Origin of the sequence: Novosphingobium sp. (assembly GCF_027531025.1) — a bacterium.
In the GTDB taxonomy this organism is placed as follows: Bacteria; Pseudomonadota; Alphaproteobacteria; order Sphingomonadales; family Sphingomonadaceae; genus Novosphingobium.
Genome location: NZ_JAPZQX010000006.1, coordinates 57,265 through 168,295, shown reverse-complemented (window position 1 = coordinate 168,295; position 111,031 = coordinate 57,265). Strand labels below are relative to the sequence as shown.

At 66.9% G+C, this 111,031-nt stretch carries 105 protein-coding genes, 2 tRNA genes and 1 other RNA gene (2 of these 108 running past the window's edge); 62 read left to right on the top strand and 46 right to left on the bottom strand.

Features of this window, described 5'->3' with window-relative positions:
- The 4 genes in view from flgK to O9281_RS10500 are tightly spaced (at most 28 nt apart) and all read left to right on the top strand, a layout consistent with a single transcriptional unit that may run on beyond the window.
- Positions 1–730: the 3' portion of a flagellar hook-associated protein FlgK gene (gene flgK, locus O9281_RS10515; protein ID WP_298185402.1), read on the top strand. The gene continues 608 nt to the left of window position 1, outside the view; only the last 730 of its 1,338 coding nucleotides appear in the window; the start codon falls outside the window, past its left edge; the stop codon is at positions 728–730.
- Positions 731–750: 20 nt separating this feature from the next.
- A complete protein-coding gene (locus O9281_RS10510; protein ID WP_298185399.1) occupies positions 751–1,665 on the top strand; it encodes a flagellar biosynthesis protein FlgL in 915 nt (304 codons plus the stop codon).
- Positions 1,666–1,693: 28 nt separating this feature from the next.
- Entirely contained in the window at positions 1,694–2,557 is an 864-nt protein-coding gene (gene motA, locus O9281_RS10505; protein WP_298185397.1) for a flagellar motor stator protein MotA, read from the top strand.
- Positions 2,558–2,560: 3 nt separating this feature from the next.
- Positions 2,561–3,415 carry a flagellar motor protein MotB gene (locus tag O9281_RS10500; RefSeq protein WP_298185394.1) on the top strand — a complete coding sequence of 285 codons (855 nt, stop codon included), beginning with the start codon at positions 2,561–2,563 and terminating at the stop codon, positions 3,413–3,415.
- On the opposite strand, the gene O9281_RS10495 is transcribed toward O9281_RS10500, so the two are convergent.
- Positions 3,412–3,921, bottom strand: coding sequence for a hypothetical protein (locus O9281_RS10495; protein ID WP_298185392.1), 510 nt, complete (start codon positions 3,919–3,921; stop codon positions 3,412–3,414). The genes O9281_RS10500 and O9281_RS10495 overlap by 4 nt on opposite strands.
- Positions 3,922–4,038: 117 nt before the next feature.
- Between O9281_RS10495 and O9281_RS10490 the strand changes: the two genes are divergently transcribed.
- Together O9281_RS10490 and O9281_RS10485 are read left to right on the top strand one after the other, a co-directional pair.
- The gene (locus tag O9281_RS10490) at positions 4,039–4,737 is read left to right on the top strand and encodes a DJ-1/PfpI family protein (RefSeq protein ID WP_298185389.1); all 699 of its coding nucleotides are present in this window, start codon (positions 4,039–4,041) and stop codon (positions 4,735–4,737) included.
- Between the two features lie 25 nt (positions 4,738–4,762).
- Positions 4,763–5,437 carry a nitroreductase gene (locus O9281_RS10485; RefSeq protein ID WP_298185386.1) on the top strand — a complete coding sequence of 225 codons (675 nt, stop codon included), beginning with the start codon at positions 4,763–4,765 and terminating at the stop codon, positions 5,435–5,437.
- A 93-nt stretch (positions 5,438–5,530) separates the two neighbouring features.
- Here the strand turns inward: O9281_RS10485 and O9281_RS10480 are convergent, their stop codons facing one another.
- The gene (locus O9281_RS10480; RefSeq protein WP_298185383.1) at positions 5,531–6,358 is read right to left on the bottom strand and encodes a flagellin; all 828 of its coding nucleotides are present in this window, start codon (positions 6,356–6,358) and stop codon (positions 5,531–5,533) included.
- A 229-nt stretch (positions 6,359–6,587) separates the two neighbouring features.
- On the opposite strand from O9281_RS10480, the gene O9281_RS10475 reads away from it, so the two are divergent.
- The 19 genes from O9281_RS10475 (at position 6,588) to O9281_RS10385 (ending at position 21,933) form a co-directional block, all read left to right on the top strand.
- Positions 6,588–7,850 carry a sigma 54-interacting transcriptional regulator gene (locus O9281_RS10475; RefSeq protein WP_298185381.1) on the top strand — a complete coding sequence of 421 codons (1,263 nt, stop codon included), beginning with the start codon at positions 6,588–6,590 and terminating at the stop codon, positions 7,848–7,850.
- The gene (gene fliE, locus O9281_RS10470; protein WP_298185379.1) at positions 7,847–8,206 is read left to right on the top strand and encodes a flagellar hook-basal body complex protein FliE; all 360 of its coding nucleotides are present in this window, start codon (positions 7,847–7,849) and stop codon (positions 8,204–8,206) included. The genes O9281_RS10475 and fliE overlap by 4 nt, the downstream gene beginning before the upstream one ends.
- Before the next feature lie 3 nt (positions 8,207–8,209).
- Positions 8,210–9,811, top strand: a complete 1,602-nt coding sequence (gene fliF / locus O9281_RS10465) for a flagellar basal-body MS-ring/collar protein FliF (protein WP_298185377.1) — start codon at positions 8,210–8,212, stop codon at positions 9,809–9,811.
- On the top strand, positions 9,808–10,833 hold the full coding sequence (locus O9281_RS10460) for a FliG C-terminal domain-containing protein (RefSeq protein ID WP_298185375.1): 1,026 nt from the start codon (positions 9,808–9,810) through the stop codon (positions 10,831–10,833). Before fliF ends, O9281_RS10460 begins: the two co-directional genes overlap by 4 nt.
- Positions 10,826–11,395, top strand: coding sequence for a FliH/SctL family protein (locus O9281_RS10455; protein WP_298185371.1), 570 nt, complete (start codon positions 10,826–10,828; stop codon positions 11,393–11,395). The genes O9281_RS10460 and O9281_RS10455 overlap by 8 nt, the downstream gene beginning before the upstream one ends.
- On the top strand, positions 11,389–12,717 hold the full coding sequence (locus O9281_RS10450) for a FliI/YscN family ATPase (RefSeq protein WP_298185368.1): 1,329 nt from the start codon (positions 11,389–11,391) through the stop codon (positions 12,715–12,717). The genes O9281_RS10455 and O9281_RS10450 overlap by 7 nt, the downstream gene beginning before the upstream one ends.
- Positions 12,707–13,135: a hypothetical protein gene (locus O9281_RS10445; protein ID WP_298185366.1), complete on the top strand. Its 429-nt coding sequence runs from the start codon at positions 12,707–12,709 to the stop codon at positions 13,133–13,135. Before O9281_RS10450 ends, O9281_RS10445 begins: the two co-directional genes overlap by 11 nt.
- 31 nt (positions 13,136–13,166) lie before the next feature.
- On the top strand, positions 13,167–14,360 hold the full coding sequence (locus tag O9281_RS10440; protein ID WP_298185363.1) for a hypothetical protein: 1,194 nt from the start codon (positions 13,167–13,169) through the stop codon (positions 14,358–14,360).
- A 23-nt stretch (positions 14,361–14,383) separates the two neighbouring features.
- Complete coding sequence (locus tag O9281_RS10435) at positions 14,384–14,971, top strand: flagellar basal body-associated FliL family protein (protein WP_298185361.1); 588 nt, start codon at positions 14,384–14,386, stop codon at positions 14,969–14,971.
- A gap of 7 nt (positions 14,972–14,978) precedes the next feature.
- Complete coding sequence (locus O9281_RS10430) at positions 14,979–15,818, top strand: FliM/FliN family flagellar motor C-terminal domain-containing protein (protein ID WP_298185359.1); 840 nt, start codon at positions 14,979–14,981, stop codon at positions 15,816–15,818.
- Between the two features lie 19 nt (positions 15,819–15,837).
- Entirely contained in the window at positions 15,838–16,110 is a 273-nt protein-coding gene (gene fliN, locus O9281_RS10425; protein ID WP_298185357.1) for a flagellar motor switch protein FliN, read from the top strand.
- Positions 16,110–16,379: a flagellar biosynthetic protein FliO gene (locus O9281_RS10420; RefSeq protein ID WP_298185355.1), complete on the top strand. Its 270-nt coding sequence runs from the start codon at positions 16,110–16,112 to the stop codon at positions 16,377–16,379. The genes fliN and O9281_RS10420 overlap by 1 nt, the downstream gene beginning before the upstream one ends.
- A 23-nt stretch (positions 16,380–16,402) precedes the next feature.
- A complete protein-coding gene (gene fliP, locus O9281_RS10415; RefSeq protein WP_298185583.1) occupies positions 16,403–17,143 on the top strand; it encodes a flagellar type III secretion system pore protein FliP in 741 nt (246 codons plus the stop codon).
- Between the two features lie 4 nt (positions 17,144–17,147).
- A complete protein-coding gene (locus tag O9281_RS10410) occupies positions 17,148–17,420 on the top strand; it encodes a flagellar biosynthetic protein FliQ (RefSeq protein WP_298185352.1) in 273 nt (90 codons plus the stop codon).
- On the top strand, positions 17,417–18,199 hold the full coding sequence (gene fliR / locus O9281_RS10405) for a flagellar biosynthetic protein FliR (protein WP_298185349.1): 783 nt from the start codon (positions 17,417–17,419) through the stop codon (positions 18,197–18,199). Before O9281_RS10410 ends, fliR begins: the two co-directional genes overlap by 4 nt.
- Complete coding sequence (locus O9281_RS10400; protein WP_298185347.1) at positions 18,196–19,341, top strand: flagellar biosynthesis protein FlhB; 1,146 nt, start codon at positions 18,196–18,198, stop codon at positions 19,339–19,341. Before fliR ends, O9281_RS10400 begins: the two co-directional genes overlap by 4 nt.
- 30 nt (positions 19,342–19,371) lie before the next feature.
- Positions 19,372–20,787 carry a flagellar filament capping protein FliD gene (fliD, locus tag O9281_RS10395; RefSeq protein WP_298185344.1) on the top strand — a complete coding sequence of 472 codons (1,416 nt, stop codon included), beginning with the start codon at positions 19,372–19,374 and terminating at the stop codon, positions 20,785–20,787.
- On the top strand, positions 20,766–21,164 hold the full coding sequence (locus O9281_RS10390; RefSeq protein ID WP_298185341.1) for a flagellar protein FliS: 399 nt from the start codon (positions 20,766–20,768) through the stop codon (positions 21,162–21,164). Before fliD ends, O9281_RS10390 begins: the two co-directional genes overlap by 22 nt.
- Positions 21,165–21,330: 166 nt before the next feature.
- The gene (locus O9281_RS10385) at positions 21,331–21,933 is read left to right on the top strand and encodes a LuxR C-terminal-related transcriptional regulator (protein WP_298185339.1); all 603 of its coding nucleotides are present in this window, start codon (positions 21,331–21,333) and stop codon (positions 21,931–21,933) included.
- Positions 21,934–22,117: 184 nt separating this feature from the next.
- Here the strand turns inward: O9281_RS10385 and O9281_RS10380 are convergent, their stop codons facing one another.
- The gene (locus O9281_RS10380) at positions 22,118–25,174 is read right to left on the bottom strand and encodes a TonB-dependent receptor (protein WP_298185335.1); all 3,057 of its coding nucleotides are present in this window, start codon (positions 25,172–25,174) and stop codon (positions 22,118–22,120) included.
- A gap of 578 nt (positions 25,175–25,752) precedes the next feature.
- On the opposite strand from O9281_RS10380, the gene O9281_RS10375 reads away from it, so the two are divergent.
- Positions 25,753–26,718, top strand: coding sequence for an SDR family NAD(P)-dependent oxidoreductase (locus tag O9281_RS10375; RefSeq protein WP_298185332.1), 966 nt, complete (start codon positions 25,753–25,755; stop codon positions 26,716–26,718).
- Between the two features lie 41 nt (positions 26,719–26,759).
- On the opposite strand, the gene O9281_RS10370 is transcribed toward O9281_RS10375, so the two are convergent.
- From O9281_RS10370 to O9281_RS10355, 4 genes are all read right to left on the bottom strand, one after another.
- Positions 26,760–27,431 (bottom strand): glutathione S-transferase family protein, encoded by a 672-nt coding sequence (locus O9281_RS10370; RefSeq protein ID WP_298185328.1) that lies wholly within the window; start codon positions 27,429–27,431, stop codon positions 26,760–26,762.
- A 105-nt stretch (positions 27,432–27,536) separates the two neighbouring features.
- Positions 27,537–28,325: a ParA family protein gene (locus O9281_RS10365; RefSeq protein WP_298185326.1), complete on the bottom strand. Its 789-nt coding sequence runs from the start codon at positions 28,323–28,325 to the stop codon at positions 27,537–27,539.
- Positions 28,326–28,471: 146 nt separating this feature from the next.
- On the bottom strand, positions 28,472–28,894 hold the full coding sequence (locus O9281_RS10360) for a hypothetical protein (RefSeq protein WP_298185323.1): 423 nt from the start codon (positions 28,892–28,894) through the stop codon (positions 28,472–28,474).
- A gap of 79 nt (positions 28,895–28,973) precedes the next feature.
- Positions 28,974–30,500: a serine hydrolase gene (locus tag O9281_RS10355; protein WP_298185320.1), complete on the bottom strand. Its 1,527-nt coding sequence runs from the start codon at positions 30,498–30,500 to the stop codon at positions 28,974–28,976.
- Between the two features lie 113 nt (positions 30,501–30,613).
- On the opposite strand from O9281_RS10355, the gene O9281_RS10350 reads away from it, so the two are divergent.
- Positions 30,614–31,087 carry a MarR family transcriptional regulator gene (locus O9281_RS10350; protein ID WP_298185318.1) on the top strand — a complete coding sequence of 158 codons (474 nt, stop codon included), beginning with the start codon at positions 30,614–30,616 and terminating at the stop codon, positions 31,085–31,087.
- Here O9281_RS10350 and O9281_RS10345 read toward each other — a convergent pair whose 3' ends face one another.
- The 4 genes from O9281_RS10345 to O9281_RS10330 are packed head-to-tail and all read right to left on the bottom strand — an operon-like array spanning position 31,088 to position 34,622.
- Positions 31,088–31,684 (bottom strand): ABC-type transport auxiliary lipoprotein family protein, encoded by a 597-nt coding sequence (locus O9281_RS10345; RefSeq protein WP_298185313.1) that lies wholly within the window; start codon positions 31,682–31,684, stop codon positions 31,088–31,090.
- Positions 31,681–32,619 (bottom strand): MlaD family protein, encoded by a 939-nt coding sequence (locus tag O9281_RS10340; RefSeq protein WP_298185310.1) that lies wholly within the window; start codon positions 32,617–32,619, stop codon positions 31,681–31,683. The genes O9281_RS10345 and O9281_RS10340 overlap by 4 nt, the downstream gene beginning before the upstream one ends.
- Before the next feature lie 9 nt (positions 32,620–32,628).
- Positions 32,629–33,453, bottom strand: a complete 825-nt coding sequence (locus O9281_RS10335; RefSeq protein ID WP_298185581.1) for an ABC transporter ATP-binding protein — start codon at positions 33,451–33,453, stop codon at positions 32,629–32,631.
- 56 nt (positions 33,454–33,509) lie between these two features.
- Positions 33,510–34,622, bottom strand: a complete 1,113-nt coding sequence (locus O9281_RS10330) for an ABC transporter permease (protein WP_298185308.1) — start codon at positions 34,620–34,622, stop codon at positions 33,510–33,512.
- 121 nt (positions 34,623–34,743) lie between these two features.
- On the opposite strand from O9281_RS10330, the gene O9281_RS10325 reads away from it, so the two are divergent.
- The 3 genes from O9281_RS10325 (at position 34,744) to O9281_RS10315 (ending at position 40,094) form a co-directional block, all read left to right on the top strand.
- Positions 34,744–37,584 carry a valine--tRNA ligase gene (locus tag O9281_RS10325; protein WP_298185306.1) on the top strand — a complete coding sequence of 947 codons (2,841 nt, stop codon included), beginning with the start codon at positions 34,744–34,746 and terminating at the stop codon, positions 37,582–37,584.
- Positions 37,585–37,890: 306 nt separating this feature from the next.
- Complete coding sequence (locus O9281_RS10320) at positions 37,891–38,664, top strand: 7-carboxy-7-deazaguanine synthase QueE (RefSeq protein WP_298185579.1); 774 nt, start codon at positions 37,891–37,893, stop codon at positions 38,662–38,664.
- On the top strand, positions 38,661–40,094 hold the full coding sequence (locus tag O9281_RS10315; protein ID WP_298185304.1) for an MATE family efflux transporter: 1,434 nt from the start codon (positions 38,661–38,663) through the stop codon (positions 40,092–40,094). Before O9281_RS10320 ends, O9281_RS10315 begins: the two co-directional genes overlap by 4 nt.
- Here the strand turns inward: O9281_RS10315 and O9281_RS10310 are convergent.
- The 5 genes from O9281_RS10310 to O9281_RS10290 all read right to left on the bottom strand — a co-directional run bounded on the left by O9281_RS10310 (position 40,091) and on the right by O9281_RS10290 (position 46,120).
- A complete protein-coding gene (locus tag O9281_RS10310; RefSeq protein ID WP_298185301.1) occupies positions 40,091–41,779 on the bottom strand; it encodes a DUF87 domain-containing protein in 1,689 nt (562 codons plus the stop codon). The two genes, O9281_RS10315 and O9281_RS10310, sit on opposite strands and share 4 nt — an antisense overlap.
- Positions 41,780–41,841: 62 nt before the next feature.
- Entirely contained in the window at positions 41,842–42,594 is a 753-nt protein-coding gene (locus O9281_RS10305; protein WP_298185298.1) for a TIGR02186 family protein, read from the bottom strand.
- Positions 42,591–43,505, bottom strand: coding sequence for a sulfite exporter TauE/SafE family protein (locus O9281_RS10300; protein ID WP_298185296.1), 915 nt, complete (start codon positions 43,503–43,505; stop codon positions 42,591–42,593). The genes O9281_RS10305 and O9281_RS10300 overlap by 4 nt, the downstream gene beginning before the upstream one ends.
- 60 nt (positions 43,506–43,565) lie before the next feature.
- Positions 43,566–44,705 carry a hypothetical protein gene (locus O9281_RS10295; protein WP_298185293.1) on the bottom strand — a complete coding sequence of 380 codons (1,140 nt, stop codon included), beginning with the start codon at positions 44,703–44,705 and terminating at the stop codon, positions 43,566–43,568.
- The gene (locus tag O9281_RS10290; protein ID WP_298185291.1) at positions 44,702–46,120 is read right to left on the bottom strand and encodes a glycosyl transferase family protein; all 1,419 of its coding nucleotides are present in this window, start codon (positions 46,118–46,120) and stop codon (positions 44,702–44,704) included. The genes O9281_RS10295 and O9281_RS10290 overlap by 4 nt, the downstream gene beginning before the upstream one ends.
- A gap of 113 nt (positions 46,121–46,233) precedes the next feature.
- On the opposite strand from O9281_RS10290, the gene nhaA reads away from it, so the two are divergent.
- Positions 46,234–47,412 carry a Na+/H+ antiporter NhaA gene (gene nhaA, locus O9281_RS10285; RefSeq protein WP_298185290.1) on the top strand — a complete coding sequence of 393 codons (1,179 nt, stop codon included), beginning with the start codon at positions 46,234–46,236 and terminating at the stop codon, positions 47,410–47,412.
- A gap of 3 nt (positions 47,413–47,415) precedes the next feature.
- Here nhaA and O9281_RS10280 read toward each other — a convergent pair whose 3' ends face one another.
- On the bottom strand, positions 47,416–47,850 hold the full coding sequence (locus tag O9281_RS10280; protein ID WP_298185289.1) for a VOC family protein: 435 nt from the start codon (positions 47,848–47,850) through the stop codon (positions 47,416–47,418).
- Between the two features lie 97 nt (positions 47,851–47,947).
- Between O9281_RS10280 and O9281_RS10275 the strand changes: the two genes are divergently transcribed.
- Positions 47,948–48,703, top strand: a complete 756-nt coding sequence (locus tag O9281_RS10275; protein WP_298185287.1) for an SIMPL domain-containing protein — start codon at positions 47,948–47,950, stop codon at positions 48,701–48,703.
- Between the two features lie 80 nt (positions 48,704–48,783).
- Here O9281_RS10275 and O9281_RS10270 read toward each other — a convergent pair whose 3' ends face one another.
- Positions 48,784–49,539 carry a TorF family putative porin gene (locus O9281_RS10270; protein ID WP_298185285.1) on the bottom strand — a complete coding sequence of 252 codons (756 nt, stop codon included), beginning with the start codon at positions 49,537–49,539 and terminating at the stop codon, positions 48,784–48,786.
- Between the two features lie 229 nt (positions 49,540–49,768).
- Between O9281_RS10270 and O9281_RS10265 the strand changes: the two genes are divergently transcribed.
- Positions 49,769–50,563, top strand: a complete 795-nt coding sequence (locus O9281_RS10265) for a metallophosphoesterase (protein ID WP_298185282.1) — start codon at positions 49,769–49,771, stop codon at positions 50,561–50,563.
- Positions 50,564–50,567: 4 nt separating this feature from the next.
- Positions 50,568–51,878, top strand: coding sequence for a UDP-glucose/GDP-mannose dehydrogenase family protein (locus O9281_RS10260; protein WP_298185280.1), 1,311 nt, complete (start codon positions 50,568–50,570; stop codon positions 51,876–51,878).
- Here O9281_RS10260 and rnpB read toward each other — a convergent pair.
- The 3 genes from rnpB to O9281_RS10245 form a co-directional block, all read right to left on the bottom strand.
- Positions 51,879–52,293, bottom strand: an RNA gene (rnpB, locus tag O9281_RS10255) — RNase P RNA component class A. It lies immediately after the preceding gene.
- Between the two features lie 8 nt (positions 52,294–52,301).
- Positions 52,302–53,003, bottom strand: coding sequence for an N-acetylmuramoyl-L-alanine amidase (locus tag O9281_RS10250; RefSeq protein ID WP_298185277.1), 702 nt, complete (start codon positions 53,001–53,003; stop codon positions 52,302–52,304).
- Between the two features lie 27 nt (positions 53,004–53,030).
- Positions 53,031–53,672 carry a histidine phosphotransferase family protein gene (locus tag O9281_RS10245; RefSeq protein WP_298185275.1) on the bottom strand — a complete coding sequence of 214 codons (642 nt, stop codon included), beginning with the start codon at positions 53,670–53,672 and terminating at the stop codon, positions 53,031–53,033.
- 168 nt (positions 53,673–53,840) lie between these two features.
- On the opposite strand from O9281_RS10245, the gene O9281_RS10240 reads away from it, so the two are divergent.
- On the top strand, positions 53,841–54,182 hold the full coding sequence (locus O9281_RS10240) for a PilZ domain-containing protein (protein WP_298185273.1): 342 nt from the start codon (positions 53,841–53,843) through the stop codon (positions 54,180–54,182).
- On the opposite strand, the gene O9281_RS10235 is transcribed toward O9281_RS10240, so the two are convergent.
- Positions 54,172–54,585, bottom strand: a complete 414-nt coding sequence (locus O9281_RS10235) for a M67 family metallopeptidase (RefSeq protein ID WP_298185577.1) — start codon at positions 54,583–54,585, stop codon at positions 54,172–54,174. The two genes, O9281_RS10240 and O9281_RS10235, sit on opposite strands and share 11 nt — an antisense overlap.
- Positions 54,586–54,601: 16 nt before the next feature.
- On the opposite strand from O9281_RS10235, the gene O9281_RS10230 reads away from it, so the two are divergent.
- Complete coding sequence (locus O9281_RS10230; protein WP_298185270.1) at positions 54,602–55,549, top strand: RluA family pseudouridine synthase; 948 nt, start codon at positions 54,602–54,604, stop codon at positions 55,547–55,549.
- Positions 55,550–55,648: 99 nt separating this feature from the next.
- The gene (gene rpoH, locus O9281_RS10225; protein WP_298185267.1) at positions 55,649–56,569 is read left to right on the top strand and encodes an RNA polymerase sigma factor RpoH; all 921 of its coding nucleotides are present in this window, start codon (positions 55,649–55,651) and stop codon (positions 56,567–56,569) included.
- Here rpoH and O9281_RS10220 read toward each other — a convergent pair.
- Positions 56,566–57,621 (bottom strand): AraC family transcriptional regulator, encoded by a 1,056-nt coding sequence (locus O9281_RS10220; protein WP_298185265.1) that lies wholly within the window; start codon positions 57,619–57,621, stop codon positions 56,566–56,568. The genes rpoH and O9281_RS10220 overlap by 4 nt on opposite strands.
- Before the next feature lie 154 nt (positions 57,622–57,775).
- Between O9281_RS10220 and O9281_RS10215 the strand changes: the two genes are divergently transcribed.
- Complete coding sequence (locus tag O9281_RS10215; protein WP_298185262.1) at positions 57,776–58,531, top strand: DUF2306 domain-containing protein; 756 nt, start codon at positions 57,776–57,778, stop codon at positions 58,529–58,531.
- A gap of 35 nt (positions 58,532–58,566) precedes the next feature.
- Here O9281_RS10215 and O9281_RS10210 read toward each other — a convergent pair whose 3' ends face one another.
- Positions 58,567–60,075, bottom strand: coding sequence for a carotenoid oxygenase family protein (locus O9281_RS10210; protein WP_298185260.1), 1,509 nt, complete (start codon positions 60,073–60,075; stop codon positions 58,567–58,569).
- The gene (locus tag O9281_RS10205; protein WP_298185258.1) at positions 60,072–60,527 is read right to left on the bottom strand and encodes a DUF2141 domain-containing protein; all 456 of its coding nucleotides are present in this window, start codon (positions 60,525–60,527) and stop codon (positions 60,072–60,074) included. Before O9281_RS10205 ends, O9281_RS10210 begins: the two co-directional genes overlap by 4 nt.
- Before the next feature lie 172 nt (positions 60,528–60,699).
- On the opposite strand from O9281_RS10205, the gene O9281_RS10200 reads away from it, so the two are divergent.
- Both O9281_RS10200 and mtgA read left to right on the top strand, forming a co-directional pair.
- Positions 60,700–61,470: a LytTR family DNA-binding domain-containing protein gene (locus tag O9281_RS10200; RefSeq protein WP_298185255.1), complete on the top strand. Its 771-nt coding sequence runs from the start codon at positions 60,700–60,702 to the stop codon at positions 61,468–61,470.
- Positions 61,471–61,525: 55 nt separating this feature from the next.
- A complete protein-coding gene (mtgA, locus tag O9281_RS10195) occupies positions 61,526–62,251 on the top strand; it encodes a monofunctional biosynthetic peptidoglycan transglycosylase (protein ID WP_298185253.1) in 726 nt (241 codons plus the stop codon).
- A gap of 16 nt (positions 62,252–62,267) precedes the next feature.
- Here mtgA and asnB read toward each other — a convergent pair whose 3' ends face one another.
- Both asnB and O9281_RS10185 read right to left on the bottom strand, forming a co-directional pair.
- Positions 62,268–64,235 carry an asparagine synthase (glutamine-hydrolyzing) gene (asnB, locus tag O9281_RS10190; RefSeq protein ID WP_298185251.1) on the bottom strand — a complete coding sequence of 656 codons (1,968 nt, stop codon included), beginning with the start codon at positions 64,233–64,235 and terminating at the stop codon, positions 62,268–62,270.
- A gap of 251 nt (positions 64,236–64,486) precedes the next feature.
- A complete protein-coding gene (locus O9281_RS10185; RefSeq protein WP_298185249.1) occupies positions 64,487–67,162 on the bottom strand; it encodes a TonB-dependent receptor in 2,676 nt (891 codons plus the stop codon).
- A 331-nt stretch (positions 67,163–67,493) separates the two neighbouring features.
- On the opposite strand from O9281_RS10185, the gene O9281_RS10180 reads away from it, so the two are divergent.
- Both O9281_RS10180 and O9281_RS10175 read left to right on the top strand, forming a co-directional pair.
- The gene (locus O9281_RS10180) at positions 67,494–68,474 is read left to right on the top strand and encodes a cation diffusion facilitator family transporter (protein WP_298185246.1); all 981 of its coding nucleotides are present in this window, start codon (positions 67,494–67,496) and stop codon (positions 68,472–68,474) included.
- A gap of 16 nt (positions 68,475–68,490) precedes the next feature.
- Complete coding sequence (locus O9281_RS10175) at positions 68,491–68,982, top strand: nuclear transport factor 2 family protein (RefSeq protein WP_298185243.1); 492 nt, start codon at positions 68,491–68,493, stop codon at positions 68,980–68,982.
- 39 nt (positions 68,983–69,021) lie between these two features.
- Here O9281_RS10175 and clpX read toward each other — a convergent pair whose 3' ends face one another.
- On the bottom strand, positions 69,022–70,278 hold the full coding sequence (gene clpX / locus O9281_RS10170; protein WP_298185241.1) for an ATP-dependent Clp protease ATP-binding subunit ClpX: 1,257 nt from the start codon (positions 70,276–70,278) through the stop codon (positions 69,022–69,024).
- 137 nt (positions 70,279–70,415) lie between these two features.
- Positions 70,416–71,102 (bottom strand): ATP-dependent Clp endopeptidase proteolytic subunit ClpP, encoded by a 687-nt coding sequence (gene clpP, locus O9281_RS10165; protein ID WP_298185238.1) that lies wholly within the window; start codon positions 71,100–71,102, stop codon positions 70,416–70,418.
- A 126-nt stretch (positions 71,103–71,228) separates the two neighbouring features.
- Here clpP and O9281_RS10160 point away from each other — a divergent pair, with 126 nt between their 5' ends.
- On the top strand, positions 71,229–72,731 hold the full coding sequence (locus O9281_RS10160) for an amidase (RefSeq protein ID WP_298185235.1): 1,503 nt from the start codon (positions 71,229–71,231) through the stop codon (positions 72,729–72,731).
- A gap of 72 nt (positions 72,732–72,803) precedes the next feature.
- Positions 72,804–73,391, top strand: coding sequence for a TetR/AcrR family transcriptional regulator (locus O9281_RS10155; protein ID WP_298185232.1), 588 nt, complete (start codon positions 72,804–72,806; stop codon positions 73,389–73,391).
- 71 nt (positions 73,392–73,462) lie between these two features.
- Here O9281_RS10155 and tig read toward each other — a convergent pair whose 3' ends face one another.
- The 3 genes from tig to sppA form a co-directional block, all read right to left on the bottom strand.
- The gene (tig, locus tag O9281_RS10150; protein WP_298185230.1) at positions 73,463–74,989 is read right to left on the bottom strand and encodes a trigger factor; all 1,527 of its coding nucleotides are present in this window, start codon (positions 74,987–74,989) and stop codon (positions 73,463–73,465) included.
- Positions 74,990–75,058: 69 nt separating this feature from the next.
- A tRNA-Leu gene (locus tag O9281_RS10145) sits at positions 75,059–75,143 on the bottom strand.
- A gap of 77 nt (positions 75,144–75,220) precedes the next feature.
- Positions 75,221–77,119 (bottom strand): signal peptide peptidase SppA, encoded by a 1,899-nt coding sequence (gene sppA, locus O9281_RS10140; protein WP_298185227.1) that lies wholly within the window; start codon positions 77,117–77,119, stop codon positions 75,221–75,223.
- Between the two features lie 139 nt (positions 77,120–77,258).
- Between sppA and O9281_RS10135 the strand changes: the two genes are divergently transcribed.
- Together O9281_RS10135 and O9281_RS10130 are read left to right on the top strand one after the other, a co-directional pair.
- Positions 77,259–78,251, top strand: a complete 993-nt coding sequence (locus O9281_RS10135; protein ID WP_298185225.1) for an aspartate carbamoyltransferase catalytic subunit — start codon at positions 77,259–77,261, stop codon at positions 78,249–78,251.
- On the top strand, positions 78,248–79,480 hold the full coding sequence (locus O9281_RS10130) for a dihydroorotase family protein (RefSeq protein WP_298185223.1): 1,233 nt from the start codon (positions 78,248–78,250) through the stop codon (positions 79,478–79,480). The genes O9281_RS10135 and O9281_RS10130 overlap by 4 nt, the downstream gene beginning before the upstream one ends.
- 64 nt (positions 79,481–79,544) lie before the next feature.
- Here the strand turns inward: O9281_RS10130 and O9281_RS10125 are convergent, their stop codons facing one another.
- The 3 genes from O9281_RS10125 to O9281_RS10115 are packed head-to-tail and all read right to left on the bottom strand — an operon-like array spanning position 79,545 to position 82,405.
- A complete protein-coding gene (locus tag O9281_RS10125) occupies positions 79,545–81,008 on the bottom strand; it encodes a tetratricopeptide repeat protein (RefSeq protein ID WP_298185221.1) in 1,464 nt (487 codons plus the stop codon).
- 18 nt (positions 81,009–81,026) lie between these two features.
- Positions 81,027–81,665 (bottom strand): hypothetical protein, encoded by a 639-nt coding sequence (locus tag O9281_RS10120; protein ID WP_298185219.1) that lies wholly within the window; start codon positions 81,663–81,665, stop codon positions 81,027–81,029.
- Between the two features lie 20 nt (positions 81,666–81,685).
- The gene (locus tag O9281_RS10115) at positions 81,686–82,405 is read right to left on the bottom strand and encodes a ParA family protein (protein WP_298185217.1); all 720 of its coding nucleotides are present in this window, start codon (positions 82,403–82,405) and stop codon (positions 81,686–81,688) included.
- A gap of 246 nt (positions 82,406–82,651) precedes the next feature.
- Between O9281_RS10115 and O9281_RS10110 the strand changes: the two genes are divergently transcribed.
- The 4 genes from O9281_RS10110 to bfr all read left to right on the top strand — a co-directional run bounded on the left by O9281_RS10110 (position 82,652) and on the right by bfr (position 85,896).
- Positions 82,652–83,773, top strand: coding sequence for an SPOR domain-containing protein (locus O9281_RS10110; RefSeq protein WP_298185215.1), 1,122 nt, complete (start codon positions 82,652–82,654; stop codon positions 83,771–83,773).
- A gap of 1 nt (position 83,774) precedes the next feature.
- Positions 83,775–85,007: a DUF418 domain-containing protein gene (locus tag O9281_RS10105; protein ID WP_298185213.1), complete on the top strand. Its 1,233-nt coding sequence runs from the start codon at positions 83,775–83,777 to the stop codon at positions 85,005–85,007.
- A gap of 55 nt (positions 85,008–85,062) precedes the next feature.
- Positions 85,063–85,257: a (2Fe-2S)-binding protein gene (locus O9281_RS10100; RefSeq protein ID WP_298185211.1), complete on the top strand. Its 195-nt coding sequence runs from the start codon at positions 85,063–85,065 to the stop codon at positions 85,255–85,257.
- Positions 85,258–85,416: 159 nt separating this feature from the next.
- Positions 85,417–85,896: a bacterioferritin gene (gene bfr, locus O9281_RS10095; RefSeq protein WP_298185208.1), complete on the top strand. Its 480-nt coding sequence runs from the start codon at positions 85,417–85,419 to the stop codon at positions 85,894–85,896.
- A 21-nt stretch (positions 85,897–85,917) separates the two neighbouring features.
- Here bfr and der read toward each other — a convergent pair whose 3' ends face one another.
- Positions 85,918–87,315 (bottom strand): ribosome biogenesis GTPase Der, encoded by a 1,398-nt coding sequence (gene der, locus O9281_RS10090; protein ID WP_298185205.1) that lies wholly within the window; start codon positions 87,313–87,315, stop codon positions 85,918–85,920.
- A 160-nt stretch (positions 87,316–87,475) separates the two neighbouring features.
- On the opposite strand from der, the gene O9281_RS10085 reads away from it, so the two are divergent.
- On the top strand, positions 87,476–88,105 hold the full coding sequence (locus O9281_RS10085) for a CHAP domain-containing protein (protein ID WP_298185202.1): 630 nt from the start codon (positions 87,476–87,478) through the stop codon (positions 88,103–88,105).
- Here the strand turns inward: O9281_RS10085 and O9281_RS10080 are convergent.
- Positions 88,102–88,389 carry a DUF3297 family protein gene (locus O9281_RS10080; RefSeq protein ID WP_298185200.1) on the bottom strand — a complete coding sequence of 96 codons (288 nt, stop codon included), beginning with the start codon at positions 88,387–88,389 and terminating at the stop codon, positions 88,102–88,104. The genes O9281_RS10085 and O9281_RS10080 overlap by 4 nt on opposite strands.
- Before the next feature lie 77 nt (positions 88,390–88,466).
- Between O9281_RS10080 and O9281_RS10075 the strand changes: the two genes are divergently transcribed.
- From O9281_RS10075 to cueR, 6 genes are all read left to right on the top strand, one after another.
- Positions 88,467–88,541: transfer RNA gene (locus O9281_RS10075), tRNA-Val, on the top strand.
- Between the two features lie 50 nt (positions 88,542–88,591).
- On the top strand, positions 88,592–89,872 hold the full coding sequence (serS, locus tag O9281_RS10070) for a serine--tRNA ligase (protein WP_298185198.1): 1,281 nt from the start codon (positions 88,592–88,594) through the stop codon (positions 89,870–89,872).
- Positions 89,872–90,633, top strand: coding sequence for a 5'/3'-nucleotidase SurE (gene surE, locus O9281_RS10065; RefSeq protein WP_298185195.1), 762 nt, complete (start codon positions 89,872–89,874; stop codon positions 90,631–90,633). Before serS ends, surE begins: the two co-directional genes overlap by 1 nt.
- Positions 90,633–91,529: a M23 family metallopeptidase gene (locus O9281_RS10060; RefSeq protein WP_298185191.1), complete on the top strand. Its 897-nt coding sequence runs from the start codon at positions 90,633–90,635 to the stop codon at positions 91,527–91,529. Before surE ends, O9281_RS10060 begins: the two co-directional genes overlap by 1 nt.
- 83 nt (positions 91,530–91,612) lie before the next feature.
- Entirely contained in the window at positions 91,613–93,937 is a 2,325-nt protein-coding gene (locus O9281_RS10055; protein ID WP_298185189.1) for a heavy metal translocating P-type ATPase, read from the top strand.
- The gene (cueR, locus tag O9281_RS10050; RefSeq protein ID WP_298185187.1) at positions 93,934–94,320 is read left to right on the top strand and encodes a Cu(I)-responsive transcriptional regulator; all 387 of its coding nucleotides are present in this window, start codon (positions 93,934–93,936) and stop codon (positions 94,318–94,320) included. Before O9281_RS10055 ends, cueR begins: the two co-directional genes overlap by 4 nt.
- Here the strand turns inward: cueR and O9281_RS10045 are convergent.
- From O9281_RS10045 to O9281_RS10030, 4 genes are all read right to left on the bottom strand, one after another.
- Entirely contained in the window at positions 94,317–95,693 is a 1,377-nt protein-coding gene (locus tag O9281_RS10045; RefSeq protein ID WP_298185185.1) for a cytochrome P450, read from the bottom strand. The two genes, cueR and O9281_RS10045, sit on opposite strands and share 4 nt — an antisense overlap.
- A 63-nt stretch (positions 95,694–95,756) precedes the next feature.
- Positions 95,757–96,782: a ferrochelatase gene (gene hemH / locus O9281_RS10040; protein WP_298185183.1), complete on the bottom strand. Its 1,026-nt coding sequence runs from the start codon at positions 96,780–96,782 to the stop codon at positions 95,757–95,759.
- Between the two features lie 5 nt (positions 96,783–96,787).
- Positions 96,788–99,049 (bottom strand): molybdopterin cofactor-binding domain-containing protein, encoded by a 2,262-nt coding sequence (locus tag O9281_RS10035; RefSeq protein ID WP_298185180.1) that lies wholly within the window; start codon positions 99,047–99,049, stop codon positions 96,788–96,790.
- Positions 99,049–99,813 carry an Mrp/NBP35 family ATP-binding protein gene (locus tag O9281_RS10030; protein WP_298185575.1) on the bottom strand — a complete coding sequence of 255 codons (765 nt, stop codon included), beginning with the start codon at positions 99,811–99,813 and terminating at the stop codon, positions 99,049–99,051. Before O9281_RS10030 ends, O9281_RS10035 begins: the two co-directional genes overlap by 1 nt.
- A 291-nt stretch (positions 99,814–100,104) precedes the next feature.
- Between O9281_RS10030 and hflK the strand changes: the two genes are divergently transcribed.
- The 3 genes from hflK to O9281_RS10015 all read left to right on the top strand — a co-directional run bounded on the left by hflK (position 100,105) and on the right by O9281_RS10015 (position 103,772).
- Positions 100,105–101,304, top strand: coding sequence for a protease modulator HflK (gene hflK / locus O9281_RS10025; protein ID WP_298185177.1), 1,200 nt, complete (start codon positions 100,105–100,107; stop codon positions 101,302–101,304).
- A complete protein-coding gene (hflC, locus tag O9281_RS10020) occupies positions 101,304–102,152 on the top strand; it encodes a protease modulator HflC (RefSeq protein ID WP_298185175.1) in 849 nt (282 codons plus the stop codon). The genes hflK and hflC overlap by 1 nt, the downstream gene beginning before the upstream one ends.
- Before the next feature lie 102 nt (positions 102,153–102,254).
- Positions 102,255–103,772 (top strand): Do family serine endopeptidase, encoded by a 1,518-nt coding sequence (locus O9281_RS10015; RefSeq protein WP_298185173.1) that lies wholly within the window; start codon positions 102,255–102,257, stop codon positions 103,770–103,772.
- 87 nt (positions 103,773–103,859) lie between these two features.
- Here the strand turns inward: O9281_RS10015 and O9281_RS10010 are convergent, their stop codons facing one another.
- From O9281_RS10010 to O9281_RS09995, 4 genes are all read right to left on the bottom strand, one after another.
- A complete protein-coding gene (locus O9281_RS10010; RefSeq protein ID WP_298185170.1) occupies positions 103,860–105,905 on the bottom strand; it encodes a transglycosylase domain-containing protein in 2,046 nt (681 codons plus the stop codon).
- A 105-nt stretch (positions 105,906–106,010) separates the two neighbouring features.
- Positions 106,011–106,412 carry a peptide-methionine (R)-S-oxide reductase MsrB gene (gene msrB / locus O9281_RS10005; RefSeq protein ID WP_298185168.1) on the bottom strand — a complete coding sequence of 134 codons (402 nt, stop codon included), beginning with the start codon at positions 106,410–106,412 and terminating at the stop codon, positions 106,011–106,013.
- A 31-nt stretch (positions 106,413–106,443) separates the two neighbouring features.
- Positions 106,444–106,890: an NfeD family protein gene (locus tag O9281_RS10000; protein ID WP_298185165.1), complete on the bottom strand. Its 447-nt coding sequence runs from the start codon at positions 106,888–106,890 to the stop codon at positions 106,444–106,446.
- A 4-nt stretch (positions 106,891–106,894) separates the two neighbouring features.
- Entirely contained in the window at positions 106,895–107,809 is a 915-nt protein-coding gene (locus O9281_RS09995) for an SPFH domain-containing protein (RefSeq protein WP_298185162.1), read from the bottom strand.
- Between the two features lie 132 nt (positions 107,810–107,941).
- Here O9281_RS09995 and O9281_RS09990 point away from each other — a divergent pair, with 132 nt between their 5' ends.
- Complete coding sequence (locus O9281_RS09990; RefSeq protein WP_298185160.1) at positions 107,942–108,409, top strand: hypothetical protein; 468 nt, start codon at positions 107,942–107,944, stop codon at positions 108,407–108,409.
- A gap of 25 nt (positions 108,410–108,434) precedes the next feature.
- Here O9281_RS09990 and O9281_RS09985 read toward each other — a convergent pair whose 3' ends face one another.
- The gene (locus tag O9281_RS09985; protein WP_298185158.1) at positions 108,435–109,310 is read right to left on the bottom strand and encodes a dienelactone hydrolase family protein; all 876 of its coding nucleotides are present in this window, start codon (positions 109,308–109,310) and stop codon (positions 108,435–108,437) included.
- Positions 109,311–109,459: 149 nt separating this feature from the next.
- On the opposite strand from O9281_RS09985, the gene O9281_RS09980 reads away from it, so the two are divergent.
- A protein-coding gene (locus tag O9281_RS09980; RefSeq protein ID WP_298185156.1) for a PQQ-dependent dehydrogenase, methanol/ethanol family crosses the window boundary here: on the top strand, positions 109,460–111,031 show its 5' portion. It continues 528 nt past the right edge of the window; only the first 1,572 of its 2,100 coding nucleotides appear in the window; it begins with the start codon at positions 109,460–109,462; its stop codon lies beyond the right edge, outside the window.

Genomic DNA, 111,031 nt, shown 5'->3' with positions numbered 1-111,031 from the left:
CCTCTTGCTGGGCCGGATCGCCGGGCAGGCGGGGATCGCCACCACGATCAACCCCGACCAGACCGTCACCGTGCGGCTGGGCGGCAGCGCCGGGCCGCTGCTGGTGAGCGGGGTGACCGCCGCGCCGCTGGCCATGGCGACCGCCGCAGACGGAACCATTTCCTTTACCCTGGCGGGCAGCGTCGTGCCGATCGGTGCGGGCGCGCTGGCGGGCCAGGCCCAGGCGCTGGAAGCCGCGCGCGACCGGCTGGCCGGACTGAACGGGATCGCCGCCGCGCTGGCCAGCAGTGCCAATGCGGCGCAGGCTGGCGGGGTCGCGCTGAACGGCACGGTCGGCCAGCCGCTGTTCGCCGGGAGCGATGCAGCCACCCTTGCTGTCTCACTGGCCAGCGGTGCGGGCCTTGCCACCGCGCCCGCCGGAGCCGGGGTGGGCAGCCGCGACCCGGCCAACCTTGCCGCCTTGCGCCAGGCGCTGACCGGCGCGGACATTTCGGGGCAGATCGACGGGCTGATGTTCACCGCAGCCGGGGCCGTTTCCGGCCGGCGCGTCACCGCCGAGGCGCTTGAGGCGATCGCTTCGGGCGCGCGGATCGCGCTCGACCAGCAATCGGGCGTGAGCCTCGATGACGAAGCCGCCAACCTCGTCCGGTACCAGCAGGCCTTCCAGGCCAGCGGCCGGGTGATCCAGGTCGCCAGCGACCTGTTCGACACCCTGCTGGCGATCCGCTGAGCGCGAAAGGAGCACGCCCCATGACCAGTGTCAGCACCGCCGCCTTCTTTGAACGCTCGATGCGCTCGATGGCGGAGCTGCGCGCCCGCGCCGAGTCGCTGCAAGGCGCCATCGGCAGCGGCCAGCGGCTGGCGCGCGGGTCGGACGATCCGGTGGCCGCCGCCCAGCTGCGTGGCCTCGCCCGGGCCGAGCGCTTTTCGGGCGCCGATGCCGATGCGGCGGCGCGCGGCCAGGCCGACCTTGCCCTGACGGACAGCGCGCTCGGTGATTTCGCTGCCTATGTGACGCGGGTCAAGGAACTGGCGATCCAGGCCGCCAATGCCACGCTCACCCCGGCCCAGCGCGCCGGGATCGGGGTGGAGATCGCCCAGGTCCAGGGCGAGCTGCTGCGCCTTGCCAACAGCCGCGACAGCGCCGGCCACGCCCTGTTCGGGGGCGAGACTGCCGGACCAGCCTATGTCCTCGACGCCAGCGGCAGGCCCAGCTATGCCGGCACCGCCAGCGCGGGCGAGCTGCCGCTGGGCGATGGGCAAAGCGTCACGCGCGGTCTGACCGGCCCGGAATTCCTGCACTTCACCGGTCCCGCCGGGCCGACCGACCTGTTCACGCTGGTGCGCGACCTGGGCGCGGCGTTGCAGGGCGGCTCGCCCGATCCGGCGGGGGCGGCGCGCGATGCGCTGGGGCTGCTCGATCAGGGGCTGGAAGCCATCACCACCGCGCAGACCGTCGTCGGCAGCCGGATGAACTGGATCGAGCTGGTCTCCGAACGCCGCACCCAGCGCGGCGAGCAGCGCGAGGACCAGCAGAGCGCGATCGGCGGGGCAGACCCGGCCGAGATGCTGAGCGCGCTGAAGCAGACCATGGCCGTGCTCGAAGCCAGCCAGGCCAGCTTCGTGCGCCTTTCGGGCCTCAGCCTGTTTGCCATGCTGCGCTGATCCGCGCGCAGCAAAGGGAGTTTGATTCATGTACGCCGTCGTTGGCTTCGTCATCCTGATTGTCATGGTCTTCGGCGGCTTCGCGCTGACCGGCGGCGCGCTTGGCCCGGTGATGGCGGCCATGCCCCATGAAATGCTGATCATCGGCGGGGCCGCGGTCGGCGCGCTGGTAACCGGCAATTCGCTGCATGGGCTGAAGGCCATCGGCGGCGGGTTCAAGCTGGTGTTCAAGGGGCCAAGCCACACCCGCCAGGACCATATCGACGCGATCGTGCTGACCACGCGGCTGATGAAGCTGCTGCGCGCCGAAGGCCCGGTGGCGCTGGAAGCCCATGTTACCGATCCGGCCAATTCGGCGATCTTTGCTGAATACCCCCGGCTGCTGGCCAACCAGCCGCTGGTCGCGCTGATCTGCGACACGCTGACCCTGATCGTGGTCTCGTCCGGCACGCTGGAAGTGCGCGCGGTGGAGGACGTGATCGACAATGCCCTGAAGACCCACTTCCACGAGGCCCACGAGCCGCAGCACGCGCTCCAGACCCTGGCCGATGCCCTGCCCGCGCTGGGGATCGTTGCCGCCGTGCTGGGGGTGGTCAAGACCATGGGCTCGATCGACCAGCCCCCGGCCGTGCTCGGTGCGATGATCGGCTCGGCGCTGGTCGGCACCTTCCTGGGCGTGCTGCTGGCCTATGGCATGGTCGGGCCGATGGCCGGGCGGCTCAAGCAGGTGCTGGAAGCCGACGAGCAGATCTTCCACGCGGTCAAGCAGGTGATCATCGCCAGCTTGCACGGCTGGCCGCAGCCGCTGGTGGTGGAAAGCGCGCGCTCGGGCCTGGGCCAGGAGGTGCGCCCCGGACTGTCCGAGCTGCTCGACGCCCTCAGGGGCCGCTGAACCATGCCTTCGCCGCGCAAGGGCAAGGGCGACGCGCCCACCCCGATCATCGTCAAGAAGGTCACCGTGGTTGCCGCCGGGCACCACGGCGGGGCGTGGAAAGTGGCCTATGCCGATTTCGTCACGGCGATGATGGCCTTCTTCCTGCTGCTGTGGCTGCTGGGTGCAACCAACGAGAGCCAGCGCAAGGGCCTGGCTGACTACTTCACCCCCACCCTGGTCAAGCTGAAGCAGGAAAGCGCCGGATCGAACGGGATGCTGGGCGGATCCTCGATTGTCGATGCCGACAGTTACCCCAACCGGGCCGGACAGACCGGAACCAAGGGCATCACCATCCCGCGCGACGCGACCGGCGGCCCCAGGGAGGGGAGCGAACGGATCAAGCGGCTGCAGCAGCTGCAGCAACGCCTGGCCGGCAAGCTGGCCGAGGGCAAGGTGGCCCAGCGCATTGCCCGGCAGGTGCGGATGGTCGACACGACCGAGGGGATCCGGATCGACCTCGTCGACGATGCCGATTTTGCCATGTTCCAGCTGGGCACCACGGTGCTAACCAGCGATGCCGCGCAATTGCTGAAGGCGATCGGCGGCGTGATCGCACCGGAACCGGGCGCGGTTTCGATCCGCGGCCATACCGATGCCCTGCCCTGGCGCGGCGGTCAGGGCGGATCGCGGATCGGTGCGAACAACTGGGCACTGTCCGCCGGCCGGGCCGAGGCGACCCGCCAGGCCCTGCTCCGCCAGGGGATCGGCGAAGCGCGGTTCCGCAAGATCGAGGGCGTGGCCGACCGCGAGCCGCTGGTCCGCGAAAAGCCCGAGGACCCGCGCAACCGCCGGATCTCGATCCTGCTGATGCGTTAGCCAAGGCTCTCCAGATCGCGGGCCAGCCACGACTTGCGCAGGCCCTTGCCCGCTAGCAGCCGCCGGAAATCCTCGCGATTGTCGAAGTGCTGCAACTGGCGGTGGTAATAGTTGACGTATTCCAGCACGGCCAGCACCGCGCAGCCGGTCGCGGCATAGCGATCGGCCATGCCCACGGCCCAGCCCGGCACCAGCCAGCCAGCGAGCGCAGTGACGCAGCCCGCCAGGGTCAGCGCCAGCGCGGGCCCCCGCCAGGCCGCGATCCGGCGCAGCAGGGCGGGAAAGCCAGCCCCCTGCCCGCGCAATTGCCGCACCTTGCCCCGCCAGTAGAGCGCGCCGATCACCAGCAACAGCATGGTGGCCGCCATGGGCGCCAGCGTGATCCAGCCGAGCCGGGCCTGGCTGACCGCCACCACGAACAGTGGCATGATCAGCACGTTGGCCGCTTCCATCTTCCAATAGGGATCGAGCCGTTTGAGCAGGTCGGCGCGGGTCTTGCTGGCCATATCACCCTCATTTTTCAACGGAACGTACCATGGTTGCCCAGCCGCACAATGCCGCCCTTCGGACCGGTGGCGCAAGGCGGTTGCTGGACAGGCCGGACCATGCCAAGGATCGCCGCGATGCATATCGCCTTCCTGCTGTTTCCGAACGTCACCCAGCTTGACCTGACCGGCCCCGCGCAGTTCCTTTCGCGCCTGCCGGATGCAAAGGTCGACCTGGTGTGGGACAATCGCGATCCGGTGCCGACCGATGCCGGGTTCTCGATCCTGCCCACCGCTACCTTTGCCGATGTCCCGCGCGCCGATATCCTGTGCGTGCCGGGTGGGATCGAGGTAGCCAAGGTGATCGACCATGCCCCGGCGCTCGACTGGGTGCGGCAGGTGGGCGCCGAGGCGCAATGGGTGACCAGCGTCTGCACCGGCGCGCTGATCCTGGGCGCGGCGGGCCTGCTGCAGGGTTACAAGGCAACCACCCACTGGGCCTGGCACGACCTGCTGGAACTGTTCGGGGCCGAGCCGGTCCACGCCCGCCACGTGATCGATCGCAACCGCGCCACCGGCGGCGGGGTGACGGCGGGAATCGACTTTGCCCTGGCGCTGATGGCCGAGATCGCGGGCGAGGATCATGCCCGCGCAGTCCAGCTGGCGCTGGAATACGATCCAGCCCCGCCGTTCGACACCGGAGCGCCGGACAAGGCCGGAGCAGCGCTGGTCGCCACCTATCTGACGCGGGCCAACCGGCTGGCGCCAGGCCGCCGGGCCGAATTGATCGCCGCGGCCGAACGACTGGGTTTCAACGTGCCGCCCGGCATGGAATGACAACGGAAAAAAACGGGGAGAATGCATGGAATTCGATGACGTCATCATGGGCCGCCGCTCGATCCGGGGCTATCTGCAACGGCCGGTGCCCAAGGAGCTGATCGCGCAAGTGCTCCGGCTGGCCATGCGTGCGCCCAGCTCGATGAATACCCAGCCGTGGAACTTTCACGTGATCACCGGCGAGCCGCTTGACCGGATCCGCGCAGGGAACACCGAACGCAACCTGGCCGGGGTGCCGCACAGCCGCGAATTCCGCACCGGCCACCCCTTCGAAGGGGTCCACCGCGAACGCCAGATCGGGGTCGCCAAGCAATTGTTCGCCGCGCAAGGGATCGCCCGCGATGACAAGGATGCCCGGCTCGACTGGGTGCTGCGCGGGTTCCGCCAGTTCGATGCGCCGGTCTGCGTGATCATCACCTATGACAAGGAACTGGCCGACAGCGACGATACGCCCTTCGATTGCGGGGCGGTGACGACCGCGCTGGTCAATGCCGCCTGGTCGCGGGGCCTGGGCTGCGTGATCAACAGCCAGGGCATCATGCAGAGCCCGGTGGTGCGCGAACACGCCGGGATCCCGGATGATCAGGTGATCATGAAGGCCGTGGCCCTGGGCTGGCCGGATGACAGCTTCCCGGCCAATGCCGTGGTGTCCGAGCGCAAGAGCGTGGAGGAAGCGACCCGCTGGGTCGGCTTCGACTGACCGGCTCCGCGATCGACCAGCACAGAAAAAGGCCCGGCGGTTCGGGGGGAACCGCCGGGCCGCGCCTGGAAGGTCAGGCGATTTTTCCCTGGCTTAGCGCAGCAGCGACAGGACGTTCTGCTGGCTCTGGTTGGCCTGGGCGATCATCGCGGTCGAAGCCTGCGAGAGGATCTGGGCCTTGGCCATCGCGGTCGTTTCAGCCGAATAGTCGGCGTCTTCGATCCGGCTGCGGGCATCGGACAGGTTGGTGGCGTTGCTGGTCAGGTTGTTGACCACCGATTCAAGGCGGTTCTGGGCAGCACCCAGGGTGGAACGGGCCGAGTTGATATCGTCCAGTTCGCCGTCGATGGTGGTCAGCAGACCATTGGCGGCCGATGCTGTCGACACGTCGTACGAACCTGCCCCACCGCCGCTGGCGGCCAAGCCGGACAGGTCAGCCATGGTCAGGTCAACCGTATCGGCGGCGCTCGCACCGGTCTGGATCGTGACGGAGGCAACGCTGCCGTCGAACAGCTTCACGCCGTTGAATTCCGAATTGGTGATGACCTGGTCGATCTGCGCAGTCAGTTCGTCCACTTCGGTCTGCATATAGGCGCGGTCGGTAGCATCATCGTAGGTGCCCGAAGCCGACTGGACAGCCAGTTCGCGCACGCGCTGCAGCATGTTGGTCACTTCGCTCAGCGCGCCTTCGGCGGTCTGGGCCAGGGCGATACCGTCGTTCGAATTGCGGATCGCCTGGTTCATGCCGCGCACCTGGGCGGTCATGCTGGTGGCGATGGCGAGGCCCGCAGCGTCGTCCTTGGCGCTGTTGATACGCTTGCCGCTCGACAGGCGCTCCATCGCGGTGCCGAGCATCTTGTTCGCGGCGTTCGAGGCGTTGGCGGCCTTCAGCGCGCTGATGTTGGTATTGATAACGGCCATTGTGGCTACTCCCGTGATCGTCTCGACGTGATCGTCTCGATAAGCCAGCCACAAACGGACCATCCGACGCGGCTGCCAGGCCCTAGAGCGGCAAGCGACAGAAAAGTTTAAGGGCACCCGCCCCGCAATTTGCCACTTAGGGGTTTTTAGCTAACCATCCGTTTCCCCATTCTTTGCCGGGATCAGTGCATATCCCCTGTGAAGGATATCGATACGGGGGTTAACAGGCGTGACGGCAGCAAACATCAGCGATGCCACCTGGCGGCAGCACAGCGTGCTGGCCGAACGGGTCGCTTCCGTCCTGGGTCTGGCCGGACCCGACTTTGGCAGGCTGCGGACACAGCATGATCCCGTGCCGAGCGGCCCGGCACCCTGCCTGACGCTGGAGCGCGCCGCGCGCCCCGGCCTGCGCCGCGAGGATGGCCGCGCCCGTTACCACCTGACCTATCGCGATCCCTCTGGCGAGGCGGCCCTTGCCGCCGCGCTGGCGGCCATGACCCAGCCGTCACACCCGATCGCGGTCGATCCCGAAAGCCTTTCTGTGCTGGCCCTGGCCGAGAGGCTGGCGGCCAGCGACATCCCCGTGCTGATCGCGGGGCCGACCGGCACCGGCAAGGAAGTGCTCAGCCGCTTCATCCACGATCGCAGCCCGCGCCGTGCCGGCCCCTTCGTGGCGGTGAACTGCGCGGCCATGCCCGAAACCATGCTCGAAGCCATGCTGTTCGGCCACCAGAAGGGTGCCTTCACCGGGGCGACCCAGGCCAGCGAAGGCTTCTTCCGCGCCGCCGATGGCGGCACCCTGCTGCTCGACGAGATCGCCGAGATGCCGCTGGCGCTCCAGGCCAAGCTGCTGCGCGCGCTGCAGGAAGGCGAAGTCGTGCCGATCGGCGCGACCCGCCCGGTCAAGGTCGATGTGCGGATCATTGCCGCCGCCAACCGCGACCTGCCGAGCGAAGTTGCCGCCGGCCGGTTCCGCGAAGACCTGTTCTACCGCCTCAATGTTTTCCCGCTCACGCTGCGTCCGCTGCGCGAGCGCGGGGATGACGTGGCCCCGCTGGCCTTTGCCATGCTGCTGCGCCACGCCCCGGCTCACCGCGCGCTGCCCTGGCTGAGCGAGGCGGCGCTGGCCAAGCTGAAACTGCACACCTGGCCCGGCAACGTGCGCGAACTGGAAAACGTGATCCGCCGCGCGCTGTTGCTGGCTGACGGCGCCGAGGAAATCGGCGCGGCGCAGATCCTGTTCGATCAGCCCGCCCGGCTGGCCTCCGCCCCGGCCCGGCCCCAGTTCGAACCGCGCAGCCTGGCCGAACCGCGCCGCCTGGCCGATGCGGTTCAGCGCAGCGAGGCCGAAGCGATCCTCGAAGTGCTCGATGCCGTCGGCGGCAACCGGATCGCCGCCGCGCGCGAGCTTGGCATTTCCGAACGGACCCTGCGCTATCGCCTCGCCGCCTTCCGTGAGGCCGGCCTCGCCATCGCCGGAGCCGGCCGATGAGTGTCGGCGGGATCGGCAATGCCGGCAGCGTCCAGCAGATCCTGGCGCTGCGCCAGCAGATCGTCGACCGGTCGCAGCTGCTCCAGCAATTGCAGCAGCCGGCCAGCGCCGAAACCCAAGCGCCGGTTGGTGCTGCAGGCGGCTTTGGTGCCGCGCTGCAAGGCGCGCTCGAGCAGGTCAACCAGGTCCAGGCGCGTTCCTCGGCCCTGACCGAAGCTTATGAAAAGGGTGAGGTCACCGACATCGCCAAGGTGATGCTTGCCCGCCAGGAAGCCGGGATCGCCTTCGAGGCGACGCTGCAGGTCCGCAATCGCCTGCTCTCGGCTTACCAGGACATCATGCGGATGGGGGTCTGATAGATGGCTGAACTGGTTCCCGCGCCGATGTCGCCGACCGCGACCGCGCCCAACGATCCGCTGCAGCGCCTGCGTGGCTTCGCCGCCCAGCCGGCCGTACGCCGCGCCGCGCCCTGGCTCGCCGGGGTCGGGGCCCTGGGCCTCGCCGCGCTGGCCTGGGCCGTGATCGCCACCCCGCCCCAGCGCCAGCTGTTCGCCGAACTGGCCGATGCCGAGCGGGCCGGCGTGGTGACCGCGCTGGACGGAGCCGGGATCGCCTATACCATCGACAATGCCACCGGCGCACTGAGCGTGGCCGAGGACGAGCTCTATCGCGCCCGCATGGTCGTGGCCGCCGATGGCGCGCTGGCCACGCCCGATGCCAGCGCCAGCCTCGACAGCCTGCCGCTGGGGGCCAGCCGCACGCTGGAAGGCGCGCGCCTGCGCGAAGCCCGCGAGCGTGAACTGGAATTGACGATCCGCGAGATCCAGGGCGTCGAAGGCGTCCGGGTCCATCTCGCCGAAGCCAACCGCAGCGCCTTCGTGCGCGAGGACTCGCCGCCCAGCGCCTCGGTCATGCTGCGCATGGCGCGCGGGCGGACCCTAGGCGAGGGACAGGTAGCGGCGATCGTCAACCTGGTGGCCGCCTCGGTACCGGGCATGTCGCCCGATGCCGTGCGGGTGGTCGACCAGGGTGGTCGCCTGCTCTCGGATCGCACCAGCGGCAAGGACAACGACCGGATCGAACTGCAGACCCGACTGGAAACCAAGCTGCGCGGCCAGCTCGACCAACTGCTCACCCCGATCCTCGGCGAGGGCCAGTTCAGCAGCGAGATCCAGGTCGAGCTCGACATGGACCAGGTCACCTCGGCCCGTGAAAGCTATGAAAAGGACGGCGCGCTGCGCACCGAAAGCCAGGCCCAGTCGCAAGGCGCGGCTGCCGGGCTGGTTGGCGGAGTCCCGGGCGCGCTGGCCAATACGCCGCCGCCGGCTACCACCCTGCAACCCGGCGCGCCGCAGCCCACCGTCCCTCCGGCCGGCGCTGCGCCGCTGGCTACCGGCGAATCGAGCGCGACCCGGACTTATGAACTGGGCCGCGAAGTGGCGGTCAGCAATGCCGCGCCGGGCAAGGTCAAGCGGCTGTCGGTCGCCGTGGCGATCAGCGCCGAGGCGATGAAGAAACAGGGCCGCCCGGCCGATCTCGAAGCGCTCAAGGCGCTGGTCAGTGCCGCTGTGGGGGCCGATGCCCAGCGCGGCGACCAGGTCGCAGTACTGGCCCGTCCCTTCGAACCCGTAGCCGAAACCGGCACACCCTTCTACGAGGCAGCCTGGTTCAGCCTCGTCCTGCGCAGCCTGGTTGGCCTGCTGGCCGTGGCCCTGGTCCTGCTGCTGGTCGGGCGACCCTTGCTGAAGATGCTCAAGCGCTATGCCGATGGCAGCGGTGCCGGCGCGGCAGACAGACTTGCCCTGCCCGGACCAGCCGCAGGCCGGTCCACCGGATCCGATGATCCGGCGCAGCTCGGCAAGCAGGTGGAACTCGCCAAGCGACTGGTCGAGGAAAAGCCCGAAGACGCCCTGGTCGCGCTGCGCCGGATGCTGAAGCCGGCCCCGGACAGCAAATCATGATGGCGGCCATCCACCAGACCGCGCTGAGCGACGCCGAACGGGCTGCCGTGATGGTGATGCTGCTCGACGAAGGGCTTGCGGCCAGCCTGCTGGCCCGGCTCGAACCCGACGAGCTGGCCGTGCTGGGCGACAAGATGTGCGCACTGGGCGAGATCGGGCCCGACCTGATCCGTCAGTCGATTGCGGGCTTTGTCGACCATGCCGATCGCTCCGGGATCGGGGCGGAAGGGCGGCCGACGCGGGTTCGCAATCTCATGACCGAGGCGCTTGGCCCGCTGAAGGCCGACAACCTGATGGATCGAATCCTGCCGCAGGGCGAAACCCAGCGCGGCTCGATCGAACTGGCCCGCTGGCTCAATGCCCCGGCGCTGATCGAACTGGTCGAAGGCGAACATCCCCAGGCGATCGCTCTGCTGCTGCTGCAACTTCAGACCGAAGTGGCGGCCGAAGTGCTGCGCGCCCTGCCCTCGGCGCTCCAGCCGCAGGTGATGCACCGGATCGCCACGATGGGACCGGTTTCGGGCGAGGCGCTGGCCATGCTCGACCGGCTGCTGAACGAGCGGATCGCGGCCCTGCATGGCCCGGCCATGTTGCAACTGGGCGGCGCGCGCGAGGCGGCCGAGATCATCAACAATGCCGGCAAGGCGGTCGAGAAGCGCGTCATGCCGGAACTCACCCGGATGGACCGGACCCTGGCCCGCGCGATCGAGAACGAGATGTTCAAGTTCGAGCACCTCTTCGCGCTCAGCCCGCTGGAAATGGGCGCTCTGCTGCGCGAAGTGGAAAGCGAAGTCCTGATCGATGCGCTGAAGGGCATTGGCGAGGAGCAGCGCGACGTGTTCTTCCAGGCCATGTCGAGCCGCGCGGCCGAAGGCGTGAAGGACGAGATCGCCGCGCGCGGCCGCCTGAAGCTGGCCGAGGTGCAGGAAGCCCAGAAGGTGATCGTGAACACCGCGAAGCGACTGGCCAACGAAGGGATCATCGCCTTCGGTTCGGGCAGCGCGGACGGCGAATATGTCTAGTCTGCCGCTGGCAGTCCTTGGCGGGGCGGGCGGCTTTGCCAGTGATCCGCGCTTTTCGGGTCAAGCCATGGTGCCGCCTGCCCCGCCGCCCGAAGATCGCGTGGCCCTGGCCTGGGCCGATGGCCACGCCGCCGGCTATGCCGAAGCCCTGGCGGAAGCAGCCCTGCGCCGCGAGGCCGATGACCTGGCACGCGCCCGGATCGAACTGGCCCTGGCGCGGCTCGACGCCGAACAGGGTGAAGTCCTGCGGCAGCGGCTGGTCGAAACCGTGACCGCGCTGTGCGAGACCGCTCTGGCCCCGCTGGCAATGGATCCTGACGCCCTGGTCCAGCGCGCCACGCGCGCCACCGCCATGCTGGCCCGGGCCGACGATGCCGCCGTGCTGCGGCTTCACCCCGATGACCTGGCCCTGATCGTGGCCCGCTTGCCCGCGGGCCTGCCGGTGGAACCCGATCCGGCGCTGGAACGGGGTGCCTTGCGGCTGGAAGGCAGCGCAGGCGGGGTCGAGGATGGCCCGGCGCAATGGCGGCGGGCCCTGGCCGAAGCGCTCGGCCCGTGCTGAATCGCTGCCTGCCGCTGCTGGACGAACTGGGCGAGGCGCAATTGCGGCTCGATCCGGTGCGCTATGGGCTGGTCAGCGCCTGCGATGGCGGCCTGCTGGAGGTCAGCGGCCTCAACGCGCCGATTGGCGCGCTGTGCGACGTGGCCCATGGGGCCGCGCCGCTGACCGCCGAAGTGATCGGCTTCCGCAATGGCCGCTCGCTGTTGATGCTGCTGGGCGATACGGTGATGCTGCGTCCGGGTTCACGGGTGCGCACCCGCGGGCAGCCCGGCATGGTTCCCGTGGGTGAGGCCTATCTGGGCCGCGCCGTCGATGGCGCGGGCGTGCCGATCGATGGCGGTCCGCCGCTCCATGCCCGCGCACTGTGGCCCGCCGGCGGTAAACGCGCCGGGGCGCTCGATCGCAGCCCGGTGCGCAGCCCCTTCGACACCGGTGTGCGTGCGCTTAATGCTCTCACCACTTTCGGGATCGGCCAGCGGATCGGGATCATGGCCGGATCAGGGGTCGGCAAGTCGGTCCTGCTCGACATGATCGCCACCGGAGCCGAGGCCGAGATCGTGATCGTCGGCCTGATCGGCGAACGTGCGCGCGAGGTTTCCGACTTCGTCGAACGTCACATGCACGGCGCCAAGCGCGAGCGCACGGCGGTGATTGCCGTTCCGGCCGACCATGCCCCCAACCTGCGGCTGCGCGGGGCGATGCTGGCGACGAGCCTCGCCGAACATTTCCGCGCCCAGGGCCGTCAGGTCCTGCTGATCATGGACAGCCTGACCCGCGTGGCCCACGCGGGCCGCGAGATCGCCCTGCTGCTGGGTGAACCCGGCGCGGCGCGCGGCTATCCCCCTTCGGCGCTGGCAACGATCACCAAGCTGGTCGAGCGGGCGGGCAATTCGGCCGCTTCGGGCGGTTCGATCACCGGGCTTTACACCGTGCTGGCCGATGGCGATGCACAGGACGATCCGGTGGTCGATACCGCCCGCGCAATCCTCGATGGCCATGTCGTGCTGAGCCGCGACCTGGCCCAGCGCGGGCAGTATCCGGCAATCGACGTCGCCGCCTCGCTCAGCCGGGTGATGGCCGATATTGCCGGGCCCGATCACCTGGCCCTGGCTCGGCGGTTCCGCGCACTAGTCGCCGCTTACGAAGCCAACCGCGACCTGGTGCTGATGGGGGCCTATCGCCCCGGCGCCGATCCGCAGCTTGACCGGGCGATCGCCCTCCACGACCGGCTGACCGAGTTCCTGTGCCAGCCTGCGCGCAGCACGGTACCGCTCGACCAGTCGATCGCCGCGCTGGCCGCGCTACTGCGCGATGACGGCTGAGGCAGCGCGGCTGAAGCGGCTGACGCGGCTCGAACGGGTGCGCGCGCTGGCCAAGCAGGATGCGCTGCGCGCCGCCGCAGAGGCGGAAGGACACCTGGCGCAATTGCAGGCCCTGGCCGACCGCACCGCCCGCCTCGCCGCCGATTACCGCGCGCGGCGCGATTGCACCAGCGGGGCGGACTTGCGACGCCTGGCGATCTTTGCCGATGGCCTTGCCGCAATTGGCAGCGCCACCACCCGCGATGCCCTGGCCGCAAGGGCTGCCGCCGACCAGCGCCAGCTCGACCTCGCCCGCGCCGAACGCAGCCGCGCGGCGGTGGAGGAACGCGCCCGGACCGAGGCCCAGAAGCTCGCCCGGCAGCGCGCGCGGCCGCCCCTGGCCGCCCGCAAGGCAATTGGCACGGGTCTTGAAGGGTAAGCTTGCGAAGCCCTGAGAAGGACCCGCATTGATGCTGCCGCTTTCTGCCCCATTGAACACCCAGACTGCCCCGACCACGATCGACGCCCCCACCAGCAATGGCGGAAATCGGGCGGAAAATGGCGGGTTCGGCGTGCTCCTGGCCCAGTTGGGCGATGGCGCTGCCGGGCAACCGGCCAATGATGAAACGGCGGCAACCATAGCTGCAGCGACGCCCCCCGCCGGCAAGGGTTTGCCGGATGGCGGCAAGGATTTGCCGGTTGCCGAAGATGTGGAAGCCGAAGCGCCGGCAACCGCGCCCGTTATGCTGCTGCCTCTGGCCGCGAACATCCTGATCGCCGGCAGCCCGGCCCCGGCCCAGCCCGCGCTCGATACCCCGCGCGAACCAGCAACCGGGGATGCCCGTCCGGCCTCCACCCCGCTGCTGCCCGCCCCGGTTGCTCCGCCGCGCCTGGCTCCGGGCCAGGATCAGCCCGCCCCCGCCCTGCCCGTGCTGCAGGTGGCCGCGACCGAACTGCCCGAAGCGGCGCGGGTACTGCCCGAACCGCCGCGCTATGCCCCGCCCCCGCGTCTGGCCGCCAGCCTGCGGGTCAAGCTGGAGGGCGGCATCAGCCCCGCGCCACTGCGCGACAAGGCGATCGAGGCCCTGCTGCCCGGCGCAGCCCTGCTGCCCGGCGCATCTGCTTCGGCCACGGCCACCGGTAACCCGTCGCTGGGTCTGGCGGTTCCGTCCGTGACGGCCAGCCCGCTCCAAACCGGCGCCGCCGCGCCGACGGCCGAGGCCATGCTGCGCCCGCAGGACTTTGCCCAGCTGATCGAGCGGCTGGTTGCAGCGCGCGAAGCGGCCGTGCCGCAGGCTGCCTCGCTCAGCCTGGCGCACTCCGAATTCGGGCGGATCGACCTCAGCTTCTCGCGCGATGGCAATGGGCTGTCGGTCGCCCTTGCCAGCCCCGATCCCGACTTTGCCCGCGCTGTCCAGGCCGCCGTCCCGCCTGCTCCCGCCACCAGCGATGCCGGAACTCAGCGCCAGCCCGGCAGCGGCACAGGCTCGCACGATGGCGCGAGCGCCCATTCGCAGGGTTCGCATTCCGGCCAGCCATCCGCCCAGGGCGGCGAGCGGCGCGATGGCCGTCCGGCTGACCAGCCCATGCCCGGGCGCGCCCGCGCCGATCGGGTCGCCACCCATTCTGCCCGCGACCTGCGCGGCGCCGGCATCTTTGCCTGACCCCGAAGCCAGAGGACCCAACGATGAGTGACAAGACCGAAACCGCCGCACCGCCGAAGAAGGGCAAGGGCCTGGTGGTGAAGCTGCTGGTGGGCCTGGCGCTGGTCGGCGCGGGCGGCGGCGGGGCCTTTGCCCTGGTGCAGTCCGGCATGCTGGACCAGGTCAAGGGAGGGGCAAAGGAAGACAACCAGCCGCAGCTGGTCCGCAAGGGCGAGGAAGACCCCTATGCCCTGCCGACCAAGGGCAAGGAGGGCGATGTCCCCGCCGACATCGATGGAGAAGGCGGCAGCGAATACCGCACCAGCTATTACAACTTTACCGAGGACTTCACTTCGAACCTCAAGAACTCGGCCGCGCTGATCCAGGTCAGCGTGGCCTGTTCGACCCGGCGCGACGGGCGGGTGCTGATGTGGCTGCGCAAGCACGAGCTGGCGATCCGCAGCGAGATGCTGGTCGTCCTGGCCGACACGCCCGAAGAAGAAGCCTTCAGCCCCGAAGGCAAGAAGCGCCTGCAGGCCCGGCTGACCGAGACGATCAACCGCGTGCTGACCGAACGCGAGGGTTTTGGCGGGGTCGATGCCGTCTATTTCAAATCCTTCCTGGTGCAGTGAGGCGGCGATGAGCAAGCCCATCCGCGCCTTTGTCGCCGCCGCGCCGGCCGCTCAGCATTGCGCCGAGCTGGTCGCGCGTGGCCCCGATCCGGCCGAGCTTGGCCTGCGCTGGCGCATGCTGGGCGAACGCCTGGCCGAGGCGCTGACGCTGCACCTTGCGCCGGTGCTGGGCGGCAAGTCCCCCCGGGTTGCCGTGAGCGCCGATGCTACCCTGCCGCCGGTGGCGGCGCATGGCCTCGTCAACCGTACCGGCACGCAAGAACCACTGGCCCTGGCGATCGATGGCGCGGCCATGCTGCGGCTGATCGACCGGGCCTTTGGCGGTCCGGGCGAAGTGCCGCTGCCCCTGCCGAGCACCCTGCCGCCCTCGGCCACGCTGGTGGTCGGGCGGGTCGCAGCCGCGATCGGTGCCGCCCTCGCCGATACGCTGGATTGCAGCACCGAAGAGCTGGTTTTCCAGCCGCGCGCCGAGGCCCCGGAAGCGATGGGCGCGGCCGCGCTCACCCTGCTGGTCAGCCAGGGCAGCGATCCGGCCTGGCCGATCGTGCTGGCGCTATCGCCCGGGGGCCTCGCCGAATGGCTTGGCCCGCGCCGGGTCGAGGCAGCTGCCCGCCGCAGCGCCGATCCCGCCGCCGCGCCCTTTGCCGATGTCCCGCTGCCGCTGGCGGCGCGGCTGGTCGACATGCGCGTGCCGCTCAGCACCGTTGCCCGGCTCGAACCCGGCATGGTGCTCCCGGTCGCCATTGCCCGCGCCGTCCCGCTGGAGGCCGGCGGCGTGGTGATCGCGCGCGGGACGGTCGGCAACCAGGACGACCGCATTGCCATCAAGCTTACTCACATTGCCTGACAGGAACGGAAGAGATCCCATGACCATTCACACCCGCGGCTTTGACCTGTTGAAGGAAGTCGACGTCCGCCTCTCGGTCGAGCTCGGCAAGACCGACATGAAACTGAAGGACGTCCTCGCACTCGGCGAGGAATCGGTCGTCATGCTTGACCGGCTGACCGACGAGCTGCTCGACGTGCTGGTCAACGGCAAGCTGATCGCGCGGGGCGAGATCGTGACCGAGGGCAACCGCTTCGGCCTGCGGATCGTCGAACTGGCCGGTGGCGCCGCCCCGGGCGGAGAGATCGCCTGATGGGCTGGTACATCCTCAAGCTGGTCCTGCTGCTGCCGCTGATCGCGGGGCTGGCCTGGGCCTCGCTCAAGCTGGCAGCCAAGGCCCAGGCGAAATTCGGCGCCGCGCCGCAGGGCGGCAAGGCGGTGCGGGTGGTGGAAACCACCATGCTGTCGCCCACGCTCAAGCTGGCGGTGATCGAGTTCCACGGGCGCGAGATCCTGGTCTCGGTCTCGCGCAACGGGCTGGCGCGGCTGGCCGAGGCTCCGGCGCGGGAGATCGAACCGTGAGGAAGCTTCTCGCCCTTCCCGCCCTGCTCCTGCCCACGCTGGCCCATGCCCAGGCAGCCGTCGGCGCGGCGGCACAGGCCGCCGTGCCCGGCGCGCTGGACCGCGCGTTCGGCGCGATTGGCGGCGCCCAGGGCTCGGGCCTGTCGCTCTCGCTCCAGCTGCTGCTGCTGATGGGGCTGCTGACGATCCTGCCCGGCCTGCTGCTGATGATGACCAGCTTCACCCGGATCCTGATCGTCCTGTCGATCCTGCGCCAGGCGCTGGGCCTGCAACAGAGCCCGCCCAACCAGGTGCTGATCGGCCTCGCGCTGTTCCTCAGCCTGTTCGTCATGGCCCCGACGCTGGAGCGGGTGAACCAGACCGCGATTGCCCCCTATGCCGCGGGCACGATCAACGCCGAGCAGGCGATTGCCAACGGCGGCAAGGAATTCCACGCCTTCATGCTGCGCCAGACCCGCAAGACCGACCTCGCCATGTTTGCCGACATGGCCAAGGCGCCCAAGTTCGCGCGGGGCGAGGACGTGCCCTTCTCGATCCTGCTCCCGGCTTTCGTCACCAGCGAACTCAAGACCGCGTTCCAGATCGGCTTCATGCTGTTCCTGCCCTTCCTGGTGATCGACCTGGTGGTCTCGTCCGTGCTGATGAGCCTGGGGATGATGATGATGAGTCCAACCATCGTCAGCCTGCCATTCAAGCTGCTGCTGTTCGTGCTGGTCGATGGCTGGGCGCTGCTGATGGGCAGCCTCGCGGCAAGTTTCGGATAGCGCCATGGACGATACCGCTGCCCTCCTTTCGCTGGCCGACCGGATGCTGTGGACCACCGCGCTGGTCGCGGCCCCGGTCCTGCTGGCCACCCTTGCTGTCGGGATCGTGATCGGGATCGTCCAGGCGGCGACCTCGGTCAACGAACAGACGCTGACCTTCGTGCCCAAGCTGGCGATCAGCGCGCTGGTGCTGGTGGTGTTCGGCGCCTCGATGATGGGGCTGATCGGCGATTTCACGCAGGAAATCTTCGCCACCATCGCCGGGGGACCGCGATGATCGGCATGACCTTCGGCTTCGGCGCGCTCGAGGCCGAACTGTGGAAGCTGGTCTTCGTGATGACGCGGATCGGCGCCGCCCTGCTCGCCGCGCCGTTCTTTGGTGCGGGCACCGTGCCGGTGCAGTTGCGGGTGGCCATGACCGGGGCGATCGCCGTGCTGGTCTGCGCCTGGCTGCCGGTCCAGGTGCCGCCCGCGCTGCTCTCGGTCCAGGGGGTGCTGGCGATTTTTGGCGAGGTGCTGATCGGGCTGACGCTGGGCTTTGTCCTGCAACTGTGCTTCGCCGCTCCGGTGATCGCGGCCGAGCAGATCGGCGGGGCCATGGGCCTTAGCCTGGCGACCGCGGTCGACCCGGTCAGCGGCGCCCAATCGCCCGCGCTGGGGCAATACTTCACCGTGCTGCTGACCCTGATCTTCCTGGGCCTGGGCGGACACCTGCAATTCATCGCGCTGGTGATCGACAGCTATACCGCTTTCCCGCCGGGCCAGACCTGGCTGGGGCCGGAGCGGATCGAGACCGTGCTGGGCTTTGGCGGGACGATGTTCACCGCCGCGCTGGCCATCGCCCTGCCGGTCACGCTGGTGCTGCTGCTGGTCCAGGTGCTCACCGGGGTAATCAGCCGTTCCGCCCCGGCGCTGAACCTGTTCGCGCTGGGTCTGCCGCTGGGCGTGCTGGCGGGCCTGGCCGCGCTGATCCTGGCCGTGCCGCTGCTGATCGAACAGTTTGGCGACCTCTCTGCCCAGGGGCTTGAACAGGTCGGGAGCCTGCTGGTGCGATGAGCGAGACAGCCGGCGAAAAGAGCTTCGATCCAACTCCGAAGCGCAAGCTTGATGCCACGAAGAAGGGCGATGTCCTGCGCAGCCGCGAGCTGGGCACGGCGATTGCCGTGCTGCTGGGCGCGGCCTGGCTGAAATTTGCCGGCCCGTGGCTGTTCGATGCGATGGAGGGCACCCTGCGCGCGGGCTTTGTCTGGGATCGCCGCGCGATTGACGAATTCAACCCCGGATCGGCCATGCTGTCCGCCCTGCTGGCCACGCTGCCGCCGGTCCTCGCGCTGGCCGGGCTGGTCCTGGTCCTGACCTTCGCCGGCACGCTGATGACCGGCGACGGGCGCTGGGTGGGCGCCAACATGCTGCCCAAGGGCAACCGGCTCGATCCGATCGCCGGGCTCAAGCGGATGTTCGGGGCGACCGGCTGGATCGAGGCGGGCAAGGGCCTGCTCAAGCTGTTCCTGCTGGGCGCGATCGCCTGGTACTGGGCGCTGGGCTGGCTCGACCAGCTCATGTCGCTCGGCCGCGGCGCAACGGTCTGGCCGCAACTGGCCCTGGCCTGGGAAGCGATTATCGGGCTGCTGTTTGCCTTGTCGGCGGGCCTCGTCGTGATCGCGCTGATCGACTGGCCGGTACAATGGTGGCGGCGCAACCAGCGGCTGAAGATGAGTGCGCAGGAACTGCGCGACGAGCACAAGGAAGCCGAAGGGTCGCCCGAAAAGAAGATGGCGATCCGCCAGAAGCAGCGCCAGCTGGCGATGGGCGGCGTGGCCAAGGCCATGCAGGAAGCACAGTTCGTGCTGACCAACCCCAGCCACTTCTCGGTGGCCATGGCCTATGATCCGGCCAAGGCGGCCGCCCCGATCGTGCTGGCCAAGGGCCGCGGCGAAAAGGCGCTGGCGATGCGCGAGCTGGCCGCCGAGCTGGGCGTGCCCACGCTGGAATACCCGGCGCTTGCCCGTTCGGTCTACTTCACCACGCGCGAGCAGCAGGTGATCCGCGAGGAGCTTTACGCCGCGGTCGCCGGGGTGCTGGCCTTCGTGCTGTCGCTCAAGCGCGGCGAACGGGTGCAGCCGCCGCAGATCGAGGTGCCGCTGGCGCTGCGCTTCGACGCCGAAGGGCGGCCCGATCCGGCCGCCGCGCGGGCTTAACCGGCACCGCCCGCAACCGTTCTGGCAAACATGACCACCACCTCGGCCACGCAATCGATCGTTTCCGCACTCGGCGGCGGCAGCGGGGTCGACATGGCCGCGCTGGCCACCAGCCTGGCCGAGGCGCAATTTGCCGCGCGCAAGGACCGGATCGCCAGCCGCAGCGAACTGGTCGAACGGCAGGTTTCCGCCGCCAGCCAGCTACGCAGCCAGATCGCCCAGCTGGCCACTTCGGTGGGAGACCGGGTCCGCAGCGGTGACATTTCCACCCAGCCGCAGATCGCCAATGGTGCCGTTGCTACCGTCTCGCGCGGAGCGGCCAGCGGCAGCGGCACCTACAGCCTCGAAGTGACCGCACTGGCCCGCGGCCAGGTGCTCGCCTCGCCCACGCTGCCCGCTGGAGCCGCGCCAGGTTCCGGCACGCTGACGATCCGCTTTGGCACCCTCGATGGCACCTTTGCCGAGGATCCGGCCCGCACACCGCTGGCGCTGACCATTGCGCCGGGCACCACGCTGGCGGGCATCGCCGGCCAGATCAACGCCGCCCGCGCCGGGATCAGTGCCTATGTCGCGCAAGGACCAGGCGGCGCGCAGCTGGTGCTGAAAGGTAGTGAAGGCGCGCCGAACGGCTTCGTGGTCGAGGCCACCGAAGATCCGGCCCAGCCCGGCCTTGCCGCCCTGGCCTGGGCGCCGGGCAGCGATCCGGCGCGACTGACCGCCCAGGCCGCCGATGCCGCGTTCCGCCTCGATGGCGTGGCGCTGTCAGCGCGGTCCAACACGATCGACAACGTCGCCCCCGGCCTCTCGCTGCGCCTGACCGGAACCAATGCCGGTGCGCCGACCACGATCCGCTTCAGCCAGCCCAATACGGCGGTCAGCGGCTTCATGCAGGACTTTGCCTCCGCGCTGAACGAACTGGCCAGCAGCTTGGGCGAGCTGACCAATCCGCAAGGCGGCGACCTCGCCCGCGATCCCGGCGCGCGGGCACTGCGCCAGGCGCTGACCGGGCTCGGCAGTGCGGTGATCCTGCCCAATGCCGCGCCCGGCCAACCGCGCACGCTGGCCGAACTGGGGCTGGCGACCAATCGCGACGGCACCTTCCGGCTGGATGCGGGGCGGCTTGAGGCGGCGCTGAAGGCCGCGCCCGAAGGGGTGGCGGCGATGTTCACCACCGGCATTCACGGGGTCTATGCCACGCTTGACCGGCTGGCCCGCAATGCTGGGGCCGTGGGCAATCCCGGTTCGCTGGGCGGATCGGTGAGCCGCTACAATGCGCTCAAGACCCGCCTCACCGAGGAAGCGGCCGACCTGGCCGATGCCCAGGCCGCGCTGCGCAGCCAGTTGGCCAAGCGCTTTGCCGCAGCCGACAGCCGGGTCGGCGCCTCGCGCGGGACATTGTCCTTCCTGCAGAACCAGATCGACGCGTGGAACGCGCAGCGGAACTGATGATGCTGGTCCAGCAAAGCCCGCATGACGCCTATCGCCGCGTCGATTTCGATGCCCGGGTCGCCTCCGCCCGGCCCGACCAGCTGGTCGCGCTGTGCTTCGAACAGTTCGACCTGGCCCTCGGCAGCGCCATCGCGGCCGACCGGCGCGGCGACAATGCCCGGCGCAGTGCCAGCCTGACTCGCGCCCTGGCCGCGCTGGCTGCGCTGCAACTGGGGGTGGATCGCACGGCGGCTGGGGGCGATGCCCTGCTGCAGTTCTACGACGGCTTGCGGCGCAGCGTGCTGAGTAGTGTGCCCACGTTCGACCCCGCCACGCTGGCGCGGGCGCGGCGCGATGCGCTCGACGTCGCCGAGGCGCTCGGCCTGCGCGGATAAGGCACCATTTCGGAGCAAACGGCCCGGCCCGGAATTCCGCGCCGATCAGCCCTGAACCTCAGGAAATGTCCCTAGGTTAACCTTCGAAAGCGGCGCGAACCGGCCGCGCCGACCGGCCTGCCTCGCGGCATATCCCCTAGGCGTTAACCGCTAGGGAGCCACACTGATGGAACGCCGCCGCAGCATTGCCGTTGTCGACAGCAACTTTCGCCGCCGGGCCGCGATGAGCCACTCGCTGGCCGGCAGCGCAATCCATGTCGAACCCTTCGAGACGATCGACGAACTGGCCGCCAGCTGGCCGCGGACCGAGGCCATCATGGTGGAAGACCGGCACGAAGCGATCGAGGAACTGATCGGGCTGATGACCGAAAGGGGTCGCTGGCTGCCGCTGATCGCCTTTGCCGAGGAACCCTCGATCGAGCGAATCGTGCGGGCGGTCCTGGCCGGGGCAGTCGATTACCTGCACTGGCCGTGCGAGCCCGCGCAGGTGCTGGGCGCATTGATCGGGGCCGAAAGCGCCGGGCATTCGCTGGGCATGATCAAGCTGCGCGAGGCCCAGGCCCGCAGCCGCGTGCGCTGCCTGACCCGGCGCGAGCGCGAGGTGCTGGCGGGAGTGGCTGAAGGCAAGTCCAACCGCCTGATCGGCCAGCAGCTGGAAATCAGCCCGCGCACGGTCGAGATTCACCGCGCCAACATGCTAACCAAGATGGGGGCGAAGCACACCTCCGAAGCGATCCGGATCGCGATCGAGGCTTCGCTGTTGGCCTGACCGCGCTTGTGGCGCAATCGACCCTGAATGTCGGCCATTGTCCCATGGCCCCCTGCCGCGCTTGGCAGGGGGTCCTTTTTTTATCCGGAACTGGGCGGCGTTAATCTGACGCAGGGAAAGAAAAGGGGCCCCGGACTTGCGTCCGAGGCCCCCGGCGTCCCTCCCAGGACTAAGGTGTTCGCGCTTAGAACTTGATCCCGGCGGTGAGGCCGAAACGACGCGGTTCAAGCGTGAAGATGTTGGTGTAGTTGCCCGAGGACTGGTCGGTCACGTAAAGACCCGTGATCGCATCCTTGTCGAACAGGTTCTGCACCCAGACGCGGGCAAACCACTTCTTGTCGGGACCATCCAGCTGCAGCTGGGCATTGACCTGCGTGTAGCTGTCGATGCGGTTGATGCTCCCGTTGAAGATGTTGCCGTAGGACTTGCCCGTGTAGATGAAGTCCGCACGCGGGGTCAGGGTCATGTCACCAACGGGGAAGTCATACTGTACGCCCGCCGAGAACTTGTAGTCCGGCGCGCCAGGCAGCTTGTTGCCCTTGATGTTGACCGGGATACCCGACGAGTAGACGGTCACCCCGCCGAAGCCCGCCCCGACGGTCGGTGCCAGCCCGGCCAGCGCCGCGCAGATGCTGAAGGCGCCGGTCGAGTTGATGCCGCTGCCCGACGGGAAGGCAGTGGTCGGCTGCAGGTTGGCACCTGCGTTACCGGTCACCGCACCCGCGTTGATCAGGGTGTTCACCTGGTTGACGAACCCGTTCACGCCGCTGGCGCTACCGGTGTTCGAGGCCACGGCGCAGTTCGCACCGTTGGTGATGTCCTTGATGATCACGGCGTCGGCACGGCCCGCCCCGAAGTCACGCGGGTTGGAGAGGAACTTGTCCTCGCTCACCTTGGTGTTCAGGTAGCTGGCGTTCACGTTGATCGCCAGTTCGCGGGTCGGACGGAAGATCGCTTCGGCTTCAAGACCCCAGACGTTGGCGCTGACATTGTCGTTGACCGAGGTGCGGGCAACGATGCGCGACAGCTGCAGGTTCTTGTACTGATAGTAGAAGCCGGTGACGTTCAGCTGGACATTGCCGAAGGTGTTCTTCGAACCGACTTCGAAGGCGTTCACGAACTCCGGACCGAACCCTTCCGGAACCGCGAAGACCGGCGAGAGCGGCGGGTTGACACCACCCGACTTGTAGCCGCGCGAGTACGAGGCATAGACCAGGTTATCCGGCGTGATCTGGTAATCCAGCACCGCGCGACCAGTCCATTCGCTGAACTTCACGGTGCGGATCTGCCAGGGTTCGCAACCGCTGATGTTGGCAGAGGTCAGGATACCCGAGGCGGTAGTGCTGTTGATCGTGCAGGCCGTGGCCGGATCGGCGTCATAGGGCTGGAGCCGCGACGAAACCGGGGCACCGGTGACGGCCCAGCCGTTGATGTAGGGCGAGGCGAACATGTCGGTCCCGCCGAACGGCACCAGGAAGTTGGCCAGGGTCGTGCGCGCCGTGACGGTCTTCTCGTCATTGTTGTAGCGCAGGCCAAGGGTCAGCTTCAGCTGGTCGTTGAACTTGAAGTAGGCTTCACCGAAGATCCCGTAGGTCCTGATGTCGAGCTGATCGCTGTTGTTGCGATAGAACGGCGTGCCAAGGAAGCCCGGCGGGGGTACCTGGGCACCCGGGATCGCCCCGACGCCAGCCCGGCCAAGCGCGTTGAAGGTGCCGAGCAGGCCGGTCAGGTAGTCGATGCCGAACGAGTTAACATAGTAGCTGTTCTCGCTCATCCCGCCCTTGCCGTAGATGCCGCCCAGCAGGAAGTTGAACATCCCGTCCCAATCGGACGAGAGGATCAGTTCCGCCGACCAGCTTTCGGTATCCTGGTTCGAGCGGTCGAAGTCCTGCGGGGTCATCGAGCAGAGCCGCTGTCGGTTGGCGCCATAGGCACCCATGCCGCTCGGATCGGTCAGCGAGGTGCAGAGCAGGCCTGTCGGCCCGTTCGGGATCAGCGCCGCCGCGATCGGAGCGAAGTAAGCCGCCGGCAGGCCCGGAATGCCACCTGCAGCCGCTGCCGCGAGAGTGTTGAGCCCGGACTGCATGACTGCCCGGTTCTGGACCGAGTTGTTGTAGTCCTGCGACGAGTCGACCTTGGTCTGCTGCCAGTTGCCGCTGAGCTTCACGCTCAGGCCATTGCCCAGATCCTGGTCGATCGAGCCCTGGACGATCCATTCCTCGGCGAAATAGGTCGGGGTGTAGTCGGTGTTGACCACGCGCGGATCGGCCGGGTTGACGACAGTGGCGTAGGGATCGGGACCATAGAGGCTACCCAGCCCGAAGACGTTGGGAATACCGTTGGCAGCCAGGAATTCACGCGAGGTGAGCACGCCGACGAACGAGGTGTTCGAGTTGGTCGTACCATAGTCGCGGCTGGCATTGAGGCAGCCCAGCACACCCGTGGGGTCGCGCTGACACAGCTGCTTCTGGATGCGCATGCGGTTGTCTTTTTCGTGGAAGTACTGCGCCATCAGGTCGATGGTGGTCGACGTGCTGGGCTCGAACCGGATCGAGGCGCGCGCGCCCCACAGATCGCGGTTATCGATCTTGGAATTGTCGAACAGGTTGGTCGTGTAGCCTTCGCGGTTCAGATAGAAACCGGCCAGGCGGACCGCCACCGTTTCACCGATCGGGGCATTGACCATGCCCTTCAGCTTGAAGCTGTTGTAATTGCCGTATTCGGCTTCGAAGTTGCCGGCCATGCCGGACAGGTCGGGCCGGGCGGTGCGGAAGTTGACCACGCCCGAAGTCGCGTTGCGGCCGAACAGAGTGCCCTGCGGACCACGCAGCACTTCGATCTGCGCCAGGTCGTAGAACTCGCCTTCGAACAGGCGGGTCGCATAGAGCGGCGCATCGTTCATGTGGATGGCGGTGGCGCTGTCGCAGGTCACGCCCACGCAGAGGTCGCCGATGCCGCGGATCGTGAAGCTCGATCCGGTGAAGTTGCCCTTGGTGAAGGTGACGTTGGGCAGGGTGAGCTGCAGGTCGGAGGTGTTCTTGATCTGCTGCTTTTCGAGCGCTTCGCTGCTGAAGGCCGAAACGGCGATCGGCACGTCCTGCAGACGCTGGTTCGAGCGCTGGGCGGTCACGATGATGACGTTGGCATCATCCTCTTCCGCTCCTTGAGCATCCTGCGCAAAGGCAGGAAACGCGATTGCGCTGGCGCAGACGCCAGCAAGCAGGGTCAGCTTACCCCTCATTAGCCCACTCTCCTCTTTATGCCCGTCCCTTTTCCCGGACGGTTGCTCGGGGGAATAGATCACCGTCCGGGCCGCTTGACAACCAGTTTTAATCGAAAGGTTAGAACACGCCAAAACCGTAGCGGAAGTGCCACACCTTAGATTACTGCGAAAAGCTGGGTAGGCGCGTAACACTCGCTGCAAATATTCTGATTTCAGGCAGCTTTCCTGCGAACTGGTGGGGATGCTGACCGAGTTCTGCCTGCGTGAGCCGATGGAGAGCTCTTCCTGTTTCGAACTGCGCTGGGCCGCCAACTGACCAGCCTGGCGCGCTGCTACGGCCGCCGCGGAAAGACGGCGCGTCGCTCAATTCGGCATCCGAATACGCATAAGCGCGGGCCAAACCGCCCGCCCCCTGGATGAGAGCGCCCACGAGCGGGAGAGTGGTTACTTATCACCAGCGTATTTTGCCTTTTCGCACTGCAATGCAAAAAGCCACGCGCCAGCGGCGCTGGCCGGTTGCCGAGCGGGGCGGCTTTATGCCAAGGGCGCAGGCGTGAAGCCGCCCGCTGGGGCGCGTGAGAAGGAACGAAAAAGCAATGGCGGGCAAGATGGTCGCGGCACTGAACGGCAAGCTGGTGGTGCTGGTGGGCGGCAGCGGGTTCCTGGGCAGCCATGTGGCGCAGGAACTGCTGGCGGCAGGGGCGCGGCTGCGGATTGCCAGCCGCAATCCCGAACGCGCCTTCAAGCTGAAGCCACTGGCCAACCTGGGCCAGGTCCAGTTCGCCCGCTGCGACATGACGAAGCCGGAATCGCTGGCCCGCGTGGTGGCCGGCGCCGATGCCGTGGTGAACCTGGTCGGGGCCTTTGGCGGCGACCTTGATGCCGTGCAGGGCAGCGGCGTCGGGGCGCTGGCGGCAGCGGCCAGGGCAGCCGGCGCGGGTGCCTTCGTCCACGTTTCCGCGATCGGCGCCGATGCCGAGGGCGAGACCGCCTATGCCACCACCAAGGCGGCGGGCGAGGCGGCCGTGCTGGCGGCCTTCCCCAAGGCGACGGTGCTGCGCCCCTCGGTCCTGTTCGGGCCGGATGACAAGTTCATCAACATGTTCGCGGGGCTGATCGCCGCCGCGCCGGTGCTGCCGGTGTTCGGCCCCGAAGCCCCGTTCCAGCCGCTGTTCGTCGACGATTGCGCCGCCGCGATTGCCGCGGCCCTGGCCGATCCGGCCAGCCATGGCGGCAAGACCTTTGAACTGGGCGGGCCGGAAGTGCTGACCATGCTGGAAATCAACCAGCGGATCGCCGCCGCCCAGGGCCGCAGCCCGCTGTTCCTGCCGCTGCCCGATGCCGCTTCGGCCGCCTTTGCCACGCTGACCGGCTGGCTGCCGCTGGCCCCGCTGAGCCGCGACCAGTGGAAGATGCTCAAGGCCGGCAACGTGGTGGCTCCCAAGGCCAAGGGCCTGAAGGCGCTGGGCATCACCCCGCGTCCGCTCGGCCTGTTCCTCGATCGCTGGATGGTCCGCTTCCGCAAGCACGGCCGGTTTGGCACCAAGGCCAGCGCGGCTTAACCTGCCCTCCCCCAACCCCTCCCGCCTGCGGGAGGGGAGACTTACGCGTTCACGTCCGCATAGTGGCTGGGCGGCTGGATCACTTCCATCCGTTCCGACAGCAGCGGGCGGAAGCTTGGGCGGCTCTTGAACACGGCGTACCAGGCGGCGGCCTGTTCGTGGCCCGACCAGTCAAGCCCGCCAAGGTAATCGGCAACCGAGATCTGGGCCGCGGCGGCAAGGTCCGCGAGGCTCATCGTCGCCCCGGCCAGCCAGGGCCGGTGATCGATCAGGTGGTCGATGTAATAGAGGTGCTCGTGCGCCAGCTTCATCGCTTCGCGCAGCACCCGCGAATCGGGTGACTGGCGATAGACCAGCCGCTTCTTCATCCGTTCGTGCAGCAGCGGGGCGGTAACATCGCCATAGAAGTTCTCATCAAACAGGGCGACAAGACGGCGGATTTCCGCGCGATTGGTGGCCGTGCCATTGATCAGCGGCTGCTTGTCGACCGTTTCCTCGAAGTATTCGCAGATCGCCCGGCTATCGCACAGGGTGATGCCCTTGGCCGGATCGTGCAGCACCGGGGTGCGCCCGGCCGGGTTCAGCGCATAGAACTCGTCACGCCCTTCCCACGGGTTCTCGCGCCACAATTCGTAAGCCACGCCCTTTTCGCTCAGCAGCAGGCGCACCTTGCGGCTGAACGGGCAGAGGGGGAATTGGTAGAGTTGCCACATGGCCATTCCCCATGCCCAAGCGCAGCCAGCCCGTCCACCCGGAGCACGGGCCCGGGCGCGCAAAAAACGGGGGAAAGCCGAACCGGCCCGGCCGGGGGCGGGTGATCAGGCGTAGGCGGACCGGGTACCATCCGCCGGCAGCGCCGACCGGGCCGACTGGCCAGAGCGCGCGGCCACCTTGGCCTCGATCCCGCGCCACAGCCGATCGAAAGCGCGATCGACCTGCGAACCCTGGGCAAAGCTGGACAGCGGAGCGCGGCGCACCGCCACCTGTTCGACATGGGTCGACGTCGGGATGACGGGCCAGGCCCCGGCATCGCCGGTGCGCAGGGCGCGGTGGATCGGGCGACTGCGGTTATACATCGACAGGACCGGCAGGATCGGGGCGTGGCGGTGGTGCAGGCGCAGCAGTTCCTCGCGCAGCTGGCCCAGCGCCCGCAGCGACAGCGGCGATGGGGGCAGCGGCACGATGATCGCATCGGCGGCAGCCAGGGCCTGTTCGGTCACGGCCGTCAGCCCGGCCGGGCAATCGAGCACGATCCGGGGCCAGGTGCCGCGCAGCAGGCTGGCGACCTGCGGCAGGCGGCGGGGACCCAGCCGGGCCAGGTGCAGCGGCAGCTGGCGCAGGCTGGGATCGGCCGGCAGCAGCGACAGGCCCTGATAACCGCTATCGACGATCGCCTCGCGCGGGCGGCCTTCGCGCTGGAAGATCGCGGCGGCGCGCTGGCGTTGTGGTGGGTCGATACCTAACAGGAACCCGGCCCCGCCCTGCGGATCGAGATCCCACAGCAGCGTGTCATGCTGCCCATCGCGCGCCCAGCGCCAGGCCAGCTCGGTCGCCAGGGTGGTCTTGCCCACCCCGCCCTTGATACTGAAGACGGCGATTACCGCCATTTACTGCGACCTCTGATCAACACCCTCCGACCCGGCTTCCACCGATTCGATGGCAAAAGCAACATGGCCGCTTTACCCTGTCCGGAACGGGACAGTCGCAATTCCATTAGTTAACGCAGGCTGCCAGGATCAGACGTTGGCGTGCATCACCGGCCAGCGATGGGCGGTACTGTGGCATCGAGCAAGGCAAGACATTGATTCCTGATGCCCCCGGCCCTGATGGCGAATGTGACAGCAGTGTCGGTTCGCTGCAGGGCGTCGGCCTCGGCCTGCATCAGCGCAGTGATCCCGGCCCGGTCGAGCTTGCCCGCATCCATCGCCTGTGCGGCAACCCGCACGAAGAACTCGCGCCCGCGCCCGGCCAGCGGTGGCCAGTCCGCCGCGCCGGGTGCCTGGCGCGCCTGTTCGCCCGCGATGATCGAGAACAGGGCGGCACAGCGCAGGCCCAGCTGCAATTCCGGCGAGAGCGGTGGCGCTGCTGCGGGAGCCTGCGCCGAAGCTGCGGTCGTGGCCAGCAGTCCGGCGAAAACGAGCCCCCTGGCCAATCCTGCATGCCCGATCCTGACCATTCCCGAACTCCTTCTGGCGCGCTGCCAACCGGAATGGGCTTTGGGCCGGGTCAGGTTGCGGGGCCATGAACGCCGACCGCTATTTGCCGGGCGCGGCTTCACCGCGCAACTGGCTCAGCGCCTTGGCCGCAGTGGTGCTGGCCGGATCGAGCTGCAGCGCCCGTTCGTAACTGCTGCGGGCCGCGGCCCGGTCCCCGGCCTGGAGCAGGGCTTCGCCAAGACTGTCATGGACATTGGCCGATTTTGGAAACAGCTCGACATTGAGCCGGAAGATGTGAAGCGCATCGGGCAAGCGCTCGTTCGCCTTCAGGTCATAGCCCAGGACATTCAGCAGTCGTTCCAGGTTGCCCTTCACCGCCGGATCGCCAGCCGCGCGCAGGGCGCGGACATGCTGCGCGGCAGCCGCACCGCCTTCGCTCTGGACAATGGTCCACAGCACGTTGAACAGCTGCGGCCTGGCTTGTTCGTAAGGTTGGCCAAGGGCGATCGCCGCGAGGCTGCGCATCACCCGGTTGGCCGAGGCCGGATCGCTGTTGGACAGGACCACCACGGTCAGGCCATCGTCCGGGAAACGCGCCAGATAGGTGGAGAAGCCGGGGACCGAACCGGCATGGCCAACGTGGCGGTGCGGGCCGATCTTGCCCAGCTCAAAGCCCAGACCATAGTCACCCTGGCCGGGAACCTCCATTTCGCGCCGGGCGGCAGCGGGTAGCAGGCGATCAGAGTCCAGCGCATTGGCCCAGCGCAGCAGATCATCAACGGTCGAATAGAGTCCGCCTGCGGCATAGGCGTGCCCCGGATACTCGCTCAGCGGCAGGGAGAAGGCATTGGCCTTCCAGTAATAGCCGGTGGCGCGGTTGGGGATGATCGAATGGTAATCCAGCAGGCCCGTTGCCGTCATGCCAAGCGGCGTGAAGAACTCCTGCGCCAGATAACGGCCAAAGGACATGCCGCTGTGCTTTTCGATCACCAGCCCGAGCAGTTGATAACCGCTGTTGCTGTAGCGAAAGCGGCTGCCGGGTTCGAATTGCAGCGGCAGATCGCGGACATGGCGCAAGAGCCCGCGCGGACTGTCGGGAATGCGGCCAATCCGCTCGTCCCAGTCTGCCAACCCGGTAATGTTCGGAATGCCCGAGGTGTGCGCGAGCGCGTGGCGGATCGTCACCGGCTGCCAGGCAGGGGGGCAATCATCGAGGTGCCGACAGATCGGATCATCGAGGTCAAGCTTGCCGGCTTCGCGCAGCCGCATGATGGCCACGGCCGTGAACTGCTTGGTGATCGAGGCAATGGCGAAGCGGGTGTCGCGCCGGTTCGGGACCCCCAGTTCGATCGAGGCCTGGCCATAGGAGCGGACGAACACCGGTTCGCCGCGCCGGGCGATCAGCACCGTGCCGAGGAACTGTTCATGCCGCTGGGCGCCGGTCAAGTATTCATGCGCCAGCTTCGCCAGCCTGGCGGCACCGGGCGGTTGCGAGGTCTTGGCTGCGGGTGCTGCGGCCGGAACGGCCGGGCCAGCCTGCCCCTGGGCGGCAATTCCGCTGGTCAGCGCCAGCAGCGGCAGTGCGAACAACGCCAGTCGGCGGAGAGATATGTCTGGTCGGATCATGATCATTTATCTTCATGTAAAGATATCTCGATCAATCGCCGCCGCGTACCGGTACACATTTGCCAGCCAGACTGCGGGCCGCCGGGCTAATCGTAACCGGAGGGGGAATGCCGATGGACCTGATCGATCAGTTGGTCTCGGACTGGGCGCGTGAATGGCCCGAGCTTGATCTTGGCGCCATGCAGATTGTCGGGCGGATCATGCGCCTTGGCCGCAGCTTCCATGATGAGGCCAATGCGCTGCTGGGCCAACACGGCCTGACCTATTCCGAGTTCGACCTGCTGGCCACGCTGCGCCGGATGGGTCGACCCTATGCGCAGACACCATCCCAGTTGCAGGCGTCGGTCGTGCTGACATCAGGGGCCTTGACCGCCTGCATGAACCGGTTGGAACGCAAGGGCCTGATCGCGCGATCGGGCGCAGCAGGGGATCGGCGCAAGCGACTTGCCAGCCTGACCCCCGCGGGACTGGCACTGGTCGAACAACTGGCCGAGGCCCGGTTTGGCCTCGCGGAGCGACAGGTGCAGCAGATCGATCAGGCCGCGCGGGACGATTTGCGCCGACTGTTGAAAGCGCTGGGCGGCTGATCAGCCCACCCAGGCCGCGACTTCGCCGGCGACCGCATTGGCTGCCCGGTTGAGCGCCGGGGCGATCGCCTGGGGCCTGGCCGAAACGCCGGGCATCACGCTTTCGAAGCGGCGGGTGGCGATGGCGCCGCCCGGCCCGGTGCGCACGGCCTCGAACCGCACGACCACCGACTGGCTCGCCGCGTCATAGCCCATGTCGAGCAGCCGCCCGCCCAGCTTGTGCGCGGCGGGCCCGGCCGCTCCGGCATCGTCGAGCACCAGCCGCTTGCCCCCGGCGCGCAGGGTTTCGGCCAGGAGGCCGCGGAACTGGCGGGCCGGTCGTTCGACCCAGGCGGCATCGGCGAGATAGGCGATGCTGGCGCTGTCGACCTGGACCGGCACCTTGAGCACGGCCAGCTTGCGGTCCACTTCCGGTTCCAGCACCAGCAGGGCATCGGCCAGCTGGCCGGTGCTGCCGGTACCGGCGGCCGGAACCTCGGTGGGGGTCAGCGCGATCAGCGTGGCGGGCGCCTTGCCCCCGCCCAGCCCGCCCAGGCAACCGCCCAGCAGGAGCGCAAGGGGCAGCCCGGCTGCCCGCAGCAGGATCGCACGGCTCATTGCTTGTACTCCGGCAGCTTGTTGCCCCCCAGCAGCGCGCCCGCACCGCCGTCGTCGATCTTCTCGGTCAGGTCGCGCAAGGCTCGGCTGGTGGCGCGCAGGTCGCGGATCATGGCCTCGGCCTCGGGCAGGGTCTGGTCGTTGAGCCGCTGGGCGGCCGGACGTGCAGCGGCGAGGGTTGCCTCCAGCTCCTTGGCCGCGCCCGAAGCGGACTTGAGCGTGGCGCGCAGATCCTTCGACAGGGCCTGGCCATCGGCCGAGAGGAACTGGTCGGCCGAGCGGGCCACCTTCTCGAACTCGGTCAGGGTCAGCGTCGCCTGCTTGAGCGTGACCTGCAGCTCGGCCAGGGTGCTCTGCACTTGCGGCGAGGCATCGGCGAGGCCCGCGCTGAACCGGTCGGTATTGGCGAGGATGTTTTCCAGGCTTTTCAGGTTCTTGTCCGACAGCGCCAGGTTGAGGCGTTCCGAAACCGTGGCCAGCCGATCGAGCAGGACCGGCGCGGTGTTGAGCAGTTCACCCAGGCCGCCGCGCTTGGTCGGGATAACCGGCGCGCCTTCCGGCCCCTTTTCGGTAATCGGCGGCGCGCCCTTGACCGCGCCCTCGAGCTGAATGTTCGATACGCCGGTAAAGCTGCCCTGGATCGTCGCCACCGTGCCCAGCAGGATCGGCACCTTCTCGTTCACCGCGATCCGCACGCGCACGAAACTGGGATCCTTGCGCCACAGCTCGATGGTTTCGATCTGGCCGATCGGCACCCCGGAAAAGGTCACCTGCGCGCCTTCGGACAGGCCATCGACCGATTGCTTGAAGAAGATGTCGTAACTGGTCTGGCTGGTTTCGTTCCAGCGCGCGATCCAGATGATGAAGGCGGCCAGCGCCGCCAGCAGCGCGAGCGTGACAGCCCCTACCCAGACGTTGTTGGCTCTCGTTTCCATCCGGCGCCTCTAATCCCCCGCCTTGCGCGGCTTGTCCATCGCTTTGATCCGGTGCTGCGCCGCTTCGGCCGCCCGGCCGCGCGGGCCATTGAAGTATTCCTGGATCCACGGGTGATCGAGGTTGAGCAGGTTGGGGATCGTGTCGCAGGCGATCACCCGCTTGTCGGCAATCACCGCCACCCGGTCGCAGATCTCGTGCAGGGTATCGAGATCGTGGGTGATCAGGAACACCGTCAGCCCCAGCGTGTCCTGCAATTCCTTGGTCAGCGCATCGAAGGCTGCCGCGCCGATCGGATCGAGTCCGGCGGTCGGCTCGTCCAGGAACAGCAGTTCCGGATCGAGCGCCAGGGCGCGGGCCAGGCCGGCGCGCTTCTTCATGCCGCCTGAAAGCTCGGCCGGATACTTGTTCGCCGCCTCTTCCGGCAGGCCGGAGAGGACCACCTTGAACCGCGCGATTTCGCGCCGCAGCTCGTCCCCGATTTCGGGATAGAACTCGCGCAGCGGCACCTCGACATTCTCGGCCACGGTCAGGGTGGAAAACAACGCCCCGCCCTGGAACAGCACGCCCCAGCGGCTGCGGATGTCGATATCCTCGTCCCCGCGCGCGGCGGTGATATCCTCGCCCAGCACGTGGATCGTCCCCGCGCTGGGCGGCTGGAGGCCGATGATCGAGCGCATCAGCACCGACTTGCCGGTCCCCGATCCGCCGACCACGCCGATGATCTCGCCCCGCCGGACCTGAAGCGAGAGGCCTTCGTGCACCACCTGTTCGCCAAAGGCGTTGCGCAGCCCCTCGACCACGATCGGGAACTCGCCCCGGAACGCGCCGGGCATGCGGCGGTGCGCGGTATCGGCCACGTCGTCGCGGATTTCGCCAAGCTCGTCCGGGCTCATCCCCACCCCACTTCGGTGAAGAACACCGCAAAGAAGGCGTCGAGCACGATCACCATGAATATCGCCTGGACCACGGCCATGGTGGTGCGCAGGCCCACTTCCTCGGCATTGGCCTTGACCTGCATGCCCTGGTAGCAGCCCGCCAGCGCGATGATCAGGCCGAAGAACGGCGCCTTGACCAGCCCCACCCAGACATCGTGCAGCGGCACCACTTCCTGGATCCGCAGCAGGAAGGTCATGAAGGGAATACCGAGGGTAAAGGCCGAAATGAAGGCCCCGCCGATCACCGCCAGCACGGCCGCGTAAAAGCCCAGCAGCGGCATCATCACCACGGCGGCCAGGACACGCGGGATCACCAGCGCCTCGACCGGGGAGACGCCAATGGTCCGCATCGCGTCGATTTCCTCGGTCAGCTTCATCGTGCCGATCTGCGCGGCAAACGAGGAGCCCGACCGGCCCGCGACCATGATCGCGGTCATCAGCACGCCCAGTTCGCGAAAGGCGATCCGCCCGGTCAGGTTGACGGTCAGCATTTCGGCCCCGAACTGCTCGAGCTGGATCGCGCCCTGCTGGGCAATGACAATGCCGACCAGGAAGCTCATCAGGCCGATGATGCCCAGGGCGGAAATGCCGACCAGTTCGGCCTGCCGGACCACGGCGATCCAGCGCATCCGCGCCGGGCTGGTCATGATGCCCCACCAGGCCACCAGCACCGCGCCAAGGAAGCCGAGCAGCCGCACCGTACCCTCGCTCCAGCCCGAAACGATCCGACCGACGCCATCGGCAATCCGCGGCGCCAGCGGCAGGCGCAGCGCGCCGGTTTCGCCTTCACCCTTTGACTTGCTGACCGCCGCAATCAGCCGCCGGGCCTGATCGCTCGCGCCGACCAGCTCGGCCTCGTGATCGCGCACCACGCGCCACACCGTCCAGGCGCCAACCGTATCGATTTCCGGGACAGCGGAAATGTCCACCCGGTCCAGCGGAACGGCCAATTCGCGCAGGGCCCGGTCAACCACCCCGATCGAGCTGACCGTCATCGGCCCGGACAGGACCGCCACGGTCCGCCCGGTATCGTCCTGTTCCAGGCTGAAATTGGCCCACACCCGCATCGCGCCCTTCCTGCGGGAAAAAAGCGCCCCCGGCAAGGCAGGGCGGATAACCGGTACCCGCCCGCCGCGCCTTGCGCCGCTGCCCCCGCGCTGGCAAAGGCCGCGCAAGATGGAAGAGACCATGACCGACCAGACACTCGACAAGACTTTCGACCCCGCCGCGATCGAGGCGAAGTGGTATGCCCATTGGGAGGCAAACGGCCTGTTCCGCCCGGAACGGCCCGAAGCCCAGCCCTATACCATCGTCAATCCGCCGCCGAACGTCACCGGGTCCTTGCACATCGGCCACGCGCTGGACAACACGCTGCAGGATGTGGTGATCCGCTACGAGCGGCTGCGCGGCAAGGATGCGCTGTGGGTGGTCGGCACCGACCATGCGGGAATCGCGACGCAGATGGTGGTCGAACGCCAGCTGGAAGCGCGGCAGGACAAGCGCACCAACTACAGCCGCGAAGACTTTGTGGCCAAGGTCTGGGAATGGAAGGCCGAAAGCGGCGGGACGATCACCCGCCAGCTGCGCCGCCTGGGCTGTTCGATGGACTGGAGCCGCGAGCAGTTCACCATGGACCCGCACTTCACCCGCGCCGTGGTGAAGGTCTTCGTCGATCTCTACAACCGCGGGCTGATCTACCGCGACAAGCGGCTGGTCAACTGGGACCCGAAGCTGAAGACCGCGATTTCCGACCTTGAGGTCGAGACGCGCGAGGTCAAAGGCCACTTCTGGCGGTTCCGCTATCCCTTCGCCGATGGTTCGGGCCATATGGAAGTCGCCACCACCCGCCCCGAAACGATGCTGGCCGACATGGCCGTGGCCGTGAACCCCGAGGACGAGCGCTACCAGGCGGTCATCGGCAAGGAGATCCTCCAGCCGATCACCGGTCGCCGGTTCAAGGTGGTGGCGGATGAGCACGCCGATCCTGCACTGGGTTCGGGCGTGGTCAAGATCACCCCGGGGCATGACTTCAACGACTTCGAAGTGGGCAAGCGCGCCGGGATCAAGCCGGCCGACATGCTCAACATGTTCGATGCCGAAGCCCGCGTGGTCCAGACCGCCGACGGGCTGGTGCCGGAGGAATTCCTTGGCCTCGACCGCTTCGTTGCGCGCGAACTGGTAGTGGCCCGCATGAAGGAAGCCGGCTGCCTGATCCCGCACGTCACCAAGGACAAGGACGGCAACGAGAGCGAGGCCGACGCCGAACCGCGCGTGATCCAGCAGCCCTATGGCGACCGTGGCGGCGTGCCGATTGAGCCGTGGCTGACCGACCAGTGGTACGTGAATGCGGCCGAACTGGCCAAGGCACCGCTCGAAGCGGTCCGCTCCGGCGCGGTCGAGATCGTGCCCAAGACCTGGGAAAAGACCTTCTTCAACTGGATGGAAAACATCCAGCCATGGTGCGTTTCCCGCCAGCTGTGGTGGGGCCACCGCATTCCGGCGTGGCATGTCCGGCACTACAAGTCGGATGGCACCGCGGGTACGCTTGAACCGGTCTCTGAGATTATCGTCGATGAAACCCTCGAAGGAGCTTACGAACAGATCGTCTATCGCGCTGAATATGCCGATGGTGGCGGCCCGTTGCTGTTCGTCTACGATTCCATGGAAGAGGCAGAAGCCGCCTGGCTGAAGGATGTACTGAATTCACCAGGACCAGATGGGACCAAGCATAGCGGTGTCGTATTGGTTCAGGACACAGACGTGCTCGACACCTGGTTCTCCTCGGCGCTGTGGCCTTTCGCCACGCTCGGCTGGCCGGAAGCCGACGCGCCGCTGCTGGCCAAGCACTATCCCAACGACCTGCTCATTTCCGGCTTTGACATCCTGTTCTTCTGGGATGCGCGGATGATGATGATGGGCCAGGCGATGACCGGGCAGGACCCGTGGAAGAGGCTTTACCTGCACGGGCTGGTCCGCGCGCCGGACGGGCAGAAGATGTCGAAGTCCAAGGGCAACGTGGTCGATCCGCTGGGCCTGATCGACCAGTATGGCGCCGATGCGCTGCGCTTCTTCATGGCGGCGATGGAAAGCCAGGGCCGCGACATCAAGATGGATGAGAAGCGGGTCGAAGGGTACCGCAACTTCGCGACCAAGCTGTGGAACGCCGCGCGGTTCTGCCAGTCGAACGGCATCGGGGCCAGCAAGTCCCTGGCCGCCCCGGCAGCGACTTCGGCAGTCAACAAGTGGATCATCGGCGAAGTGGTCGAGACCCTCGCCGAGCTCGACAAGGCCATGGCCGACCTGCGCTTCGATGCGGCGGCCAACGCGATCTACCACTTCGTCTGGGACCAGTTCTGCGATTGGTACATCGAACTGATCAAGGGTTCGTTCGATGACGAGACGCGGGCCGTGGCCGGCTGGGTGCTCGACCAGATCCTGGTCATGCTGCACCCCTTCATGCCCTTCGTGACCGAGGAGCTGTGGTCCAAGCTGGGCGACCGCGCCGATTACCCGCTGATCACCGCGCAGTGGCCGCAGCCGGGCGCGAGCGTCGATCCGGCGGCCAAGGCCGAAGTGGACTGGCTGATCGCGCTGATCGGCAACCTACGGACCGCCAAGAACGAGCTGGGCATTGCGCCGGGTGCCAAGCTGGACGCCTACCTGCCCGAGCCAAGCGCGCAGACCCGCGCGATCATCGAGCGCAACCCGGCGGCAATCGAGCGGCTGGCGCGGCTCAATGGCATCCGTTTCGAACCGGCCCCGGCCGGCGCGGCGATGCAGGTGGGCGCGGGCGATGCCAACGTGATCATTCCGCTGGAAAGCGTGATCGACATCGCCGCCGAAAAGGCCCGCCTGGCCAAGGCGCTGGAAGTGTCGACCAAGGAAGCCAAATCACTCGAAGGTCGCCTCAGCAATCCGGCCTTTGTCGAGAAGGCCAAGCCCGAAGCGGTCGAAAAGGCCCGCGCCGACCATGCCATGCACCAGGCCGAAGCCGAACGGCTGGCCGCGGCGCTGGCGCGGCTGGGGTAAGCCAATCCCCCGTCACCCCGGGCCTGACCCGGGGTCCCGCTTGCTTGATCTGGCGCAGCGCGCGCAGCAGGACAGCGGGACCCCGGATCAAGTCCGGGGTGACGGGAGGTGGAGCGATGGGCCAAATGCCGATCTGGCGTGTCACCGCCCAGCAGGTCGGGGGCACGTCCCCCTGTCCTACCCGCCGCCAAGCTGGCATAGACCGAAAGCCATGAACCCGATCCGTTTACCTGCCGCCACAGTGCTTTTCACGGCCGGAATTGCCCCTGCGATTTTTTTGGCCCTGGACAGTGGTCCATGTGGTCCATGCCCGGTCCGGGCGCAGGCAAACGCGCCATGCTGACGCTCGCCACCACCACGCCGGGCGAACCCGAAATCTTCGCCTCGCTGCAAGGCGAAGGCCCCTCGCTGGGGCGGCCGGTGGCCTTCGTGCGGCTCTCGCGCTGCAACCTCGCCTGCACCTGGTGCGACACGGCCTATACCTGGCGGTTCGAAGGCGACAATTCCCTCTCCTGGCGCCCGCACCGCGACGGGCTGGCCTTCGATCGCAAGGCCAACCAGGTCACGCTGGACGAGGCCGAGGTGGCCGCGCGGATCAAGGCGCTGGGGCAGGACCGGCTGGTGATCACCGGGGGCGAACCGCTGCTCCAGGGCGCGGCCCTGGCGCGGATGGTGGCCTTGCTGGACGGCATGACTGTCGAGATCGAGACCAATGGCACGGTCGCGCCGCACCCGGCGCTCGATCCGCTGGTCAGCCAGTACAACGTGAGCCCGAAACTGAAGCATTCCGGGAATCCGGTTGAATCCGCACAGGTTCCCGAACGGCTGGCGGATTGGGCCAGCAGACCTGTCGCATGGTTCAAGTTCGTGGTGGCAACGCCCGGCGATGTCGACGAGGTACTGGCGCTGGTTTCGGCCCACGCGATCCCGCGCGAACGGGTCTACCTGATGCCCGAAGGGACCGACAGCGAAACGCTGCGCGGGCGCGAACGCTGGCTGGCTCCGCTGGCGCTGGAACACGGGCTACGCCTGTCGGACCGGCTGCATATTCACCTCTACGGCGATACCCGCGGGACATGAGCGAAGCGCCCCCCGCAGCCGCCCCGCTGAAGGGCAATCTGACCGAGGGGCCGCTGACCCGCACGCTGCTGATCTTTGCCCTGCCGCAGCTGGTCGGCAACGTGCTGCAAAGCCTCAATGGCTCGATCAATGCGGTCTGGGTCGGCCAGTTGCTGGGGGAAGAGGCCCTGGCGGCGACCGCCAGTTCGAACATCCTGATGTTCCTGCTGTTCGCGCTGGTCTTCGGCTTTGGCATGGCCGCGACCGTGCGGATCGCCCAGTCTTGGGGCGCCAACGACGTGGTCTCGGCCCGGCGCGCGCTCGCGGCGGCGCTGGGGCTGACCGGCCTGATCTCGCTGGTCCTGGCCATGGCGGGCATCCTGTTCGCCGATGTCGTGCTGGGCTGGCTGGCCACGCCCGGCGCGGCGCATGACCAGGCGCTGGCCTATCTGCGGGTGGTGTTCATCGCCAACCCGATCGCCACCCTGATGACGATGATCGCCATGGGCCTGCGCGGATCGGGCGATGCCACCACCCCGCTGCGTTTCATGATCCTGGTCACCGTGCTCGATGTCGTGCTGAACCCGATCCTGATCCTGGGCCTTGGCCCGGCCCCGGCGCTGGGCATTGCCGGATCGGCCTGGGCCACGGTGATCGCCACGACCATCGGCTTTGGCGCGATGCTGGTGTGGATCTATGCCAAGGACCTGCCGCTGCGGCTGCGCGGGGCGGAACTGGCGTGGCTGCGGCCGCGCTGGAGCGAAATCCGCTATCTCCTCTCGCGCGGGCTGCCGATGGGCGCGCAGATGCTGGTGATCTCGGGCGCCGGGGTGATCATGATCGGGCTGGTCAACCGCGAAGGCCTGGTCATGGCAGCCGCCTATGGCGCGCTGCTGCAGATCTGGAACTATATCGGCATGCCCGCCATGGCGATCGGCGGGGCGGTAAGCGCGATGGTCGCCCAGCATATCGGCGCGGCGCGCGAGGACCGGGTCGACGCGATCAGCCGCGCCGGGTCCCTCGCCAACCTCGCCATGACCGGGGTGATGATTGCGGCCCTCGTCCCGTTCGACCGGCCGGTGCTGGAACTGTTTCTGGGGGCGGACAGCCCGTCGGTGTCGGCGGCACTGCATATCCAGGACCTGGCGATCTGGACCTACCTGCCCTTCGGCGTGACGATCGTGCTGTTCGGTGCGCTACGCGCCTATGGCGTCAACTACGCCCAGCTGATCGTGCTGATCGTCTCGATGTATGTGGTGCGGCTGGGGGCCTATTACCTGCTCTACCCGCTGCTGGGCAGCGATGCGCTGTGGTATTCGTTCCTGCTGAGCTCGGTAACCTCGCTGGTGCTGACCCTGCTGGTCTATTTCCGCCTGCCCTGGCGCAAGCGGATGCTGGCCCGCATCGCCGCAGCGGCGGGCCGCGGCGCGCAGACCTGGGAGGCGGACTAGCGGCCCTGGGCGCGCCAGCGCTGGACGGTGCGCTGGACCATGTCCTCTTCGCCGCCCGAATCGCGCCACAGCTCGCTGATCGAGGGATCGGCGCTGGCCGGGCGCTTCATCTCTTCCAGCTCGTCGAACGAGACGCGGATCGGGATCGAGACACCCTCGCCGCAGATGATGCATTCGCGATTGCGCAGGGCCGGGATCGAATCGAGGAAGCCGCGCGCCCCTTCGGGCATGGCCGCCTTGACGAAGGCCTGGTCGCGTTCGTTGTTGAGGCGCATCGAGATGATCGTGCCGCACTGCGACAGCACGCCTTCGGCGAGGTCCGACGGACGCTGGGTGATCAGGCCCAGCGCAACGCCGTACTTGCGGCCTTCCTTGGCGATGCGGCTGAGGATCCGGCCCACCGAGGAGCCATCAGCATTCTTCTCGTTGGGAACATAGCGGTGCGCTTCCTCGCAGATCAGCAGCACCGGCCGGGTCTTCTCGTCGCGGGCCCAGATCGCGAAGTCGAAGACCATGCGGCTGAGCACGGCCACCACGGTGGCGGTGATGTCCGAAGGGACGCCCGATACGTCGATGATCGAGATCGGCTTGCCGCGGCTGGGCAGGCGGAAGATCTTGGCAATGAACTCGGCCATCGTATCGCCCACCAGCATGCCCGAGAACATGAACTGGAAGCGCGGATCGGCCTTGATCTCGTCGATCTTGTTCTTGATCCGCATGAACGGCGCCGACGAGGTAGCCTTATCCAGCTTGCCCATCTCGGTGTTGATGAAGTTGGTCAGGTCCGACAGCAGATAGGGGATCGGGCTGTCGACCGTGATCTTGCCCATGGTTTCGGCCAGGCGGTTCTTCTGCCGCGCGGCCAGCAGGCACTTGGCGAGGATGTCGGCATCCTCCTGCCGCTCGTTGCCGGATGAGGTGAGGAACACTTCGCAGTGCTCCTCGAAGTTCATCAGCCAGTAGGGCATGTTGAGGTTCGAAACGTCGAAGATCATGCCCGTGTTCTTGAACGCGGCGGAATATTCGCCGTGCGGGTCGATCATGACGATGTGGCCTTCGGGCGCGGATTCGCAGATCCGGTGCAGGATCAGCGCCGCGCTGGTCGACTTGCCGGTACCGGTCGAGCCGAGTAGCGCGAAGTGCTTGCCCAGCATGGAATCGATATAGAGCCCGGCGCGGATGTCCTTGGTCGGAAAGACCGTGCCGACCTGGATGCTGGAGCGGCCATCGCTGGCATAGATCTGGCGCAGGTCGGTGCTGGTGGCCGGATAGATCAGCGCACCGGGAATGGGATAGCGGGTTACGCCGCGGCGGAACGAGTGAATTCGGCCGGTCAGCCGCTCTTCCTCGCCTTCGCCCAGGAAGTCGATCTGGGCCATGATCCCGCCAGGCGTCTTGGCATCCTGGCGCTGGGTGCGGACCGAGGCGAGCAGCCAGCTGCGCCCGACCCGGATCTTGATCTGGCTGCCGACCTGTCCGGCCAGGGCAACCGAGGGATCGCTGTCGTCCGCGCATTCGTGCAGGCGCTGAAGATCGAGCGCGATGGCCGAACCCGACCCGGCGATTTCCAGCACGACGCCGATCGGTTCGCGCGCATTGTCAACGCGCTGGGCGGCGGCACTGGCCCCCGTCCCTTCATCCGGCGCACGTCCTGCTCCGAAACCGCTGTGATTCATGCTATCCATGCCCGGTATGGTCCTCTGCCCGAATGGCAGGGGCAACCTAGGGCGGTTCGGTTAAGATTGGCCTAAACCAGCGCGAACAGGCGCCCGGCCAGCACGCCCATGCCGACCGAGACCAGCACGGCCAGCAGGCCATAGAGGAAGCCGTGATCATCGGCAAAACGGGCCACGAGCCGTTCGAACCCGACCTTGCGCACCTCGACCCGGGCAATGGCCGAGGCCACCACCCGCCCGCGCGAGATGGCAAAGGTCTCGGCCGTATAGGTGCCGGTCTGGACGCTGGAGGGCAGCGCGATGCGCGCCTGGTACAACACCTGTTCGCTGACCGTCACGCCCCGCGGGTCCTCCTTGAACAGCCCTTCGCGTACCCGCCGCTCGACCAGCCCTTCGGCAAAGCGGCGCTGCTCTTCCGGCTCGAAGGCGCCGATCGGGGAAAGCTGCAGCCAGGGGAGGCCCAGCTCATAGATCGCGGCGGTCTTGTCATCCACGATCCGGTCGATCGGCTTGGACGAAGCGACCGCGAAGAACGAGGGCGCGGAACGGAATTCAACGCTAGCTGCGTTCACCCAGATACCCGCAATGCGCTGCTTCTCGCGCAGGACAATGGCATTCGTGGGGCCTTTCAGTACCACCACAATGTCATAATCCTGCCCCGCCCGGGTGCCTTCGGGGGTCAGGATCGCGCCGAACAGCAGCAGTTCGGTACCCGTGAAGCCCTGCCGCACCAGGATCTCGTGCTGCGAAACCTCGGGCACCAGGATCGGATCGCGGGCGCCGCCCAGCAGGAGCAGGCAAAGGATGGCGAACAGCGCCCTCATAGCGGACTGTCCGTGTAAATCTCGTCCGGCTGCCAGGCGAGCCCGATCAGCATCCGCAGCGCCACCAGCAGCACGATCGTGGCGAGGACGAAGCGCAGTCGTTCGGCCGGCAGCTTCTGCGCCAGCTGGCTGCCGACCTGGGCGCCCGAGACCGAGCCGAGCAGCAGCAGCCCGGCCAGCACGATATCCACCGCCTTGGTGGTTAGCGCATGCATCATCGTGGTGACCATGGTGACGAACAGGATCTGGAACAGCGAGGTACCGACCACCACATTGGCGCTCATCCCGATGATGTAGAGCAGCGCCGGCACCAGCACGAAGCCGCCGCCGATCCCCATCAGCATGGTCAGGATGCCGGTCACTATCCCCAGCAGCAGCGGAGCCAGCGGCGAAATATAGAGGCCCGAGCGATAGAACCGCCAGCGCAGCGGCAGGTTGGCAACGATCGGGTGATGGCGGCGTTTGCGCGCCGGAACCGGCGCGCCGCCCTGCCTGGCGCGCAGGGCCTGCCAGCTTTCGCGCGCCATGATCGTGCCGATGGTGCCCAGTAGGCCCACATAAAGCAGATTGATGACGATATCGATCTGGCCCCATTGCTGGAGCAGACGGAACAGGATCGCGCCGATGCCACTGCCGACCACCCCGCCTGCCACCAGCACGCCGCCCATCTGGTAATCGACCCCGCCACGCCGGGCATGGGCAAAGACGCCGGAAATGCTGGCCCCGGTCACCTGGCTGGCCGCCGAAGCGGCCGCGACCGTCGGGGGGATGCCATAGAAGATCATCAGCGGCGTCGTCAGGAAACCGCCACCTACCCCGAACATGCCAGAGAGAATCCCCGTCAGCGCCCCCAGCGCGACGATCACCAGCCCGTTCACCGCAAGGTTGGCAATGGGAAGGTAGACATCCATCTCCCCGCCATCGCTAGCCCAGCGAAGCGGCGGAAAAAAGGCGTGGCAGGCTGAAAGAGCCTAGAAACCTGCGGACAGCGTCAGCGCTGCCCCCGATTGCGGCCTTGCCTGGCCGACGACCCGCAGCCGCCAGTCCGCCGCGAGCCGCGCCTGCCCCCCGCCAAGTGGGAAATCGAGCGTCGCGCTCGGCCCCAGGTCAAGCCGCCCGGCCCCGCGCTGCACCCCGCCCCAGGCTCCGCCCCCGGCGCGCAGCTCGGCCGACCCCAGCCGCGCCAGCGCCCGGTCGATCCGCACCTGGCCGTCAGCAAAGGGCGTGCCCGCCCGCCCGCCGACATAGCCAGCCTGACCATAGGCTTCGCCCCGCAACCCAGCGGGCAGCGCGAACCGGTCAAGTTCGGTGACCAGCATTACCGCCGGGCGCAGTGCCACCGATCCGGCGATGTTCGCCACCCGGACCTCGCCCGAAAGGGTAACCGGCACTCGCGGCAGGGGGCGCAGGGCAAGGCCCAGGGCCGCCTCCTCGCCGCGTGGGGCAGCGGTGGCGGCCGTGGCCCGCAGGTACAGGGCGGGTCGCATCCGGCTTGCCGGGGCCAGCCGATAGCGCGCCACTGCCCCTGCCTGGCTCGCACCATAGGCTGGCGGCGGCAGGCCGCCCGCGCCTGGCGCAAGGCCACCCTGACGCAACAGCAGCCAGCCATCGACCGACCAGCGCCGCACGGCTGCAGCCCGATCAGGCGTGACCGGCAATGATCCCAGGGATGGAGCGATCCCGGGCGCACCAAGGTTCGTCTGCTCACGCAGGAAGGAGGGCACCGGCAATTGGGCCAGCCCCGCAATCCAGGCGATCTGATGCGCTCCGGCAAGGCGCGGGCCATCACCCTGCGCCTGGACAGTGCCACCGGGTTCAAAACCGGGCAGAGCGCGCGGTGTGACAGGCAGCGCCGCCGGCGCTGCTTCCCGCCAATACGGCGGAGGCACGACAATCGGCCCGGGAGCTGGCCTGAGCGCTGCCGGTGGCGCCGCTGCCGCCCCATGGATCGCCGCAGGTTCCGGCGTGGCAGTGGCAATCGCTGCCACCGGAACGGACGGTAGGGTGAGGTCCTCCCACAGCAGCATGCGCAGACCGGCCCAGCCGGCAAGGACCAGTCCCAGCACGATCAGCGGCTGGCCGCGTCGCCCAGCTTGGGCAAGTCTCGTCACGCCGCCGCCCCGGCCCGCTTCAGCAGGGCGGGGTGGACCTGATGATCGGTCTTGTCCCAGGCGATCGTACCGCCGGCCAGGCTGCGGACATAGGCCACCAGCGCGCGGCGTCCGGCCATGATCGCAACCACGTTGGCAATCGGTATACGAAACAGCGATCGCAGCCCTTCGACCCAGCCATATTCGCGGCTGACGAACACCACCCGCAGCCCCGCGCGCCAGACCAGTCCCGCCAGGCCCAGCGCCAGCAACCCACCCTCGACCGGCGAGAGCGGCACTGCCGGTTGCCAGCCCGACAGGCGGGCCGCAAGCAGGACCGCATCGACCAGCAGCAGCAGATAGGCCGCGGCGAGCACGAGCGCCGTCAAAAGTCCGCGCTGGTCGCGCAGCGCCATCCACAGTTCAAGCGGACGACCGGTCCACCCCAGCCGGTCCCAGCCCTGGAAGGCAATACCATGAATCCAGAGGGTTTTCTGGCGAACCGCGGGAGCCAGCCGGTCAGGAAAGCAGCTGCGGGTGGCCACCAGCCCGCCTTCGGCATCGCGCAGTCGCAGGAACACCCCGCCGCGCCCGCGCCGCGAAAGGGTCAGGCCCAATTCGTAATCCTCGGTCAGGGCTTCGGGTGAGAAAGGTCCGGGCTGACCAAGCCGCGCCTGGTCTGCTGCGAGTGCTGTCACCGCCGCCCGCGCCAGACCGCAGCCAACCCCGGCTGCGGGCAGCGACAGCCCCAGCGCGCTGCGCACGACCAGCGCCTTGGCATGGCTTTCGGTGAACTCGTCGGCATAGTGCCCGGCCACCCAGCTCCCGCGGTGCGGGATCACCGGGTGGACCGGCAACTGGACAAAATCGACTGCATCGAGCGCCGCATCGATCGCAGTCAGGCCGGCGGGGTGCACCATGTCTTCGGCATCATGCAGCACGAGGCCCCGAAAGGCCCGGCCGCTGCGCCGTTCATCGATGCAGAGCGCGGCATAGAGCCGGTTGAGACAGTCGGCCTTGGTTGTAGGGCCGGGCGAGCCATGGATCACCAGTCGCAACCGCGGATCCCCACCGGCCGCAGCGATCACCGCGCCGATTGTGGGCGGATCGTTGCGATAGCAGCCGACATAGAGCCGCAATTCGGCTTGCGGCCAGGCGCCCAGGATATGCGCAACCGTTGTCCCGATCACCGGAGCCTCGGCATAGGCCGGGATCAGCACGGCCAGTGGTCCGGCCAGCGGCTGAGCGCCATAACCCGCCGGCAGTTGCCCGGTTCGGGCCCGGCCCGTCAGGCGCAACCACAGCCAGGTGAGATCGATCGCCAGTTCGTCGGCCAGTCCGACAACAATCCAGAAACCAGCAAACAGGAGCAGTTCGCGCTCGATCAGCAGCAGGCTGTGCAGCAACCAGCCCAGTTCGCCCGCCGGTCCAGCCATCCATTCAGCCCTTCCTCTGCCCTGCCGGTCCGGCAGCCATGCTCAGCCTGACCACGATCAGTAAGTCTACGGATACTTGCAAAGCCCGGAAATCTGGGGAAATGTACCGGGTCATGACCCGATCCCGCCACATCGCCTCGCGCCTCGCGCGCTTTCTGTCACGGCTGTTCGGCGGCGAAGCGGGTGCCGGCATCCTGCTGATCATGGCCGCCACGCTGGCCATGATTGCCGCCAACTCGCCGTTTTCAGGCGATTATCACGCCCTGCTCCATGCCCCGCTGCCGTGGACGCCAATCCCGAAGCTGGAAACCGCCCACCTGTGGATCAACGATGCGGTGATGGCGGTGTTCTTTTTCGTCGTCGGGCTGGAGATCAAGCGCGAGCTGATGGTGGGCGAACTGTCCACGCCGCAGCAGCGCCGCCTGCCTGTTTTCGCCGCCGCCGGTGGCATGGCCGTGCCGGCGCTGATCTTCCTGGCGGTGGTCTGGGGCAATGCGGAACTGGTCCGGGGTTGGGCGATCCCCGCGGCCACCGACATCGCCTTTGCCGTGGGCGTGCTGGCCCTGCTGGGCAAGCGCGCCCCGCCATCGCTGCGCCTGCTCCTGCTGACCGTGGCAATTGTCGACGATCTGGGGGCCGTGGCGATCATCGCCCTGTTCTATACCGCCCAGCTCAAGCTGGGCTGGCTGGCGGCCGGGGTCGGCGCGCTGCTTGTGATGGCCCTGCTCAACCGGATGAAGGTGCACAGCGGCTGGGCCTATGTGCCGCTGATCGTGATCGCCTGGTATTGCATCCTTCATTCGGGAGTCCATGCGACCGTAGCGGGGGTACTGGCGGCCTTCACCATCCCGCTGAAGCTTGAGGGGCATGGTGACAGCCTGCTCCTGCGCATGGAGCACGCCCTGGTGCCGTGGAGTGCCTATCTGGTGGTGCCGGTGTTCGGTTTTGCCAATGCCGGGGTGGAGCTTGGAGGCGGCGCGCTGACCGCACCGCTGACGCTGGGCATCGCCCTGGGGCTGGCGCTGGGCAAGCCGATCGGCATCTATGGCGCGATCCTGCTGGCCGAACGGACCGGCTTTGCCCGCCGCCCCGATGGCGCAAACGGCCAGCAGGTGATGGGTATGGCGATGCTGTGCGGCATCGGCTTTACCATGAGCCTGTTCATCGGCGCCCTGGCCTTCCCCGGCAATGCCGTACTGATCGACGAGGCCAAGCTGGGCGTCCTGTGCGGATCGCTGGTTTCGGCCCTGGCAGGCTTTGCTCTGCTGCGATTTGCCCCGCAGCGCGGCTGAACCTTACCAGCTGCCGACGTTGGGCATCGAGGCCCAGGGTTCCTGCGGCGGCAGGTGCCCATCCTGGAGCAGTTCGACCGAAATCCCGTCCGGCGACTTGACGAAAGCCATGTGCCCGTCGCGCGGCGGGCGATGGATCGTGTGCCCGGCATCAAGCAGCGCCTGACAGGTGGCGTAGATATTCTCCACTCGATAGGCGAGGTGCCCGAAATTGCGCCCGCCGGTATAGGTCTCGCCTTCGCCATTCTCCGGCGGCCAGTTGTAGGTCAGTTCGACCTCGGCCAATCCCTCCTGACCGGGCGCGGCCAGGAAGATCAGGGTAAAGCGCCCCTGCTCGCTGTCGAACCGGCGCACCTCCTTAAGCCCGATCAGTTCGAAGAAGGCCACCGTGGCGGCAGGATCGGTGACGCGGATCATGGTGTGCAGGTACTTGGTCACGATAGCTCCCGAAACGGTTCGTCGCGCATAAGAAACAGTTCATCGAGCAGAAAGCCGGTTGAGGTTAGGTTGGACACCTCACACCGGGAGACCGCCGATGTCCGACCTTACCGCCGAAACCCCCGCCTCCGCCAGCCGTTTCTGGCGCGATCCCGCCAACCAGCGCTGGCTGGCCAGTGCCACGGTGCTGGCGATTGGCCTGGTTGCCGGGGGCTACCTGCTCGGCAACGGCCTGGTCCGCGCCCGCGATGCGGACCGTTCGGTCACCGTGCGAGGCCTGGCCGAGCGCGATGTCACCGCCGATCTGGCGACCTGGACGATCGCCTATTCGGCCACGGCTGGAGACCTGGCCACGGCCCAGGCCAGCGTCGACCGGGATTCGGCCAGCATCCGCGCTTTCTTCCGCGAACTGGGCTTTCCAGCCGATGACCTGCAACCGACCGGGGCGAATGTCAGCCAGTTCAGCGACAACGGCGTGCAGCGCTTCACCGTGCACCAGCGGATGAGCCTGCGCACCACCGACATCAAGCGTGCCCAGGCCGCCGTCAGGCGTCAGTTCGAGCTGGTCCGGCGCGGGGTCGTGCTGGAAGAGGGGTCGGGCATGGCCTTCACCTTTACCCGGCTCAACGCGATCAAGCCGGCAATGGTTGCCGCCGCAACCAAGGATGCCCGCGCTTCGGCCGAGCAGTTCGCCAAGGACAGCGGCACCAGCGTGGGCGAAATCAAGAGCGCCACCCAGGGCTATTTCGAAGTCACCGCGCGCGACGGGGATTCGGGCGCTGGCTGGGGGGTGTCGGACACGCCCTACAAGAAGGTCCGCGTGGTAACGACGGTGGACTTCTACCTGCGTTAGCCACGACGGATCGCGGAAAAGACAAAGCGGCCTGCCCCGAGCGCTGAGGACAGGCCGCCCTGCTCACCCCGTGGGGTTACTCAGAAGGAGTACTTCAGCGTCCCGACCACGGTATCGTTCGAGAAACCGTCAATCGAACGGCCATCGACGCCGATATAAGCAACGCCGATCGACAGGCCCTTGTACAGCGTGGCGCTGGCCGAGAGGCTGTAGTCCCAGCCCCCGCCGGTGCCGGCCAGGGTCAGCAGCTTCGGCGAAAGCGCGCCGTCGGTGTAGCCGGCATGGGCGGTAACCGTCACCGGGGTATCCGGGATCGCCAGCGACCAGTCGGTGTAGAGATAGACGTTGTCATCGCCGCCCAGCGAATCCTGCTTCCAGGCATAGTTGATGCCGAACTTGGCGCTGGCCGGACCGAACGCGGCGGTCAGCGAGGCATAGGGTTCGAACACGTTGCCATCGCCGAAGCTGCCGCCCGGATAGACGTAATAGAGCAGGCCGACGTCGGCGGTCAGGCCGCTGCTGATCTTGCCGGTCCAGCCCGCATAGATATCGACTTCGGTCGAGCCGTAGATGTCCAGCGCATCTTGCTCGAGGCTGGACGCCCAGGTGCCGGCATAAAGGCCGCTCGAGTGGTTGACCTGGACCGAACCCTGCACGGCAAAATCGCCGCCCGACAGCGACAGGCCGCGGAAGCGGTAGTCAGTGACCAGCGCAACGCTGCCGGTAACGGTGATATCCGAAGGCGGATCGGTTTCCTCGGCAAAGGCCGGGGTAGCTGCCAGCGCGGAGCCAGCGATAAGAGTTGCAGCAACGAGGCTGCGGACGGACGTGAGCATGGCAATCTTCCTGTACGATTGTTGGTGCTTCGTCCCACCTGCGCCCGGTCCTTGCCACTCGTTGCGGCAGCATTCGCTCCGGACGAATCGGCTTTGGCATAGTTTTGTTGCAGCGCACAAGAAGCAGGCATGCAAAAATTGCGCTTGGCTGGCGACTGTGCCTTTTCGGTAACGGTCACCTGCGCCGCATTGTCGCTGGCCCTGCCCCCGGCTATAAGCGAATCCTCCAATGCTTTCCCGCCTACGCCAGCTTTTCCGGGCCGCCGAGCCCGCCAACACCGCCACGCTTCCCGCGGGCCAGCGGGCCTATGCCGTGGGTGACATTCATGGTCGGGCTGATCTCTTTGCCGCGCTGATCGCCGCAATCGATGCGGACGATGCCGCGCGCGGCCCGGCCGAGACCACCGTGATCCTGCTGGGCGATCTGATCGATCGCGGGCCCGACAGTGCCGGTGTGATCCGCCTCGCGCGCGAATGGCAGGCCCGGCGACCAGTCCGCATCCTGACCGGCAATCACGAGGAGATGTTCCTCGACGCACTCGAGAAGCCGGAAGTGATGCGCCACTTCCTGCGCTTTGGCGGGCGCGAGACGCTGCTGAGCTATCCGATCGATCCGCTGGAATACACGCGGGCCGAACTGGACGAAGTTGTCGCCCTGGCGCGGGGGGCCGTCCCGGCCGGGGATATCGCCTTTATCCAGAGCTTCGAGGACCAGGTGGCGCTGGGCGATTATCTGTTCGTCCACGCCGGGTTTCGGCGGGGCGTGCCGCTGGACGTCCCGCGGCAAAGCGACCTGCGCTGGATTCGCGAACCGTTCCTCGATCACCCGGAAAGCTTCGGGCCGGTGGTGATCCACGGCCACACGATCACCGAGCAGGCTGAATTCCGGCCCAACCGGATCGGCATCGATACCGGGGCCTATCGCAGCGGCAGGTTGACCGCGCTGGGCCTGGAAAGCACAGAGCGCTGGCTGATCGGCGCAATCGAACAGGATGGCGCGGTTCGCGTCGTCGAAGGGGTTTAGACAGATGAAGATCGCAATGGTTGGCTCGGGCTACGTCGGGCTGGTTTCCGGTGCCTGTTTCGCCGACTTCGGGCACGAAGTGGTCTGCATCGACAAGGATCCGGCCAAGATCGACAGCCTGAAGGCCGGGATCATGCCGATCTACGAACCAGGCCTGGCCGAACTGGTGGCGGGCAACGTCAAGGCCGGCCGCCTGTCGTTCACGACCGACCTGGCCCAGGGCATTGCCGGTGCCAGCGCGATCTTCATCGCGGTGGGCACCCCCAGCCGCCGCGGCGATGGCCACGCCGACCTGTCATTCGTCTATGCCGTGGCCGAGGAAATCGGCCAGAACCTGAAGAACGACGCGGTGATCGTCACCAAGTCGACCGTCCCGGTCGGCACCGGGGACGAGGTGGAGCGGATCCTGGCGGACAGCGGCCTCGGCGTGCGCTTTGCCGTCGCCTCCAATCCTGAGTTCCTGCGCGAAGGCGCGGCGATCGGCGATTTCAAGCACCCCGACCGGATCGTGGTCGGCACCGAGGACGAATGGGCCAAGGGCGTGATGACCGAAGTTTACCGCCCGCTGTTCCTCAACAAGTCGCCGATCCTGTTCACCAGCCGCCGCTCTTCGGAACTGATCAAATATGCCGCCAATGCCTTCCTCGCGGTGAAGATCACCTTCATCAACGAGATGGCCGACCTGTGCGAAAAGGTTGGCGCAGACGTGCAGGACGTGGCCCGCGGGATCGGCATGGACAATCGCATCGGGTCCAAGTTCCTGCACGCTGGGCCGGGTTATGGCGGCTCGTGCTTCCCCAAGGACACGCTGGCCCTGCTCAAGACCGCCGAGGATTACGAGGCTCCGACCCGGATCGTCGAAGCCGTGGTCAAGGTCAACGACAGCCGCAAGCGCGCGATGGGCCGCAAGGTGATCGAGGCCCTGGGCGGCATGGACGCGGCGCGCGGTAAGAAGGTTGCCATGCTCGGCCTGACCTTCAAGCCCAATACCGATGACATGCGCGACAGCCCTTCGATCGCGATTGCCATGGCGCTGGCCGATGCCGGGGCGCAGGTGGCGGCTTACGATCCGGAAGGGATGGAACTGGCCCGCCCGCTGATGCCCGAAGTGACGATGGCCGCCAATGCCTATGCCGCAATCGAGGGCGCCGACGCTACCGTGATCGTCACCGAATGGGACGCCTTCCGCGCGCTCGATCTTGATCGGATCAAGCAGATCGCCAAGGCCCCGGTGCTGGTCGACCTGCGCAATGTCTACGACCCGGCCGAAGTCCGGGCCAAGGGCTTTGCCTATTCCAGCGTTGGCCGGGTGTAATTCGCCAGGGGGCCTGTAAGCCGGGTTCTGTAGCGCGGACGGTATCCCACAAGAGACCGTATCCGCACTGGCAGCCATTCCTCTCGGCGACGGATTGCTCCGCCGCTCCAGCAACCAACCCGGGCGGTCGGGTCCGAAACTGACCTGTCCTGCCTTGCGGTAGAACGTGCCGCCCCTATTCGGTCTTGCTCCGGGTGGGGTTTGCCGTGCGAGCCCTGTTACCAGGGCCCCGGTGCGCTCTTACCGCACCCTTTCACCCTTACCCCGGATCAAGTCCGGGGCGGTCTGCTCTCTGTGGCACTTTCCCTGGGCTTCGCTGCAAGCAACTCGCCCGGCGGGCATTACCCGCCACCCTTGTTTCTTGGAGCCCGGACTTTCCTCGGCACTTGCGTGACGCGGCTGCCCGGCCCCCTGGCGAAGGGACTATCTAGTCTTTCCGCTGTCGCGATCCAACAACAAAGAGAACAGGATCGCGGAACACTCCCCGTCGACCACTCCATCGATGATGTGCGGACGCCAGCGCCGCTGAAAAGCGCGGACGGTGGCGGCGGGATCGGAGATGTCATAGCCGAAGCGTTCGAGCGCGAGGAAGAAGGCTCCATCGTTCTCGAACGGGCTGGGCATCGAAACCCGCGGGGTCTTGAGCGCCAGCCGGTGCGCCGCGAGCAGGTCCCAGTCGAACAGCTCGCCCGGATCTTCCTTGCGCGCCGGGGCGACATCGGAATGGCCGACCACATTGGCGCGGGGAATGTCGTGGCGCTGGACGATCTCCGCCAGCAGCGGCAGCAGAGCCTCCATCTGGGCATCAGGGAACGGGCGATAGCCGAATTCGTGCCCGGGGTTGACCAGCTCGATCCCGACGCTGGCCGAATTGACGTCGGTGATCCCGCGCCAATAGCTCTTGCCGGCATGCCAGGCGCGGCGATCCTCGCGCACCAGCCGGTGGACCGTGCCGTCTTCCTCGATCAGGTAATGGGCGGAAACCTGCGCCGCCTCGTCGCACAGCCGGGCCAGCGCTTCCTCGGCGGTCTGCATGCCGGTGTAATGCAGCACCACCATCGAAACCGGCAATTGCCGCTCGTTCCAGTTGGGCGACGGGCTTTCAAAGTCGATCAGCTCGTCCATTTCCCCTCCGCAGCCAGCTCTGGCCCATCAGGCTCCGGGCAGCACCGCACCCAGTACCAGCGCATCCTCGGTCAGCGCGAATTGCAGGCCGCCGCCCTGACGCGCGGCAATCTGATACAACATGAAGGCCGGGGCATTGCGGCTGGTCAGGCCATCGTCGCCCAACACCCCTTCCAGCGCCGCGCCGATCGCCTGGTCGAACGCGATCCGCGGACCGGCGGCGCGCACCACGATCTCGCTGGCCCCGCCGCGGCTCTCGGCACCGATATCCAGCGTGCCCCCGCGCACCAGGGCTTCCATGCCGAGCAAGGCGAAGTTCAGCAGCACCTTGACCGCGGGCTTCGGCATCGCGGTCACGCCCAGCGCCCAGTTGACGCTGACCCGCGCGTTGTTCCCGGCGAGGGCATCGACCAGCGCGCGCGGTTCCTCGACGGCGACCATATCGCCAAAGCCACCCGCCGCACCAAAGGCCAGGCGGAAGAACTTGAGCTTGTCGGCGCTGATCTTCGCGCTCTGCTCCAGCAGTTCGAAGCAGCGCTTGCGCATTTCCGGGTCCTTCTCCTCGGCCAGCAGTTCAAGGCCATTGGAGAGAGCGCCGACCGGGCTCAGCATGTCGTGGCAAAGCCGCGAGGCAAGCAGGCTGGCAAGGTCAAGCGTGTAATCAGTCATGTAATGCGGATCCCGAGTTTCCCTCCCCATATCCCGGCAGGAGTCGCAGGGGAAGCGCCAGATCGAACCATTTGGTTGGCGGCGGCAGACCGCGCCGAAAAACCGCCCCGGCTTTCACCCTTGCTTTACCGTGATGCTTCACACTTCGGATCGAAAGGAGCTTGCGGAATGGGTTGGATTCTGGGGCAACTGATCGAAGCCAGCGATGCAGGTGAACGCCGCAACGAGCCGCGCATGCGGCTGGGACTGGAACTTGACATGCCCTCCGGCTCGCGCGGACTGGTGCGGGTGCTCGACCTTTCGCCATCGGGCATGATGATCCATTGCGAACATCCGTTCGAACCCGGCGACCGCATGCTGGTCGAACTGCCCGAGGCCGGGACGATCGAAGCGCGGGTCATCTGGAAACGGATGACGCTGCTGGGCTGCGAATTCTGCGAGCCCTTGTCACGCGCCGCCCTGGCCGCGATGCAATTGCGCGCCCCGCCCGCGACCGCGACTACCGGCTGAGTGGCGCAACGCTGGCGACAAGCGTTACCGGCTGGGCGGCAAAGCCTTGCGGCAGATCGCACCACCAGCCGATTTCATCCCTGGTCACGATCGCCCAGACCCGGCCATCCCCGCTCGCGCTCGCCCGATCGGTCGGCGAGGGCGCGGCCTTCCCCGCCGGGTGCGAGTGGTAATAGCCCAGCACCTGTGGCCCGCCACCGCGCGCGGCCCGATGGGCGGCAATCAGCGTGGCCGGATCGATCTCGAAATGGCGGGCCGGATCGGGGTGCACGTTGGCACAGGGCAGCGCCTGTTCGATCAGCCGGCCGCGCCCCAGCAGCAGGCCGCAGCACTCAAGCGGGTGCGCCCGTGTCGCTTCTTCGCGCAGTGTGGCAATCGCGCCACTTGTCACCGCCAAGTCCATCCCCAACTGGATAGCGATGAACGGGGGAGATTCCATCATTTCCGGCACCCTGCCCGGCGGGGAGCGGCTCGACAAGGCCCTGGCCGAAGCCAGTGGCCTGTCGCGTGAGCGGGTCAAGGCGCTGCTCGGCGAAGGGCGGATTTCGCTGGCTGGGCAGGTAGCCACCCAGGCCAGCCTGAAGCCCGGCCCCGGCACCGCTTTTGCCATTGCCGTCCCCGCCGCGATTCCGGCCACGGCCGCAGCGCAGGACATTCCACTCGCGATCGTGTTCGAGGATGAGCACCTGATCGTGGTCGACAAGCCGGCTGGGCTGGTGGTCCATCCCGCCGCCGGCAACCTCGATGGCACTCTGGTCAACGCCCTGCTGCACCATTGCCGGGGGCAGCTTTCGGGCATCGGCGGCGTGGCCCGGCCGGGGATCGTCCACCGGATCGACAAGGATACCTCGGGCCTCCTCGTGGTCGCCAAGACCGACGCCGCGCACGAGGGGCTGGCCCGGCAATTTGCCGATCACTCGATCCACCGCGCCTATCGCGCCGTGGTGGCCGGAACGCCGGTCCCGCCGAGCGGGACGGTGCGCGGCAACATCGGGCGTTCAGCAACCAACCGCAAGAAAATGGCGCTGGTTGCCGAAGGCCATGGCAAGCATGCCGTGACCCATTTCAAGACCATCGAAAGCTTCGTTTCCGCCAGTCTGATCGAATGCCGGCTCGAAACCGGCCGCACCCACCAGGTGCGCGTTCACATGGCGTCAATCGGCCATCCGCTATTGGGCGATCCCGACTATGGACGCACACCGCAGCGGCTTCGCCCGATTCTCACCCAGCTTCACTTCGCCCGGCAGGCTCTGCACGCTGCAGAGCTGGGCTTCATCCATCCCGTCACGGGGGTGGCGCAAAGCTTTGCTTCCGCGCTGCCTGCCGACATGGCGGGGCTGTTGGTCGAATTGAGGAACGCAAGCTGAGCGATCAGTGTAACTAGGAAGTCTGTGTGGCTGCCACCGCGAAGATGCCTCTAAAGGGTCTTTTAACGGCAAGCCGACAATGAAAGGACGGTTAGTCGAATGTCCGAGAAGAAGCGCAACCTGCCAGCCGATGGCAAAAGCACCATGCCCAGCCTGGGCGCGGAGCAGAGCCTCAACCGCTATCTGACCGAGATCAAGAAGTTCCCGGTGCTGACGGCGGAGCAGGAATACATGCTCGCCAAGCGTTATCAGGAGCACCAGGATCCCGAAGCCGCCAAGCAGCTGGTCACAAGCCACCTGCGGCTCGTCGCCAAGATCGCGATGGGCTATCGCGGCTATGGCCTGCCGGTGTCGGAACTGATTGCCGAGGGCAACATCGGGCTGATGCAGGGCGTCAAGAAATTCGAACCCGATCGCGGCTTCCGCCTGGCCACCTATGCCATGTGGTGGATCAAGGCGAGCATGCAGGAATTCATCCTGCGCTCCTGGTCGCTGGTCAAGATGGGGACCACCGCCGCGCAGAAGAAGCTGTTCTTCAACCTGCGCCGGATGAAGAAGAACCTCGACGCCTACGAGGATTCGGATCTCCACCCCGATCAGGTCAAGGCCATCGCCACCAAGCTGGGCGTGTCAGAGACCGAAGTGGTCAACATGAACCGCCGGATGATGATGGGCGGCGATGCTTCGCTGAACGTCTCGTTCAACGAGGACGGCGAAGGCCAGTGGCAGGACATGCTGCAGGACGATACGCCGCTGCAGGACGAGATGGTGGCCGATGCCGAAGAGGCAACGATGCGTCACGCCCTGCTGACCGAAGCACTGGGCAGCCTCAACGAGCGTGAGCGCCATATCCTGACCCAGCGCCGCCTGATCGACGATCCGCAGACGCTTGAGGAGCTGAGCCAGGAATACCAGGTCAGCCGCGAGCGTGTTCGCCAGATCGAGGTCCGCGCCTTCGAAAAGCTCCAGAAGGCCATGCTGCGCATCGCTGGTGAGCGGCGACTGCTGACGGCAGCCTAAATGTTGCGGTGCGCCCGGCGCCACGCGCCGGGCGCGACCCCTTCGCGGCGCTTGAACGCGCGCGAGAAGGCCGAAACGTCGGAATAGCCCAGCAGGTAGGCGATCTCGTTGAGCGAGGCCCGCCCCTGTTCAAGGTAACCCCGGGCAAACCGGTGGCGCAGATCGGCCAGCAGGTCTTCAAAGGTGGTGCCTTCGGCCCGCAGCGCACGGTATAACCCCTGCCCGCTCAGCCCCAGCTGCCGCGCCACCCCCTCGGCTGTGACAGTGCCCGTATGCAAGACCGGCAGGACCGCCCGCTCGACCTGTCCGGCGACTGACCGGGCTGCATCCAGCTCGGCTAGCAGAGTGTCGGCATGGGCGCAGAACAGCGCAAAGGCATAGCGCGGATAGAGCGCGATCCGATGGGTCTGCCAGGCCTCGCTCACCCGCATGGCGTTGCGCGCAGCGCCGAAGCGCACCGGCACGCCCAGCGCGCGGGCCAGTTCGGCGCCCTGGCCATGATCCTGGTGCGTCACCTCGGCCAGGCTGGCATAGGGCGTATCGCCGAACTGCCGGGTGCCCACCACCATGCGCACGAAGGTCGATTCCGTCAGCTCGGGAAAGAGCGGATCATCGATCCGGTGGTCGGTCAGCCACAGACCGTCGGCCTCGCGGGTCAGCACGAACCGCGCCGGGCCGGTAACGGCGATGTCGGTCACCAGCCGTCCGAACCGGTTGAGCTGGTCCAGCGCATCGCGCATCGTCTCAGACGCATAGCCCAGCAGGCCGACGATCGAGAGATCGGCGAAGTTGGTAGCCTCCGCAAAATGGACGGCCAGCGCGGGATCGTCACATTGCCGCGCGGCGAGGCGGAACATCGCGGCATAGCGATCAAGCGGCACCCGCCGGTTGATTTCCTCGGTGCGTCCATCCAGCCCGACTGGCTTGAGCAGGGCGGTCCGGTCGGCACCACGATCGGCAGCAAAATCGATCAGGCCCAATGCCATGCTGGCGACAACCGACTGACGCGGCACCGTGCCGGAAGATGTCAAAGGGTTGTCGGCCAGGGTCATTTTCGATTGCTGTATTATCAAGATAATACGCGCCCGGCAATCCCGCCGATCGAGTGCTGCTACAATGGCTTCTGCCGCAGAGAAACATCCATACCCACAGGCCCCAACCGGCCCTTCGCCCAAGGCACGCGCCCGCCGTCAACTCGACCTTGCGGTGCGTGGCTGGTTTGCCGCCACGGTGCTGGGCCAGGGGCTGTTCATCGCCTTCATCCTCCTGTTCTATTACACCAGCGTCTTCAGCGGGGATTTCGCGGCCTGGAACGCCAAGCCCATGATCACCGGCTATGTGGAAGGTGACGGCACCGGCAACCAGCAATTCGCGCTGCATGTTCTGGCCGCCGCGATCATGACCTCGTGTGGGCTGTTGCAGCTGGTGCCGCAAATCCGCACCCGTTGGCCTGTGCTCCATCGCTGGAGCGGACGGATGTTCCTGGCCATGGCGGTCATTCTGTCGATCGGGGGGCTGTGGCTGGTCTGGGTGCGCGGCAGCTACATGACAATTCCGGGCGCCATTGCCATCTCGATGGACGGGCTGTTGATCCTGTGGTTCGGCACCATGGCCTGGATCACCGCCCGCCAGCGCAATTTCGCGACCCATCGGCGCTGGGCGCTGCGCACCTTCATCGTCGCCAGCGGGGTCTGGTTCATGCGCGTTGGCTATGTCGTCTGGGGCGTATTGACTGGCGGCGCGGGGATCGAGCGGGGCCTTTCGGGTCCGTTCGACCTGTTCTGGGCCTTTGCCACCCACCTGCTCCCGCTGGCCGTTCTGGAACTCTACCTGCGGGCTGAACGTGGTTCTCCCATGGCCCAGCGCGCCATGGCCGGTGGGCTCTGGCTGGCCATGGTGCTGATCCTCGGCGGCAGCCTGGGGGTGTGGTACTTCAGGTGGTGGCCGGCCATCACGGCCTAGCGGGAAAGCAAGCGATGGCCGGCCGCCGCCGGGCTTCACACGAACTGCGCGTGAAGCCGCAGCGGCTGGGCCAGGTCCAGCCAGGCCTTGGCGATCGGGCCACGCTCCAGATCGCGCGCGTCGATCACGGTGAGCGCGGTCTTGCCCAGCCGCCAGTTGAGCGCTGAGCCAACCAGCCAGCCATGATCCTCGCGTCGGCCCTTCGGGTCAGGCACGAACACGTGCTCCTCAACCAGCCAGTCCGGCCCGAATTCACAAACCTGATGGGCATTGCGATCGAGGTCGATCTTGGTCACTGCGGTAAACCAGCCTTCCGGGTTACCGCCGGTCAGCGCGCTGGCATAAACATATCGGTTGCGCCGGGTTCGCAGTGCCGGATTGATCACCGGGAACTCGGTCCGGGCCATGATCGGCTCGAACCGCGGTGCCCCTTTCGGCGGCAAGATTACAAGGCAGGTGGCGCTGCCCCAGGTCGGAAAACGCCCTTCCATCGGCTTGAAGAATTCTAGCATCTCGTCGCCATTGGGATCGTGCACGATGTCGAAGCGGATCGTGCCATCCGCCTCTTCCCAGCCATTGCCGAAGTGAAAGGCGAAGCCCGGGGGAAGCTCGGCCTGGCGAACAAGCTCGAAGCTTTCGCGATCGAACACGTGGACCTTCATCGGCTTGCCAGCCACCCCGCGCATGGAACCAAACGATCCATTGATCAACGACTGGCGTCCGTCCGGCGCCGTCGAGCACTGGACCAGCACCAGTGAGCGCTCGGTCAGGATGAAGTCGTGGTAATAGCCGGGCTGACCAAGCGGCTGCACCCTGGCCGCCTCCAACCGCCCGGTTTGATCCAGCCGGTAAAGCAGCACCCGGCTGCCGAGCGAGCCGACGTTCCAGACCCGGCCATCGGCTCCGACCCGCGGGTGGGCGCTGAACGGCGCGCCGCCTGTTCCGTCACCCAGATCAACATGGTTCCCGGCGGCCAGGCTGGCAGGATCGAGTTGCAGCGGGCTGCCCCCCTCCCACAGCGCCCACAAGGCTCCGTTGACCGGCAGCACCGCCGTGTTGGATGGATTGACGCTGTTGGCGCCCGCAAAGGCGGCGGCGGGGCGGATGCCGCCACCCGAAACTGGCAGCACGAACTGTCCGGCCTTGTGCTCGGTCCGGAACTTCGGCGTTGCCGCAAAGCGGCTGCGATAGCTGACGCCTTGCGGCCCGATCGACCAGCGCTGGATCAGGCCATCGCCGTCGAACCAGTGTCGGTACCGATCGCTGCCGTGCTCGAACAGGCCTGGCCCGTTGCGGTAAAGGACTCCCGCCAGTCCGCGCGGCAGCCGTCCCTCGATCCGCGCCGCCTGATCATGCTCAGTCCCGTTCACAAAGGCGATCAGACGCGGATCCGCATCAAGCAGGGCCTGTGTCCAGGTTGTTGGCGGCGAGGGCAACGGCGCAGCCCGGGCGGTACTGGCGGTTGTCAGCCCCAAAGCGGTCAGACCCGTGGCAGCCCCGGCCAGGAAGTGGCGGCGATGCATCGGCTGCGGAAAGCCGCTCATGGTGCGTAGGCCAGCACGGCGATGGCGGTGGTCCTGCCGGTCACAGTTACCTTCATCTTCTCGAACGGCGGTATGCCACCCTGCACCTGGGTCACGTTCGAAAAGCCGAAGCCTTCCGTGGGGATGCCGGCCAGGTTCATCTCCACCCTGCCGTTGTCGTTCTCGTCATGGAACAACTGCACGGCATAGTCGCCGGCCGGCAGATTGCGGAATGTCAGGATCACCTGCCCGGTCCGCGCCGGTTCGACCGCATAGCCGACTGTTTCCGCAGCAGCATCCGGACCCTTGCGGGCGAGCAACTGCGCCCGCAACTGGCCCTCGTCGGAGCGCACACCTTCGACCGTCAGGGTCAGCGTATTGGTCGTTGTTGCAGCCGGATTGCCGGCAATGGCGCTGGCAGCTGCGAACAGGGCAAGCACAGGCAGGCCATAGCGGATCGGAAGATGGGTCATACTCGGATTACTCCTTGGGATGAGTTCCTGTCCGGCAGTTGCCCGGTCAGGAAGTTGGCCCCGCCTGTCGCCGCCTTGACCCCTTTGCCAAGCGCGATTACGCCAGTTGCGTCTCGCGCTTCGCGAACTGCAAGGCCGCTGACGGACAAGGACATCACTGTTCCCGCTACCGATGTTTCAGCGCTCGCCAACCCTCCGCTTTCTTGCCTGGCCGCTGGTCGCCTGCCTGCTGGCGGGCCTTCTCCTGGCACTGCTCGCCCCGTTCGAGACCGCGCGGATCTTCACCGTGGAACAGCGACTGCTGTTCTGGCCGATCGCCAGCTTGCTGGGCGGGGGATTACTGCTGGCGCTCTATCTGGTTGGTCGCGGCATGGGGCGCGACTGGGGTGTAAGTGCGTGGCTGTGGCTGCCCCTGTCCGCGCTGGTTGCGGCGGCACCGGAAACGCTGATCGTGCAATCGGTGGCCCGCGCGGTTGATCCGCAGGTCGAGTTGCTGCCCTTTGCCCAGCTGTTCCCGTCGGTGCTGCTGTTGTGCCTGCCGCTGCAGGCAGTGTTGCAGTTGGTGCTGCGCCAGACTGGCGAACCCCAGACCATTGTCGTCAGCCCGAAGGACGTGCCAGCAGATCCTCCGCTGTTTGGGCGGTTGCCGCCGCACCTTGGATCGGAAATCCTGTGCATCAAGACAGAGGATCACTACCTTCAGGTCCATACGGATCGCGGCCAGGCGCTGATCCTGATGCGGATGGCCGATGCGGAGCAGGCCCTGGCCGACCAGGGATTGCGGGTTCACCGCGGTTGGTGGGTGGCGCGCCATGCAGTCTCGCGGACAGAACTCAGCGACGGGAAGCTGACCTTGACCCTTGTCAACGGCCTGGAAGTGCCCGTCGCGCGTGATCGGCGGCGGCTGGTCGAGGCCGAGGGGTGGCTCCCCCGCAGCACGTGAAGCCTGCGCGCTCGCGCTTTACCTGCACCACACACCTTGGCTACACGTGTCAGCGATGCTGAAGTTTCTTTCGCCCACGCGTCCCGCCGCCAAGCATGGCCTGGCCTACAACATCGGCTGGTGGATCGGGCGCCTGATTGTCTGGTTCCTGTTGCTGAGCGTCGGGATCACCGTGCTCTACAAGTTCGTGCCGGTGCCGGTGACGATCACGATGGTCGCCGATCCGAATGGCTTTACCAAGGACTGGACTCCGCTCAGCCGGATCGATCGCAACATGGTTGCCGCCGTGATCGCGGGGGAGGACGCCAAGTTCTGTTCGCACCAGGGCTTTGATGCGGACGCGATCGAGCAAGCGATCGCGCGCAACCAGCGCGGCGGCAAGCTGCGCGGCGGATCGACGATCAGCCAGCAGACCGCCAAGAACGTGTTCCTGTGGCAGGGCTGGGGCTGGGATCGCTATGTCCGCAAGGGGCTGGAGACCTGGTTCACTTTCCTGATCGAGCACATCTGGGGCAAGCGCCGGATCATGGAGGTCTACCTCAACGTCGCGGAAACCGGGATCGGCACCTATGGCGTCGAAGCCGGGGCGCAACGCTATTACAAGAAGAGCGCCGCCCGCCTGACCCGGGTCGAAGCGGCACGGATCGCCGCTGCCTTGCCCAGCCCGAAGAAGCGCGCTGTCACCGGGGCCAAGGGCTTCACCCGCCGCCACGGAAATGTCATCGCCGCGCGCAGCGGCGTGGTCCGCAACGAAGCGCTCGACGCCTGCGTCTATCGCTAGGCTAGACCTGCTGGTGTCAAAGGTCGTGATCGTCGGCCATTAGCCATGACTGCAGCATCAATGCCGACCAGATCGGATAACCCAGGCCGGCCTCCCCGCCCTTAAGCCGACGCCACAAGCGGTTGATCCGTTTGCCATCGAACACGGCGGTCCGGGCCAAGGCCGCCGGCGCAAGCAGGTCTTCAGCCCATCCGGACAGCGGACCGCGCAGCCAGTCGTCCAGCGGGATGATGAAGCCTTGTTTGGGCCGATCAATCAGGTGACGCGGCACATGGCGAAACAGCACATCGCGCATGATCTGCTTGCCGCCATCTGCACCGAACAATGCCGCATCGGACAAGGACCATCCAAAGTCCAAAATCCTTGCATCAAGCAGTGGCGCCCGGGTCTCTAGCGAGAACGCCATCGCTGCCCGGTCGACCTTCACAAGAATGTCCCCTGGCAGGTAACTCGCCGCATCGCTGGCCATCAGCCAGCGGGCCATTCCAAGATCAGAGAAAAGCTCCGGCGCTGCGCAAGGCAGGCGCGGATCTTCCAGTTGCGCTCGCAGTTGTTCAGGCAGCAGCGCGCGGCCCCCGCCGGGGATCCTTGCGAAATCATCATGGAAAGCACCCGGATCATCGCGGTTGGCAAACAGGCGCGCCGCGCGACCTAACCGGCCCGGCAGATTGGCGGGATGCAAGCTGCCAAGGCCAACGGCATCGAACGCAGAGCTGGTCAAGGCCGCCAGGTGGCCCGCCCCTCTGGCCAGCTTGGCGCGGGCCCGCAATCCAGGCGACGAATAGGCAAGGTTGCGGGCCCAAACCTGCGCGCCTCGCTGAAATCGCGGATAGCCGCCGAACAGCTCGTCACCGCCGTCGCCGGTAAGGGCGACGGTGATATCCTGCCTGGCCAGCCGCGAAAGCAGCAGGGTGGGCAATTGCGAACAGTCAGCAAATGGTTCGTCGTAGTAGCGATGCAGATCGGGAATCAGGGCCAGCGCGTCGGCTGGCTCAAAGATCGCTTCGGTATGCTCGGTCCCCAGGTGTTCGGCCACAGCCCGCGCATGCGGTGCTTCGTTAAAGCGCGGGTCGGTAAAGCCGATCGAATAGGTTTTGACCCGCCCTCCGCTTTGCTGTTGCAGAATGGCGGTAACCAGCGACGAATCGATACCTCCAGACAGGAAACTGCCAAGCGGAACATCGCTGAGCATCTGCGATCGTACGACCTCGACAAGCAAGGCTTCAAACTGATCAGGGGCATCCTGCATAGGCAGCCGCCGGGCAACAGATGATTGTTCGATCGCCTTCTGCTGATCCCACCAGGCGCGCTGAGCACCAGCGACCCCGCCGCGCACCTCAACCAGGTGACCAGCCCGTACCTTGGCAACACCAGCATGAATGGAAAGCGGATCCGGCACATACTGATAGGTCAGCATGGCTGCCATCGCTTCCGGATCGGGGCGATTGTCAAAACCGGGCAGACGACGCAGCGCCCGCAGTTCGGAGGCAAAAGCAAAAGCCTCGCCAACCTTGCCAAAGTAGACCGGTTTTTCGCCTGCTCGATCGCGGGCCAAAGTCAGGACGTGATCCTGACGATCCCACAGGCCCAGGGCAAACATGCCGTAACTGGCCGAGAGGGCTGCTTCCAAACCCCAGCATTCGATAGCCGCGATCAAGGTCTCGGTATCGCTATGACCGCGCCAAACCAGGTCGGGCCGCGAGCTGGCGAGCCGCTCGCGCAGTTCAAGGTGATTGTAGATCTCGCCGTTCAGAACCAGCCAGTACCGGCCAGACGGGCTCACCATCGGCTGGGCGCCGGCAGAGCTCAGGTCAACAATCGCGAGCCGGGCGTGGCTGAACAAAACCCCGCTTTGCGTATCGAACATGACGCCACTGGCATCCGGGCCGCGCCGCCGGAGTGCTGCAGCCATTGCCATGCCATGGCTTCTGGCCTTGTCTTCAGGCTGTCCGCCCGGCCACCATGCCCCCGCAATCCCGCACATTATCGCAGCCCAGCAACCTCTATTCGATCACGGCGGCGACTCGGGCGCGCGCGTGCAGTGACATACCAGTAAGAAGTATCATTATGTATCAAACTGTATCAGGAATAGTACCTACTTGATTTGCTAACCGTTAGGCAACTGTTTCTCTAGTCAGCGAGCGAAGCCCAATCCTGGGATCGCAAACGAAAAGGGGGGAGGCGTTGCCTCCCCCCCCTCGAATTTCAAACCGGGCAATACGCCGGCCGAAACGATCAGAACTTGAACACCACCGTGCCGCTGATCGTGCGCGGCGCGCCGATCTGAACGAACTGCGGGTTGCCATAGGAAGCAACGCCCGTGGCGCGGTTGAAGCTGCCCAGCTGGCTCAGGCCACCGCCGAAACCACCAACGTAGAAGCTGTTGGTCAGGTTGTAGACGTTGAACTGCAGGTAGGTCTTGTCGTTCAGCCCCAGGAACTCGAGGTTCACGCGGGCGTCGAGGTTGACCAGCCAGTAGGCTGCGGCCGTTGCGGCATAGACCTGGGTCGGTGCAGCCGGAGCAACCGGAGTAGTGCAGACCACCGGGGTGCCCGAGCAAGCCTTGGCGCCCACCGGCACGAACGAACCGGTGAAAGTCGCCTCGTTGGTGTCGTAGATGAAGCGTTCACCGGTACGCTTGGCGGTCAGGCCGATTTCGACCGGGCCGAGCGTGCCGCGGATGGTGCCACCCCAGCTGTACTTGGGCGAACCGGCTTCGCGCTTGCCAGCGGTCGGCGCGAAGATCGGGGTGCCATCGGCGTTTTCACCGATCAGCAGGTTGTCCTTGATCTCCGACTTCATCACCGAACCGAAGACGTAGAAGGTCAGCGCGTCGATCGGCTGGAAGGCGATCGAGCCATCGACCCCGTACTTCTTCACGTTGCCCAGGTTACGGAACACGTTGACGTCGAGGTCCGGATCGTAGGCGCTCGCCGTGCGGTTCTGAAACTGGTTGTAGTAGCCCGAGATCTGCGCCTGGACCTTGCCCGAGCGCATGCGCAGGCCAAGATCGAAGTTGTCGGTGGTTTCCGGCTTCGGACGGGTACCCGCCGTGTTCGGAGCGAAGAAGAACGAGTTGTAGAGGCTGTCCGTACCCGGCACCGACAGACCCTGCGAGAAGTTGCCGAAGACCGAGAGGTCGTCGGTCAGCTTGTAGGTGAAGCCGATGTTGGGCAGGATCTTGTTGTAATCGAAGATCCGCTGCTGCGGGCCCTGGATGGTCGGGTTCAGCGTGGCATATTGCGTCACGAGTGCCGCGTTGCCGCCGAAGCATTCCACGAAACCGCCAGCCGAGCTGGTGAAGCAGTTCTGGTTCAGGTTGCGGCGGAAGAACGGCGCACGGACACCGGCAGTAACGACCAGCCCGCCATCCATGAACTCGCCGCGATATTCGGCCGAGACCTGGTGCAGGATCGCATAGGACAGACGGTCACGCTTCTGCAGGATCGCGCCATTCACGTCCTTTTCCGGGGTGTTGACCGAGAAAACGTCAAGCGGCTCACCATTCACGCCCTGGAGGCTCACTTCACCGGTCTGGCGGTGACGCGCACGGTCATAGGTGTAGGTGAGGCGGACGGTGTTGGTGTCGTCCAGTTCCCAGCGCAGGCCGGTGATCACGCCGATGCGGTGAGTCTGGGTCTGGCTCGGCGAGAGCACGGTGACCGCGTCAAGCGCGTCGCCGTCGCCGTTGATGTCACGGCCGAAGAAGGCCGAGCCACCGAGGTAACCGGCAACGCAGGTGTTGGTCGCGCTGCTGGGCGTAGTGCGGCAGGTTGCGACGTTGGCAGTACCGCCAGCCGGGTTGATGTCGCGCAGGCCTTCCTGAGCGGTCGAGGTGCCGCCGCCGTTGGCCTTGACGTACTGATAGCTGGGATCGACCGTCAGCACGAGGTTATCGGCCAGGGTGAAGCGCGAGCTCAGGCGCAGGTTGCCGGTGTTCGACGGGTTGTAGCGGCGATCGAACTCGGTGCCGCAGGTGCTGGCCGTGTTGGCAACGCCATTCACCCCCGGCGCGACGAGGCAAGGATAGTTGATGTTGTACTTGCGCTCATCGGCATTGGCCGGGAAGCGGTTGCCCGAACCCGAGCCAACCACGCGGCCAGCATCTAGGCGCAGCGGCAGCGAACCGAAGAAGTTGTTACGGTTCTGGTTGTAGTGGCCGGCCAGTGAGATGAAGTCGTCACCCGACAGCGGCTGGTACACGCGGAAGTTGTACTGCTGCTTGTTGACCTTGCCATAGTTGTTGAACGGGTTGTCGTTGGTCGCACGGCTGGCCGAAACCCAGGCGCGCAGGCCGCTGGCGTTCAGATCGCCGGTTTCGACCTTGGCGAAAATGCGCATGAAGTCGAACTGGCCGGCCGAACCCGACAGCATGACACCGAAATCGCGGTCCGGACGCTTGGTGCGCAGGTTGACGGTGCCGCCGACCGCCGAGGCGGTCGGGCTGTCGACGTCGGTCGTGCCGAGGTTGACGTTGACCTGCTCGATCAGTTCGGGGTCGATCTGCTGGTTCGAATAGATCGCGTAGTTGCCCGAATCGTTCAGCTGGATGCCGTCGAAGGTCAGGCTGATGCGGTCGGCCGAGAAGCCGCGGATGTTGAGCGTACCGCCCGACGAACCGTAGGCATCGTTGTTCTGGAAGCTGACGCCAGGGATCTGGTTGATCGTGTCGAGGATCGTCTGGCCCGGGTTCTGGCGCTCGATGTTCTCCGAGGTCAGCACGGCCTTGGCCTTCGAGGTGTCGGGAGCAGAAATCCCGCCAACCTGCTGGACCCCGGTGCGGGTGCCGGTGACGATGATTTCCTTTTCGAACTCGATCGAGCCGGTCGACTGGGCGAAAGCGGGCGCGCTCAGCGCGGCAACGCCGATGGCGAGGCTGCTGGCGGCAGTGGTCAGAACGTTGAGACGCATGGCGAGAGCTTTCCCTGTTGTGGCGAAACTTGCGAAAACACACGAAGTGGCCGCCGGACGAATCGCCCGTGGCGCTGGCTGCGCACGCTAATAGCGGGGCAGCGCCGCACACTAAACAGCCCTGTGTGACAAGACTGTGACTAGTCCGGCCCTGTTTGGCAGCCGGTCGCCTGTCTACGAAACATTATTTCCTTTGAGGGGCGATTCGAGAACAATCATGCCTCAGGCGCATTGATTCCACTCTCGCCCCCGACCATTTGTATCGAGGTACCGGTTCGATTCTTGCTGCACTGCGGCAAATGTGCAACGCTTGGCGCTGGAAGGGGATCAAATGGGCGCGCAGCATCACGGACACCGCCATGGGCACCATGGCCACGCCCACCCGGGGGGCGGTGCAAGCCACCACCACCATGATCACTTGACGGGTGGCCAGCCGGTCGCCGGCTCGGGCCGGGCCTTTGCGCTGGCAGTGGGGCTGAATATCAGCTTCGTGATTGCCGAAGTAGCCGCCGGACTGTGGAGCGGCTCCATGGCCTTGCTGGCCGATGCGGGGCACAACCTTTCGGACGTGCTGGCGCTGTCCCTGGCCTGGGGCGCCAGCATCCTGGCCGCGCGGCCGGCCCGCGATGGCTATACCTACGGCTTCAAGAGCTCCTCGATCCTGGCGGCAATTGCCAATGCCGCGCTGCTGTGGGTCGCGCTCGGCGCGATCCTGGTCGAGACGATCCGCCGCTTCTTCCACCCCGAACCAGTCCAGGGCGGAGTGATGATGGCGGTGGCCGCGATGGGCATCGCGATCAATGGCATCTCTGCCGCGCTCTTTGCCAGGGGCAGCAAGCAGGACCTGAACCTGCGCGCGGCCTTCCTCCATCTGCTGGCCGATGCGGCGGTTTCGGCCGGGGTGGTCGTGGCCGGTGCAGCGATCTGGCTGACTGGCGAAAGCCTGATCGATCCTGCGACCAGCCTGCTCATCACGCTGGCGATCGGCTGGGGGAGCTGGGGACTGCTGCGCGATGCGATGCGTCTGGGGCTTCTGGCTGTGCCACGCGGGATCGACGCAGCGGCGGTGCGGACCTGGCTGACCGAACAGCCGGGGGTGAGTTCGGTTCACGATCTGCACATCTGGCCGATGAGCACCACCGAGACCGCGCTGACCGTCCATCTTGAAATGCCCGGCGGCCATCCCGGCGATCCCGCCTTGCATGGCCTAGCCGAAGAGCTTGCCAGCCGCTTCGGGATCGATCATGCCACGATCCAGATCGAACTGGGGTCGCAACGCTGCCGCTTTGCCGGCGGGGCGAAGCATCCCTGAAACAAAGGAACAAGCGATGCGCTTTACTCCCTGGCTTGGCGGAATCGTGGCTGTGGCACTGGCTTCAGCCGCCGCCGCGCAAGAAGATCCCAAGGCGCTGTTCCAGGCGCGCTACGATGCCTTCCGCGGCGCCATGGCCGCACAGGACCAGGCCGCGGTGAGTGCGATCCTCGCGCCGGGCTACACCATGACCGATATCCAGGGCGAAGTGCGCGATGCCTCTGCCGTTTCCACCCTGATGCAGCGCATGCCGGGTGGCATTGGCCGCAATGCGGTGACGACCGTGCTCGAAGCCACTGTCACCGGCGATACCGCTGCCGTGAAGCAGCAACTGGCCGCCAAGACCACCCGCCCCGGCCCGGACGGCAACGACATGGCGCTGGAGTTCGAGGTCGTTTCCAACGACACCTGGGTCAAGAGCGGCGAAGTCTGGCTGCTCAAGTCGAGCGTGCAGAAGGACCTTACCGTCAAGCGCGACGGCGAGGTCTTCTTCAAGCAGTCAAACTAGGGACGCTGACCGACAGAGGTCTCTGCCGGACAGGCGGCTTCAGGCCGCCTGTTCCTTGGCCTTGAGTACGCGGACCGGTTCCTTGCGGCCGTCGACCACGTCCTTGTCCACCACCACCTCGGCGATCTCGTTCTCGCTGGGAATGTCGAACATGGTGTCGAGCAGCAGGCCCTCGACAATCGAGCGCAGGCCGCGCGCACCGGTCTTGCGCTCAATCGCGCGCTTGGCGATCGCTTCCAGCGCCTCTTCGGTGAAGGTCAGGGTCACGTCTTCCAGCTCGAACAGCTTGGAATACTGCTTGATGAGCGCATTCTTGGGCTCGCGCAGGATCTTGACGAGCGCCTCGACATCGAGGTCTTCCAGCGTCGCAATCACCGGCAGTCGGCCGACGAATTCCGGGATCAACCCGAACTTGAGCAAATCCTCGGGCTCCGCCTTTTGCAGCAGTTCGCCCACCTTGCGCTTGTCGGGATCGGCCACATGGGCACCGAAACCGATCGAGCGCTTCTGCAGGCGATCAGCGATGATCTTTTCGAGGCCTGCGAAGGCCCCGCCGCAGATGAACAGGATGTTGGTGGTGTCGACCTGCAAGAACTCCTGCTGCGGATGCTTGCGCCCGCCCTGCGGCGGTACCGAAGCGGTGGTCCCTTCCATCAGCTTGAGCAGCGCCTGCTGCACACCTTCACCCGAGACGTCGCGCGTGATCGAGGGATTTTCGGCCTTGCGGCTGATCTTGTCGATTTCGTCGATATAGACGATCCCGTGCTGCGCCTTCTCGACGTTGTAGTCGCTGGCCTGGAGCAGCTTGAGGATGATGTTCTCGACATCCTCGCCCACATAACCGGCTTCGGTCAGCGTCGTGGCATCGGCCATGGTGAAGGGTACATCGAAGGTCTTGGCCAGGGTCTGGGCCAGCAGGGTCTTGCCTGAACCGGTCGGCCCGACCAGCAGGATGTTCGATTTCTGCAATTCGACATCGCCACCCTTGCCGCTGTGCTTCAGCCGCTTGTAGTGGTTGTGGACCGCCACCGAGAGCACGCGCTTGGCGCGGTCCTGGCCGATCACGTAATCGTTCAGCGTCTCGAAGATGTCCTTCGGGCTAGGAACGCCGCCATCCTTCTTGCCGGCAATCCCGGCCTTGGTTTCCTCGCGGATGATGTCGTTGCACAGCTCGACGCATTCATCGCAGATGAACACGGTGGGGCCGGCAATGAGCTTGCGCACCTCGTGCTGCGACTTCCCGCAGAAGCTGCAGTAGAGAGTGCTCTTGGCGTCCGATCCGCTCAGTTTGGTCATGCTTTCGTCCAATAACCCAGCAAATGCCGGGGATTCGCCGGGACTGTAACCCGGCTGCAACAATATTCAATCCTGCCACATCGCACGGGGCACCTTGCCCGAGACTGAAGCGGCAGGGTTAGCAAGGCCTTTGCAGCTTACTCCGGCGAGCCGCCGGAGCCGCTGGCATCGCTGTCGATGGCGGGACGGCTTTCGAAAACCTTGTCAACCAGGCCAAACGCCTGCGCTTCGCCGGCATCGAGCCAGGTGTCGCGATCCAGCGCGGTCTCGATCTCTTCCAGCGACTTGCCGGTGTACTTCACATAGCATTCGTTAAGCCGCTTGCGCAGGCGCAGGATTTCGCGGGCCTGGATCTCGATGTCGGTAGCCATGCCGCGCGCGCCGCCCGACGGCTGGTGGATCATCACCCGGGCGTTCGGCAGGGCAATGCGCATGCCCGGCTCGCCGGCGGCCAGCAGAAACGAACCCATCGAGCAGGCCTGGCCGATGCACACAGTGGACACCCTCGGGCGAATATATTGCATGGTGTCATGGATCGCGAGGCCGGCCGTGACCACACCGCCGGGCGAATTGATGTACATCGAGATATCCTTGCTGGGATTCTCGCTTTCCAGGAACAGCAACTGGGCCACGATCACCGAGGCCATGTGATCCTCGACCTCGCCGGTCAAGAAGATGATGCGTTCGCGCAGCAGGCGCGAGTAGATGTCGAAGCTGCGTTCACCGCGGCTGGATTGCTCGACCACGACGGGGATCAGCGCGCCGGTGACGGGATCGATGTTGAACTTGCCCTGGGCGCCGGGCTGATTGAACAGGTCGAGCATGGGATTCCTCTTGCGGTTGGTCCGCCTATGTCGGCTTAGCCGCCGCGATGTTCAAGGGCGTTAACCGTTGATGTTTGATCGGCACCGTTCATAAGAGCGGGCAATTGCCGTGCCGGAGACTTGCCCATGCCTCGCTTGCTGCCCACGCTGCTGTCGCTTTCGCTGGCTCTGGTCGCTTCGCCGACGCTGGCCCAGGCCAAGCCGGTGACCCCGGCCGACCGGGCAGGGGAAGCACGCGAGCACCTGAAGGCAATCGCCCGCCTCGACGATGCGCCTGGTGGCCCACAGATCAACGCCGTGATCGTGTTCAATCCAGCTGCCGCTAAGGAGGCCGAGGGCCTTGCCGGGACTGGCCCGCTCGATGGGCGCACCGTGCTGGTCAAGGACAACGTCGAAACCCGCGAATGGCCGACCACGGCCGGATCGCTGGCGCTGAAGGACAACCGGACCGGACGGGATGCTCCGCTGATCGCCCGGATGCGCGCGGCCGGCGGCGTGGTGCTGGGCAAGACCAACCTGTCCGAATGGGCCAACATCCGCCATTCCGACAGCACTTCGGGGTGGAGCGCCATCGGCGGACTGACCAGGAACCCCCACGCGCTCGATCGCAATGCTTGCGGCTCCTCATCAGGCAGCGGCGCGGCGATTGCGGCGGGCATGGCCTGGGCGGCAATCGGCACCGAAACCGATGGCTCGATCACCTGCCCGGCGGCGGTCAACGGGATTGTCGGCTTCAAGCCCACTGTCGGGCTGGTCAGCCGCACCCATGTGGTGCCGATCAGCGCCAGCCAGGACACGGCCGGACCGATGACCCGCACCGTGGCCGATGCCGCCTTGCTGCTCGGGGCGATCGCGGGCAGCGACCCGGCCGACGCCGCGACGGCCGAGGCCGATGCCCGCAAGGTCGATTACACGCGCAGCCTGGCCACGGCCTCGCTCAAGGGGGTCCGGATCGGTGTGCTGCGCAACGCCGTTGGCAATCACGACGGCGTCAAGCGCGTGTTCGAGGCCGCACTGACCGACCTCAAGGCCGCGGGGGCCGAGCTGGTGGAGATCGAGTTCCAGCCCGATGGGGCGATGTACCGCGATGAAGGCTATGTCCTGCGTTACGAGCTGCGCCGCGATCTCAACGCCTATCTCGCCACTCTGCCGGGCCAGGGCCTGCCCAAGTCACTGGGCGAGGTGATCGCCTTCAACCAGGCCAATGCCGACAAGGAGCTGCGCTGGTTCGGCCAGGACATCTTCATTGCCGCCAACCAGCTGACTGACCAGTCCGCCCACGCCAAGGCTCGGGCCAACTCGCTGCGCCTGGCCGGGAAAGAGGGGATAGACAAGCTGCTGGCCGACCATCGCGTCAGCCTGCTGGTGGCCCCGACCGCCGGACCAGCCTGGACCACCGACCTGGTCAGCGGCGACCGGTTCCTGAACATCGGCATGGGCAGCCTCGCGGCGATAGCCGGCTATCCGCATCTGACCGTGCCGATGGGGGCCGTCGAAGGCTTGCCGGTGGGTCTCTCGCTGATGGGGGCAAAGTGGCAGGATGAGGCCGTGCTGCAGGCGGGCGCCGCCTATGAACGCGCCCGCACCGCCCCCCTCCCCCAGCCGCGCTTCAGGCGTTGGGGCGAGTAACACCGTAACAGGCTGTCGTACCGGACCGGTCAAACCATTGCGCGGCCTTGCCAATTGGGGCAGATACGCGGCGTGAAACACAAACGGTCAGAGGCAACACGAGCGCGGATCATTGCCGCCTCGCGCCAGCTCTTTCTTGAGAACGGCTTCGACGCGACCTCGGTTGCGGAGATCTGCCGGGTTTCGGGCGTGTCGAACGGGGCGCTGTTCCACCAGTTCCCGGTCAAGGAAGACATTGCCTTTGCGGTCTATACCGAGGTCCGGGCCGAGTTCTGGGACCAGGTGATCAGCGCCATGACCGCGGCCGATGAACCATTGGACGGGATCGAAGCGGCCGTCCGGGCTGCACTGGAGTTTCAGCAGGCCGAACCAGGCGGTGCAGCCTTCATGTTCGACGTTTCCGGATCGAAATGGATCGAGCGCTACGCCAACAAAGCGCAGCCGCTGCACGATGCGGTGAGCGCTCGCGGGCTGGAATGGTCGCTCCCGCATGTTGCGGCCGGACGGCTGCCGCAGGTTCTGCCCGATGTGTTCATTGCCCTGGCTTCGGGCGCGCCGCAGTGGATCGCGCGGATGAGCCGGATCGGAATGACCGATGCAAGTCTGGACCTGATCGCCGCAGAACTACCCCGTTACGTTCGCCGCGCCTTTACGCCCTGACGGGTGAAAACGGAAACGGGGCGGTCGCCGGTGTGGCGCCGCCCCGCTGCGTCAGGACCTGAGGCCCCGGATTACTTCTTGGCCGCAGCCTTCTTGGCAGCCGGCTTTTTCTCGGCCTTTTCGGCCTTCGGCGCGGCTTCCGCCTTGGCCGGCTTCTCAGCCTTGGCCTTGGCAGCCTTGGCGGGCTTTTCCTCGGCGGCGGCCTCTTCCTTCTTGACCGCCTTCTTGGCCGGAGCCTTCTTGGCCGGCTTTTCGGCCGGAGCGGCAGTTTCCTCGGCTTCGATCGCCGCCTGCAGTTCCTCGCGGGTTACCGTCCGCTCGGTCACTTCAGCCTTGTCGAACAGGAAGTCGACCACCTTGTCCTCGAACAGCGGGGCGCGCAGCTGGGCGGCAGCCAGCGGATCCTGGCTGATGAACTCGGCAAAGCGCTGGCGGTCTTCCGGGCGATACTGCTGCGCGGCCTGGGCCACGAGCATCTGCATTTCCTGGCCCGACACCTCGACGCCGTTGGCCTGGCCGATTTCCGACAGCAACAGGCCCAGACGGACGCGGCGCACGGCGATCGTGCGATAGTCTTCCTTCTCGGCCTCAATCTCGGCCATGGCGGCAGCGGGATCGGGTTCATTCTGGGCTTCCTGCTGCAGCTGGGCCCAGATCTGGCTGAATTCGGCCTCGACCATGCTCGGCGGCACGTCAAAGTCATGGCCGGCGGCCAGCTGGTCGAGCAGCGCGCGCTTCATCTGGGTGCGGGTCAGCCCGGCCAGTTCCTGTTCGATCTGGCCGCGCAGCAGGCCCTTGAGCTGGTCCAGGCTTTCGAGGCCCAGGTTCTTGGCGAATTCGTCGTCGATCTTGGTTTCGCCCGGCACCTTCACGGCCTTGACGGTCACATCGAAGGTGGCGACCTTGCCCTTCAGGTTTTCGGCCGGATAGTCTTCCGGGAAGGTTACGGTGATGGTCTTTTCATCGCCAACCTTCACGCCGACAAGCTGCTCTTCGAAGCCCGGGATAAAGCGGCCCGAACCGATTTCCAACGCGGCGTCCTCGGCCTTGCCACCGTCGAACTCGACACCGTCAAGCTTGCCGACAAAGTCGATGATCAGCTGATCGCCGGTTTCGGCCTTCCTGCCCTTCTTGGCATCGGTGAAGCTCTTGGCCCCCGAAGCCAGGCGAGACACCTGCTCGTCAACTTCGGCTTCGGCCACTTCGACCACCAGCTTTTCGAGCGTAAGCCCGTCGAACGAGGGAACGGCGATGGTCGGCAGGACTTCGACCGAAACGGCCAGTTCGGCATCCTTGCCTTCGTCATAGCCTTCGCCCAGCGCGACCTGAGGCTGCATGGCGGGGCGCAGCTGGTGCTTGGCCAGCAGCGTGTCCATCGCTTCGCGCACGGCGGTGTTCAGGGCTTCCTGGTGCAGGGCCGGGCCGTGCATCTTCTTGACCAGGTTGGCCGGCACCTTGCCGGGGCGGAAGCCGGGCATGCGCACCTGGGGGGCAATCTTGGCCACTTCGCCTTCGATCCGCGCGGCAATGTCCTTCGCCGGGATCGTCACCGTGTAGGCGCGCTTCAAACCTTCGTTGCTGGTCTCGACAATCTGCATGACAATAGAAGCCTTCTCACTCAAACCGGCTATCGGCACATCGGCTAGCGGGGCTGGCGCCGGGCGGATTGGTGCGGGCGAAGGGACTCGAACCCCCACATCTTGCGATACTGGTACCTAAAACCAGCGCGTCTACCAATTCCGCCACGCCCGCTTGCCGACGAAGCCGATTCAGGATCGCCTAAATCAAGCGGTGGCCCTTAGTGGCCCCCGCGGCAAAGGGCAAGCGCGCTAGCCGCCGAAAAAGCCAAGCAGACGCGCCATCAGGCCTTGCTGTGCCGCAACGGGCTTCACCACGGCCACCGGCACCGGGCAATCGAGGCACAGCGCCTGGGCGCCGCGCGCCTCGAACAGGCGGGCCAGATCGTTCACCACCCGGTCGATTCCCGCCTGCTGGCGCGCTGCAACCAGGCCGGTCAGATCCATGCCGGTGGCCGGGGCATCGGCATCTTCAGTGCCGCGCAACTGCTCGATCAGCGAGGCATAGGGATCCTCGTCCTGACCATAGAACGATGGGTACCACTCATCGCCCAGCTTGGCGCGCTGCGCGGCATCGGCCAGCGCCTCGTTGAGACCGCCGAACGCGTCGACCAGCCCCTTCTGCCGGGCGGTGCCGCCATCCCAGGCGCGCCCTTCGGCATAGGTTTCCACTTCGGCCGGGCTGCGCTTGCGCGATTGGGCGACCAGACCGACGAAGCGGCCATAGTTCTGCTCGATATTGGCCTGGATCATCGCCTTCACTTCCGGCGTCAGCCCGGTGAGGAGGTCAGGCTGGCCTGACAGCGGGGTGGAGCGCACCCCATCGGCCTTCACGCCGTAATCGGCCAAGGCCCGCTCGAACGTGGGGATCATGGCAAAGATCCCGATCGAACCGGTGATCGTGCCGGGTTCGGCAAAGATCCGGTCCGCCGGGGTCGACACCCAATAGCCGCCGCTGGCCGCCAGGTTGGCCATCGAGACCACCACCGGACGCGGACCACTGTCCTTGGTGCCGGCCTTGAAGCGGTTCAGCGCGGTGCGGATCTCCTCCGACCCCATCACCGAACCGCCGGGCGAATCGACCCGCAGCACCAGAGCCTTCGCGCCATCGGCATTGGCCTGGTCGATCAGCTTGGCAATCCGGGTACCACCGGCCGTGCCGGGGCCCGCCTTGCCATCAACGATCTCGCCCGCGACGTTGACGACGGCAATCGCCGCCCCATCGGCATCTTCGGGATGCGCCGCCAGCAGGGCAGCCGGCTTGGTATGGGCAAAGCCCAACGGCGAATCGTCAAGCGGATCGGGGCCGACCAGCGCCCGCAGGCGGGCATGGAAATCGGCCTGGGTCCCCAGCTTGTCGACCAGCCCGGCGGCCAGCGCAGCCTTCGCCGCGTCGCCCTGGCTCGCCTGGAGCCAGCCCACCGGATCGGTCGTGACACGGGCCAGATCGGCCTTGGGCCGCGCGGCCTTCACGTGCGCCTGCCAGTCTTCCCAGACTGCCGAAACCAGCGCGCCCCGCGCCTCCTTCGAGGCGGGCGAGGCCTGGTTCTGGACATAGGGTTCAACGAAATCCTTGTAGGTGCCAACCTTGAAGACATGCGGGGTCACCTTGAACCGGGCCAGCGCATCGCCGTAGTAGAGCCGCATCCCGCCCGGCCCCATCACGAAGGCCCCGCCCAGCGGATCGACCCAGACCTCGCTGGCATGGGCCGCCAGCAGCAGGCCATCGTCGGCATAGGCATGGGCGAAGGCCACCACCGGCTTGTTCGCCTTGCGCACCTTGTCGATCGCCGCGCCGACATCCTGCAGCGTCACCTGCCCGCCGCCCATGAAGCGCGACAGATCGAGCGCGACCGCCTTGATCCGCTCATCCTCGGCTGCCGCCTCCAGCGTGCGGATCACGTCCCGCGCGCGGTGCTCCTTGACCGGGGCGTCACCCGCCACGAGCAGTTCGAACGGATCGACCTTGGCCGGTTCCTCGACCACAGTGCCGTCCAGCTTCAGCAGTAGCGCCCCGTCGCGGACCTGCCCCGGCGAAGGCCGTGCGGTCAGGGCGGCGTAAAGCGCCATGAAGAACAGCAGCATGAACAACAGCACCAGGCCATCCTTGATGCCGACCAGCAGGGCCCAGACTTTGCGCGCGAAGATCATCCAGCGGAATCCCGTGATTATACCCAGTCCGGCGATAGGAACATCACCCGGCAAAAGCGAGTCCGCCTTCGATCAAGGACCGATGGCAACCGTCCAGCGCTTGCCACCCGGCGCCAAGCCAGCTAGGGGACTGGCTTCAATGACATCGCCAGAACCAACCGCCGCGGGCCGCTATCCAGCCGGTTCCGCCGCCTTCCCGCACCGCGACCTGACGGGGCTGGCCGGCCTTGCCCCGTGGGAGATCCTGTTCCTGCTCGATGAGGCGGAACAATGGGTCGATCTGAACCGCCAGCCGCACAAGCGCGATGACCGGCTGGCCGGGCTGACGATCATCAACGCCTTCTTCGAGAACAGCACCCGCACGCTGTTGTCCTTCGAGATCGCGGGCAAGCGGCTAGGGGCCGATGTGGTCAACATGCACGCTGCCCAATCGAGCGTGAAGAAGGGCGAAACGCTGATCGACACAGCGATGACGCTGAACGCGATGCGCGCCGATGCCATCGTGATCCGCCATGCCAGTTCGGGCGCAGTGCGGCTGATCGCCGACAAGGTGGACTGCCCGGTCCTCAACGCCGGGGACGGCCAGCACGAACACCCCACACAAGGGTTACTCGACGCGCTGACTATCCGCCGGGCGAAGGGTGATTTCGGCAAGCTGACCGTGACCATCTGCGGCGACATCCTGCATAGCCGGGTGGCCCGGTCGAATATCCATTGCCTGACTACCCTCGGCGCCGATGTGCGGGTCTGTGCCCCACCCGCGCTTATGCCGAGCGGGATCGAAGCGATGAAGGTTACCCCGTTCCACGATTTCGACGCCGCACTGGACCGGGCCGACGTGGTCATGATGCTGCGGCTGCAGCAGGAACGGATGAGCGGTCAGTTCATCCCGTCCCCCCGCGAATACCGCCACCTCTACGGGCTGACGCTGGAACGGCTGGCCAGGGCCAAGCCGGACGCCCTGGTGATGCACCCCGGCCCGATGAACCGCGGGATCGAGATCGACAGCACCGTGGCGGACCTCGCCGGGCGTTCGGCCATCACCACCCAGGTCGAAATGGGCGTGGCCATCCGCATGGCCTGTCTCGACGTGCTGACCCGCCGGGCGCGCGGTGTGGAGGGCTGGGCATGAGCACCCCCTCTCCCACCACCATTACCAATGGCCGCCTTGTCCTGCCGCACGGGGAGCCAGCGAAGGGCGCGCTGCGCTGTGCTGATGGCAAGATCACCGCGATCGGCGATGTCGTGCCCCAGGATGGCGACCGGGTGATCGACGCCAAGGGCGCGCTGATCGCCCCTGGCCTAGTCGACCTGGGCGTTTTCGCGATCGACAAGCCGGCCTTCCATTTCGGCGGGATCACCCGCGCCGCGCTGATGCCGGATCAGGGCGTAGTGCTCGACAAGCCTTCGGCGGTCCGCTTTGCCGCGCAATCGGGCAAGCCCGACCTGTGGGTCCACCCGCTGGCCGCCGCCACGAAAGGGCTGGATGGCGCGGACCTGGCCGAACTGGCGCTGATGCGCGATGCTGGTGCCCGGGCCGTGGCCACCGGGCGGCGCTGGATTGCCGACAGCGGCACCATGCACCGCCTGTTGTCCTATTGCGCCATGCTGGGGCTGGTGGTTGTCAGCCATGCCGAGGACGCCGGTCTGACCGGCGCTGCCGTGGCGACCGCTGGCGAAATGGCGACGCGGCTGGGCCTGCCATCCGCCCCGGCCGAGGCCGAGGCGCTGGCCGTGGCGCGCGATATTGCCCTGGCCGAACTGACTGGCGCCCGGTTGCATTTCCGCCAGGTGACGACCGGCAAGGCGCTTGACCTGATCCGCGCCGCCAAGGCCCGCGGGGTGGCGGTAACAGCCGGGGTCACGCCCGCCCATGCCCTGCTGTCCGACGTGGCAATCGGCGATTTCCGGACCTTTACGCGGCTGTCCCCACCCTTGCGCGCCGAGGCGGACCGCCGGGCCGTGCTGGCAGCACTGGCCGACGGGACGATCGACGTGATCGCATCGGGCCATGATCCGCGTGGGCCAGAGGACAAGCGCCTGCCCTTTGCCGATGCCGAACCGGGGATGGCCGGGGCCGAGACGCTATTGCCGCTGACCCTGGGTCTGGTCCGCGATGGCCTGATCGATACCGCTCGCGCCTTTGCCCTGCTGGCCGCCCATCCCGCCACCCTGCTGGGCGTTAACGCCGGGGTGCTGGCGGTCGGCGCGGAAGCCGATATCGCCCTGATCGACCCGGACAAGCCGTGGGTGGTCGATTCGGACAAGATGGCGGCCACTGCCGGCAATACGCCCTTCGACAAGCAGGGCGTCCAAGGCCGCGCCCTGGCCCTGTTCAAAGGCGGCGCACAGGTCGCCTGACAGCAAAGGCCCTGCTCCGCCAATGGCGCAGCAGGGCCCCTGATTTCCGATTCGCGACTGGCGCTTAGCGCTTGCGGGCCATTGCCGGTCCGGCCACGCCCGCCTTGGGCGCAGCAGGCTTGGGAGCCGCCGCCTTGGCCTGGGCCAGCATCGGCGCATTGGGCGCGCGGGTGCCGGGCACGCCGGTGCTGGTGGCATAGGCAAAGCAGGCCATGCCGCGCGCCTTGACCGTGCCGCACAGGCTGCGTGCGCCCTGGCTGCCGTTGAGGCCAGCCGCGGCGACGCGGTAATAGGTCTTGCCGCGCACCTGGGCCTTGGTGATCGTCATCCGGTACTTGCGCAGTTCCGGATTCTTCGCGGTGTAGATACCCCAGGCGCGGCGGGCGCCCTGCTCCGTAAAGAAGCTCGCCAGCTGGACGCGGTGCGTATCGGCGGCGATCGGCTTGCCGGCATGGGTCGGGGCAGCGGCCGGAGCAGCAGCCACCCGCACCCGGGCCGGAGCTGCCGCGCGGGGCTGGCGCACCGGCAGCGGCTGCACCACCGGGATCGAAACGAAATTCTGGGCAAAGCTCGCAGCCGCAGCCGGCTGCGCCACGGGCGCGGCTTCGACCGGGGCAGTAGCGGCGACTGCGACCGACTCGACCGGCTTGGCCCCGACCGGAGCATAGCTGGCCAGCGCGGCGACCGGTTCGGCGGCCGGCAGTTCAGCAACCGGCTGGACCGGCGTAGCGGCAGCAACCTCTGGAACATCGCGAACCGAAGCGGATTCGACCGCTAGCTGTTCGGCGGCCGGGCTGGCGTTCAGAGCCAGCCGGGCCGGCTGACCCGGGTCGCTGCGCAACGGTGCCTTGATCAGCCCGGCGACGCGGACCTGGAAGTCTTCGGGGCGGGCCTGGGCGGCCCACTCGCTGATCCGGGCGTCCATCTGGTCGGCCGGAATGTCCTGGCTCATCATGATCCGCGCTTCGCGCCAGCGACCATCGAGCGCATAGGAATAGGCCAGGTTCTGGCGCAGCTTCGGCGTGTTTTCGCCGCCGCGCAGAGCATCGGCTAGAATCGCGCTGCCACGGGTCGGCTCGCCAGCCAGCGCCAGGGCCAGGCCCAGGTCAGCCACCGGGATCGCATCGCGCCAATCATCAAGGATCGCCACCGCATCGCGGTTACGGCCCGCGCCGATATAGGCCAGCGACAGGCCCAGCGCGGTCCGCGAACTGGTATCGCCCAGCTTCATGGCATCGTCGAAAGTGGTCGCGGCCGAAGCGAAACGCCCCGCCTTGAGATAGGCATGGGCCAGCAGCGCCCGATAGGCCGGTTCGCGCGGGCTGGCCGCCACGACCGATTCAGCAAGGCTGATCGCCTTGTCGACCTGGCCCTTGGCCAGTGCGGCCTGGGCGGCAGCGGCGGTCTTGTCCGGAGTCGGCCGGGCAACGACCTGGTCGGAGAAACCCGATCCAGCCACGATTGCCAGCGCAATTGCCCCGGTCAGGCCCAGCGATAGAAGCTTGGTGCGGTTGGTCTTGGCGGTCATCGGGAATCTCCCTTTTCGCTAAAGCTGGCTGTCGGCCCGCGCGAGCTGCGCGGCGAGATCGGTTACGTCAGGCAATTCATCGAGCAGGCGATCGAGTGCTTCGGTTACCAGCTGCTGCGCGCTGCGATTGCGGATGGCGCAAGCGAGGCGCAGCTTGAGGTGGCGATCGGCGTCGACCCGCAGGGTGAAGGCCGCGCGGCGTCCGCTGGCGAGTGCCGAGCGACGCTTGGTCCCGGTCCGCTCAGCGGCAACGGCCAGCGGCTTCGACTTGGACTGGATCTGGGTTTCGGTTTGGGCCTGGGGGCGAACCTTTTCGCGGACGATCGCCGCGACTTCGGCCTGCTGGCGAACCACCTCGGGAAGCTCGGCGGCGGCTGGGACCAGCGCCTCTGGCATGATCGGCACAACCTGACCCGCAGGCAGAGCAGCGGGTTCGGCACTGTGCTGCTGATGGTGAACCGCGCCAGGCACGACCGAATCGTGATCCTCGCCCATGTCGTTCCAGCCAAGGTCGTCCGACCAGCTCATGTCCTGGATCTGGCGGGCCAGCGCATCGGGCGCGACTGCGCCAAGCTGCGGGCGCATCGCCGGGCGGGCCGCACCCTTGCGGGCGAGCAGCGACGGCGAAAGCGAGGCCAGTGGTTTTGCTTCGGTCATATGCCCCCCGCTCCCAGTCCTCAGGAACCGGCCACGCGGCGGCCAAAGCCACCGGCGGGGCGTCCGGCGCCGGGCAGCATCGAAACGGTGCTGGGCGCGGCGAAGACAGTGCGGCGGAAGTTCTTTTCGAGCCGGTCGGAGATGTAGCTCCACAGCGCGACCACTTCCTGGGCCGAACGACCGTTGGGCTCGACTTCCATCACGGTGCGGCCGTCGATCATCGAGGCGGCAAAGTCGGTGCGGTGATGCAGGGTGACCGGGGCGACCGTGCCATGCTGCGACAGCGCGACAGCGGCTTCCGAAGTGATCTTGGCCTTGGGGGTGGCGGCATTGACCACGAAGATCAGGGGCTTGCCCGCGCGTTCGCACAGATCGACCGTGGCCCCGACGGCACGCAGGTCATGCGGGCTGGGGCGGGTCGGCACGACGATCAGCTCAGCGACCGAGATCACCGACTGGATCGCCATGGTAATCGCCGGCGGCGTGTCGATCACGGCCAGCTTGAAACCCTGCTGGCGCAGCACGGCAAGATCGCTCGCCAGGCGAGCGACCGTGGTCTGGGCGAAAGCGGGGTAATCGTCCTCGCGCTCGTTCCACCAGTCCGCCAGCGAACCTTGCGGATCGATGTCGATAAGCACGACCGGGCCAGCGCCGGCGCGCTGGGCCTGAACGGCGAGGTGCCCCGACAAGGTCGTCTTGCCCGAGCCGCCCTTCTGCGATGCCAATGCCAATACGCGCAAAGCCAATACCCCCTGCATTCGTTAAAAGCCGATGAGACTTGGCCCGGGGGATCGCAGAACGTTCCTAATTATTGGTTAACGGCTGGACCGCGACAACGGCGCGATCAGCGGGTTTGGCAGCATAAACCCTTTGCTAATGACTGCTTTACTATGTCACTTAAGCAATCAGGCCCGCAGCCTTTGACGAAACGGAGCAGGGAAAGCCGGATCGTCGTTTAAAGTGCTGTGACCGGAGGGACATAAGTGATGGACCGCAAGCTTTTTTTGCTGATCGCGGCCGGCGTGGTCGGTTTCACGCTGACCAGCCCGCTCCGGGCCGATACCAAGGCCGGGATCGATGCCTGGAGCCGGGGTGATTTCGCCGCCGCCACGCGCATCTGGCAGGGCGAGGCCGCCCGCGGCGATGCCGATGCCATGTTCAACCTTGGCCAGGCTTACAAGCTGGGCAAGGGCATCAAGCAGGACCCGGCCAAGGCGGAAGAACTCTTCGGGCGTGCCGCGGCGCAAGGGCATCTGCAGGCGGGTGACAATTATGGCCTGATGCTGTTCCAGCGGGGTCAGCGGACCCAGGCCCTGCCCTTCATCCGCGCCGCTGCCGATCGCGGCGAACCGCGCGCCCAGTACCTGCTGGGGATCGGGCACTTCAACGGCGATATCGTGGCCAAGGACTGGGTGCGGGCCTATGCGCTCGTCAGCCTGGCCCAGCAGGCCGGGCTGGAACCGGCAGTCGCCGCGCTTGGCCAGATGGACATGCATGTGCCGATGGCCCAGCGTCAGCAGGCGATCGCGCTCGCCGCCGAATTGCGCAGCCAGGCCGACGCAACCCGCGCGCGACAACTGGCCGCCGCTGACCTCGGCGCAACGGTGCCCAGCGGACCGCCCCCGGTAACGACGATGGCCATGCGCGGGCCAACCCCGACCGAAGCAAGTGCGGCGGCTGGCGCGGCGGAAAGTCCGGCCAGCGCCGGGGCCGACTACGCCCGCCCCGCCGCAACGCCTCGCCCGGTTACGGTGCGCAAGGGTCTGCCACCTGGCGTCACCGAACTGCCGCCGGCCCCGGCGCCGGTGGCGGCTGCCGCACCGATCGCCAAGCCCCGCCCTGCGCCTGCGGCTGTCCCGGCGGCCGCGACCGCCACTGCGGGTCAATGGCGGGTCCAGCTGGGCGCTTTCGGCGTAGCGGCCAATGCCGATGCGCTGTGGAACCGCCTGAAGGCGCGGCCCGAACTGGCCGGGAAGCCGCGCATCAATGTCAAGGCCGGTGCGGTGACCAAGCTGCAGGCCGGCGGCTTTGCCAGCGAGGCGGCGGCCCGGGCGGCCTGTGCCAGGCTGACGGCATCCGGGCAGACCTGCATCGCGGTCCGCAACTGAGATGACGATCCCGGCGGCGACCGACCGGATCGCCGCGCTGGACCTTGTCCGGGGTGCCGCCGTACTCGGCATTCTCGCGATTAACATTGCCTCGTTCGCCGGGAGCCCGACCGCCCCGCTGTCGCCGCGACTGTCGGGACCGGCCAGTCCAGCCGACGAACTGGCCTTCGTGATCGGGCTGGTGCTGTTCGAAGGCAAGATGCGGGGTCTGTTCACCCTGCTGTTCGGGGCCTCGCTGCTGCTGCTGGTCGACCGGCGTAACGCCACGGGCGAGGATGGCGCGCGCTGGCAGGCGCGGCGGCTCGGCTGGCTGCTGGTGATCGGCTATTGCCACCAGCTGTTCCTGTGGAGCGGCGATATCCTGATGGTCTATGCGCTGATTGCCCCGCTGGCCCTGGCCATGCGGCACCTGTCGGGCAAGGCGATGCTGACAGCGGCGCTGGTCCTGTTCACGCTGTGGCATGGCAGCCTGACCCTGATCGGGTGGAGCAGCTTCGCCGCTGCCGAGGCCGCCCACGCCGGTACCGCTACGCCCCAGCAACTGGCCGACCTGGCGCGCAGCGCAGCGGCTTCCTCCGGCCAGTTGACCCGCGATATCGCGGTGCTCCAGCTACCCTATGGCGAGATGCTGGCGGAACGGCTGGTGCAGACGCTCTACCAACCACTGCTCGTCACGCTCATCACCTTTGGCGAGACCTTGCCACTGATGCTGGTGGGCATGGCGCTCTATCGCAGCGGGTTGTTTTCGGGAACCTGGCTGCCGGCTAGGATCGGGCGAATGGGGCTGGCCGCACTGGCGATTGGGCTCCCGCTCGCGATGGCCCAGGCCTGGTGGGCCTGGAGCCGTGGCTTCCCGCCCGAAGCCATGTTCTTCCTGCTGGTCGGCGCGGCCGGACCACAGCACTTCGCGCTGACCCTGGCCTGGCTGGCACTGCTGGTCTGGGCTGCACCGCTGCTGGCCGGAACCTGGGCGGGCCAGCGGCTGACAGCGGCCGGACGGATGGCGCTCAGCAACTATCTGCTGACCTCGCTGGTGATGACCGGGATCTTCCACGGCTGGGGACTGGGCCTGATCGGCACGGTCGGCCCGGCCGAGCAATGGCTGTTCGTGATCCTGGGCTGGACGATCATGCTGGGCTGGAGCGCACCCTGGCTCGCCCGGTTCCGGCAGGGCCCGGGCGAATGGCTCTGGCGCAGCCTGACTGAACGGTGGCTCCTCCCGCTAAAGCAGTAGTTGCGATTGAGAACGATTCGCATTATACGCGAGTCGAACCCGTGAGGAGCCGCCGATGTATATCTGCGTCTGCAATGCCATCCGCGAATGCGAACTGCGCGATGCCGCGCGGCGTTGTCCGGGCGATCCCGACGCGGTTTACGAGGCGCTGGGCTGCCGCCCGCAATGCGGCCAATGCCTTGACGATGCAGCCGAATTGCTGATCGCCGAACGCACCCGCGCCAGCGCCGAAGGGCTTGCGCCCGCCTGAAGCGGGACCTGATGCGACTGCCTTGCAAGAGCATTCCCGGCTCTTGCGAATGAGTGGCAAAAACGGCTGAAATTCAACGAAAATTTGACTTGCCCCGGCGTGCTGCATCGCGGCATAAAGCGCGCAACAAGTGCATTCCAACCCCGGGGAGATCACGCCGTGAAGGGCGACAAGAAAGTCATCGAATACCTCAACAAGGTCCTGTTCAACGAGCTGACCGCCGTGAACCAGTACTGGCTGCATTACCGCATGCTCGACAACTGGGGGATCAAGAAGCTGGCCGCACACGAGCGCCACGAATCGATCGACGAGATGAAGCACGCTGACCAGGTGGCCGAACGCATCCTGTTCCTCGAAGGGCTGCCCAATTTCCAGAACATGGGCAAGCTGCGCATTGGTGAAAACGTCGAGGAAATCCTCAAGGCCGACCTCGCGCTCGAACACGATGCGATCCCCGATCTGCGCGAAGCCATCGTCCATTGCGAGGTCGTGCGCGATTTCGGCAGCCGCGACCTTTTCATGTCGATCCTGGCGAGCGAGGAAGAACACGTCGATTTCCTCGAAACCCAGTTCGAGATGATCGAGCGTATGGGGCTGCAGAACTACATCCAGCTCAACAGCGAGGCAGTGGGGAGCTAAGGCTCCCCCGCCCTGCCAGCCCTACTTCTTGGCGAAGGGGTTCTTGGGGCTGCGCAACATCAGCCGCACCGGCACGGCATCGAAGCCCAGTTCGCGGCGCAGGCCGTTGACCAGGTAACGCTGATAGCTGGTCGGCAACTCGTCCAGCCGGGTGCCGAACAGCACGAAACCGGGCGGGCGGGTCTTGGCCTGGGTGATGTAGCGCAGCTTGATCCGCTTGCCGCCAGGCGCGGGCGGCGGGTTCTTGGCCAGGGCATCGTCGAACCAGCGGTTCAGCGCCGAGGTTGGCACGCGCTTTGACCAGGCATCGCGCAGTTCGAAGGCGGCGCGCAGCAGATCGTCCAGCCCCTTGCCGGTGCGGGCCGAAACCGCCAGCAGCGGCAGGCCCTTTACCTGGGCCAGTCCTTCATCCAGCGCGGCGCGGATCCCGTTGAAAAGGGCGGAGGCATCCTCGGCCACGTCCCACTTGTTGATCGCGATCATCAGCGCCCGGCCTTCTTCCAGCACCATGCTGGCGATCTTCAGGTCCTGGTGCTCCAGCCCGCGCGTGGCATCGAGCAGCAGCACGACCACTTCGGCAAAGTCGATCGCGTGGCGGGCATCGGCCACGGCCAGCTTTTCGAGCTTGTCGGTAACCTGCGCCTTCTTGCGCATCCCGGCCGTGTCGATCAGCCGCACCGGCCGATCCTCCCCGGTCTTGGGATCGTGCCAGGTCCAGTCAATCGCGATCGAATCGCGGGTGATCCCGGCTTCCGGACCGGTCAGCAGGCGGTCCTCGTTGAGGAAGCGGTTGATCAGGGTGGACTTGCCCGCGTTCGGACGCCCGACGATGGCCAGCTTCAGCACAGCCTTGGGATCGTATTCCTCTTCGTCCTCAGCCGCCGCAGCAAGCTCGGCCTCGGCATCCATTTCCAGCTGCCGTTCGTTGAGGTGCGGCAGCAGTGCCTCGAACAGGTCGGCCATGCCCTGGCCGTGTTCGGCCGAGAGCGGCACCGGATCGCCGAAGCCCAGCGAGAACGCCTCGAACAGGCCATGATCGCCGGCCTTGCCTTCGGCCTTGTTGGCCACCAGCACCACCGGCACATCGCACTGGCGCAGGTGGCGGGCGATTTCCTCGTCCAGCGGGGTCAGCCCGGCGCGGGAGTCGATCACGAACAGGGCAACGTCGCCCCCGGCCAGCGCGGCCTCGGTCTGCTGGCGCATCCGTCCCGGCAGGCTGGCGGCATCCTCGTCCTCCCACCCGGCGGTATCGACGATGGTGAAATCGAGGCCGAGCAGATGGGCTTCGCCAAAGCGGCGGTCGCGCGTGACCCCCGGCTGATCGTCAACCAGGGCCAGCTTCTTGCCGACCAGCCGGTTCCACAGCGTGGACTTGCCCACATTGGGGCGCCCGATAATGATGACCTGGGGGAGTTTCACGCCGCACCCCTGACGCTTCCGGCAGGAATTTGCAAGGCGGGCAGCAGATCAGGGCAATTCCTTGCTGCGTTGTTAACCATATCTGACAGGCAGCTGCTAACCCTGATCACCCTACTCCGGCCGCATGATCGCAAACCGTCTGCTGCTGCCTCTTGCCCTGATGCTTGGCCTTACCGCCATGCCCGCCGGCGCGCGGGCGATCGATATCGACGATCGCGACGCAGGCGGGGCCGCCAGTGCCGACCTGCCGCCCTATCTGCAATGCGTACCCTATGCCCGGCAAGTGACGGGCATCCAGATCTATGGCGATGCCCATACCTGGTGGGGCCAGGCGGAAGGCCGCTATGCCCGTGGCTACAAGCCCAGGGTTGGCGCGGTGATGGCCTTCAAGCCCAACGGCAATTCGCAGCTTGGCCATGTCGCCGCGGTCAGCAAGGTCATCGATTCGCGCACGGTGCTGATTCGCCATGCCAACTGGTCGCCGATCAACGGCCGGCGCGGCCAGATCGAGGACAATGTCCGCGCGGTCGATGTCTCTCCGGACAATGACTGGAGCGCGGTGCGGGTCTGGTATGGCCCCAGCCAGGGCCTGGGCGCCACGCACTGGCCGCTGGCCGGGTTCATCTATCCGAAGAAGGCGCGCAAGAACGAGAGCCTTGCCCCGCGGGCCTCGCTGGCGCTTGCCGATGCCCCGGCCAGGGAAGCGCGCAGCAAGGGCCGCGCAACCAGCAGCAGCGCCGACGGCGACGATCCCATCGCCGCCATCATCAAGCGCGAACTCGCGATTTAGGCCTTCGCGACGGGCGGATTCTCGCCCAGATCCTCGAACCAGGCTTCGACCGGGCCGTTGAGCTTGATCGTCAGCGGCTGGCCGTTACGATCCATCGTCTTGCCGGCCTGGACCCGCACCCAGCCTTCGGAAATCGAGTATTCCTCGATATTGGTGCGGACCACGCCCTTGAAGCGGATGCCCACGCCGCGCATCAGCACGTCCTGATTGAAATAGGGGCTGCGCGGGCTGATCGCCAGGCGGTCGGGCGGCACGTCGGGGCCGGATTTGGTTTCCTCGGTCATGCCCAGAGCCTCTATCCCGCTTTCCCCGCTTGTCAATTCGCTGCGGCGCCTTTAAGGGCGCGCTTCCTGATGGAAGTGGGCGCGTAGCTCAGCGGTAGAGCACACCCTTCACACGGGTGGGGTCACAGGTTCAATCCCTGTCGCGCCCACCACTTCCCCCTCCCTTGATACCACGGCGTTTGCCGGGCATAGGCCTCGCACCATGCACGATATTCGCCTGATCCGGGACAATCCCGCCGCTTTCGATGCCGCCCTTGCCCGCCGGGGGCTGGAACCGGTTTCGGCCGAAGTGCTGAAGCTCGACGAGGGTCGGCGCAAGCTCGCCACTGCGGCGCAGGAGCTGCAGAGCCGCCGCAATGAAGCGTCGAAGGCCATCGGCGCGGCCATGGGCCGGGGGGACAAGGACGAGGCCGAGCGGCTCAAGGTCGAAGTGGCCGAAATCAAGCAGAGCCTGCCCGAAGCCGAAGAGGGCGAGCGGGAACTGGCGCGCCAGTTGACCGATTTGCTGGCGCGCATCCCCAACCTGCCGCTGGATAGTGTGCCCGAAGGTGAGGACGAGGCCGGCAATGTAGAGATCAGCCGCTGGGGTACGCCGCGTCAGTTCGGCTTTACCCCGCGCGAACATGCCGACCTTGGCCCGGTGCTGGGGCTGGACTTTGAAACCGGCGCACTGATTTCGGGTGCGCGCTTTACCTTTCTGCGCGGGCAGATGGCGCGGCTTCAGCGGGCGATCGGCCAGTTCATGCTTGATCACCAGACCAGCCAGCACGGTTATATCGAATGCAGCCCGCCGGTGCTGGTGCGCGACGAGGCCATGTACGGCACCGACAAGTTGCCGAAGTTCGCCGAGGATTCGTTCCGCACCACCGATGGTCGTTGGCTGATCCCGACGGCCGAGGTGAGCCTGACCAGCTCCGTGATGGACCAGATCATCGACGGCAACGCCCTGCCACTGCGTATGACTGCGCTGACGCTGTGCTTCCGCAGCGAAGCCGGCGCGGCGGGCAAGGATACCCGCGGCTTCATTCGCCAGCACCAGTTCGAGAAGTGCGAACTGGTGAGCGTGGTCCGCCCCGAAGACAGCGAGCTGGAGCACGAACGGATGACCGCCGCCGCGGAATCGATCCTGCAGGCGCTCGAACTGCCCTATCGCAAGATGCTGCTCTGCACCGGCGACATGGGCTTTGGTGCGCGCAAGACCTATGACCTTGAAGTATGGCTTCCCGGGCAGGATAGCTATCGCGAGATCAGCTCCTGCTCCAACTGCGGCGATTTCCAGGCGCGGCGGATGAACGCGCGCTATCGCCCCGCTGGCGATAAGACCAAGCCGGAATTCGTCCACACGCTGAACGGCTCCGGCCTCGCCGTCGGCCGCACGCTGGTGGCGGTGCTGGAGAATTACCAGCAGCAGGATGGCTCGGTCGAGATCCCGGCGGTGCTGCGTCCCTACATGGGCGGGATCGACCAGCTGGTGCCCCTCTGATGCGTATCCTGTTGACCAACGACGATGGCATCTTCGCCCCCGGCCTCACCGCGCTGGAGGCGATTGCCCGGCAGTTTTCCGACGATATCTGGATCTGCGCTCCGGCCGAGGAACAGTCGGGCGCGGGCCATTCGCTGACGCTGAGCCGCCCGGTGCGGCTGCGCCGGCATGACGAGCGGCGCTTTTCGGTATCCGGCACGCCGACCGACGCGGTGATGATGGCGCTGCGCAAGGTCATGCCTGCGCCGCCCGACCTGATCCTGTCCGGCGTCAATCGCGGCGCCAACCTGGGCGATGACGTGACCTATTCGGGCACGGTTTCCGCCGCCATCGAGGGCGCGCTGGCCGGGATCCGCTCGATCGCGCTGAGCCAGGTCTATGCCAGCGAAGGCATGGGTGATGCCGTGCCGTTCGGCGCGGCCGAAGCCTGGGGCGCCAAGGTCCTGGCCCCGCTGCTCGATGCGCCATTCGCACCGCGCACGCTGGTCAACGTCAACTTCCCCGCCCTGCCTGCGGAAGAGGTGCAGGGCATCCGCGTGGTCCGCCAGGGTTTCCACGACTATTCGCGCGGGACGATCGTGGAAGGCACCGATCCCCGGGGATACCGCTATTTCTGGTTTGGTCTCGATGGGATAGAACATACCCCCGGTCATGCGACCGATCTTGAGGCAATCCAGGATGGTTTTGTGTCGGTAACCCCTTTGCAGCTGGACCTGACCCACGAGGCGTCGCTCGCCGAGCTGGCGGGGCGGTTCGGCTGATGCGACGCGCCGGGCTTGCCCTGGCGCTGGCGGCGCTGGCCGCGGGGCCGCTGCTGGCCCAGCAGGACGATCCAAAGACTGCGACCGAATACACCGTCAAGTCCGGCGAGACGCTGGGCGGCATCGCCAACCGCACTGGCGTGCCGCGCCTGCTGATTATCGAGGCCAACGGGCTGAAGCCGCCCTATGCGATCCGAGCCGGGCAGAAGCTGGTGATCCCGCGCCGCCGCAGCCACACCGTGCAGGATGGCGAAACCGGACTGGGCCTGGCCTTCGACTATGACGTCCCCTGGTCCGCGATTGCCGCGGCCAACGGGCTTGATCCCAAGGCACCGCTGAAAACCGGGCAGAAGCTGGTGATCCCGACCATTGTCAAGGCGCCGCCCATCCCGGCACCAGCGGCAACCACGCCCGCGCCGGTCCCCAGCCCGGCCAGCACCGCCACCCCCGCGCCCGATCCCGGCCCCGCCCCCGGCGCGCCCAGGACCAGCGCCCAGCCGCCGGCAAGGTTCGCCTGGCCGGTGCGGGGCGAGATCCGCCGCGCTTTCGTGGCGCGGGGCGGAACCAAGGCCTTTCACGATGGAATCGATATTGCCGCCCCGCGCGGTACCGCCGCCCGCGCCGCAGCCGCCGGCACAGTGATCTATGCCGCGCAGGGGCCGAAGGAATATGGCCTGACCGTCATCATCCATCACGGCGGCCGCTGGACCACGACCTATTCCTTCCTCGACCGGATCACCGTGAAGGACGGGGACAAGGTCAAGGCCGGGGAACGCGTCGGGCTGGTCGGGCAGACGGGCCTCGCCACCTCGCCCCAGCTCCATTTCGAAGTGCGCCGCAACCGGGTGGCGCTCGATCCGGTCAAGTACCTGCCGAAGGTTCCGGCCGCCGACTGAAATCGCGGGGTGCAAATGCCCGCTTGACCCTGACATGATGTAAAGGTCCAAAAGGCCAGGCGTCATCGCAGGAGTCGATTGAAATGACGCAGTCTCACCAATGCCATGCGGATCATGCAGCACCTACCGTGACCGACCCGGTCTGCGGGATGACCGTCGATCCGGCAACCACGGCGCATCATGCCGAGCTTGACGGCCAGGTCTGGCATTTCTGCAGCGCCGGTTGCCGCACCAAGTTCGTGGCCGATCCGGCCCGCTACCTGGAGCCCCAGCCCACTGCCGAGGTTCCCGAAGGCGCCACCTGGACCTGCCCGATGCACCCGGAGATCCGTCAAGACCATCCGGGGCCTTGCCCGATCTGCGGAATGGCGCTGGAACCGGACCTGGTCACGGCGGACAGCGGCCCCAACGCCGAACTGGTCGACATGACCCGGCGGTTCTGGATTGCCCTGGCGTTGACCCTGCCGGTCTTCGTGCTGGAGATGGGCGGACATCTGTTTGCCGCCCTGCACCACCTGGTTCCTCCCAACATTTCGGGCCTGATCCAGTTCGCCCTCGCCACCCCTGTGGTCTTCTGGGCCGGCTGGCCGTTCTTCGAACGCGGCTGGGCCTCGCTGCGCACGCGCAACCTCAACATGTTCACCCTGATCGCAATGGGAACCGGGGTGGCCTGGTCCTACAGCGTGATCGCGGTCTTCGCGCCGCAGGTCTTCCCCCCGGCTTTCCGCGGCGGCACCGGCGATGTGGCAGTGTATTTCGAAGCGGCAGCGGTAATCACCGTGCTGGTCCTGCTGGGCCAGGTGCTGGAACTGCGCGCCCGCGAGCAGACTTCGGGCGCGATCAAGGCCTTGCTGGGCATGGCCCCCAAGACCGCGCGCCGCCTGCTGGCGGACGGGACGGACGAGGAAGTCGAGCTGGAACTGATCGCGGTCGGCGATCGGCTGCGCATTCGCCCGGGCGAAAAGGTGCCGGTCGACGGCACGGTCGAGCACGGCCATTCGAGCATCGACGAAGCCATGATCACCGGTGAAGCCATGCCGGTGGCCAAGGCGCAGGGCGATAGCCTGATCGGCGGCACGATCAACCAGACCGGAACGCTGGTGATGGTCGCCACGCAGGTGGGCCGCGACACGATGCTGGCGCGGATCGTCCAGATGGTGGCCGAGGCCCAGCGCTCGCGCGCGCCGATCCAGCGGATGGCCGACCAGGTGGCGGGCTGGTTCGTGCCCGCCGTGATCGCCATAGCCATCCTCGCCTTTGCCGCTTGGGCATTGTGGGGACCGGAACCGCGCATGGCGCATGGCCTGGTGGCGGCGGTCGCGGTGCTGATCATCGCCTGCCCCTGCGCGCTTGGGCTGGCGACGCCGATGTCGATCATGGTCGGCGTCGGGCGCGGGGCCGGGCAAGGCCTGCTGATCCGCAATGCCGAGGCGCTCGAGCGGCTTGAACGGGTCGACACGCTGGTGGTCGACAAGACCGGGACGCTGACCGAGGGGCGACCGGTAGTCACCGCCATCCTGCCCGGCCCGGGCTTTACCGAAGGGTCGCTGCTGCGCCTGGTCGCCTCGGTCGAGCGCGCGTCTGAGCATCCGCTGGCCCATGCCATCCTCGAGGCGGCAAAGGCCCGGTCGCTTGTCCTGGGCGAAGTGACGGACTTTGATTCCCCCACGGGCCGGGGCGCAATCGGCACTGTCGACGGACAGCGCGTCGCCATCGGCAATGCGCGCTTCCTGGCTGACCAGGGCATCGCCACCGAAGCCTTTGCCATGGCCGCCGAAGACCTGCGCCGCACCGGGGCCACGGCGATCTTCGTGGGGGTGGACCGCGCCCCGGCCGGGCTGCTCGCGATTGCCGACCCGATCAAGCCATCGACCCCGGCAGCGCTGGAAGCCCTGCGACGCGATGGCGTGCGGGTGGTCATGCTGACCGGCGACAATCGCACCACCGCTTCTGCCGTGGCGGAGCGGCTGGGCATCACGGAAGTGATCGCCGAAGTCCTGCCCGATGAAAAGGCGGCCGTCGTGGCACGGCTGCGCGGCGAAGGCCGGATTGTCGCCATGGCGGGCGACGGGGTGAACGATGCCCCGGCCCTGGCCGCCGCCGACGTGGGGATCGCAATGGGCACCGGATCGGACATCGCGATCGAAAGCGCCGGGGTGACGCTGCTGAAGGGCGATCTTGGCGGGATCGTGCGGGCGCGCCGGCTGAGCCGGGCCACCATGGCGAACATCCGCCAGAACCTGGTCTTCGCCTTCGTCTACAACGCGGCCGGTGTGCCGGTCGCGGCGGGACTGCTCTATCCGGTGTTTGGCCTGCTGCTTTCGCCCATGATCGCGGCGGCGGCCATGGCCCTGTCATCGGCCAGCGTGGTGGCCAATGCCCTCCGGCTCAATCGGGTGAAGCTATGAATATCGGCGCAGCATCAAAGGCCAGCGGCGTGTCCCAGCGGATGATCCGCCATTACGAGCAGATCGGCCTGATCCCCGGCGCACCACGGCGCGACAGCGGCTATCGCGATTATAGCGAGGCCGATGTCCACCGGCTGCGGTTCATCGCCAATGCCCGCGATCTGGGATTTGCGATCAGCGAGATCGGGACCCTGCTGGCGCTATGGTCGGACCAGAACCGGGCCAGCGGCGAGGTGCGCAGCCTTGCCCTGGCCCATGCCGAGGAGCTTGGGCGCAAGGCCCGGGCGCTGGAAGCCATGCGCCAGACCCTGCTGACGCTGGCGCAGCAATGCCACGGCGACGAGCGCCCCGACTGCCCGATCCTCCAGCGGCTGGAGGACTAGAGCGGCCTGAACGTGACCCTGAGCCCATCCTTGGGCTTGGGGATCGGCCAGGGCTGCCATTCCGGCTCGTAGCCCGGCGCGATCTCGATCTGGTAGCGGCTCAGCAGGTGGGCCATCAGGATCTTCACCTGCATATAGGCGAAGTGCAGCCCCAGGCACATGTGCGCGCCGCCGCCGAATGGCACCCAGGCGTACTTGTGCCGCTTCGCCACCTGTTCGGGGGTGAAGCGCATCGGATCGAACTTTGTCGGTTCGGGCCAGTGCGCCTCTTCCATGTGAACGGCCGCGGGGCTGATCCCCACCGGGGTGCCGGCGGGAATGCGAATGCCCTTGAAGGTGAATTCCTTCAGCGCGCGGCGCGGCAGCGAGGGCACCGGCGGGATCATCCGCAGGGCTTCCTTGAAGGCCATCTCGGTCAGGTCCAGCTTGCCCATGTGATCATAGGACAGCGGGCGGCCTTCGCCGCCGGTCACGGCCAGGATTTCGGCCCGCAGCTTGTCCTGCCATTCCGGGTTCTTGGCCAGCAGCCAGACCAGCGAGGTGGCCGAGCTGGTAATTGTGTCATGCGCGGCCATCATCAGGAAGATCATGTGATCGACCACTTCGTCGACCGGCAGCAGGCTGCCATCCTCGCGCGTGGCGGTGGCAAACTGGCTGAACATGTCCTGCCCGCCCCCGGCCTCGCGCCGCTTGAGCGTTTCGCGGGTGAAGTAGTCGAGCAGGAACTTGCGCCCGGCCACGCCCCGGCCCATCGCGGTGAAGGGCAAGGGCTTGCGCACCACGCCGATCGAGGCGGCGACCATGTCGACAAAGGCCTTGTTGATCGCGTCCGCCTCTGGCCCCAGCGGCACGCCGAGGAAGCTGTCGGCGGCAAGGTCCAGCGTCAGCTGCTTGATTGCCGGATAGAACAGGATTTCCTGACCCCGCCATTCCTCGGCCCGGGCGGAAATCCCGCTGTTCAGCGCGCCCGAATAGTGCCGCATCGGCCCCGGCTTGAAGGCAATCGACAGCGCGCGGCGATCGGCCCGGTGGTGATCGAAATCGAGCAGCATCAGCCCGCGCGGGAACAGCAGGTCCAGCACCGGACCCCAGCCCTGCTCGGAGGAGAAGATCTTGTCGCGATCGAACAGGACCAGCTCGTTCGCCTCGGCCCCGAACATGATCACCCCGCGCCGGCCAAAGCTGTTGTTGCGATAGATATCGCCATACTTCGCCCGCATCCGGTTGCCGAAGCCGCTGGGATCGGCGAGCAATTGCAGCGTCGTGCCCAGGATCGGCCAGCCATCCTCACCGGGGATGTGATCGAGCGAATCCTTGGGCAGCTTCTGCGACCAGTGCGTGAATCGGGGAGCTTCGGGGGCAAGCGTGGCCATGCGCGAATCCTCTGGAAGGGGGTGTTCTAATGCTACTTACACTCATGTAACTTAACCGAACGGTTAAATCCATCCCCCCAGCTCGCGGCGCACCAGCGCCTCGAGCATGGCCATCCCTGGATCGGACACATTCAGGCAATCGAGCGCGGCAAAGTCAATCCCGCCCTTTTCCTCGAACACTTCGCGGCCTCGGATCGCCAGCTCCTCGCGCGTTTCCAGGCAGTCGGCGGAAAAGCCGGGGGCGGCGATGGCCATGCGCTTCACGCCAGCTTCTGCCAGGCGGACCAGGGTATCCTCGGTATAGGGCTCCAGCCACTTGGCCGGGCCGAACCGCGACTGGAAGCTGGTCTCGATCCTGAGGTCGGGGAAATCCGCCTTCATCGCCTCGGCCACCAGCCGCGCGGTCTTGCGGCACTGGCAGTGATAAGGATCGCCCAGGTGCAGCGTGCGGTCGGGCATCCCGTGGAACGAGAGCAGCAGCACTTCGGGCACGAAAGGAAGGGCCCGCAGCTGCCGCGCCAGATCGACGCGCAGCGCCTCGATGTGGATCGGATCGTCGTAATAGGGGGGCAGGGTGCGGGTGGCGGGCTGCCAGCGCATCCCCGCCAGTTGCCGGCCCAGCTCGTCGATCACCGTTGCCGTGGTGGCGCCCGAATACTGCGGATAGAGCGGCGCGATCAGGATGCGATCGCAGCCTGCCGCTTTCATCTCGGCCAGCACTGAGCCGATCGCCGGATTGCCATAGCGCATCGCCCAGCGGACCATGATCCCATCGCCCAGCCGCGCCTGCAGCGCCTCGGCCTGGCCCTTGGTGATGGTGGCCAGCGGCGAACCGTCCGGGCCCCAGACCTGGGCATAGGCATGGGCCGATTTCTTTGGCCGCACGTTGAGGATGATCCCGTTGAGGATCGGCCACCAGACCAGCTTGGGGATTTCGATCACGCGGGGGTCGGACAGGAATTCCTTCAGATAGCGGCGCACCGCCCTGGTGGTCGGCGCGTCGGGCGTGCCGAGGTTGACCAGCAGCACGCCGGTGCGGCGTGGCAGGATCGGGGGGTGATTGGCAGGCAGGTCGGCAGTGGGGAACATGATCCCTATTCTCCGGTCAGTGGGAGGGTGTGCAGCCGGGTGCCCCCGGCGGAAAACAACGCATTGGCGATCGCGGGCGCGGCCGCGGCCACGCCCAGTTCGCCCGGATCGAACGGCGGGGCATCGCCCTCGATAAAATCGACCTCGATCTCGGGGCAATCGGCCAGTTGCGGCAGAGCCAGGGCAGCGAGGCGGCCCGATTGCGGCAGTCCGGCGGCATAGGGCGTGCCGGCCCCGCGCGCCAGGGCGAGGCCGAACAGTAGGCCGCCTTCCACCTGCTGGCGGGCGATATCGAGGTTCACGATCCGGCCGATGTCGAGCACGGCGGTCAGCTTGTCGACCCGGATGCCGCCCTCATCGCGCCGGGCCGAGGCAACCAGCGCGATCCGCCCCTCGCGGTCCCCCAGCGCCATCCTGTGGCAGGCCAGCCCCTGTCCCGCGCCGCCGCGCCCGCCGCCCCATTCGGCCAGCGTGGCGGCGCGTTGCAGGCAATTGGCGAGGCGGATGTCCTGTCCCAGCATGGCCATGCGATAGGACAGCGGCTCGCGCCCCGAGCGCGCGGCAAGTTCATCGACGAAGGTTTCGATCAGGAAGCAGCCCAGCGCCGCGCTGTTGCCGCGCTGGCGCCCGGTCGACAGCGGGATCGCCACCGGCACGTGTTCGACCAGCAGATGCGGGATCGCATAGGGCGGCACCATCCCGGCCATGGCCAGCGGATCGGCCTGGTCCTGCCGCTCGCGCGCGTCCTGCGCGGTCTGGCCCGCAAACAGCCGCGCGCCGAATTCCTGGGCGGTGGCGGGCATGGCGACCCGCACCTTCAGCCCGGTCAGCGAGCCATCGGGTGCGGTGCGCGCGGCCAGCGCCGCCCGCAGGGGCGTGCGCGGCAGGCCGGCAACCGCTTCCTGCCAACGCGACCAGGTGAGCTGCACGGGCTTGCCCACTTCGCGCGCGATCAGCGCGGCCTCGACCGCATGGGGCGTATCGAGCCGCGCATCGAAGCTGCCGCCTGCCGGCATCGGATAAAGCACCACGTCGGCCAGCGCGATGTCGAGCGCCTGGGCGACCGCGCGGCGTGTGGCCTGGGGGGCCTGGCTTGCCACCCACAGCTCGACCTTGCCGTCGGTCAGCCGGGCCGTGGCGCTGGCGGTTTCCAGCGGCGCCGCCTGCGCCGGGGCCACCCGATAAAGCCGCGCCAGCTCGAACTTGCCGCGCAGCATTTCATCCGGCTCGCCGCTGCTGGCAATGCCGTGCCCATCGCCATAGCGCAGGCCCTCGTCCAGCAGCCGGTCGATCCCCGTGCTATCCGGTTCATGCTGCGCAGCAAAGCGCGGAGAAATAAGGGTTAAGGCCCGCTCGGCCGACCACCAGTCCTGTGCCACGGCAGCCACCCAGCCCGCGCCTTCGACCAGCTTGACCAGGCCCTTTACTGGTGCAGCATTTTTCGGCTCGTAAGCGCCCAGCCTGGTCTCGCCCTGGGGGCCATGGCGGATCGCAGCAAAGACCAAGCCGGGCAGGCGCACATCGCCCGCGAAAGTGGCGCTGCCATCGACCTTGGCGGGCAGGTCCAGGCGGGGAAAGGCCGGGCGCACGCCTTCGGGCTGGTCAACCGCCCGCTCCGCCGCCGCCTGCGGGCGCAGCGCCGGGGGATCGGGCGGATCGTAGCCGGCCGCGTCCTCGACTAGGTCGGCAAAGCGGGCGCGCTGCCGGTCGTGGATGATAAAGCCGCCTTGCGCCTCGCATTCCTCCCAGGCCACGTTCCAGCGGTCGGCCGCCGCCATCGCCAGCATGGCCCGCGCCGAAGCCGCCGCCGCCCGTGCGCCCGCCTCGTGCGCAGCGAGGGACGATCCCTCCGCCGTGACCACGAAAGCCTCACGCTCGGCAAAGCGCCGCGCGAGCAGGGCATCGGGGGCTTCGGCCAGGTCCGGCAGCAGCGGCATCCACAGTTCGCGCCACTGGGCAGCCAGTGGCACATTGCCATAGGCCCCGCTGACCGGCGCCGGCTCTACCGCCACCTGCCGCCAGTCCGCGCCCAGTTCGGTCGCGACGATCTGCGGGATCAGCGTGGTGATCCCCTGCCCCATTTCGAGGTCCGGCACTGCCACGGTAATCACGCCATCCCGGCCGATCTTGAGCCAGGCATCGAAGGTCACCTCGCCCTCACCCGCCGCCAGCGGCGGGTCGAACCAGCGCGGGGTCAGCGCCCAGGCGACCAGCAGGCCGCCCGCCGCTCCGGCGCCGATCAGCAGCCCGCGCCGGCTCAGCCGCATCAGCTGTTATCCAGCCAGGTCGCCACGCGCCGCGCCAGCGCGAGGAAGGCCTCGGCCTGGGGGCCATCGCCAGCCGCCGGGGGAATGCCGGCATCGCTGGCCTGGCGGATCGCGAGATCGAGCGGGATGCGCCCGAGGAAGGCATGGCCCAGCCGCGCCGCCTCGGCCTCGGCCCCGCCCCGGCCAAAGGGATCCGATACCTCGCCGCAATGGGGGCAGACATAGCCGGCCATGTTCTCGACCAGGCCGATCACCGGCACCTGGCCCACGTCGAACAGCTGCATCGCCCGGGTCGCATCGATCAGGGCAAGGTCCTGCGGGGTGGAGACGATTACTGCCCCGGCGGGCTTGTGTTTCTGCAGCATGGTCAGCTGGACATCGCCGGTGCCGGGCGGCAGATCGACCACCAGGATTTCCGCCGCGCCCCAATCGGCATCGACCAGCTGGCCGAGCGCAGAGCCCGCCATCGGCCCGCGCCAGGCGATCGCCTTGCCCGGCTCGATCAGGTTGCCCATCGACAGCACCCCGACCCCGAACGCGCTCGGCACCGGGATCAATTGCTTCTCGCGCGCTTCGGGGCGCTTGCCCTCGGTGCCGAGCAGACGCGGCTGCGAGGGGCCATAGATATCGGCATCGACCAGCCCGACCTTGCGCCCCAGCCGTGCCAGCGCCACCGCCAGGTTGGCCGAAACGGTGGACTTGCCCACCCCGCCCTTGCCGGAGCCGACCGCGACGATGCGGCGGCGCGGCTTGTCCGCCATCATCGCCACGCGCACCTCGCTCACGCCGGGTGCGGCGGCGAGAACTTCCTTGACAGCGGCTTCGAGCCCATCACGCTCGATCCCGTCAAATCCGGCGGCATCGAGGATCACGGTGGCAACCCCGTCGGCCAGCCGCAGCGACTGCAGCCGGGCCTGGGCCAGGGGGGGCAGAAGGGACTTCAAGGCGTCTGAATCGCTCAAGGCATGGCTCCGATTGATGTGCTGCGCCCCCTAGCAAGGAAAAAGCGCAGCGAGACCCTGTTTTTTGGTCCAGCACTTCCTATAACGCATGGCATGAGAGGAATTGGCAGTTTCAAACCCGGCCAGTGGCTGGCCATGGCCGGGCGCAAGAGCCCTTGGGGCAACGGTAACGGCGCAGGCGGCAGCGGCGGCGGCTCCGAACCACCGGGGGGCGATGGCCCCGCGGCTGGCGATAGCCCTGGCGAGGGTGGCGGCGCGGGAGGCGGCCAGGGCGGCGGCGATCAGCCGAGCCCCGGGCCGCGCAATCCCTGGCTGAAGCCCGATGACTATGCCGGCGGTGACCGGCGCTCTGCCAATATCGAGGATATCTTCCGCGCCAAGCGCAAGGGCCCCAGCGGCCCGGGCGGCGGTGGTGGCGGCGGCTTTCCCGGCCTGCCCCCGCGCGCCAATGGCAAGAGCTGGTGGCCGGTGATCCTGGGCGGCGTGGCGCTGGTCTGGCTGTTTTCCAGCACGACCCACCAGCTCAGCCCCAAGGAACAGGGCATCGTCACCACCTTCGGGAAATATACCCGCACGATCGGTTCGGGGGTGAGCTTCACCCTGCCCTGGCCGCTCCAGCAGGTCGAAACCCGCGATGTCACCTCGGTGACCAACGATGTGATCCCGCTGGGCGAGGGTGAGAACCTGGTGCTGACCAGCGACCAGAACCTGATCGACCTGTCCTATCAGGTGCGCTGGAACATCAAGGATCTTGAACTCTACACCTTCGCCTCGACCGATCCGCAGTCGACCGTGCGCGAAGTGGCCGAGGCCGCCATGCGCCTGTCGGTGGCCGAAGTGCCGCTGAAGGCGGTGTGGGACGGGACCGGGCGCGGCCAGCTGGAAGCCAACACCCGCCGCCGGATGCAGGCAATCCTCGATGCCTATCGCGCCGGGGTCAACGTGATCGGCGTCGATATCAAGAAGGCCGATCCGCCGGAAAAGGTGGCCGACGCCTTCCAGAAGGTCAACGTGGCCCAGCAGCTGGCCGAACGTGACAAGAACAATGCCCAGGCCTGGGCGCAGCAGACCCTGGCCCGCGCCGAGGGTGAGGCCGCGGCCTTTGACAAGGTCTATGCCGAATACAAGCTTTCGCCACAGGTCACCCGGCAGCGGATGTATTACGAAACGATGGAGCGCGTCCTGTCATCGAATGACAAGGTGGTGGTCGAAGCCAATGGCGTGACCCCCTATCTCCCGCTGCCCGAGCTGCGCCGCCGCGCCGCCGAGGCGCCCCAGCAGGGAGGCCAGTGATGATCGAACAGCTCTGGCAGCGCAGCAAGAAGGCGATCATCGCCGGGGTCGCCGTGGTGATCCTCGCCATGTCGAGCCTGGTGATCGTGCCCGAAACCCAGCAGGTGGTGGTGGTGCGGCTGGGTGAACCGGTCCGCAAGATCAACGCCTTCAAGCCCAACCAGGACTTCGGCCAGACCGGAGCCGGGATCAGCTGGCGTATTCCCTTCATCGAACAGCTCGTCTGGGTGGACAAGCGACTGATGTCGTTCCCGATGGAACGGCAGACCGTGCTCTCGTCCGACCAGTTGCGGTTGGAAGTGACCGCCTATGCCCGCTTCCGGGTGATCGATCCGGTCAAGATGGTGAAGACCGCCGGATCGACCGACCGGGTTATGAGCCAGCTGCAACCGATCATGACCTCGGTCCTGCGCCAGGAACTGGGCAAGCGCACGTTCCAGTCGCTGCTCAATGCCGAACGCGGCGCGGCGATGAGCCAGATCAAGGAGAACCTCGATCGCCAGGCCCGCGAATATGGCGCCCAGGTGATCGACGTGCGGATCCAGCGGGCCGACCTGCCCGCCGGGGCGCTCGAATCCGCCTTCGCCCGGATGCAGGCGGCGCGCGAGCAGGAAGCGACCACGATCCAGGCCCAGGGCCAGAAACAGGCCCAGCTGATCACCTCGGAAGCCGAAGCCCGCGCCACCCAGATCTATGCCAATGCCTTTGGCAAGGATCCGGCCTTCTATGACTTCTACCGGGCCATGAAGAGCTATGACGCCACTTTCGCCAACCAGGCGAACAAGGGCAGCAGCACGATCATCCTGTCACCCGACAACGAATACCTGCGGCAGTTCAGAGGACGGTAAAGGGCGTTCGTGGAATCATTCAATTCCCGTTCAGGCTGGCCTGCTTGAATCCGTGGCGACACCCGCAGCAGGGTGAAACGATCTGAGAAGGAAACGCGACACGTGCGATACGCCTATGGAGTTACGAGTGCGCTGCTGATCGGCGGCGCGGCCGTTTCGGTGATGACCGGCATCCCGGCCGGGGCGCAGGTGGCCCAGAACGACGCGACCCGGATGGAAGCCGTGGTGCCGCGCGCCGGTGCGCCGGCCAGCTTTGCCGAACTGACCCAGCAGTTGCAGCCGGCAGTGGTCAATATCGCCACCCGCCAGCGCGTGCGCGTCGCCAACGGCAACCCGTTTGCCGGCACCCCCTTTGCCGACCTGTTCGGCGGTGGCGGCAGCGGCCCCGCCACGCGTGAGGCGCAGTCGCTGGGTTCGGGGTTCATCATCACCGCCGACGGCTATGTGGTGACCAACAACCACGTGATCACCGCCGATGGTCAGGGCGAAGTGCAATCGATCACCGTGACCCTGGCCGATGGCACCGAATATGCCGCCAAGCTGGTCGGCCGCGATACCCAGTCGGACCTTGCCGTGCTGAAGATCGAGGCCGGCAAGCCGCTGCCCTTCGTCCGCTTCGGCAACAGCCAGGCGGCGCGGGTGGGTGACTGGGTCATTGCCATCGGCAACCCCTTTGGCCTGGGCGGCACGGTTACTGCCGGGATCGTTTCGGCGGTCCACCGCTCGGCCGGGGCCAGCCGCTACATCCAGACCGACACCTCGATCAACCGGGGCAATTCGGGCGGTCCGCTGTTCGACATGAAGGGCAACGTGATCGGCATCAACAACGCGATCTATTCGCCGACCGGCGGCAACGTGGGGATTGGCTTTGCCATTCCCGCCGACATCGCCTCGCCGATCGTCGAAAAGCTGATCAAGGGCCAGGCGATCGAGCGCGGCTACCTGGGCGTGCAGATCGTACCGGTGACCGACGATATCGCGGATTCGCTGGGCCTGCCCCGCAATCGCGGCGAACTGGTGCAGACCGTCCAGCCCGGCCAGGCTGCGGCGGCAGCCAAGATGCAGCCGGGCGACGTGGTGCTGAAGGTCGACGGGCAGGATGTCTCGCCCGACAACACGCTGTCGTTCATCGTTGCCAACACCGCGCCGGGCAAGCGCATCCCGATCGAGCTGATCCGCGATGGCAAGCGCATGACGATCTACGCCGTGGTCGGCAAGCGGCCGAGCGAGGAGGAACTGGCGCAGCAGACCTTCGGTCCGAACGACCAGGAGCGTGACGAACAGTTCAACCGCACCCCGGAACGCCAGGGCGAAGGCCTGACCGAACGCGCGCTGGGGCTGTCGGTCCTGCCGATGAACCCGCAGATTGCCGGCCAGATCGGCCTGCCCGCCAGCACGCGCGGGCTGGTGATTGCGGCGGTCGACGGCACTTCGGATGCGGGCACCAAGGGCCTGCAGCGCGGCGACGTGATCCTGTCGGTCAATTACCGCGAGATCACCGCCGTGGCCGAACTCGAAGCCACGATCCGCGCTGCCCGTGCCGAGAACCGCTCGGCCGTGCTGCTTTATCTCCAGCGGCGGGGCCAGCCGCCCGCCTATGTGCCGGTCCGCCTGCGCTAAAGCCGGACCGACAGGCTTCGGCCCATAAAGAAGGCCCCGTCCGGTGTGGACGGGGCCTTTCTTTTTTTGCCGCTTGCAGAGTGAGTGCTAGCCCGGGCGGCCGCCGGTCGCCTCGCGCAGGAAATCCTCGTTGGCGGCGGGCGGCGGCTCGCGGCCGGAGGGTGCCGGTTCGCTGCCGGCCGGGCCGCCCGGCGCCTCGCCGCGCTCCGGGCTGACCAGGTTGCCCTGCTCGTCGGCATAAAAGTACTCGTCCGGATTGCCGCCCAGCTGGGCCTCGTCATCGGGTTCAAGCTGCCAGGCCGGCAGGGTGACCTCGGTATCGAAGGCCTCGACCGGGCGCCCGGCCACGGCCACCTTCATGTATGCGGCAAAGGCGCGGGCCGGGGCGGCCCCGCCCTGCAGGCCGGGGACGGCGCGGGCATCGTCGCGGCCCATCCACACGCCGGTGGTCACCCCGCTCGAAAAGCCCATGAACCAGCCGTCCTTGTTGGCCGAGGTGGTGCCGGTCTTGCCCGCCACCGGTCGGCCGATCTGCGCGGCACGGCCCGTGCCGGTGCTGACGGCGGTCTGCAGGAGGTCGGTAATCCCGGCCGCGACATAGGCCGGAACCAGCAGCGCCCCATCCTTGGGCTGGCGCTGGTACAGCACTTCGCCATCGATGGTCTGGACCTTGGTTATGCCATAGGGATCGATCGCGCGGCCCTTGGCAGAGACCGCCGCGAAGGCCCGGGTCAGGTCGATCAGGCGGACCTCGTTGCTGCCCAGCACCATCGAGGGGACGGTGGAGATCGGCGTGGTGATGCCGAACCGCCGGGCGATCCCGGCCACCGCGCTGAAGCCCACTTCGTTGCCCAATTGGGCCGCGACAGTGTTCTTCGAATAGGCGAAGGCAGTGCGGACATCGATCTCGCCCGCGAAATCGCCGGTCGAATTGCGCGGGCTCCACCCGTCGATCGTCACCGGCTCGTCCACCACGCGGTCATAGGGCGTATAGCCCGCCTCAAGCGCGGCGAGATAGACGAACAGCTTCCAGGCCGAACCCGGCTGGCGCACGGCGTTGACCGCCCGGTTATAATTCGAGGTGACGTAATCCGTGCCGCCGACCATCGCGAGGACCGCACCATCGCGATCGACGCTGACCAACGCGCCCTGCGCGCCCCTGGGCGTATTGGCCTCGATCGCCTGGGTGGCGGCGGCCTGCATCTTCGGATCGAGCGTGGTCCACACCTCGATCGGCTTGGTGTTGTCGGGCAGCAGCAGATCCAGCTGGGGCAAGGCCCAGTCGGTGAAATAGCGGACCGAGTTCTGGTTCTTTTCCGCTGCGAACTTCACCGCATCGAAATCGACCGCTGCCGCCTCACCGGGCGTGACCGCCTCGTTCGCCTGCATGACCGAGAGGACCACCTTGGCCCGGCCGACGGCGGCTTCGGCATCGGCAGTGGGCGAATAGTGCGACGGCGCCTTGACCAGCCCGGCGATGATCGCGGCTTCGGGCAGGGTAATCTCGGTGCCCGGATGGCCGAAGAACTTGCGCGCGGCGGCATCGACGCCATAGGCGCCGCCGCCGAAATAGACCTTGTTCAGGTAAAGCTCGAGGATCTCGTCCTTGGAGAAGTTCCATTCCAGCGCCAGCGCCAGCACGCCTTCGCGCAGCTTGCGGCCCAGGGTGCGGCTGTTGTTGAGGAACACGGTGCGCGCCAGCTGCTGGGTAATCGTCGAGGTGGCGCGCAGCGACTTGCCGCTGGTGAGCGAGACATAGACTGCGCGGACCAGTCCGATCGGATCGACGCCGGGGTGCGAACGGAACCGGCGATCCTCGACCGAGACCATGGCGGTGTGCATGATCTCGGGAATCTCGTCGTGCTTGAGCCACTTGCCATAGCTCGGCCCGAGCGAAACCAGTTCCGTCCCGTCGCGGGCGCGGACCACGATCATCTGTCCGGCCTGGCTGGACTTGAGCTCGTCGAAGCTGGGCAGCGAGCGAGCGGTCAGCCAGACCGAGACGATCAGCGCAAGGAAGCCGAGCAGGGCCAGCCCGCCGCCCCACACGAACAGGCGCCGCATCAGTCGCCGCCAGCCGCTCGGCTGTTCCGCTTCGGGCTGCTTGCGCCCGTTGTTGTTCCTACGCGCCATGTCGTGCCAATATTCCTGTCTGAGGGGCGGTTAGCCCCCTTCGCCCGCGCTACATAGGCGAATTGTAACCTGCGGTGAATCGCAGAATTTGTGCAGAAACCGCGCTTATTCCTGTGGCTTGAAATCAAGGCTGGCGCTGTTGATGCAATAGCGCAGCCCGCCCGCCTCGCGCGGACCATCGGGGAAGACGTGGCCCAGGTGCCCGTCGCAGCGGGCGCAGCGCACTTCGGTGCGGATCATGCCGTGGCTGGTATCGACCAGTTCGTCGATCGGCGCATCGGGCAAGGGCGCGGTATAGCTGGGCCAGCCGCAGCCGGATTCGTACTTCTCGCTCGATGCAAACAGCGGCGCGCCGCAGCCGCCGCACATGTAGACCCCGGTCGCCTTGTTGCGCTCGTAGATGCCGGTGAAGGCCCGCTCGGTCCCCGCCTGGCGCAGGATATGGTACCGCTCCTGCCCAAGCTTCGCGAGCCATTCGGCTTCGGTCAGAATCACTTTGTCGTTCATGGTCCGGTCTCCTGATCGGGCCGATATGGGGTCAGTGCAGGTGCTCGACAAGCAGCACGGCCCCATCGTGCCCGGCCACCCGCATCCGCGTGCCGGGTTCGGCATCGGGGCCCTTCACCAGCCATTCGGTATCGCCGTGCCGGGCCCGACCCGAACCGCCATCGATCGCGTGGGTGATTGTCACCACTTCGCCCTGCAGCCGCGCGCCGCGATCGTTCATCGCCGGATCAAGCGGGGTGATCGGGTTGCGGCTGAGGTAGCGCTTGCCGGTGAAGACCAGCACGATCGACAGCACGGCGAAGATCACGATCTGCAGCGGCACGGCGATCGGCACGGCCCAGGCCAGCAGACCGGTCAGGATCGCCGCCACGGCCAGCCAGATCAGGAAGACGCCGGGGATCACCATTTCCCCGATCGCCAGGACCAGCCCCAGCGCCAGCCAGGACCAGTGCGGATCAATCGTTTCGAGCGGGTTCATCGCCTCAGCCCTTCCGCTCGCCCAGCGCGTCCTTCACCAGTTCGCCGATCCCGCCGACCGAACCGATCAGCTGGGTCGCCTCGACCGGGAACAGGATCGTCTTGGCATTGGGCGAAGTGGCGAACTGGCTGACCGCCTCGGTATACTTCTGCGCGATGAAGTAGTTGAGCGCCTGGGTGCCGGACTTGGCGATGGCATCGGAGACCATCAGCGTTGCCTTGGCTTCGGCCTCGGCCTCGCGCTCGCGGGCTTCGGCATCGCGGAACGCGGCTTCGCGGCGACCTTCGGCCGACAGGATCGCGCCCTGCTTTTCGCCTTCGGCGCGCAGGATCTCGGCGGCGCGCAAGCCTTCGGCCTCAAGGATCTGGGCGCGCTTTTCACGCTCGGCCTTCATCTGCCGGGCCATGGCATTGCTGATATCGGCCGGCGGGCGGATGTCCTTGATCTCGACCCGGGTGATCTTGACCCCCCAGGGCGAAGTGGCGTGATCGACCACCGACAAGAGCCGGGCGTTGATCTCGTCACGCTTGGAGAGCGTTTCATCCAGGTCCATGCTACCCATCACCGTACGCAGGTTGGTGGTCGTCAGCTGCATGATCGCGACATAGAGGTTCGAGACCTCATAGGCCGCCTTGCCGGCATCGAGCACCTGGAAGAACACCACGGCATCGACCCCGACCATCGCGTTGTCGCGGGTGATGATTTCCTGGCCCGGAATGTCCAGCACCTGCTCCATCATGTTCACCTTGTGACCGACGCGGTCGATGAACGGGATGATCACATGCAGCCCCGGCTGGGCCGCCAGGGTGAACTTGCCGAGCCGCTCGACCGTGTAGACATAACCCTGGCGAACGACCCGCACCCCCATCAGCAGGAAGATCACGACCGCGATCACCAGAAACAGCAGGAACCCTTCCATCGCACCCTCCCGGCGGCTTGCCTCAAATCCCTGGCTTGCGGGATGTTAGCGTGTGGCGGGAAGCGGGCAAGCGAAACCGGATCGGGCGCACGGTTAACCCGGCCGTAACTGTAATCACCTATTCAGCCGCTCATGATCCAGAACAAGCCACTTGAATTCGGCCAGGCCTTCTGGGGGTCCGAGCATCCCGACACCGCGCGCCTGCGGGTGCAGCAGGACTATGTCGACAAGATGATCGCCCTGAAGCGCGAGAACATGGATCGCGTCTCGCACTACATCGATGACCTGCTGGCCAAGGCCAAGGAAGAACTGGGCCATGCCCGCTCTGGCGCCAACGAGCTGCGCAAGCTGGCCCTGGCCCAGCACATCGAAGAAATCTGCTCTTACCTGAAGGGGCAGGCGATCGAGATCCAGCCGCCCGCCACAGTGGGCGAAGGCGTGCGCAAGACCTTCGTGCTGGATGAAGTGCCCGCCTTCCTCGGCCGGGTCCGCTGCGTGCTCGACCGCTGGCACGATTCCCACATGATCGAGCTCTACGACGAGATGGTGAACCTGGTGAAACTGAAGAAGCAGGTCGCGGTCGAGGGCGCCAAGGCCTGAGCCCCGGCACCCCGCCAATGCCTCTCTAGAGTTTGCCGAACAGGTCCAGCATCCGGCCCCAGGCCTTGTCGGCCTGCGCCTTGTCGAACACCGGGGAATCGATCGTGCACCAGCCGTGATCGGCGGGATAGACCTCGATCTCGGCCTCGCGCCCGGCCTCGGCGGCAGCCGCCCGCAGCGCGTCCTTGTCCCCCGGTGAGCGCTTGTCATCGTTCTGGGCGATCGCGAACAGGAACCGCGCGCTGGTTGCTTTCAGCAGGCGGTGCGGACTGTCGGGCCGGTCGGTCACCAGCCCGCCGCCATGGAACGAGGCGGCGGCGCGGATCCGGGCGGGATAGGCAAAGGTGCCGCGCACGGCAAAGGGCCCGCCCTGGCAATAGCCGCACACCCCGATCCCGCGCCGGGTGTTCACCGCCCGCTGCCGGTCCAGCCATTCGGCCGCCGCGCGCGAATCGAGCCCGATCGCGTCGGGCGTCAGCAGCGGGATCATCGGCCGCAGCTTGGCCTGGCCTTCAGGGGTGCGCCACTGGGTGATCGCCTCGAAATGCGGGGCCGGGGCAGAGCGGTAATACTGGTTCAGGACCAGCACGGCATGGCCATCGGCCGCCAGTCGCCGCGCCATCACCTTGTAGGCTTCGCGCAGGCCGGCCACGTCGGGCCACATGATCACGGCCGGATGACGCCCCTTGGCGGGATGAACGAAAAAGGCGTCGATCACTCCCGCAGTGGTCGGGATTCGCACCATCTTTTCAGTCAGCCTGGGTGCCGCCACGGTGCTGGCGCCCAACGGCGCGGCGAGTGCCGCCAGCCCCATTGCGCCAAGGCCAGCAAAGCCGCGCCGGTCAATCCCCTGGCGCTCGAGCGCCGCTTCTTCCTCGATCGCGGTCAGGTCGTCACACATGTCCAGGCTCCCTTGCTTGCCAGGTTTGCCCCTCCACTTCCAAGCTTAGCCGAGCCCGCACAAGAGGGCTAGCTTAACCGCCCGATTAACGGCAAGATCGCCGGACAACTGGCTGACCCGGATTCACCGGGCACGATATGGAGGGATGGATGGGGATGCGTCTCAAGGTGCTTTTGCTGGCTGCCGCACTGCCGCTGGCGGCGTGCAAGCAACAGCCGAGTTCGGAACTGCCCGGCGCGGTCAATGCCGAGCGGATCGTGGCGGCCAATCCGGATGAATGGCTGTCCTATGGCCGCACCTATGACGAACAGCGCCACTCCCCGCTCGACCAGATCAACCAGTCGACCATCAAGGACCTGGGCCTGGCCTGGTTCGCCGATCTCGATACCTCGCGCGGCCAGGAAGCCACCCCGCTGGCCATCGACGGCAAAATCTACATCACCACGGCCTGGTCGAAGGCCAAGGCCTATGACGCCGAAACCGGCAAGCTCTTGTGGGAATACGATCCCAAGGTGCCGGGCGAACGCGCCGTGGCGGCCTGCTGTGACGTGGTGAACCGCGGCTTCGGCGCCTGGGGCGACAAGCTGTTCATGGGCACGCTGGATGGCCGGCTCGTGGCGCTTGACCGGGAAACCGGCAAGGAAGTGTGGAGCGTCGTCACGCTCGACCAGTCCAAGCCCTATACCATCACCGGCGCGCCGCGCGTGATCAACGGCATGGTGCTGATCGGCAACGGCGGCGCCGAAATGGGCGTGCGCGGCTTCCTGACCGCTTATGACGCCGATACCGGCAAGGAGCTGTGGCGGTTCTATTCGGTGCCGGATGCACCGGGCAAGAACACCGAACCCCACCTCAAGGCGGCCGAAGCCACCTGGAAGGGCGAATGGTGGAAGCAGGGCGGCGGCGGCACCATGTGGGATGCCATGGCCTATGACCCGGAGCTTGACCTGCTCTATGTCGGCGTGGGCAACGGGTCCCCGTGGAACCAGTATTTCCGCTCGGCGGGTGAGGGTGACAACCTCTACCTCTCCTCGATCGTCGCGCTGCGGCCCAAGACCGGCGAATATGTCTGGCACTTCCAGACCACGCCCGGCGAGACCTGGGACTATACCGCGACCCAGCACATCATGCTGGCCGACCTGACGATCGACGGGGCCAAGCGCAAAGTGCTGATGCAGGCGCCCAAGAACGGCTTCTTCTTCGTGATCGACCGCGAAACCGGCAAGCTGATCAGCGCGAAGAACTATGTGCCGGTCAACTGGGCGAGCGGGTTTGACCTCAAGACCGGCCGCCCGATCGAGAACCCGGATGCACGCTATTACCGCACCGGCAAGATGTGGCTGGGCACCCCCGGCCCGATCGGCGCGCACAACTGGCACCCGATGGCCTACAACCCCAAGACGGGCCTGGTTTACATTCCGGCGATCAACAACTCCTTCGCCTTCATCCACAATCCGAACTGGAAGCCCAACAAGCAGGGCTTCAACGTGGGGCTGGACCTGTCCTCGGGCATGCTGCCGGCCGACAAGGCGGCGCGCGCCGCGGCCAAGGCAGCGACCACGGGTGAACTGGTGGCCTGGGATCCGGTGGCACAGAAGGCCCGCTGGACCATCAAGTATCCGGGCGCCTGGAACGGCGGCCTGCTCTCGACCGGGGGCGATCTGCTGTTCCAGGGCAATATGGCGGGTGAATTCAACGCCTTCGATCCGGCCAACGGCAAG

What these genes read in the sequence shown, in the direction of transcription:
- O9281_RS10500 (WP_298185394.1), top strand. Translation starts at nt 2,561, where the DNA reads ATGCCTTCGCCGCGCAAGGGCAAGGGCGACGCGCCCACCCCGATCATC.
- O9281_RS10315 (WP_298185304.1), top strand. Translation starts at nt 38,661, where the DNA reads ATGAGCGAAGCGCCCCCCGCAGCCGCCCCGCTGAAGGGCAATCTGACC.
- O9281_RS10135 (WP_298185225.1), top strand. Translation starts at nt 77,259, where the DNA reads ATGACATCGCCAGAACCAACCGCCGCGGGCCGCTATCCAGCCGGTTCC.
- fliF (WP_298185377.1), top strand. Translation starts at nt 8,210, where the DNA reads ATGGCTGAACTGGTTCCCGCGCCGATGTCGCCGACCGCGACCGCGCCC.
- msrB (WP_298185168.1), bottom strand. Translation starts at nt 106,412, where the DNA reads ATGAACGACAAAGTGATTCTGACCGAAGCCGAATGGCTCGCGAAGCTT.
- surE (WP_298185195.1), top strand. Translation starts at nt 89,872, where the DNA reads ATGCGTATCCTGTTGACCAACGACGATGGCATCTTCGCCCCCGGCCTC.
- O9281_RS10490 (WP_298185389.1), top strand. Translation starts at nt 4,039, where the DNA reads ATGCATATCGCCTTCCTGCTGTTTCCGAACGTCACCCAGCTTGACCTG.
- O9281_RS10335 (WP_298185581.1), bottom strand. Translation starts at nt 33,453, where the DNA reads ATGCCCGGCGCGTTCCGGGGCGAGTTCCCGATCGTGGTCGAGGGGCTG.
- O9281_RS10245 (WP_298185275.1), bottom strand. Translation starts at nt 53,672, where the DNA reads ATGACTGATTACACGCTTGACCTTGCCAGCCTGCTTGCCTCGCGGCTT.
- fliN (WP_298185357.1), top strand. Translation starts at nt 15,838, where the DNA reads ATGACCATTCACACCCGCGGCTTTGACCTGTTGAAGGAAGTCGACGTC.
- O9281_RS10510 (WP_298185399.1), top strand. Translation starts at nt 751, where the DNA reads ATGACCAGTGTCAGCACCGCCGCCTTCTTTGAACGCTCGATGCGCTCG.
- hemH (WP_298185183.1), bottom strand. Translation starts at nt 96,782, where the DNA reads ATGTTCCCCACTGCCGACCTGCCTGCCAATCACCCCCCGATCCTGCCA.
- O9281_RS10310 (WP_298185301.1), bottom strand. Translation starts at nt 41,779, where the DNA reads ATGGATAGCATGAATCACAGCGGTTTCGGAGCAGGACGTGCGCCGGAT.
- asnB (WP_298185251.1), bottom strand. Translation starts at nt 64,235, where the DNA reads ATGTGCGGGATTGCGGGGGCATGGTGGCCGGGCGGACAGCCTGAAGAC.
- O9281_RS10290 (WP_298185291.1), bottom strand. Translation starts at nt 46,120, where the DNA reads ATGGCTGGACCGGCGGGCGAACTGGGCTGGTTGCTGCACAGCCTGCTG.
- O9281_RS10325 (WP_298185306.1), top strand. Translation starts at nt 34,744, where the DNA reads ATGACCGACCAGACACTCGACAAGACTTTCGACCCCGCCGCGATCGAG.
- O9281_RS10045 (WP_298185185.1), bottom strand. Translation starts at nt 95,693, where the DNA reads ATGGCCACGCTTGCCCCCGAAGCTCCCCGATTCACGCACTGGTCGCAG.
- O9281_RS10460 (WP_298185375.1), top strand. Translation starts at nt 9,808, where the DNA reads ATGATGGCGGCCATCCACCAGACCGCGCTGAGCGACGCCGAACGGGCT.
- O9281_RS10060 (WP_298185191.1), top strand. Translation starts at nt 90,633, where the DNA reads ATGCGACGCGCCGGGCTTGCCCTGGCGCTGGCGGCGCTGGCCGCGGGG.
- O9281_RS10035 (WP_298185180.1), bottom strand. Translation starts at nt 99,049, where the DNA reads ATGCGGCTGAGCCGGCGCGGGCTGCTGATCGGCGCCGGAGCGGCGGGC.
- serS (WP_298185198.1), top strand. Translation starts at nt 88,592, where the DNA reads ATGCACGATATTCGCCTGATCCGGGACAATCCCGCCGCTTTCGATGCC.
- O9281_RS10445 (WP_298185366.1), top strand. Translation starts at nt 12,707, where the DNA reads ATGACGGCTGAGGCAGCGCGGCTGAAGCGGCTGACGCGGCTCGAACGG.
- O9281_RS10345 (WP_298185313.1), bottom strand. Translation starts at nt 31,684, where the DNA reads ATGAGCCGTGCGATCCTGCTGCGGGCAGCCGGGCTGCCCCTTGCGCTC.
- O9281_RS10400 (WP_298185347.1), top strand. Translation starts at nt 18,196, where the DNA reads ATGAGCGAGACAGCCGGCGAAAAGAGCTTCGATCCAACTCCGAAGCGC.
- O9281_RS10220 (WP_298185265.1), bottom strand. Translation starts at nt 57,621, where the DNA reads ATGACCCTGGCCGACAACCCTTTGACATCTTCCGGCACGGTGCCGCGT.
- O9281_RS10105 (WP_298185213.1), top strand. Translation starts at nt 83,775, where the DNA reads ATGACGATCCCGGCGGCGACCGACCGGATCGCCGCGCTGGACCTTGTC.
- O9281_RS10495 (WP_298185392.1), bottom strand. Translation starts at nt 3,921, where the DNA reads ATGGCCAGCAAGACCCGCGCCGACCTGCTCAAACGGCTCGATCCCTAT.
- O9281_RS10080 (WP_298185200.1), bottom strand. Translation starts at nt 88,389, where the DNA reads ATGACCGAGGAAACCAAATCCGGCCCCGACGTGCCGCCCGACCGCCTG.
- O9281_RS10440 (WP_298185363.1), top strand. Translation starts at nt 13,167, where the DNA reads ATGCTGCCGCTTTCTGCCCCATTGAACACCCAGACTGCCCCGACCACG.
- O9281_RS10410 (WP_298185352.1), top strand. Translation starts at nt 17,148, where the DNA reads ATGGACGATACCGCTGCCCTCCTTTCGCTGGCCGACCGGATGCTGTGG.
- O9281_RS10230 (WP_298185270.1), top strand. Translation starts at nt 54,602, where the DNA reads ATGAACGGGGGAGATTCCATCATTTCCGGCACCCTGCCCGGCGGGGAG.
- O9281_RS10000 (WP_298185165.1), bottom strand. Translation starts at nt 106,890, where the DNA reads ATGAACCCGCTCGAAACGATTGATCCGCACTGGTCCTGGCTGGCGCTG.
- O9281_RS10240 (WP_298185273.1), top strand. Translation starts at nt 53,841, where the DNA reads ATGGGTTGGATTCTGGGGCAACTGATCGAAGCCAGCGATGCAGGTGAA.
- tig (WP_298185230.1), bottom strand. Translation starts at nt 74,989, where the DNA reads ATGCAGATTGTCGAGACCAGCAACGAAGGTTTGAAGCGCGCCTACACG.
- O9281_RS10300 (WP_298185296.1), bottom strand. Translation starts at nt 43,505, where the DNA reads ATGGATGTCTACCTTCCCATTGCCAACCTTGCGGTGAACGGGCTGGTG.
- O9281_RS10385 (WP_298185339.1), top strand. Translation starts at nt 21,331, where the DNA reads ATGGAACGCCGCCGCAGCATTGCCGTTGTCGACAGCAACTTTCGCCGC.
- O9281_RS10100 (WP_298185211.1), top strand. Translation starts at nt 85,063, where the DNA reads ATGTATATCTGCGTCTGCAATGCCATCCGCGAATGCGAACTGCGCGAT.
- O9281_RS10120 (WP_298185219.1), bottom strand. Translation starts at nt 81,665, where the DNA reads ATGACCGAAGCAAAACCACTGGCCTCGCTTTCGCCGTCGCTGCTCGCC.
- O9281_RS10330 (WP_298185308.1), bottom strand. Translation starts at nt 34,622, where the DNA reads ATGCGGGTGTGGGCCAATTTCAGCCTGGAACAGGACGATACCGGGCGG.
- O9281_RS10085 (WP_298185202.1), top strand. Translation starts at nt 87,476, where the DNA reads ATGCTTGGCCTTACCGCCATGCCCGCCGGCGCGCGGGCGATCGATATC.
- O9281_RS10125 (WP_298185221.1), bottom strand. Translation starts at nt 81,008, where the DNA reads ATGACCGCCAAGACCAACCGCACCAAGCTTCTATCGCTGGGCCTGACC.
- O9281_RS10485 (WP_298185386.1), top strand. Translation starts at nt 4,763, where the DNA reads ATGGAATTCGATGACGTCATCATGGGCCGCCGCTCGATCCGGGGCTAT.
- cueR (WP_298185187.1), top strand. Translation starts at nt 93,934, where the DNA reads ATGAATATCGGCGCAGCATCAAAGGCCAGCGGCGTGTCCCAGCGGATG.
- O9281_RS10205 (WP_298185258.1), bottom strand. Translation starts at nt 60,527, where the DNA reads ATGACCCATCTTCCGATCCGCTATGGCCTGCCTGTGCTTGCCCTGTTC.
- O9281_RS10420 (WP_298185355.1), top strand. Translation starts at nt 16,110, where the DNA reads ATGGGCTGGTACATCCTCAAGCTGGTCCTGCTGCTGCCGCTGATCGCG.
- O9281_RS10320 (WP_298185579.1), top strand. Translation starts at nt 37,891, where the DNA reads ATGCCCGGTCCGGGCGCAGGCAAACGCGCCATGCTGACGCTCGCCACC.
- O9281_RS09990 (WP_298185160.1), top strand. Translation starts at nt 107,942, where the DNA reads ATGATCCAGAACAAGCCACTTGAATTCGGCCAGGCCTTCTGGGGGTCC.
- hflC (WP_298185175.1), top strand. Translation starts at nt 101,304, where the DNA reads ATGATCGAACAGCTCTGGCAGCGCAGCAAGAAGGCGATCATCGCCGGG.
- O9281_RS10365 (WP_298185326.1), bottom strand. Translation starts at nt 28,325, where the DNA reads ATGGCGGTAATCGCCGTCTTCAGTATCAAGGGCGGGGTGGGCAAGACC.
- O9281_RS10130 (WP_298185223.1), top strand. Translation starts at nt 78,248, where the DNA reads ATGAGCACCCCCTCTCCCACCACCATTACCAATGGCCGCCTTGTCCTG.
- fliD (WP_298185344.1), top strand. Translation starts at nt 19,372, where the DNA reads ATGACCACCACCTCGGCCACGCAATCGATCGTTTCCGCACTCGGCGGC.
- fliR (WP_298185349.1), top strand. Translation starts at nt 17,417, where the DNA reads ATGATCGGCATGACCTTCGGCTTCGGCGCGCTCGAGGCCGAACTGTGG.
- sppA (WP_298185227.1), bottom strand. Translation starts at nt 77,119, where the DNA reads ATGATCTTCGCGCGCAAAGTCTGGGCCCTGCTGGTCGGCATCAAGGAT.
- O9281_RS10340 (WP_298185310.1), bottom strand. Translation starts at nt 32,619, where the DNA reads ATGGAAACGAGAGCCAACAACGTCTGGGTAGGGGCTGTCACGCTCGCG.
- clpP (WP_298185238.1), bottom strand. Translation starts at nt 71,102, where the DNA reads ATGCTCGACCTGTTCAATCAGCCCGGCGCCCAGGGCAAGTTCAACATC.
- O9281_RS10175 (WP_298185243.1), top strand. Translation starts at nt 68,491, where the DNA reads ATGCGCTTTACTCCCTGGCTTGGCGGAATCGTGGCTGTGGCACTGGCT.
- O9281_RS10260 (WP_298185280.1), top strand. Translation starts at nt 50,568, where the DNA reads ATGAAGATCGCAATGGTTGGCTCGGGCTACGTCGGGCTGGTTTCCGGT.
- O9281_RS10275 (WP_298185287.1), top strand. Translation starts at nt 47,948, where the DNA reads ATGTCCGACCTTACCGCCGAAACCCCCGCCTCCGCCAGCCGTTTCTGG.
- O9281_RS09985 (WP_298185158.1), bottom strand. Translation starts at nt 109,310, where the DNA reads ATGTGTGACGACCTGACCGCGATCGAGGAAGAAGCGGCGCTCGAGCGC.
- O9281_RS10350 (WP_298185318.1), top strand. Translation starts at nt 30,614, where the DNA reads ATGGACCTGATCGATCAGTTGGTCTCGGACTGGGCGCGTGAATGGCCC.
- O9281_RS10480 (WP_298185383.1), bottom strand. Translation starts at nt 6,358, where the DNA reads ATGGCCGTTATCAATACCAACATCAGCGCGCTGAAGGCCGCCAACGCC.
- O9281_RS10370 (WP_298185328.1), bottom strand. Translation starts at nt 27,431, where the DNA reads ATGTGGCAACTCTACCAATTCCCCCTCTGCCCGTTCAGCCGCAAGGTG.
- O9281_RS10160 (WP_298185235.1), top strand. Translation starts at nt 71,229, where the DNA reads ATGCCTCGCTTGCTGCCCACGCTGCTGTCGCTTTCGCTGGCTCTGGTC.
- O9281_RS10055 (WP_298185189.1), top strand. Translation starts at nt 91,613, where the DNA reads ATGACGCAGTCTCACCAATGCCATGCGGATCATGCAGCACCTACCGTG.
- O9281_RS10185 (WP_298185249.1), bottom strand. Translation starts at nt 67,162, where the DNA reads ATGCGTCTCAACGTTCTGACCACTGCCGCCAGCAGCCTCGCCATCGGC.
- O9281_RS10180 (WP_298185246.1), top strand. Translation starts at nt 67,494, where the DNA reads ATGGGCGCGCAGCATCACGGACACCGCCATGGGCACCATGGCCACGCC.
- O9281_RS10270 (WP_298185285.1), bottom strand. Translation starts at nt 49,539, where the DNA reads ATGCTCACGTCCGTCCGCAGCCTCGTTGCTGCAACTCTTATCGCTGGC.
- O9281_RS10235 (WP_298185577.1), bottom strand. Translation starts at nt 54,585, where the DNA reads ATGGACTTGGCGGTGACAAGTGGCGCGATTGCCACACTGCGCGAAGAA.
- rpoH (WP_298185267.1), top strand. Translation starts at nt 55,649, where the DNA reads ATGTCCGAGAAGAAGCGCAACCTGCCAGCCGATGGCAAAAGCACCATG.
- motA (WP_298185397.1), top strand. Translation starts at nt 1,694, where the DNA reads ATGTACGCCGTCGTTGGCTTCGTCATCCTGATTGTCATGGTCTTCGGC.
- O9281_RS10010 (WP_298185170.1), bottom strand. Translation starts at nt 105,905, where the DNA reads ATGGCGCGTAGGAACAACAACGGGCGCAAGCAGCCCGAAGCGGAACAG.
- O9281_RS10380 (WP_298185335.1), bottom strand. Translation starts at nt 25,174, where the DNA reads ATGAGGGGTAAGCTGACCCTGCTTGCTGGCGTCTGCGCCAGCGCAATC.
- O9281_RS10360 (WP_298185323.1), bottom strand. Translation starts at nt 28,894, where the DNA reads ATGGTCAGGATCGGGCATGCAGGATTGGCCAGGGGGCTCGTTTTCGCC.
- O9281_RS10030 (WP_298185575.1), bottom strand. Translation starts at nt 99,813, where the DNA reads ATGATGGCGGACAAGCCGCGCCGCCGCATCGTCGCGGTCGGCTCCGGC.
- O9281_RS10110 (WP_298185215.1), top strand. Translation starts at nt 82,652, where the DNA reads ATGGACCGCAAGCTTTTTTTGCTGATCGCGGCCGGCGTGGTCGGTTTC.
- O9281_RS10455 (WP_298185371.1), top strand. Translation starts at nt 10,826, where the DNA reads ATGTCTAGTCTGCCGCTGGCAGTCCTTGGCGGGGCGGGCGGCTTTGCC.
- O9281_RS10250 (WP_298185277.1), bottom strand. Translation starts at nt 53,003, where the DNA reads ATGGACGAGCTGATCGACTTTGAAAGCCCGTCGCCCAACTGGAACGAG.
- O9281_RS10210 (WP_298185260.1), bottom strand. Translation starts at nt 60,075, where the DNA reads ATGAGCGGCTTTCCGCAGCCGATGCATCGCCGCCACTTCCTGGCCGGG.
- O9281_RS10200 (WP_298185255.1), top strand. Translation starts at nt 60,700, where the DNA reads ATGTTTCAGCGCTCGCCAACCCTCCGCTTTCTTGCCTGGCCGCTGGTC.
- mtgA (WP_298185253.1), top strand. Translation starts at nt 61,526, where the DNA reads ATGCTGAAGTTTCTTTCGCCCACGCGTCCCGCCGCCAAGCATGGCCTG.
- fliE (WP_298185379.1), top strand. Translation starts at nt 7,847, where the DNA reads ATGAGTGTCGGCGGGATCGGCAATGCCGGCAGCGTCCAGCAGATCCTG.
- O9281_RS10265 (WP_298185282.1), top strand. Translation starts at nt 49,769, where the DNA reads ATGCTTTCCCGCCTACGCCAGCTTTTCCGGGCCGCCGAGCCCGCCAAC.
- hflK (WP_298185177.1), top strand. Translation starts at nt 100,105, where the DNA reads ATGAGAGGAATTGGCAGTTTCAAACCCGGCCAGTGGCTGGCCATGGCC.
- O9281_RS10355 (WP_298185320.1), bottom strand. Translation starts at nt 30,500, where the DNA reads ATGATCCGACCAGACATATCTCTCCGCCGACTGGCGTTGTTCGCACTG.
- O9281_RS09995 (WP_298185162.1), bottom strand. Translation starts at nt 107,809, where the DNA reads ATGGAAGGGTTCCTGCTGTTTCTGGTGATCGCGGTCGTGATCTTCCTG.
- O9281_RS10375 (WP_298185332.1), top strand. Translation starts at nt 25,753, where the DNA reads ATGGCGGGCAAGATGGTCGCGGCACTGAACGGCAAGCTGGTGGTGCTG.
- clpX (WP_298185241.1), bottom strand. Translation starts at nt 70,278, where the DNA reads ATGACCAAACTGAGCGGATCGGACGCCAAGAGCACTCTCTACTGCAGC.
- O9281_RS10305 (WP_298185298.1), bottom strand. Translation starts at nt 42,594, where the DNA reads ATGAGGGCGCTGTTCGCCATCCTTTGCCTGCTCCTGCTGGGCGGCGCC.
- O9281_RS10435 (WP_298185361.1), top strand. Translation starts at nt 14,384, where the DNA reads ATGAGTGACAAGACCGAAACCGCCGCACCGCCGAAGAAGGGCAAGGGC.
- O9281_RS10430 (WP_298185359.1), top strand. Translation starts at nt 14,979, where the DNA reads ATGAGCAAGCCCATCCGCGCCTTTGTCGCCGCCGCGCCGGCCGCTCAG.
- nhaA (WP_298185290.1), top strand. Translation starts at nt 46,234, where the DNA reads ATGACCCGATCCCGCCACATCGCCTCGCGCCTCGCGCGCTTTCTGTCA.